Annotated in this window: 107 protein-coding genes and 1 tRNA gene (1 of these 108 running past the window's edge); 81 read left to right on the top strand and 27 right to left on the bottom strand. The window is 31.3% G+C overall.

Going from position 1 to position 115,343, the window contains the following annotated elements:
* The 7 genes from ACKTTV_RS18280 to folK all read left to right on the top strand — a co-directional run.
* Positions 1-1,245: the 3' portion of a polyribonucleotide nucleotidyltransferase gene (locus ACKTTV_RS18280; RefSeq protein WP_408032320.1), read on the top strand. It extends 936 nt beyond the left edge of the window; 1,245 of the gene's 2,181 nt are visible here — the last part of the coding sequence; its start codon lies beyond the left edge, outside the window; its stop codon occupies positions 1,243-1,245.
* 129 nt (positions 1,246-1,374) lie between these two features.
* Entirely contained in the window at positions 1,375-2,067 is a 693-nt protein-coding gene (locus tag ACKTTV_RS18275; protein ID WP_408032319.1) for a hypothetical protein, read from the top strand.
* A 150-nt stretch (positions 2,068-2,217) separates the two neighbouring features.
* Complete coding sequence (locus tag ACKTTV_RS18270) at positions 2,218-2,454, top strand: RNA polymerase sigma factor (RefSeq protein ID WP_408032318.1); 237 nt, start codon at positions 2,218-2,220, stop codon at positions 2,452-2,454.
* 163 nt (positions 2,455-2,617) lie between these two features.
* Positions 2,618-3,616, top strand: a complete 999-nt coding sequence (locus ACKTTV_RS18265; RefSeq protein ID WP_408032317.1) for a C1 family peptidase — start codon at positions 2,618-2,620, stop codon at positions 3,614-3,616.
* A gap of 110 nt (positions 3,617-3,726) precedes the next feature.
* A complete protein-coding gene (locus ACKTTV_RS18260; RefSeq protein ID WP_408032316.1) occupies positions 3,727-4,272 on the top strand; it encodes an RNA polymerase sigma factor in 546 nt (181 codons plus the stop codon).
* Positions 4,262-5,434, top strand: coding sequence for a hypothetical protein (locus ACKTTV_RS18255; protein ID WP_408032315.1), 1,173 nt, complete (start codon positions 4,262-4,264; stop codon positions 5,432-5,434). Before ACKTTV_RS18260 ends, ACKTTV_RS18255 begins: the two co-directional genes overlap by 11 nt.
* A 370-nt stretch (positions 5,435-5,804) precedes the next feature.
* On the top strand, positions 5,805-6,932 hold the full coding sequence (gene folK, locus ACKTTV_RS18250) for a 2-amino-4-hydroxy-6-hydroxymethyldihydropteridine diphosphokinase (RefSeq protein WP_408032314.1): 1,128 nt from the start codon (positions 5,805-5,807) through the stop codon (positions 6,930-6,932).
* Positions 6,933-6,958: 26 nt separating this feature from the next.
* On the opposite strand, the gene gldC is transcribed toward folK, so the two are convergent.
* Both gldC and gldB read right to left on the bottom strand, forming a co-directional pair.
* Positions 6,959-7,297, bottom strand: a complete 339-nt coding sequence (gldC, locus tag ACKTTV_RS18245; RefSeq protein ID WP_408032313.1) for a gliding motility protein GldC — start codon at positions 7,295-7,297, stop codon at positions 6,959-6,961.
* Entirely contained in the window at positions 7,297-8,250 is a 954-nt protein-coding gene (gene gldB, locus ACKTTV_RS18240) for a gliding motility lipoprotein GldB (RefSeq protein WP_408032312.1), read from the bottom strand. Before gldB ends, gldC begins: the two co-directional genes overlap by 1 nt.
* Positions 8,251-8,343: 93 nt before the next feature.
* Here gldB and nadE point away from each other — a divergent pair, with 93 nt between their 5' ends.
* Positions 8,344-9,132 (top strand): NAD(+) synthase, encoded by a 789-nt coding sequence (nadE, locus tag ACKTTV_RS18235; RefSeq protein WP_408032311.1) that lies wholly within the window; start codon positions 8,344-8,346, stop codon positions 9,130-9,132.
* Here nadE and ACKTTV_RS18230 read toward each other — a convergent pair.
* Together ACKTTV_RS18230 and dnaG are read right to left on the bottom strand one after the other, a co-directional pair.
* Positions 9,124-9,255 (bottom strand): hypothetical protein, encoded by a 132-nt coding sequence (locus ACKTTV_RS18230; RefSeq protein WP_408032310.1) that lies wholly within the window; start codon positions 9,253-9,255, stop codon positions 9,124-9,126. The genes nadE and ACKTTV_RS18230 overlap by 9 nt on opposite strands.
* A gap of 108 nt (positions 9,256-9,363) precedes the next feature.
* Entirely contained in the window at positions 9,364-11,379 is a 2,016-nt protein-coding gene (dnaG, locus tag ACKTTV_RS18225; RefSeq protein ID WP_408032309.1) for a DNA primase, read from the bottom strand.
* A gap of 119 nt (positions 11,380-11,498) precedes the next feature.
* Here dnaG and ACKTTV_RS18220 point away from each other — a divergent pair, with 119 nt between their 5' ends.
* Complete coding sequence (locus ACKTTV_RS18220) at positions 11,499-12,839, top strand: leucine-rich repeat domain-containing protein (RefSeq protein ID WP_408032308.1); 1,341 nt, start codon at positions 11,499-11,501, stop codon at positions 12,837-12,839.
* Between the two features lie 51 nt (positions 12,840-12,890).
* Here ACKTTV_RS18220 and clpX read toward each other — a convergent pair whose 3' ends face one another.
* From clpX to ACKTTV_RS18200, 4 genes are all read right to left on the bottom strand, one after another.
* A complete protein-coding gene (clpX, locus tag ACKTTV_RS18215; RefSeq protein WP_408032307.1) occupies positions 12,891-14,129 on the bottom strand; it encodes an ATP-dependent Clp protease ATP-binding subunit ClpX in 1,239 nt (412 codons plus the stop codon).
* Between the two features lie 42 nt (positions 14,130-14,171).
* Positions 14,172-14,831 (bottom strand): ATP-dependent Clp endopeptidase proteolytic subunit ClpP, encoded by a 660-nt coding sequence (gene clpP / locus ACKTTV_RS18210; protein ID WP_408032306.1) that lies wholly within the window; start codon positions 14,829-14,831, stop codon positions 14,172-14,174.
* Between the two features lie 123 nt (positions 14,832-14,954).
* Entirely contained in the window at positions 14,955-16,289 is a 1,335-nt protein-coding gene (tig, locus tag ACKTTV_RS18205) for a trigger factor (RefSeq protein ID WP_408032305.1), read from the bottom strand.
* A gap of 138 nt (positions 16,290-16,427) precedes the next feature.
* Positions 16,428-16,781 carry a phage holin family protein gene (locus ACKTTV_RS18200; RefSeq protein ID WP_408032304.1) on the bottom strand — a complete coding sequence of 118 codons (354 nt, stop codon included), beginning with the start codon at positions 16,779-16,781 and terminating at the stop codon, positions 16,428-16,430.
* 152 nt (positions 16,782-16,933) lie between these two features.
* Here ACKTTV_RS18200 and ACKTTV_RS18195 point away from each other — a divergent pair, with 152 nt between their 5' ends.
* The 4 genes from ACKTTV_RS18195 (at position 16,934) to ACKTTV_RS18180 (ending at position 20,200) form a co-directional block, all read left to right on the top strand.
* Positions 16,934-17,917, top strand: a complete 984-nt coding sequence (locus tag ACKTTV_RS18195; RefSeq protein WP_408032303.1) for an endo alpha-1,4 polygalactosaminidase — start codon at positions 16,934-16,936, stop codon at positions 17,915-17,917.
* Positions 17,918-17,999: 82 nt separating this feature from the next.
* Complete coding sequence (locus ACKTTV_RS18190; RefSeq protein WP_408032302.1) at positions 18,000-18,956, top strand: endo alpha-1,4 polygalactosaminidase; 957 nt, start codon at positions 18,000-18,002, stop codon at positions 18,954-18,956.
* Between the two features lie 20 nt (positions 18,957-18,976).
* Positions 18,977-19,543, top strand: coding sequence for a Crp/Fnr family transcriptional regulator (locus tag ACKTTV_RS18185; protein WP_408032301.1), 567 nt, complete (start codon positions 18,977-18,979; stop codon positions 19,541-19,543).
* A gap of 78 nt (positions 19,544-19,621) precedes the next feature.
* A complete protein-coding gene (locus ACKTTV_RS18180; protein WP_408032300.1) occupies positions 19,622-20,200 on the top strand; it encodes an NAD(P)H-dependent oxidoreductase in 579 nt (192 codons plus the stop codon).
* A gap of 42 nt (positions 20,201-20,242) precedes the next feature.
* Here ACKTTV_RS18180 and ACKTTV_RS18175 read toward each other — a convergent pair whose 3' ends face one another.
* Positions 20,243-21,292, bottom strand: coding sequence for an alpha/beta hydrolase family protein (locus ACKTTV_RS18175; RefSeq protein ID WP_408032299.1), 1,050 nt, complete (start codon positions 21,290-21,292; stop codon positions 20,243-20,245).
* A gap of 152 nt (positions 21,293-21,444) precedes the next feature.
* Between ACKTTV_RS18175 and ACKTTV_RS18170 the strand changes: the two genes are divergently transcribed.
* On the top strand, positions 21,445-23,565 hold the full coding sequence (locus tag ACKTTV_RS18170; protein ID WP_408032298.1) for a M48 family metallopeptidase: 2,121 nt from the start codon (positions 21,445-21,447) through the stop codon (positions 23,563-23,565).
* Between the two features lie 39 nt (positions 23,566-23,604).
* Here the strand turns inward: ACKTTV_RS18170 and ACKTTV_RS18165 are convergent, their stop codons facing one another.
* A complete protein-coding gene (locus ACKTTV_RS18165; RefSeq protein WP_408032297.1) occupies positions 23,605-24,000 on the bottom strand; it encodes a hypothetical protein in 396 nt (131 codons plus the stop codon).
* A gap of 143 nt (positions 24,001-24,143) precedes the next feature.
* Between ACKTTV_RS18165 and ACKTTV_RS18160 the strand changes: the two genes are divergently transcribed.
* Positions 24,144-24,401 (top strand): hypothetical protein, encoded by a 258-nt coding sequence (locus ACKTTV_RS18160; RefSeq protein ID WP_408032296.1) that lies wholly within the window; start codon positions 24,144-24,146, stop codon positions 24,399-24,401.
* 156 nt (positions 24,402-24,557) lie between these two features.
* Here ACKTTV_RS18160 and ACKTTV_RS18155 read toward each other — a convergent pair whose 3' ends face one another.
* The 3 genes from ACKTTV_RS18155 to ACKTTV_RS18145 form a co-directional block, all read right to left on the bottom strand.
* Positions 24,558-25,079, bottom strand: coding sequence for a hypothetical protein (locus ACKTTV_RS18155; protein WP_408032295.1), 522 nt, complete (start codon positions 25,077-25,079; stop codon positions 24,558-24,560).
* A 225-nt stretch (positions 25,080-25,304) separates the two neighbouring features.
* On the bottom strand, positions 25,305-26,069 hold the full coding sequence (locus ACKTTV_RS18150; RefSeq protein WP_408032294.1) for an alpha/beta fold hydrolase: 765 nt from the start codon (positions 26,067-26,069) through the stop codon (positions 25,305-25,307).
* Positions 26,070-26,081: 12 nt separating this feature from the next.
* Entirely contained in the window at positions 26,082-26,798 is a 717-nt protein-coding gene (locus tag ACKTTV_RS18145) for a pyridoxine 5'-phosphate synthase (RefSeq protein ID WP_408032293.1), read from the bottom strand.
* An 85-nt stretch (positions 26,799-26,883) separates the two neighbouring features.
* Between ACKTTV_RS18145 and ACKTTV_RS18140 the strand changes: the two genes are divergently transcribed.
* The 8 genes from ACKTTV_RS18140 to murI all read left to right on the top strand — a co-directional run bounded on the left by ACKTTV_RS18140 (position 26,884) and on the right by murI (position 34,860).
* On the top strand, positions 26,884-27,543 hold the full coding sequence (locus ACKTTV_RS18140) for a CBS domain-containing protein (protein ID WP_408032292.1): 660 nt from the start codon (positions 26,884-26,886) through the stop codon (positions 27,541-27,543).
* A 32-nt stretch (positions 27,544-27,575) separates the two neighbouring features.
* Positions 27,576-28,472: an NAD kinase gene (locus ACKTTV_RS18135; protein WP_408032291.1), complete on the top strand. Its 897-nt coding sequence runs from the start codon at positions 27,576-27,578 to the stop codon at positions 28,470-28,472.
* A 106-nt stretch (positions 28,473-28,578) separates the two neighbouring features.
* Entirely contained in the window at positions 28,579-29,259 is a 681-nt protein-coding gene (gene porG, locus ACKTTV_RS18130) for a type IX secretion system protein PorG (protein ID WP_408032290.1), read from the top strand.
* 5 nt (positions 29,260-29,264) lie between these two features.
* Complete coding sequence (locus tag ACKTTV_RS18125; RefSeq protein ID WP_408032289.1) at positions 29,265-30,017, top strand: isoprenyl transferase; 753 nt, start codon at positions 29,265-29,267, stop codon at positions 30,015-30,017.
* Entirely contained in the window at positions 30,010-32,577 is a 2,568-nt protein-coding gene (gene bamA, locus ACKTTV_RS18120; protein WP_408032288.1) for an outer membrane protein assembly factor BamA, read from the top strand. The genes ACKTTV_RS18125 and bamA overlap by 8 nt, the downstream gene beginning before the upstream one ends.
* A gap of 64 nt (positions 32,578-32,641) precedes the next feature.
* Entirely contained in the window at positions 32,642-33,448 is an 807-nt protein-coding gene (locus tag ACKTTV_RS18115) for an OmpH family outer membrane protein (protein WP_408032287.1), read from the top strand.
* A 39-nt stretch (positions 33,449-33,487) separates the two neighbouring features.
* Positions 33,488-33,997, top strand: coding sequence for an OmpH family outer membrane protein (locus ACKTTV_RS18110; RefSeq protein WP_408032286.1), 510 nt, complete (start codon positions 33,488-33,490; stop codon positions 33,995-33,997).
* Between the two features lie 68 nt (positions 33,998-34,065).
* Entirely contained in the window at positions 34,066-34,860 is a 795-nt protein-coding gene (gene murI, locus ACKTTV_RS18105) for a glutamate racemase (RefSeq protein ID WP_408032285.1), read from the top strand.
* On the opposite strand, the gene ACKTTV_RS18100 is transcribed toward murI, so the two are convergent.
* A complete protein-coding gene (locus tag ACKTTV_RS18100) occupies positions 34,857-35,837 on the bottom strand; it encodes a PorP/SprF family type IX secretion system membrane protein (RefSeq protein ID WP_408032284.1) in 981 nt (326 codons plus the stop codon). The genes murI and ACKTTV_RS18100 overlap by 4 nt on opposite strands.
* 89 nt (positions 35,838-35,926) lie before the next feature.
* Positions 35,927-36,766: an AraC family transcriptional regulator gene (locus ACKTTV_RS18095; protein ID WP_408032283.1), complete on the bottom strand. Its 840-nt coding sequence runs from the start codon at positions 36,764-36,766 to the stop codon at positions 35,927-35,929.
* Between the two features lie 138 nt (positions 36,767-36,904).
* Between ACKTTV_RS18095 and ACKTTV_RS18090 the strand changes: the two genes are divergently transcribed.
* The 4 genes from ACKTTV_RS18090 to ACKTTV_RS18075 all read left to right on the top strand — a co-directional run bounded on the left by ACKTTV_RS18090 (position 36,905) and on the right by ACKTTV_RS18075 (position 41,795).
* Entirely contained in the window at positions 36,905-37,822 is a 918-nt protein-coding gene (locus tag ACKTTV_RS18090; protein ID WP_408032282.1) for a dihydrodipicolinate synthase family protein, read from the top strand.
* A gap of 21 nt (positions 37,823-37,843) precedes the next feature.
* Positions 37,844-39,451, top strand: coding sequence for an aldehyde dehydrogenase (NADP(+)) (locus tag ACKTTV_RS18085; RefSeq protein ID WP_408032281.1), 1,608 nt, complete (start codon positions 37,844-37,846; stop codon positions 39,449-39,451).
* Positions 39,452-39,537: 86 nt separating this feature from the next.
* Positions 39,538-40,545, top strand: coding sequence for a 4-hydroxyproline epimerase (locus ACKTTV_RS18080; RefSeq protein ID WP_408032280.1), 1,008 nt, complete (start codon positions 39,538-39,540; stop codon positions 40,543-40,545).
* 2 nt (positions 40,546-40,547) lie between these two features.
* Positions 40,548-41,795 carry an NAD(P)/FAD-dependent oxidoreductase gene (locus tag ACKTTV_RS18075; RefSeq protein WP_408032279.1) on the top strand — a complete coding sequence of 416 codons (1,248 nt, stop codon included), beginning with the start codon at positions 40,548-40,550 and terminating at the stop codon, positions 41,793-41,795.
* 182 nt (positions 41,796-41,977) lie between these two features.
* Here ACKTTV_RS18075 and ACKTTV_RS18070 read toward each other — a convergent pair whose 3' ends face one another.
* The 3 genes from ACKTTV_RS18070 to ACKTTV_RS18060 all read right to left on the bottom strand — a co-directional run bounded on the left by ACKTTV_RS18070 (position 41,978) and on the right by ACKTTV_RS18060 (position 49,137).
* Positions 41,978-44,425, bottom strand: coding sequence for a TonB-dependent receptor domain-containing protein (locus tag ACKTTV_RS18070; protein WP_408032278.1), 2,448 nt, complete (start codon positions 44,423-44,425; stop codon positions 41,978-41,980).
* A 216-nt stretch (positions 44,426-44,641) separates the two neighbouring features.
* Positions 44,642-47,887: a T9SS type A sorting domain-containing protein gene (locus tag ACKTTV_RS18065; protein ID WP_408032277.1), complete on the bottom strand. Its 3,246-nt coding sequence runs from the start codon at positions 47,885-47,887 to the stop codon at positions 44,642-44,644.
* Positions 47,888-48,015: 128 nt separating this feature from the next.
* The gene (locus tag ACKTTV_RS18060; protein ID WP_408032276.1) at positions 48,016-49,137 is read right to left on the bottom strand and encodes a helix-turn-helix domain-containing protein; all 1,122 of its coding nucleotides are present in this window, start codon (positions 49,135-49,137) and stop codon (positions 48,016-48,018) included.
* An 841-nt stretch (positions 49,138-49,978) separates the two neighbouring features.
* Between ACKTTV_RS18060 and ACKTTV_RS18055 the strand changes: the two genes are divergently transcribed.
* The 17 genes from ACKTTV_RS18055 (at position 49,979) to ACKTTV_RS17975 (ending at position 71,569) form a co-directional block, all read left to right on the top strand.
* Positions 49,979-50,923, top strand: a complete 945-nt coding sequence (locus ACKTTV_RS18055) for an FHA domain-containing protein (RefSeq protein ID WP_408032275.1) — start codon at positions 49,979-49,981, stop codon at positions 50,921-50,923.
* Positions 50,924-50,986: 63 nt separating this feature from the next.
* Positions 50,987-54,985, top strand: a complete 3,999-nt coding sequence (locus ACKTTV_RS18050; RefSeq protein WP_408032274.1) for a protein kinase domain-containing protein — start codon at positions 50,987-50,989, stop codon at positions 54,983-54,985.
* A gap of 4 nt (positions 54,986-54,989) precedes the next feature.
* Positions 54,990-55,832 carry an arylamine N-acetyltransferase gene (locus ACKTTV_RS18045; RefSeq protein ID WP_408032273.1) on the top strand — a complete coding sequence of 281 codons (843 nt, stop codon included), beginning with the start codon at positions 54,990-54,992 and terminating at the stop codon, positions 55,830-55,832.
* A 19-nt stretch (positions 55,833-55,851) separates the two neighbouring features.
* The gene (locus tag ACKTTV_RS18040) at positions 55,852-56,490 is read left to right on the top strand and encodes a hypothetical protein (protein ID WP_408032272.1); all 639 of its coding nucleotides are present in this window, start codon (positions 55,852-55,854) and stop codon (positions 56,488-56,490) included.
* Between the two features lie 17 nt (positions 56,491-56,507).
* Positions 56,508-57,461, top strand: coding sequence for a hypothetical protein (locus ACKTTV_RS18035; RefSeq protein ID WP_408032271.1), 954 nt, complete (start codon positions 56,508-56,510; stop codon positions 57,459-57,461).
* 176 nt (positions 57,462-57,637) lie between these two features.
* Positions 57,638-58,216, top strand: a complete 579-nt coding sequence (locus ACKTTV_RS18030; RefSeq protein WP_408032270.1) for a sugar transferase — start codon at positions 57,638-57,640, stop codon at positions 58,214-58,216.
* Positions 58,217-58,308: 92 nt separating this feature from the next.
* The gene (gene gmhB, locus ACKTTV_RS18025; RefSeq protein ID WP_408032269.1) at positions 58,309-58,827 is read left to right on the top strand and encodes a D-glycero-beta-D-manno-heptose 1,7-bisphosphate 7-phosphatase; all 519 of its coding nucleotides are present in this window, start codon (positions 58,309-58,311) and stop codon (positions 58,825-58,827) included.
* Between the two features lie 29 nt (positions 58,828-58,856).
* Positions 58,857-59,852, top strand: a complete 996-nt coding sequence (gene rfaD, locus ACKTTV_RS18020) for an ADP-glyceromanno-heptose 6-epimerase (RefSeq protein ID WP_408032268.1) — start codon at positions 58,857-58,859, stop codon at positions 59,850-59,852.
* Positions 59,852-61,228: a D-glycero-beta-D-manno-heptose-7-phosphate kinase gene (gene rfaE1, locus ACKTTV_RS18015; protein ID WP_408032267.1), complete on the top strand. Its 1,377-nt coding sequence runs from the start codon at positions 59,852-59,854 to the stop codon at positions 61,226-61,228. Before rfaD ends, rfaE1 begins: the two co-directional genes overlap by 1 nt.
* On the top strand, positions 61,225-61,785 hold the full coding sequence (locus ACKTTV_RS18010; RefSeq protein ID WP_408032266.1) for a D-sedoheptulose-7-phosphate isomerase: 561 nt from the start codon (positions 61,225-61,227) through the stop codon (positions 61,783-61,785). The genes rfaE1 and ACKTTV_RS18010 overlap by 4 nt, the downstream gene beginning before the upstream one ends.
* A 14-nt stretch (positions 61,786-61,799) precedes the next feature.
* Entirely contained in the window at positions 61,800-62,891 is a 1,092-nt protein-coding gene (locus tag ACKTTV_RS18005; protein ID WP_408032265.1) for a glycosyltransferase family 9 protein, read from the top strand.
* A gap of 13 nt (positions 62,892-62,904) precedes the next feature.
* Positions 62,905-64,302: a B12-binding domain-containing radical SAM protein gene (locus ACKTTV_RS18000; RefSeq protein ID WP_408032264.1), complete on the top strand. Its 1,398-nt coding sequence runs from the start codon at positions 62,905-62,907 to the stop codon at positions 64,300-64,302.
* Positions 64,303-64,314: 12 nt separating this feature from the next.
* Positions 64,315-65,553: a glycosyltransferase family 87 protein gene (locus ACKTTV_RS17995; RefSeq protein ID WP_408032263.1), complete on the top strand. Its 1,239-nt coding sequence runs from the start codon at positions 64,315-64,317 to the stop codon at positions 65,551-65,553.
* Positions 65,546-66,976 carry a B12-binding domain-containing radical SAM protein gene (locus ACKTTV_RS17990; RefSeq protein WP_408032262.1) on the top strand — a complete coding sequence of 477 codons (1,431 nt, stop codon included), beginning with the start codon at positions 65,546-65,548 and terminating at the stop codon, positions 66,974-66,976. The genes ACKTTV_RS17995 and ACKTTV_RS17990 overlap by 8 nt, the downstream gene beginning before the upstream one ends.
* A gap of 1,210 nt (positions 66,977-68,186) precedes the next feature.
* A complete protein-coding gene (locus ACKTTV_RS17985; RefSeq protein ID WP_408032261.1) occupies positions 68,187-69,266 on the top strand; it encodes a radical SAM protein in 1,080 nt (359 codons plus the stop codon).
* 131 nt (positions 69,267-69,397) lie between these two features.
* On the top strand, positions 69,398-70,915 hold the full coding sequence (locus ACKTTV_RS17980) for a B12-binding domain-containing radical SAM protein (RefSeq protein ID WP_408032260.1): 1,518 nt from the start codon (positions 69,398-69,400) through the stop codon (positions 70,913-70,915).
* Positions 70,916-71,569, top strand: coding sequence for a methyltransferase (locus tag ACKTTV_RS17975; RefSeq protein ID WP_408032259.1), 654 nt, complete (start codon positions 70,916-70,918; stop codon positions 71,567-71,569).
* Here ACKTTV_RS17975 and ACKTTV_RS17970 read toward each other — a convergent pair.
* Genes ACKTTV_RS17970 through ACKTTV_RS17945 form a run of 6 tightly spaced genes read right to left on the bottom strand, consistent with a single transcriptional unit; the run spans position 71,566 to position 78,028 of the window.
* Complete coding sequence (locus ACKTTV_RS17970; protein WP_408032258.1) at positions 71,566-72,690, bottom strand: hypothetical protein; 1,125 nt, start codon at positions 72,688-72,690, stop codon at positions 71,566-71,568. The genes ACKTTV_RS17975 and ACKTTV_RS17970 overlap by 4 nt on opposite strands.
* Before the next feature lies 1 nt (position 72,691).
* Positions 72,692-74,059, bottom strand: a complete 1,368-nt coding sequence (locus tag ACKTTV_RS17965; RefSeq protein WP_408032257.1) for a B12-binding domain-containing radical SAM protein — start codon at positions 74,057-74,059, stop codon at positions 72,692-72,694.
* Entirely contained in the window at positions 74,056-74,841 is a 786-nt protein-coding gene (locus tag ACKTTV_RS17960) for a class I SAM-dependent methyltransferase (protein WP_408032256.1), read from the bottom strand. The genes ACKTTV_RS17965 and ACKTTV_RS17960 overlap by 4 nt, the downstream gene beginning before the upstream one ends.
* Entirely contained in the window at positions 74,834-76,300 is a 1,467-nt protein-coding gene (locus ACKTTV_RS17955) for a B12-binding domain-containing radical SAM protein (protein ID WP_408032255.1), read from the bottom strand. Before ACKTTV_RS17955 ends, ACKTTV_RS17960 begins: the two co-directional genes overlap by 8 nt.
* Positions 76,293-77,195: a nucleotidyltransferase domain-containing protein gene (locus ACKTTV_RS17950; protein ID WP_408032254.1), complete on the bottom strand. Its 903-nt coding sequence runs from the start codon at positions 77,193-77,195 to the stop codon at positions 76,293-76,295. The genes ACKTTV_RS17955 and ACKTTV_RS17950 overlap by 8 nt, the downstream gene beginning before the upstream one ends.
* Positions 77,192-78,028 carry a glycosyltransferase family 2 protein gene (locus tag ACKTTV_RS17945; protein WP_408032253.1) on the bottom strand — a complete coding sequence of 279 codons (837 nt, stop codon included), beginning with the start codon at positions 78,026-78,028 and terminating at the stop codon, positions 77,192-77,194. Before ACKTTV_RS17945 ends, ACKTTV_RS17950 begins: the two co-directional genes overlap by 4 nt.
* A gap of 614 nt (positions 78,029-78,642) precedes the next feature.
* On the opposite strand from ACKTTV_RS17945, the gene ACKTTV_RS17940 reads away from it, so the two are divergent.
* From ACKTTV_RS17940 to ACKTTV_RS17920, 5 genes are all read left to right on the top strand, one after another.
* Positions 78,643-78,975 carry a hypothetical protein gene (locus tag ACKTTV_RS17940; RefSeq protein WP_408032252.1) on the top strand — a complete coding sequence of 111 codons (333 nt, stop codon included), beginning with the start codon at positions 78,643-78,645 and terminating at the stop codon, positions 78,973-78,975.
* A gap of 19 nt (positions 78,976-78,994) precedes the next feature.
* Positions 78,995-81,310: an ATP-binding protein gene (locus ACKTTV_RS17935; RefSeq protein ID WP_408032251.1), complete on the top strand. Its 2,316-nt coding sequence runs from the start codon at positions 78,995-78,997 to the stop codon at positions 81,308-81,310.
* Positions 81,300-81,938, top strand: coding sequence for a response regulator (locus ACKTTV_RS17930; protein ID WP_408032250.1), 639 nt, complete (start codon positions 81,300-81,302; stop codon positions 81,936-81,938). Before ACKTTV_RS17935 ends, ACKTTV_RS17930 begins: the two co-directional genes overlap by 11 nt.
* 216 nt (positions 81,939-82,154) lie before the next feature.
* Positions 82,155-84,347 carry a hypothetical protein gene (locus tag ACKTTV_RS17925; protein ID WP_408032249.1) on the top strand — a complete coding sequence of 731 codons (2,193 nt, stop codon included), beginning with the start codon at positions 82,155-82,157 and terminating at the stop codon, positions 84,345-84,347.
* A 42-nt stretch (positions 84,348-84,389) separates the two neighbouring features.
* The gene (locus ACKTTV_RS17920; protein ID WP_408032248.1) at positions 84,390-85,805 is read left to right on the top strand and encodes a lipase family protein; all 1,416 of its coding nucleotides are present in this window, start codon (positions 84,390-84,392) and stop codon (positions 85,803-85,805) included.
* Between the two features lie 100 nt (positions 85,806-85,905).
* Here ACKTTV_RS17920 and ACKTTV_RS17915 read toward each other — a convergent pair whose 3' ends face one another.
* Both ACKTTV_RS17915 and ACKTTV_RS17910 read right to left on the bottom strand, forming a co-directional pair.
* Positions 85,906-86,550, bottom strand: a complete 645-nt coding sequence (locus tag ACKTTV_RS17915; RefSeq protein WP_408032247.1) for a hypothetical protein — start codon at positions 86,548-86,550, stop codon at positions 85,906-85,908.
* Between the two features lie 224 nt (positions 86,551-86,774).
* Positions 86,775-88,448: a tetratricopeptide repeat protein gene (locus ACKTTV_RS17910; RefSeq protein ID WP_408032246.1), complete on the bottom strand. Its 1,674-nt coding sequence runs from the start codon at positions 88,446-88,448 to the stop codon at positions 86,775-86,777.
* 386 nt (positions 88,449-88,834) lie between these two features.
* On the opposite strand from ACKTTV_RS17910, the gene ACKTTV_RS17905 reads away from it, so the two are divergent.
* The 7 genes from ACKTTV_RS17905 (at position 88,835) to ACKTTV_RS17875 (ending at position 97,135) form a co-directional block, all read left to right on the top strand.
* The gene (locus tag ACKTTV_RS17905; protein WP_408032245.1) at positions 88,835-89,923 is read left to right on the top strand and encodes a helix-turn-helix domain-containing protein; all 1,089 of its coding nucleotides are present in this window, start codon (positions 88,835-88,837) and stop codon (positions 89,921-89,923) included.
* 101 nt (positions 89,924-90,024) lie between these two features.
* Positions 90,025-90,576: a porin family protein gene (locus ACKTTV_RS17900; RefSeq protein ID WP_408032244.1), complete on the top strand. Its 552-nt coding sequence runs from the start codon at positions 90,025-90,027 to the stop codon at positions 90,574-90,576.
* Positions 90,577-90,831: 255 nt separating this feature from the next.
* Positions 90,832-91,728 (top strand): hypothetical protein, encoded by an 897-nt coding sequence (locus tag ACKTTV_RS17895; protein ID WP_408032243.1) that lies wholly within the window; start codon positions 90,832-90,834, stop codon positions 91,726-91,728.
* 149 nt (positions 91,729-91,877) lie between these two features.
* A complete protein-coding gene (locus ACKTTV_RS17890; RefSeq protein WP_408032242.1) occupies positions 91,878-92,585 on the top strand; it encodes a hypothetical protein in 708 nt (235 codons plus the stop codon).
* Between the two features lie 132 nt (positions 92,586-92,717).
* Complete coding sequence (locus ACKTTV_RS17885; protein ID WP_408032241.1) at positions 92,718-94,529, top strand: serine hydrolase; 1,812 nt, start codon at positions 92,718-92,720, stop codon at positions 94,527-94,529.
* A 14-nt stretch (positions 94,530-94,543) separates the two neighbouring features.
* A complete protein-coding gene (locus ACKTTV_RS17880) occupies positions 94,544-95,914 on the top strand; it encodes a serine hydrolase domain-containing protein (RefSeq protein ID WP_408032240.1) in 1,371 nt (456 codons plus the stop codon).
* 354 nt (positions 95,915-96,268) lie between these two features.
* Positions 96,269-97,135: an alpha/beta fold hydrolase gene (locus ACKTTV_RS17875; RefSeq protein ID WP_408032239.1), complete on the top strand. Its 867-nt coding sequence runs from the start codon at positions 96,269-96,271 to the stop codon at positions 97,133-97,135.
* A 205-nt stretch (positions 97,136-97,340) separates the two neighbouring features.
* Here the strand turns inward: ACKTTV_RS17875 and ACKTTV_RS17870 are convergent.
* Positions 97,341-97,413, bottom strand: a tRNA-Met gene (locus tag ACKTTV_RS17870).
* A gap of 158 nt (positions 97,414-97,571) precedes the next feature.
* Between ACKTTV_RS17870 and ACKTTV_RS17865 the strand changes: the two genes are divergently transcribed.
* The 25 genes from ACKTTV_RS17865 (at position 97,572) to ACKTTV_RS17745 (ending at position 115,141) form a co-directional block, all read left to right on the top strand.
* Positions 97,572-98,423 carry a helix-turn-helix domain-containing protein gene (locus ACKTTV_RS17865; RefSeq protein WP_408032238.1) on the top strand — a complete coding sequence of 284 codons (852 nt, stop codon included), beginning with the start codon at positions 97,572-97,574 and terminating at the stop codon, positions 98,421-98,423.
* An 88-nt stretch (positions 98,424-98,511) separates the two neighbouring features.
* Entirely contained in the window at positions 98,512-98,958 is a 447-nt protein-coding gene (gene msrB, locus ACKTTV_RS17860) for a peptide-methionine (R)-S-oxide reductase MsrB (RefSeq protein ID WP_408032500.1), read from the top strand.
* Between the two features lie 94 nt (positions 98,959-99,052).
* Positions 99,053-99,538 (top strand): peroxiredoxin family protein, encoded by a 486-nt coding sequence (locus ACKTTV_RS17855; RefSeq protein ID WP_408032237.1) that lies wholly within the window; start codon positions 99,053-99,055, stop codon positions 99,536-99,538.
* The gene (locus tag ACKTTV_RS17850) at positions 99,538-100,071 is read left to right on the top strand and encodes an N-acetyltransferase (RefSeq protein ID WP_408032236.1); all 534 of its coding nucleotides are present in this window, start codon (positions 99,538-99,540) and stop codon (positions 100,069-100,071) included. The genes ACKTTV_RS17855 and ACKTTV_RS17850 overlap by 1 nt, the downstream gene beginning before the upstream one ends.
* Positions 100,072-100,508: 437 nt before the next feature.
* Positions 100,509-101,816, top strand: a complete 1,308-nt coding sequence (locus ACKTTV_RS17845; protein ID WP_408032235.1) for a lactonase family protein — start codon at positions 100,509-100,511, stop codon at positions 101,814-101,816.
* 24 nt (positions 101,817-101,840) lie between these two features.
* Complete coding sequence (locus ACKTTV_RS17840) at positions 101,841-102,302, top strand: heme-binding domain-containing protein (RefSeq protein ID WP_408032234.1); 462 nt, start codon at positions 101,841-101,843, stop codon at positions 102,300-102,302.
* Positions 102,278-102,748: a heme-binding domain-containing protein gene (locus ACKTTV_RS17835; RefSeq protein WP_408032233.1), complete on the top strand. Its 471-nt coding sequence runs from the start codon at positions 102,278-102,280 to the stop codon at positions 102,746-102,748. The genes ACKTTV_RS17840 and ACKTTV_RS17835 overlap by 25 nt, the downstream gene beginning before the upstream one ends.
* Before the next feature lie 127 nt (positions 102,749-102,875).
* Positions 102,876-103,721, top strand: coding sequence for a helix-turn-helix domain-containing protein (locus tag ACKTTV_RS17830; RefSeq protein WP_408032232.1), 846 nt, complete (start codon positions 102,876-102,878; stop codon positions 103,719-103,721).
* Between the two features lie 196 nt (positions 103,722-103,917).
* Positions 103,918-104,736: a helix-turn-helix domain-containing protein gene (locus ACKTTV_RS17825; protein ID WP_408032231.1), complete on the top strand. Its 819-nt coding sequence runs from the start codon at positions 103,918-103,920 to the stop codon at positions 104,734-104,736.
* 79 nt (positions 104,737-104,815) lie between these two features.
* A complete protein-coding gene (locus ACKTTV_RS17820; protein ID WP_408032230.1) occupies positions 104,816-105,919 on the top strand; it encodes a cytochrome P460 family protein in 1,104 nt (367 codons plus the stop codon).
* 131 nt (positions 105,920-106,050) lie between these two features.
* The gene (locus ACKTTV_RS17815; RefSeq protein ID WP_408032229.1) at positions 106,051-106,350 is read left to right on the top strand and encodes a DUF6787 family protein; all 300 of its coding nucleotides are present in this window, start codon (positions 106,051-106,053) and stop codon (positions 106,348-106,350) included.
* Between the two features lie 3 nt (positions 106,351-106,353).
* Entirely contained in the window at positions 106,354-106,839 is a 486-nt protein-coding gene (locus ACKTTV_RS17810; RefSeq protein WP_408032228.1) for a hypothetical protein, read from the top strand.
* A 14-nt stretch (positions 106,840-106,853) separates the two neighbouring features.
* A complete protein-coding gene (locus ACKTTV_RS17805; RefSeq protein ID WP_408032227.1) occupies positions 106,854-107,297 on the top strand; it encodes a hypothetical protein in 444 nt (147 codons plus the stop codon).
* A 55-nt stretch (positions 107,298-107,352) separates the two neighbouring features.
* Positions 107,353-107,619: a peptide methionine sulfoxide reductase gene (locus ACKTTV_RS17800; RefSeq protein ID WP_408032226.1), complete on the top strand. Its 267-nt coding sequence runs from the start codon at positions 107,353-107,355 to the stop codon at positions 107,617-107,619.
* A 229-nt stretch (positions 107,620-107,848) separates the two neighbouring features.
* Positions 107,849-108,349, top strand: a complete 501-nt coding sequence (msrA, locus tag ACKTTV_RS17795; RefSeq protein WP_408032225.1) for a peptide-methionine (S)-S-oxide reductase MsrA — start codon at positions 107,849-107,851, stop codon at positions 108,347-108,349.
* Positions 108,350-108,351: 2 nt separating this feature from the next.
* Positions 108,352-108,813: a carboxymuconolactone decarboxylase family protein gene (locus tag ACKTTV_RS17790; protein WP_408032224.1), complete on the top strand. Its 462-nt coding sequence runs from the start codon at positions 108,352-108,354 to the stop codon at positions 108,811-108,813.
* 1 nt (position 108,814) lies between these two features.
* Positions 108,815-109,774, top strand: a complete 960-nt coding sequence (locus ACKTTV_RS17785; RefSeq protein WP_408032223.1) for an aldo/keto reductase — start codon at positions 108,815-108,817, stop codon at positions 109,772-109,774.
* On the top strand, positions 109,774-110,241 hold the full coding sequence (locus tag ACKTTV_RS17780; protein WP_408032222.1) for a TlpA family protein disulfide reductase: 468 nt from the start codon (positions 109,774-109,776) through the stop codon (positions 110,239-110,241). The genes ACKTTV_RS17785 and ACKTTV_RS17780 overlap by 1 nt, the downstream gene beginning before the upstream one ends.
* Positions 110,242-110,244: 3 nt before the next feature.
* Positions 110,245-110,637: a hypothetical protein gene (locus tag ACKTTV_RS17775; protein ID WP_408032221.1), complete on the top strand. Its 393-nt coding sequence runs from the start codon at positions 110,245-110,247 to the stop codon at positions 110,635-110,637.
* Entirely contained in the window at positions 110,638-111,165 is a 528-nt protein-coding gene (locus tag ACKTTV_RS17770) for a peptide-methionine (S)-S-oxide reductase (protein WP_408032220.1), read from the top strand. It begins immediately after the preceding gene.
* Positions 111,162-112,382 (top strand): bifunctional alpha/beta hydrolase/OsmC family protein, encoded by a 1,221-nt coding sequence (locus tag ACKTTV_RS17765; RefSeq protein ID WP_408032219.1) that lies wholly within the window; start codon positions 111,162-111,164, stop codon positions 112,380-112,382. The genes ACKTTV_RS17770 and ACKTTV_RS17765 overlap by 4 nt, the downstream gene beginning before the upstream one ends.
* Positions 112,383-112,431: 49 nt before the next feature.
* Entirely contained in the window at positions 112,432-112,713 is a 282-nt protein-coding gene (locus ACKTTV_RS17760) for a DUF427 domain-containing protein (protein WP_408032218.1), read from the top strand.
* 19 nt (positions 112,714-112,732) lie between these two features.
* Positions 112,733-113,890, top strand: a complete 1,158-nt coding sequence (egtB, locus tag ACKTTV_RS17755) for an ergothioneine biosynthesis protein EgtB (protein ID WP_408032217.1) — start codon at positions 112,733-112,735, stop codon at positions 113,888-113,890.
* A 37-nt stretch (positions 113,891-113,927) separates the two neighbouring features.
* On the top strand, positions 113,928-114,869 hold the full coding sequence (locus ACKTTV_RS17750) for an L-histidine N(alpha)-methyltransferase (protein WP_408032216.1): 942 nt from the start codon (positions 113,928-113,930) through the stop codon (positions 114,867-114,869).
* Between the two features lie 5 nt (positions 114,870-114,874).
* Positions 114,875-115,141: a hypothetical protein gene (locus ACKTTV_RS17745; RefSeq protein ID WP_408032215.1), complete on the top strand. Its 267-nt coding sequence runs from the start codon at positions 114,875-114,877 to the stop codon at positions 115,139-115,141.
* Positions 115,142-115,343 lie beyond the last annotated feature (202 nt).

Genomic DNA, 115,343 nt, shown 5'->3' with positions numbered 1-115,343 from the left:
ACATTAAATGAAGGGCTTCGTTTAGATGGTAGAACTACTACCGATATTAGACCTATTTGGTGTGAGGTAAATTATCTACCAAGAACTCATGGATCTTCGGTATTTACTCGTGGAGAAACTCAAGCATTAGCAACGGTTACTTTAGGTACGTCAAGAGATGCTAACATGATTGACTCTCCAACTATTCAAGATGAAGAGCGTTTTTATTTACACTATAACTTCCCTCCATTTTCAACTGGTGAAGCTCGTCCATTAAGAGGAACTTCTCGTCGTGAAATTGGACACGGAAACCTTGCACAACGTGCATTAAAAGGAATGGTTCCTGAAGACTGTCCTTATACAGTTCGTGTTGTATCAGAAGTATTAGAATCTAATGGTTCGTCTTCTATGGCTACTGTTTGTTCTGGTACTATGGCATTAATGGATGCTGGGGTTCAATTAAAGAAGCCTGTATCAGGTATCGCTATGGGATTAATTTCTGACGGTGATCGTTACGCTGTTTTATCTGATATCCTAGGAGATGAAGATCACTTAGGAGACATGGACTTCAAAGTAACTGGTACTGCTGACGGTATTACTGCCTGTCAAATGGATATTAAAATTAAAGGACTTTCTTACGAGATTTTAGTAAAAGCATTAAAGCAAGCTCGTGATGGTCGTTTACATATTTTAGAGAAATTAACAGATACTATTGCTGAGCCAAATGCTGATGTAAAAGCACACGCTCCAAAAATGGTTACAGTTAGAGTTGCTGGTGAATACATTGGTGCAATTATTGGACCTGGAGGTAAGCACATTCAAGAATTACAAAAGGAAACTGAAACTACTATTGTAATTAATGAAGATGAAGCAACTGAAGAAGGTATTGTTGAAATTTTAGGAACAAACCAAGAAGGTATTGATAAAGTATTGGCTAGAATTCAGGCAATCACTTTTAAACCAAATAGAGGAAGTGTATACGAAGTAAAAGTTGTAAAAACTCTTGATTTTGGTGCTGTTGTAGAATATATGGAAGCTCCTGGTAATGAAGTTTTATTACACATTTCTGAGCTAGCTTGGGAAAGAACAAATAACGTGACTGATGTTGTTAAAATTGGTGATGTTATTGATGTAAAATACTTTGGTGTTGACCCTAAGACTAGAAAGGAGAAAGTTTCAAGAAAAGCTTTGCTTCCTAGACCACCTAGGCAAGAAAAAAAGCCAAGACAAGATCAAAACAAAGAGAAAGAAGCTAACAAGAGCTAGAAGTCTTTTTGAATAAAATCATAAAAAAATCGTTTAACTCACTATTTGTTAAACGATTTTTTCATTTTATGACGCAACCATATTAAAACTTAACAGACTATTAAACAAACACCTTAATAATGTTTTAATATGAAAAAAATTAAATCCTTCCAACTTTGGGTTCTCCTAATTACACTTTTATCTTTTGGTTGCGAAAACAACACCTTAGATATAGCTCCACCAACTATAGTTGAAATTCTTAACACAGAAAATACAAGTTTTACATCTGTTGAAATAAACTCTAAGATCTTAAGTCATTATGATTTAAATGAAATATCGGAATTAGGTATCTGCTATAGTACAACACCAAATGTATCAAAAAACAATAATACTGTTCTATCTAATACATTTAACGATAATTTCAAAATCAAGAATCTACTCCCTGATACTAAATACTATTTTAAGGCCTACGTAATAGATCCAAAAGGAACATGGTATAGTGATGAATTGGATATAAAAACTCAATCTTTAGTCAATACAGAATGGAATTTAGACATATATTTTCCAAATCAAGGTGGTTATACCATAAATTCAATAGTTAATTTTTATGAAGATCGCAGTGCTAAATTTGAAGAAGTACTTCCTGATGGAAGTACCCAATACACCCATTATGGAAGTTGGTTACTAAATGGAAACAAATTAACATATATTTTTAATGGTACGAACGATAGTCTTTCAGAGGCCATTTACGTTTTTTCTGGAATACTTGATGAAGTGTTATTATCTGGAAGCTATAATCATTATTATCTTCCATCTGGAACTTGGTCGGCTATTCCAAGATAAAAATTAACATTCCTTCTAAGAACTTATTTACGAACAGCCATGAACAAAAATCCGTGGTTTAAAATACTATCTATTCAAAGAGGAACTAAGTATAGTTAACTGTATTTTTAATATATATCAAAAAATCAACTTAGAAAAAGCAATAAAAAATTGGAGTTAAAACAACTAATTCAGTTATGTAAAAGAAAGGATTTCAAGGCGCAAGAACTTCTTTATAGAAGATATAGTGACATCTTGTTCCATCTCTCTCTAAAATATTGCAAAAATAGAGAAGAAGCTCAGGATAATCTTCAAGATTCATTTATTGAAATTCTTAATAATATCAATAAATACAAGAATAAAGGTTCTTTCAAAGGGTGGATAAAACGAAATAGAATCAACCTATAATATAAATAAATCCGATATAGAAGAAACCAAGAACATATTTAGATGTTTTCTAAAAGAAAATAAAATAATTGCCAGATTTGAACACAAAGTACATCCTTCGGGAACTTGGTTAGCGACCATACTTTAAAACGAAAGATTGAAAAATAAACTAATATCAACCGAAATGCAAAATAAAATTATTTCTAAAAAGCATAAAACAAAAAGGTACAATACTTTGATACTCATTTGTACCCTTATTTTCCTAATGCAAAACTGTCAAGAGCACTCATTACTTTTCAATCCATTGAGTGAAAATAATAATAACACTATTCCTGTTCCAGATACTATTGAGGCCGAACCATCAGAAAATGACCCAAGAAAATGTGGTCTTTGTAGTCCGGAAGGTAAAGGAGAAGAAACCGTTCCTATTTTAGATCCTATCACTATACCCGAGGAATTACCAAATTTTTCAGATTTATCAGCGGATATGCCACCTGTTAGAAGTCAAGGAATCCAGGGTAGTTGCACAGCTTGGGCAACCACTTACTATTTAAAGAGCTACCATGAGAAAATTCAACATGGATATGACTATACTACTTATGAACATGTGATGAGTCCAGCTTTTATCTATAATCAATTAGTAGGCGGCAATTGCGACGCTGGTTCTGTTATACCAAGAGCTTTAGAGCTGTTAAAAACACAGGGGGTAAATACTTGGAGTGATTTTCCTTATTCCGATCAGGAATGTACTAATTTACCGGATGCAACTTTACTAGAAAAAGCAGCTAAAAATAAGATTGAAGATTACTTTTTGACTAGCGTTCCAGAGGACAATACAGACCCTAACTACACGGTTATCAATATTATGAAAGCACTTCTTGTGGATAAGAAGCCAGTAATAGCAGGTTTAGACTGGAAAAATTTAATTTTTCAAGAAGAAGATGGAGAAACCATTGCAAGATCATTTTCCACGGAACCCGTTATAGATTGCGGTCATGCTGTTTTAATTGTAGGTTATGATGATGACATAAAGGCATTTAAATTTATAAACTCTTGGGGTACAGAATGGGGAAATGAAGGTTATGGATGGATAGACTATGCATTTTATTTGCCTTCTGATGACACCAAATTCCAAGAAGGATCTGGAGGAACTTGTATTGTAGCATTTGACAAAGTTGATTGACACTTTATAAACTGCCACTAATCTGTATTTTTAGGATACATAGTAAATAAAAGCTTAACTTAAAGAGGATTGAGAATCAGTAGTAATTTGCACAAAAGAGATAGACCACATTGAAATTAGAAGAATTAATTCGATTATGTGCTAAAAAGGATTTTAAGGCGCAAGGTATACTTTATAAAAAATATAAAGATATATTGTTTGGTATATCCTTGAAATATTGCACTAATAAAGAGGAAGCAAAGGACAACCTTCAAGAAAGTTTTATTGCCATTTTTGATGCTATTCAAAAGTACAAATACCAAGGTTCTTTTGAAGGATGGATGAAAAGAATTACGATTAATAAGGCAATTGACAGATATAAAAAAAATATTTATACAGAACCATGGGTGGAAGATAGAGAATTGTATACTACGGTAGAAACAGAAACGATGGAAAATATTCCCCTTAGTATCATTCTAGGTTTTATTCAAAATTTACCTGATAAATATAGAATATGTTTTAACCTCTACGAGTTGGACAATCATACGCACAAAGAAATAGGTGATTTATTATCTATATCAGAAGGAACTTCAAAATCTAATGTATCCCGAGCGAAAAAAATATTAAAAGAGAGGGTAGAAAAATATAAACAAACAAAATACTCATATGAAAGATAATAAGGAAATAGGAAAAGCTTTTAAAGAAAGATTAGATAATTTTTCGGCTACACCAGATGATTCAGTATGGGAAGGTATATCAGCACAAATAACGCAAGGACCATCAAAAAGAAATAAGTTATTATTATCTCTCTTATTACTTCTTATTATTGGATTTGGAACTTATTTTTTATTTCCAACAAATCATACGAAAAAAATAGATACGAACACCAATCTAACAAATAGTAATAAAGACCCAAATTTTAAAAGTTCATCACCAACCTATAAAGCGATTGCAGAACCTGTCCAATCCACCACAACAAATAAACAAAAGAAATATCGAAACAAGGAAGCCAAGAGGATAATTCTACTCAAACCAAAACTAATTTCCTCGTTCATACTGAAGCAAAAAAACATCGCTAAATTGGATCTTAAAAATGAAATCCCACCGATTAGCAATAAAAAACCAGAACCTTTTATTCTTGAAAAAATAATTCCGGAGGAGTCTAAGTTGCGTTTAAGTGCAGGCACGGGAATAAATTATTTTAACGCTAATTCGATAAATACTATGTTGGATAACCAATTCAATACAAACACAAGAAACGGTTCCTATGCCATTCAATATGGTCTGACTGCAAGTTATCAATTCAGTAAGAGAAATGCTATTCGAATTGGTCTATATAGACATCTTATTAAGAAGAGAATAAATAATATAGAGGTTAATTCGCCAAGTGAAATTAATTCTAAAATATCCAATACTCCTTCCATATCAAAGGAAATCACTAACAATGCATTAACTAGATTTTTGACCAATAGTTCTAACATAAACTTTTCTCATAATGTAGAATATTTAGAGTTCCTATTCGAGGGAAAAACCACACTGATCAGCGGAAAATATAATTTACATGCGATTGGTGGCTCTAGCTTTATGTATTTGCATGCAAATGGTATACATATTACGAATGAAAATAATCATAAACTTAGAATTGGTTATAACAACAGACTTAACCAAACCAATATAACATTAAACTTAGGATTATCTACTCAGTATAAAATACATAAACACTTTGATTTTAACCTGGAAGTATTTTATAAACAACATCTAAACTTAGAAGGAAATTTTTCCCAAAGTACTAATCCCTACCATATTGGTTTTCAGACTAGCGTAATTTATAAGTTTTGAATTAAACTATATTATAGGGAAAGAAAAGGCTACCAATATATTGGTAGCCTTTTTTTTAAATTAAGAGATTTTTGTGAAAATTAAGATCATAATTCCCCAATTAAGACCCTACAAAAAACCTTACTCTATTAAGAAATTCATCAATAAAACAACCAGATAGCGAATTACCCTACCTTTTTAAAATAATTAAACTTTTATGTTCTATTTGACTTAGTTTTATTTTTCTTTGCATTCTACAAATAGGTTTCTCTTTTAAATATTAAATATTTCTGATTATATGCATAAAATTAAGGGTATAATTGGCTTTAATTATCAACCTATTTTGATCATACAATTAAGAAGAATAGAGATTTAAATAAAACTTTATCGGTTGAAAATACAACGAATTACATACCTTTCATTAGGAACAAACCAAGGAGATAAGCTTAAAAACCTTCAAAATGCAGTCAATTTAATTGCAGATAAAATTGGTTCTGTTCTTAAAGTAGCCTCTATTTACGAAACACCTTCTTGGGGTTTTGACAGTGATAACTTTTATAATACTTGTATTGAAGTATCTACTTACCTACCTCCTGATATATTGATTAATGACTTATTGGCTATTGAAAAAGAATTGGGAAGAGAAAGAGGGAGCACCAATGGCTATTCGGATAGAAATATTGATATCGACATTTTGCTTTTTGAAGACGAAATCATCTTTTCACAAGATCTTATTGTTCCTCATCCAAGAATGCTGGAGCGTAAGTTTGCACTTGCTCCTCTTGCAGAAATTGCTGGCAAAATGCTTCACCCTATTGAAAAGATAAAACTAAGTGATTGCCTAAAAAACTGTGATGACAAGTCAGACATAACAATTATTTCAGATAAATTAGTACGTCCTATTCCAATTACCGAGAAGTATAATTACATAGCTATCGAGGGAAATATTGGAGCTGGAAAAACGTCGTTAACCAACATGATGGCAGACGAATTTAATGCAAAAATAGTATTAGAACGATTTGCTGACAATCCATTTTTACCTAAGTTTTATGAGGATAATGAGCGTTATGCTTTTCCTTTAGAAATGAGTTTTCTTGCAGATAGATATCAGCAATTATCTGATGACTTAGCTCAATTTGATTTGTTTAAAAACTTTATTGTTTCAGATTACTATATTTTTAAGTCTCTAATTTTTGCGCAAATCACTTTACAAAACGATGAATATAAGTTGTATCGTAAAATGTTTGATTTAATGTACAAGGAAATTACAAAACCCGATTTGTATGTATATCTCTATCAAAATACAGATAGGCTACTCCAAAACATTAAAAAGAGAGGTAGAGATTATGAGCAGAATATAGAAGCTAGTTATTTACAAAAAATACATGATGGATATATCAACTTTATCAATACACAACAACAAAACTTAAATGTATTGATTGTGGACGTTTCTCAATTAGATTTCGTAAATAATATTGAAGATTACAAATATGTAATCAACCTGATAAAAAACCATTAAAAAAAGCTGTCAATTGACAGCTTTTTTTATTTTTCGATTAGTTCCAATTTCTCCGCAAAATAATCACAGAAATCTTTCATTGTGGCACTCATCTTCTCATCATTTGTAGCTCTTTCAAAGGTATTCGCCATAGACACTAAAGTCTGATGAAAAAACTGCTTCATTTCATCAACTGGCATATCTTTTGTCCACAAATCCATTCGTAAGGTGTCTTTTTTCTTATGATCCCAAACTGATAACATCACAGCTTTTGAGGGCGAATTTTTTATACCTCCATCTTCAGCATTCCATGAAATTTCCTCTGGCACTCTGTTTTCATCTAGTCCAACAGTAAATGTAATCTTTGACTTATGTGCAATACTCATTATCTTCTAGGTTTGTATTTTGATTTTATGAAGATTTCCTCTTCGCTTGTTCTTATTAACTCATGCAAAGATACGTCATTATTTTTCATATATGACTTGACTATTTCCCATCCAATCCACTCTCCTATTCGACCTGGTGATAAATTATCTTGCCCCATATAAAACTTCGAAAAAGGAGCGATATCCAAAAACCTTTTATCTAAACTTTTATCTGTACTAAACAGTAAATCTTTTTCCATAAAATAACGCCATATTTCTTCCTCATTCGCCAATGCCCAATCAAATTTCTCTTTACTATAGCCAATCTTTAAATAATCTGGTAACTCCGTTAAATAAGTATCTTTTAAATACATTTTTTTTCCTTTGTAAATCATTTTATCTATAAAGGTTCTATTAGTCTTCGGGAGTACTTGCTGGTCTATAATCTTAGAAGCTACATCAACTACAATATTCTCTTTCTTATTATTCTGTTTTACATAGGCAGGATAATCACCATAAAACTTATGTTTCTCTCCTAAATATGCATCTAATGAGACAAGTAATAAACTATCTCTATATACCACCCTATTCTCATAATCTATGTTTGTAAGCATAGTTATTACTCTCGGACTTTGAAACTTTGGATTATAATATTTAATATGTTTGAATAATGTTCTTAATTGATTTTCTACATCATTTATATCTGCATATATCTTCTCAGTTTCTTTAAATAACTCCAATTCATCCGAATCAACTCTCTTATTATTCCAAACTGAATCATTTACAAAGTGTGGAAAAAGAAAAGGATATAAATTCTTCAGTTCATTTAACCCCTTCTTACTTTCATAAAAATCCTTATCAAATCTATCTAATTCGAAAGTGACTTTAACCTTTGAAACATCAACATCTAGTTTATTCTCTTTTTCACAAGACATTAAAATAATAACCAAAAAAAGAGCTATAATTTTCCGCATTAACTATAATTATTTACATTTAACTTTTACAACGTCGAAATTACTAAATTAGTTTCATCGAAAGAAAACTCATCTAAAAGAAAAACGGATTATATGAACACACCTAAAGTTATTGATTATATTGTAAACTGGTTAAAAGAGTATGCTACCAATGCTAAAGTAAATGGATTTGTAGTTGGGATTTCGGGAGGAATCGATAGTGCTGTTACGTCTACTTTATGTGCTAAAACAGGCTTACCTACCTTATGTGTAGAACTCCCTATTCACCAAGCAGAAAGTCAAGTTAATCGCGCCAACGAACATATAAAACAATTAAGAGAACGCTTTAGTAATGTGAGCGAGGCCGAAGTAAACCTCACTAGTACTTTTGAAGACTTTAAGACAGTAGTACCAAAAACAGATTCGTCTCCTAAAGTAGATTTAGCTTTAGCTAATACTAGGGCCCGATTAAGAATGACAACATTGTACTACTTTGCGGGACTTCACGGGCTACTCGTTGCTGGAACTGGTAATAAAGTTGAAGATTTTGGAGTTGGTTTTTTCACTAAGTATGGTGATGGTGGTGTAGATTTAAGTCCTATTGCTGATTTAGTAAAGTCTGAAGTTTATGCTTTAGCTGCTCAGTTAGGAGTACCTGATTCTATTCAAAAAGCACAACCGACGGATGGGTTATTTGGAGATAGTCGTACAGATGAAGATCAAATTGGAGCTTCGTATGATGAACTTGAATGGGCTATGGACATGCAAAACCAAGGCAAAGCCTTAGAGGACTTTACAGGAAGACAATCGGAAGTATATAAAATTTACACCCGATTAAATCGTATAAACCAACACAAAATGATTCCTATTCCAGTATGTGAAATACCTGATGAACTAAAGTAAGTTCACAGAAATCATCTGTTGCTTTATTTTCTTGTATGCCTGCTTTTTTTTACCATTAGATATCTTAAACGGAAGTAAGATTAATAATCTAATTAGTTCAAAAAACTGCAGTAACTTTTTCATGATCTTTTGGTTTGATTTCTTGTTCTTTTCGGGGCTAATTTAGAAAAAAAGTATAAATAAATTCGAATTCCACCAGAGGAAAATCACCTTTTTTAACAATTAAAGCATTTAAACTACTCTATTTAACTTCTCTGATAGTAGAGTTCTAAGTGCGTTATAGTTGTTTATTTCTTCCAAATCAACTTCCATTACTTCGTTTCGAATATCTTCCATAACTCCCTTAATCTTCTTATCAATCAATACTCTTCTTAAATTTAATATCGCATCTGTCACTAACTTAGGTAAAAGCTTCTCAATACCTGTAATATGAACCTCTTTTTTCTCCCAATTACTTAAAATATATCGTTCTTCATCCATCAATATATTAGTCACCAATCCAGATACTTCTGTATTTTCATGCATTATCAACTCATCAATCACTATTTTTTCTCGCTGATTCAATTGATTGACCAATGCATGATACGTGAGCCTGAAAATTTCATTTGAAAATTCGATTTCATCCTCTTGTAAATTCAAATACAGTTCATTAAACACTGTATTCTGGTATTCCTCTTTCTCTAAAATAGGTTTACCATATTTATCATGAGAATCAACCCAATTTACAAACTCAACTATTTCATTACCATATAATAGAAGAATTCTAATAATCTCTTTTTCAAGAATGGATACTTGATCTATATTGTGAACCTGTTTTCCTTTGCCTCTGGCTCTCAAAACTTCCATTCCCTTCCCTTTTGGTGAAGCAGCCTCATCAGATGCTCCGCTCCTAGTAGGTCTTGAAAGACTACCTTTTGAACTTCCCCCTGCCCCACTTCGTTGCAATAATTGTGCCAACTCACTAAACAGAACTTGTTCGGAAATATCCATTATTCTAGCACATTCCTGAACGTACACCTCTCTTTGTATACCATCAGGAATTTTAGAAATACTAGTTACAATATCTCGTATAAGTCCAGCTTTTTTAACAGGATCGTTTTGAGCATCTTCCATTAACATGGATACCTTAAACTCAATAAAGTCTTGCGCTTTTTCTTCAAGATATTGCTTTAACTCTGCACTTGAATGACTTTTCGCAAAACTATCTGGATCTTCTCCTTCGGGAAAAGAAACCACTCGAACATTTAAACCTTGTTCTAATATTAAATCAATCCCTCTAATTGAAGCTCTGATACCCGCAGCATCACCATCAAATAGAACGGTTATATTTTTTGTTAATCTATTTATAAGCCGAATTTGATCTGGAGTTAGCGCCGTTCCTGAAGAAGCTACCACATTTTCTACTCCTGATTGATGAAATGATATTACATCTGTATATCCTTCAACTAAAAAACAATTGTCTAGTTTGGCTATTTCCTTTTTTGCATGATACAATCCATATAGAATTTTACTTTTATGGTAAATATCACTTTCAGGGGAATTTAAATATTTTGCTGCCTTTTTATCATTCGTAAGAATTCGACCTCCAAACCCAAGGATTCTTCCCGACATACTGTGTATTGGGAACATTACTCTTCCTTTAAAACGGTCAAATTTCTTATCCTGAGCTCCACCTTCCTTTACAATGGTTAAACCAGTTTCTTTCAGATATTTTAGATCATATCCTTTTGCTAAAGCCGCATTGGTAAAATTATCCCATTCATCTTTACAATACCCTAAATCGAACTTTTCAATGATGTCCTCTCTAAACCCTCTCTCTTTGAAATAAGAAAGCCCAATAGCTCTTCCGGTTTGTGAATTCATTAGGAGTTCATGAAAGTAATCCTTCGCAAATTTAGAAACAAGGAACATACTTTCACGTTCATTTAATTGTTGCTTCTGCTCATCAGACTGCTCCGTTTCTTCTATTTCAATATTGTATTTCTTCGCCAACCATTTGATGGCTTCAGGATAGGTATAGTGCTCATGTTCCATTAAAAATGAAACAGAATTCCCTCCTTTTCCCGTACTAAAATCTTTCCAAATTTGCTTAACAGGCGATACAACAAATGATGGTGTTTTTTCATCTGTAAAAGGACTCAATCCTTTAAAATTACTTCCCGCCTTTTTTAACTGTACAAACTCACCTATCACCTCTTCGACTCTGGCAACATCAAAAACTTTATCAATGGTTTGTTGGGTAATCATAAAATTTCAAAAAAATAATTCGCAAAGATAGTGGTTTTGTCTCCTTGTTTAAACCTAGTCTATTTTTAATTGTCTAAAACCATATAAATATATAAATTTGGCGCAAAATCTCTTTAATTATGAAGTTAATAAATACCTGCTGCATTTTTATTTTACTTTCAATTAGTGCTTTTGCTCAGGAAACTATAAAGATTCCTGATTTAGGACTTGAGGAAGCTTTAATTGATTTAAATTATGATTCAAACGGTTTAAACGGGACTATTTTAGTAAGTGATGCACAATACATTGTAAACTTAAATATAAATTCTCCATTAGAAAACAAGTATTTAACAAACGTTAATTCTAAAATTAAGGATCTTACCGGAATTGAACATTTTCCTAATTTAACAAGATTAGATTGCTCTGGTAATGATATAAAAAAAATAGATTTATCTAACAACCCAAAACTTTCATTTTTAAATTGTAGTAATAATAAAATTGAAGAGTTAAATGTTAGTAACAATCCTGTTCTTTTTGCGCTTAGTTGTGATTATAATAAATTAAGCAAACTTATTTTAGGGAGTAAACCAGAATTAAAGGATCTATTTTGTAATAATAACAGATTAACCTTACTAGATATTAGCCAGTGTAGTATTTTAGAAAATATGGACGCTACTGGTAATAAGGAAGGAAAGATTTTAATTTCAAAAGAGATTTATGATAAGTTTTCTGATAATTGGTATAAAGACAGTAAACTATCATATGAGGAAAAAAGCGGCACAATTGTAGAAGAAGCTACAAAGGTTGAGGTTGTTGAAAACAACGAGAGTAACACTGATATTTCCGAACTTTTAGGTAATAATGATCAACCATCAACAACTACTTCAAATTCAAACGAAACATCATCGGCTTCGAATTATTTTGAAAAGTTTAAACGATCAGTAGTTGGAGAATACGATAAATTAGTTTTAGATCCTATTCACTTAAAAAATAATATCGACGATATTAGTAAAAAATATAATATTGATCCACAAAAACTAACTAACTGGGTTGCACAAAATGGAAAGCTAAACATGACTCATGTAAATCAATCTAAAACATTATACAATGTTGATAGCTCAAATAGCTTTTACAAAAAATTTCAACAGTCTGCAGTGGAAGAATATGAGCAGCTAGTGTTAGAACAAAGTTATCTTGAAAAGAAAAAAGAAGAAATACGAAAGAAATACAAGGTTAAACCTGAGTTATTTGATAGTTGGGTAGCCAAATACGGAAAACTCTCAATACCAAATCATGTAGGAGAAAGTGCAGAGAGTTATCTTGAAAAATTCAAATTAGCCATTGTTTCGGAATACGAACGTGCTGTATTAAGTCAAGCTCACTTATTAAGTAAAAAAGAAGCTATACAACATAAATATAAGTTGAATGCTAAAGAACTGGGAGATTGGATCCATGAACTCAGCAGAATATATAGACAATAAAAAAAAGCCTCATTTTGAGGCTTTTTTTTATTGTCTATATTGTTTATCTTATTAAGATGCTGCCTTTAGTTTTGTTAAAGCGTTCTTAGTTATTTTAGCCTCAGCATAAGCTTTATCAACGATAAACTCCTTTTCATCCGTACTTGGAAGTTCAAACATAGCTTCAGTTAATATAGCTTCACAAAGCGAACGTAAACCACGTGCTCCTAATTTATACTCAATAGCTTTCTCAACAATAAATTGCAAAGCTTCTTCCGTTACAGAAAACTCTACTCCATCCATTGCGAAAAGCTTCGCATATTGTTTAATTATAGAGTTTTTAGGTTCCGTTAAAATAGCTCTTAATGTTTTAGCATCTAATGGATTCATATGACTTAACACTGGTAAACGTCCAATAATTTCAGGAATTAAACCAAAGTTCTTCAAGTCAGAAGGAATAATGTATTGTAATAAATTACTCTCATCGATTTTATCTTCATCAATAGATGCACTATAACCAACAGCTTGCATATTCAAACGCTTACTAATAACTCTATCGATTCCTGAAAACGCTCCTCCTGCAATAAATAAAATATCTTTTGTATTTACCTCAATGAACTTTTGCTCTGGATGTTTTCTTCCTCCTTTAGGAGCTACGTTAACAACGGCACCTTCTAAAAGTTTCAATAAAGCCTGTTGAACTCCCTCTCCAGAGACATCTCTAGTAATAGAAGGATTATCACCTTTACGGGCAATTTTATCGATTTCATCAATGAAAACGATTCCTTTCTCGGCCTTATCAACATCGTAATCTGCCGCTTGTAAAAGACGGCTTAAAATACTTTCAACGTCCTCTCCTACATAACCTGCTTGAGTTAAAACCGTTGCATCAACTATTGAAAAAGGAACATTTAACATTTTTGCAATTGTTCTTGCCACCAATGTTTTTCCGGTTCCCGTTTCACCAACTAAAACAATATTTGATTTCTCAATTTCAACATCGTTGTTATCATCTACCGCTTGTAATAAACGTTTGTAATGATTATATACGGCAACTGACATTGCTTTTTTAGTTTCGTCTTGTCCAATAATATACTCATCTAAGAAAGCCTTAATTTCTTTTGGCTTTTTCAATGTTAAATCAGAAGACAAGCCACTTGTTTTTGCTTCGGCAATTTCCTCTTGAACAATTCCGTAGGCTTGCTCAATACACTTATCGCAGATATGAGCATCTAAACCTGCTATTAATAAATCAGTTTCAGATTTTTTCCTCCCACAAAAGGAACATTGTAAGTTTTCTTCTTTCGACATTTTATCAACTTTTAGTCAGCTTTGTCCGACTGTTTTAATCTATTATTTTCTTGTTAAAATCTCATCTACCATTCCGTATTCTTTCGCCTCTTCAGCTTTCATCCAATAATCTCTATCAGAATCCTCATGAACTTTGTCATATGGTTGTCCAGAATGGTGTGAAATAATATTGTATAATTCTTTTTTCAATTTACCAATCTCTTTCACGGTAATTTCCATATCAGAAGCCTGTCCTTGTGCTCCTCCTAATGGTTGGTGAATCATAATACGTGAGTGAGGTAAAGCTGATCTTTTTCCTTTTTCTCCTGCACACATTAATACCGCTCCCATTGAAGCTGCCATACCTGTACAAATTGTAGCCACATCAGGTTTTATAAACTGCATAGTATCATAAATACCTAATCCTGCATACACTCCTCCTCCTGGTGAATTTATATAAATTGAAATATCTTTCGTTGCATCAACACTTTCTAGGAATAATAATTGCGCTTGAATTACATTCGCAACTTGGTCGTTAATTCCGGTTCCTAAGAAAATAATTCTATCCATCATTAAACGAGAAAAAACATCCATTTGAGTGATATTTAACTGACGCTCTTCCATAATATATGGTGTAAGGCTACTAGTTATTTCACCAAAATAAGTACTACTAATACCGTGATGTTTTGTTGCGTATTTTTCAAACTCTTTTCCGTAATCCATTGTTAAAAGTTTTTTTGGTTATAAAATGTAAATATAAGAAGTATTACCTTAATATTGTAGTAGAGTTTTTCGCTAAAAAAACCTGAACGTTCTGTTCAGGTTTTTTTATCCGTTTATTCTCTGTTACTTCTTTGCGTCAACGTTATAAACTTCTTTAATAAACTCTTCGTAAGATACCTCTTTAGTATCAAACTCTATGTTTTCTTTAAAGAAACCAACTAATTTTTGAGACACTAATTGCTCTTGTAAACGACGAGCTTCTTCCTGATTAGATAAAATTCTACCTGCAATATCATCTAATTCTTTTTCTTCAGGATTAGCATTTCCAAACTGAGCCATTTGAGATCTAATAAATCCTTTAGCATAGTCAACCAACTCAGCATAGTCTATCTTAATATCATTATCCTTCATAATCTTACCTTCGATTAATTGATAACGTAATCCTTTCTCAGACTTTTCGTATTCGCTTACTGCTTCCTCAGCTGTCAATTGCTTTTCTCCAGCAGTTTGTAACCACTTTTGTAAAAATTCTTTTGGTAAATCGAATTTTGTATTTTCAACTAATGATTCAGTAACAGCATTTAATAATTGCTGATCTGCTTGTTGTTGGAATTGCTTTTCAGCGTCTTCTTTTATCTTATCCTTTAATTCGGTAACTGTTTTTACACTTCCATCAGCAAATAACTTATCAAATAATTCTTGATCAAACTCTGCTTTTTCAGTAATACTGATTTCTTCAACTGTAAAAGTTACTTTAATATCTAAATCTTCAGCATCTTCCTTAGAAACACCTAAAACGTTTTGTAATTTATGATCTTCTTCAAAAAGTTTTTTAGTTTCTAATTCAATAACATCACCAACTTTTGCTCCGATTAATTTCTTTTCGTTTTTCTTTCCTTTTAAATCGTTTACTAAGAAAGTTGACTTTTTATTGATTTCTTTTTCTTCATTAACAAAAGTACCTGTAACATTTGAGTGCTCTTCAGCCTCTTCTTGAGTAATTAATTTCCCATAACGAGTTTGAATATTTTCTAACTCTTTTTCAATTAATTCTTCAGTAGCTACAATATTGTAAGACTTTACTTTATTTGATTTTAAATCAACATCAAATTCTGGTGCCAATCCTAATTCAAATTCGAAAGAAAATTGCTCAGCATCCCAAGAAAAACTTTCATTTACTTTTGGTAATGGATTACCTAAAATATCTAACTTTTCTTCAACTAAGAATTTATTTAATGATTCTTGTAAAAGCTTGTTTACCTCGTCGATCATTACTGCCTTACCATATTGCTTTCTTACCATTCCCATTGGTACATGACCTTTTCTAAATCCTGGGATATTAGCTGTTTTACGGTAATCATTTAATACTTTCGCTACTTTCTCTTTATAATCGTCTGCAACAATATCAACTTTTACAATTGCATTTAATGCATCTACATTTTCTTTTGTTATGTTCATCTTAAATTCTGTTTCTTTAAAATCGGGGGCAAAATTACTACTTTTCTTATTGAGAACCAAGACTTTTAGACATAAGAATTATTACTTTCTTTATTCCTACTTATTTCAACTCTTATATCCTGAATCTAAGCACCTTGTTTATTCTTTATTTTTTTCTTCTTTTAAGAGGGTAAATAAAAATGACCTAAATATTGATAACAACACACTAAATATAAGTGCTGTAAAAAAACCATTAACAGCAAAACCATCTACCAGTTTATCGGCCAACATAATAATGAGAGCATTTATTACAAAGAGAAATAACCCCAACGTAACTATTGTGGCTGGTAAAGTAAAAAATATCAAGAGTGGACGCACCACCATATTTAATAACGCAATTGTAAAAGCAACAATTAATGCGGTTATATAGCTAGTTACAAACACACCAGGCAATATTTTCGCTAATACAATTACCGCAAACGCGGTTAACAAAAGCTTTAAAAAAAATTTCATTAATTATTCACTATTTTAATTCTACTATTTTTTGATCCAGAACTATACCAAAATAATTTTCCTGCATTTTTGGCAGATTATCAGCTTTTAGTCATACCTTTTGCCTGAATTTTAGATAAAAAAACAGCTCCTAAACTCTTAAATCTATTTTTGTGAAAAAACTGATAGCAATCTATTTTTTAACTTTTTCTATTTTCCCCTACTACGAAACATACAAAGTTAATACACCTTCAAACAAAAAAGCTTACCTCCCATATCACAAAATAGACAGCTCTGCAGCGAAAATGAGGTCCTTTATTATTGAAATTTCTAAATATGCTAAAAAAATTAATCCAAAGTTTAATATTATTCCTCAAAATGGTGTTGAATTATGTTTTAACGAGCTTGAATTTTCAAAAGGAACCCACAAAAATTATGTTTGTTCAATTGACGGGATTGGTATTGAAAGTTTATTTTATCCAAGTAAAAAAAAGAATACCAAAGAAAGGTTAGAAGCTTTAAATTTACTAAAGGATTCAAAGAAAATTCTAGTAAGTGATTACGCGAAGAAAAAGAAATATACTAATCGTTCAGTTCAAAGAAACGATAAAGAAGGCTTTACGAGTTTTCCCAGAGGTAAGGACAATTACGATTATTCAAAAATCCCAACTAATTTAAATAATGAAAATAGTAGAAATATTAACTCTTTAAATGAAGTTAAAAACTTTCTTTATTTAATTAACTTCTCAAACTTCGAATCAAAAGAACAACTTCTTAAAAAACTAAAAAACACAAATTACGATTTACTTTTAATAGATCTCTTTTTCAATGAAACTCCATTCACATTAAAAGAAATCAACGAGCTAAAAATTAAGCAAAACGGAGGTAAACGTCTTGTTATTTCCTATATTAATATTGGAGCTGCGGAAAAATTTAGGTACTACTGGAACCCTGATTGGAAATTAGGTTCTCCTTCATGGTTAAAGAAAGAATATGAAGGGTATAAAGACGAATTTTGGACTCAGTTTTGGGAAGAACCGTGGCAAAAAATAATATATGGTAATAGCAACTCTTACATGAAGAAAATTTTAGATGCAGGTTTTGATGGTGCCTACTTAGATAATGTGGAATGTTATTATTTTTTAAATTTTAACTAAAACAAAAAATATGCAATTATCGCAATTGCATTCATAATAGGTTTGTTTAAATTTACATTTTAATCCCCTAAACAATCCCCCCATGTCTAATAAAAATTATACACTAATTTTTGTGCTATTTCTTGGTATCACATCTTGTTCAAAAATTGAAATGAAACTTCCTGAAAATCCTGAAGAAAGTATGCGCGAATTCGTTATTCAGATTTCACAATATGCTAAACAAAAGAAGCCTAACTTTATTATTATTCCTCAAAATGGCATCGAATTAGCTTACACGGAATACAACTCTGCAAGTGGTTTCAGTCAAGAGTTCAATAATGCAATTGATGGTTTTGGTATTGAAGCTTTATTTTATGATGGTTATGAACTTCCGATATATGATAGACTTACAATGCTTCAAAAGTTTTCTGAAAATAAACGGGTTATGGTTTCTGACTATTTATCTGATGATACTTTATTTGAAGATGCCATACAAAAAAACAATAGAGAAGGCTTTTTAAGTTTCCCTAGAATGAGCTTTAATTATGACTATACTCATATTCCAACTATAGTTCAAAATGAAAATAGTGAAGACATTCTAAATCTAAAAGATGCCCAAAACTATCTTTATCTGATCAACGCTAGTAATTTTTCTACAAAACAAGAATTAATTACTAATTTAGCTAACACTAATTTTGATGTTATCCTTATTGACTTGTTTTTCCACGGAAGACCACTTACTCAAGAAGATTTGCAAAAAATTAAAGTAAAAGAAAATGGCGGTAAACGCCTTGTTATTTCATATCTAAATATTGGTTCTGCGGAGAAGTATCGTTATTATTTTAACAACAACTGGAATATTAATGATCCTCACTGGCTAGTAAAACCTTATAAAGGCTATGAAAATGAAATATTTGTAAAATATTGGTCAATTGAATGGCATTCCATTATTTATGGTAATGACAATTCATACTTAAAGAAAATAATTGATGCTGGTTTTGATGGTGCGTATTTGGACAATGTAAAATCATATCATTATTTATTTTCTGACAATTTTTAACCCCTAAAACCTTAATTAACATGAGAAAATTTCTTGCATCTTTTAATATTTTAACTGAAAAAGACATTTCAGAGTTTAGTAGATTAACCACTCTTAAAAAATTAAAAAAGGGTGATTATTTTATTGAAGCTGGAAATATGTGTAACGAAGTAGCATTTATAAACAAAGGACTATTTCGTTCATTTTACCTATCATCAACTGGCGAAGATGTTACCTATTGTTTTTTCTGGGAAAGAAATTTTGTAACTGCCTACACCTCTCTTATCACTGATACAAAAACGACTGAAAGCATTCAAGCTTTAACAGATATTGAAATGCTAAGTATTTCTAAAGAAGATATTTTAAAACTGCAGGAATCGAATATTAATTGGTTAAAATTTATGAAAACCCTTGCTGAACAAGAATATATTGGACTAGAAAATAGAATGATGTTACTTCAGCGAGAAACAGCAGAAATGCGTTATAAACACATTTTAAAAAATCATCCAGAATACATACAGTCAATTCCATTAAACTATTTGGCATCCTATTTAGGTATTACTCAAAGACACTTGAGTAGAATACGTAAAGATTCTTTTATAGAGTAATGTTAATTGGACATATGTCCTTTCATTTTTTTTATAATGAGTTTTTCTTTGTGGTATAGTTAAACTTAGAAAAACATCATGAAAAAAGTATTAATAATTAACTGTCATCCTGATAAAAAAAGTTTTAATCATGCATTGGCTAATTCATATAGGCAAGGACTGGAAAAATCAAATGCTATTATTGATCAGATCGATTTAATCGATTTAGATTTTGACCCGGTATTAAAATTTGGTTATCGAAAGAGAATGGACCTAGAACCAGATTTGCTCAATGCTTTGGATAAAATTAAAAATGCAGATCATTTAGTTTGGTTTTTCCCAGTATGGTGGGGTGGATATCCTGCTATTTTAAAAGGATTTATTGACAGAGCATTTTTACCAGGAATTACCTTTCAACCAGTAGAAGGAAAACCTTTTCCAAAGAAATTATTAAAAGGTAGAACAGCTCGAATTATCATAACTTCTGATACTCCTTCGTGGTATGATTATTTATTCTTGAAAAGACCTGCTATTAACCAATTCAAAAAAACGATTTTAGAATTCTGCGGAATTTCTCCTGTAAAGGTTACTTTCTTTTCTGTTATTCAAAGTTCAACAGACGAGCAAAGAAAAAAATGGTTAAACAAAGTATACGAACTTGGTACTCGTATGAGCTAATATAATAAGCTTTCGAGGTGAAAAGAAACCACCTCGAAAGCTCTATTTAATCTCAATTATTTTTTCAGTTTCCTTAAATGCTTTTTGATCGCGTAAATACTTGTTAAACCAATCAATTACTCTTTTCTCCATATCTTTCCTATTCTTACTCAGTTTATGATCATCTGCCTTATAACTTACAAATTGATATGGAAACTTAATGGACTCAAACTTATTTACCAACTCAATTGGCTGATTATAGTCAACTGATTTATCGGCTGTTCCATGCAACATTAAAAGAGGAACTCTATTCAGTTGATCTTCCCAAAAAACTACAGAGCGTTCTTTTAATTGATTTTCTTTATCCTCTTTATAATTCGGTATTATTTGCGAATGCACTCTTTCTTCTAATTCAGGACGGTTTTTCACTGTATTAAAAGCATTCGTCGTTCCCGCTAAAACCACAGCGGCTTTAAATTTATTAGACTCTCTTAATGCCTTATACGTCATCATTCCACCTCTACTATGACCATATATTCCAATTCTAGAGGTATCTGCTTTATCAATTTGAGATAAAACAGGAATTAAGTTCAAGACATCTTGTACGTCTTCACCTCCTAATTCATCTTTCCCTTCTCCTCCATTATTCCCTCGATAATTTGATGCAATAACTACATACCCTTGTTCAGCTAAAAAGGTCATGTATTTATTAATCATTCGAAAATCTAATCTTCCATAATTCCTATTTCCTCCTCTATTAAAAATAACACAAGGATACTTACCTTCTTTTTTAGGAACAACAAGACTTCCCGACACAGTTAAATCATCACTTTTATACGCAATAGAATACACTGAAGAATGTTTAATACTTTTAAATCTAGGGAAAAAAGTTCCAAAAGATTTTAAAATTTGAAAAGCTCCTCCGTCAACTTCTTTCTTTTTCAAAATTTCATCTGAGCCAAAATCACCGAATCGACTATATAGTTCATCTGGGTTTTCTAACAAAATTTCCTTATTTACAGATGATGTACTCAGTAAAAAAATAACAAAGCCCCCACCAATTACTACTATTAAAATTAACAATAGCTTCTTCACAATTTTGAGTATATTCATAATTAAGTATTTTAAAATAAGACTTCTAAGATTGGTATTTGTTACAACACTTAAACACATCTATAATGTGTAATTTGATTAAAAAATCACAAAACAAGTTTCTTACTAACTCTGTTTTAGTATATTTACCCTATTAAAAAAGAAAACTAAAAATGATTGCTACCAATTACTATCCAGAAAGCCCGAAAGGGATTTCTAAGAATTTCACAAAACTACCTTCATCTTATATTACAAAATCAATACTAGCAATACTGGCTATCATATTGTTTTTTATTTTATATGCTTGCTTGGTTTTTGCTACTGGATACTTAGCATATCTTGCTTTGATTTATGATATTGGCTCTGTTAATAAAGTAACAATTTTAATGAAAATTGGAGCTGTTGCCGGAAGTGCTATGCTCTTTGTTTTTACTTTAAAGTTTATTTTCAAGCTTAAAAATCCTAAACCTCAAAACAGGATCAAACTAGATAAACAAAAGCATCAAAACCTTTGGGGATTTGTAGCCAGGATCTGTCAAGAAACAGGAGCTCCAAAGCCTAAAAACATTTATATTGATCCTGATGTAAATGCCTATGTATCATACTCCAATATTTGGCTAAGTTTATTTTTACCTATAAAAAAAGAGCTTACTATTGGATTAGGACTTATAGATTCGTTAAGCCTAACTGAGTTTAAAGCGGTTATTACTCATGAATTTGGGCATTTTGCTCAGAAAGCCATGAAAATTGGAAGCTATATCAATTCAGCAAATACTATTATTCATGATATGATATACAATAGAGATAGCTGGGATAATTTGTTAGACGAATGGAGGGCTTCAGACATTCGATTATCTTTTGCGGCTTGGATTATTACTCCTGTTATATGGATTATCAGGCAAACACTTTCGTTATTTTATCAGTTTTTAAACATTATGTACTCTTCATTATCAAGAGAAATGGAGTTTAATGCAGATAAAGTTGCTGTAAGTACTTCAGGAAGTGATGCTATTATTGCTGCTTTATGGAAACTAGATGCTGGTTTTGAAAACTGGAACAGCACCATTGAACATGCCTACCTTGCCTCTAAGAAGAAAGTATTTACAAAAAACTTATATACTCATAACCAAATAGCTCATGAGAAAATAAAAGACTCTCAATTTGAAAAATTGATCAACCTTCCTGAGCATGCAATGGGTGGAAAGAAATATTTTTCTTCATCAGAAAACTCGAAAGTAAGCATGTATGCGAGTCACCCGCCAAATAATTTAAGACAGGAGAATGCAAAAGCTCCATATGTTGAATGTGATTCGGATGATCGTTCTCCTTGGTTACTTTTTGACGAGGCCAACGAACTTCAGGAAGAAATGACATTACTCGTATATAAGCAATACATGGGTAAAGAGTCTCTTGAATTTTCAACTTCGACGGTGTTTGAAAATTTCATAATTCAAGAAATGCAAGGAAAAGAACTTCTTGCCGAATATCAAGACACCTTTTTAAACAGGTTTTTATTCATTAATTCTCATGATGAATTGCTTAAAAAAGCTAATGAAAGAGAAACGGTTTCCCAAAAAGACATTACCTACTTAAAAGAAAGTCTTACTGGATTAATGAATCCTGTAAAAGAAATTGAAAGCTTAATGAATAAAGCTGTTGAAATTTCTCAGGGAACTACAAAGGAGGTTTCTTTTAGTTTTCAAGGAAAAGAATACGGAAAGAAGGATCTTCAGAAAGGATATGAAACCATGATTGCTGAACGTGAGAAAATATTTAATGAAAATTTTAAAGATTGGGACACTCGTTTTTGTGCTATTCATTTGAACTTAGCTATTAAAAACAATAAGCAAGAGGAGTTGTTGAAAATATACAAGCAACACCAAGTTATTATTGATATATATAAAGGAATAGTTAATGTAAAAAACACAATTTTTGATGATTTACAACGATTACAATCTAAATCAGAAGTTGAACAAATTGAGATTAATAATTTTCAAAACAAGGTTAAGGAACTAACTGAAGTTAATAACACTTACTTGAATAAAATAGATGAAACTGAATTCATTCCTATGTCAAACATTGATGATGCAAAAGAGTTTAAAGAAGCTATTGTTGACGAAGGTGAGTTTAAAAAAGAAATTGGTAATCTTTTTGAAAATGGAGGTTTTGACAGAACGGTTATGAAAATAGATAATGCTATTAATAATTGTCAGCGCTTGGAACAAAAAAGCATTGGACTTATTTTGATGTTTCATCACCAATTACAAGAACAATCTAATCTTCTAGAAAGCTAAAGAAACTTTTTACTAAGAACAATAAAAAAAACCTCATTCTTATGAGGTTTTACTTTTTATAATATTTTCGATTTGGACATTTAATAGTTTTCCAACTTCTTCATCTTTTGAAAGTAATTCCAGAAGATTTTCTTTAATCTTAGTATTCAACATTGACACCTCATAAGAAGAAGGCGGCTCTTGAACTAGCCCATGCGAACTACCTTCCAAAAACATGGTTCCTCTACCCGTTAACAACCAAGTAGGATCAACTTCTGGAAAAGCGTGGAGAATTTTGTTTAACACATTGCTTTTAAATGAAGCCTTTCTCCTAATAGCAGTACCTATTGAATTGTTAGAAACATCAATCTTTTCTTCAAAAGACCTAATGTTTAACTTATTTACTTCAATAATTTTTGCTACTCTTTTATAAGTATCATCTATGAAATCAACCATTTAAAAACAACTTTTTTCTAAATCTTTTATAATTTTGTTTTACAATTAGAATTTTGTTTGTATATTTGTAAAGCATTCAGTACAAAACTCGTACAAATATAAATTAAAAGTGCTGTCATTTTCCAAAAAAGACTTATAGTTTTATGATATCACCTACGCAACGAAAAGAATTAGAAAGGGTTAAACCGCCAAAGTATAGGGAAAAAGTCAAACAATATTTAGCTCAAAATGGGCATAACTTTTCCTTAGAAACCATTCAGAAAGTTTATTCTGGTAAGAGAAATAATATAATAATAACAGAAGCTATTTATGAAGTATTCAGCAGTTATAAAAAAGAAACAGAGAAAATTACCTCTAAAATAAATACAATTACTGCCGACATTCCAAAAGATATCTCTTAAATATTAGCAATATACGGATGGGGCAACACGGGGTGGAAATGTAAGGTTTTCCGCCTCGTTTCTAATTAAACTAACTTTTTTCTAATTGTTTTTTTGTGTAAGGTCGCCTAGAAACTAGACGACCTCGACTTAAAACTGAATCTAAAATATTAGTGTTTAGTTCTCGTCAGCAAGTAATAACAATTGAGCTGCTGCTCCTTTTGCTCCATCACTTCCAACTTCACCTAATACACCAATTTCTTTCGCTCCTTCAGGGTTACCACTATAGTACACTGAAGCTTTTTGATATACGTGGTTATCTGCATAAAAACCTAGTTCTTTTCCTCCTTCAGGATTTCCGCTATAATAAACACTTGTTTTCTCGTAAATTCTATTATTCTGAATAAATCCTAATTCTTTTCCTCCTTCAGGATTACCGCTATAATAAACACTTGTTTTCTTATAAATTCTATCATTTTGGATGAATCCAACTTCTTTTGCCCCTTCAGGGTTCCCGCTATAATAAACACTTGTTTTCTTATAAACTCGACCATTTTTTACAAAGCCTAACTCTTTCCCTCCTTCAGGATTTCCGCTATAATAAACACTTGTTTTTTTGTAAACTCGACACTGAGCCATCATTCCTAAACTTAGAAACAATGTACAAACTAGTAGTATAAGTACTTTTTTGTTTTTCATGATTAATTAATTTTAGTTTGGTTATAATTAGCCTGCAAAGCAAATTAAAACTATCATGTAAAACAACTAGGAATTTTACTACAACTGAACTCAGCAAAAAGTAAATACAAGCTAGTAAAAACACTTAATCAAATTAACTAAATGTTAAATGTTTATTTTAGTCATAAAAAAATTCCGACCAAATAGTCGGAATTATATATGTGATCAAATATTTTTTCACTCAAACTAGATGAAGTTCACAACCGTTTTCAAAAAGTCAGTTGGGTTCTCTGCATGGAGCCAATGACCTGCATTTGCAACACTTTCTATTCGAGCTTGAGGGAAATGAGCTTTAATTAACGGAGTATCATCTGCAGTAATATATTGCGATTTCTCTCCTGATATAAACAAAACGTCTCCTTCAAACATCGTAAACGAAGGTAGTGCTACCCCAACCTCTCTATTATTCTCTGTTAATGATTTTAAATTAAATCTGAAATCAAGCACTCCCTTTTCTTTCCAGTAAACACTCTTCAATAAAAACTGACGTACTCCAACTTCAGGAATTAATTCAGAAAGCTTTTCATCAACTAACTTCCTTGAATTATGAATAGTAAAATCAATTGAATTTAGAGCTCCTAAAATGTCATGATGATGCGGAGGATAATCTCTTGGTGAAATATCTACTATTATCAACTTATCTAATAAATCAGGATACTCAACAGAAAAAAGCATTGCTGTTTTCCCGCCCATAGAATGCCCTAAAATATGAGGATTTTCAACTCCATGATGCTCTATATAATTACTTAAGTCTTCAACTAACAACTCATAATCAAATTCTTCCGTATGAAAACTTCTACCATGGTTTCTCTGATCAATTAAATGAACTTCATAACCTTCTTCCGCAAGCTTATTTGCATGAGACTTCCAATTATCTCCCATACCAAAGTAACCATGAAGTACGAGCAAGGGTTTGCCTTCACCAACGATTCTTGAATGTAAAATATTCATAGTCAGAAAAAATTATCCTTTTAGTCGGTGTAAGTACATGTTTACAACATTCTCTATACCTAAATAAATACTTTCTGAAATTAAAGCATGACCTATAGACACTTCTGCTAAGTTTGGAATATTTTGCTTAAAGAACTGAATGTTTTCTAAATTTAAATCATGTCCTGCATTGATACCTAATCCCAAATCATGAGCTAAAATTGCTGCCTCCGTATAAGGCTTAACAGCTTCCTTGTTACCATTTGCAAATTCAGTTGCAAAATTTTCTGTATACAACTCAATCCTATCAGTTCCTGTAGTAGCCGCAGCTTCTATCAACTTTAAATCTGTATCAATAAAGATAGATGTTCTTATTCCAGCTTCCTTAAACTCGGCAATCACATCTTTTAAATATGATTGGTGGTTTACTGTATCCCAACCTGCATTTGATGTTAAAACATCATCACCATCTGGCACCAAGGTAACTTGTGTTGGCTTAATATCTAATACCAAATCTTTAAACTTAGGTATAGGATTTCCTTCGATATTATACTCAGTTACAACCACTGGTTTTAAGTCATATGCATCTTGATAACGTATATGCCTTTCATCTGGTCTTGGATGAATAGTAACTCCCTCTGCACCAAACTCTTGAACATCTTTAGCAACCTTCAATAAATTTGGAACATTCCCTCCTCTTGAGTTACGTAACGTTGCTATTTTATTTATATTTACACTTAACTTTGTCATTATAAAATTTGCTTGGAATATTTAGTAAAGCTTTATTGTTATGCAAAAGTAAATCATTAAATCATTTTAACCTATATTCGTGCTAATGAATATTAACGATTTTATACTTAACGAAATCCGAGAACTTCACCTTGATGATACTGTGGGTTCTGCTCAGGAATTATGTAGAGAACTACCTATAACTCACATTCCAATTGTAAAAAACGGAAAGTTAGTTGGATGTTTACCAGGTAGCGATATTCAAACATTAGATAATAAAGACGGGCTTTTAAAAGATTACGATTATCTTCTGGATCATTTTTACACCAGTGAAAAAGCAACCTTACTTGATTTAGTTTCTTTATTCGCAGATAACGATAGTAACTTAATACCTGTTTTAGATAAAGAACTGAACTACATTGGATATTATGAATTAGGAGATATTTTGGATGTTTTAGCCGACAGCCCTTTTCTTCACTTGGATAGTGAAACCTTAATTGTTGAAAAAAACAATACAGACTATTCAATGAGTGAGGTTTCGCAAATAGTTGAAAGCAACAAAGGAAAACTCCTAGGAATGTATATTTCTTTTGAAAGTCAAGAAACTATTCAGATTACATTAAAGGTATCAACAGATATTATAAACGATATCATTCAAACTTTTAGAAGGTATGATTACACTGTGATTACACAACATGAAGATGACTCTTATCTAGAGGAACTCAAAGATAGAGCGAGATACTTGAGAAAGTACCTAGATATGTAATCAGAATCTCAACCTAAACTATAACTAATATTTTGAAAAAAGTAGCTATTTACGGCCAAGCTTATACAATTTCTGCTGAAAAAGAAATTAAAACGTTGCTTTCTGTTTTAAACAAGCATCATATTGTCGTTTTCTTTGAGCAAGATTTTTATAATTTATTGATTAAGCAACATTCTTTGGATAAAAAGTATCCAACCTATGCTCATTTTGATGACCTATCTGACTCCTTTGATATGCTATTTACTATTGGAGGAGATGGAACAATTTTAAGGGCTGTTACCTATATTAGAAACCTTGATATTCCAATTCTGGGAATAAATACTGGAAGATTAGGTTTTCTGGCTACTGTTCATAAGGATTTGATAGAAGAAGCTGTTGATTTATTATTGAAGAAAGAGTATACTATTCAAGAAAGAACTCTATTAGAAATTAAAACAACCCCAGAAACTCAGGAATTTTCGGAAATTAATTTCGCTCTTAACGAAATTACAGTTGCCAGAAGAAATACAACTTCGATGATTGGGGTAAAAACTTATTTAGATGGAGAGTATTTAACCAACTATTGGGCCGACGGATTAATAATTGCCACCCCAACGGGATCAACTGGTTACTCATTAAGCTGTCATGGTCCTGTAATACTTCCAAATTCAAAAAGTTTAATTATAACTCCAATCGCTCCACATAACCTCAATGCACGTCCTATGATCATTCCTGATGGAACTTCAATTGAACTAAAAGTTAGTGCAAGAGAGAAAGATTATTTGGTTACCCTAGACTCAAGAATTGCCACTGTAAACCAAGAAACGAGTATTTTTATTAAAAAAGCTCCTTTCACAATTAAAAGCATTGTACTAAAAAATCAATCATACTTAAAAACGCTCAGAAGCAAACTATTGTGGGGAGAAGACACCAGAAATGAAGCACTTTAAGGAAAGGCACCACAATAATTTGGCAAAAAAAAAGTTAATCAGAAAAGACGATTTATTAACTTTTTAAAGCAAATTCAAATTACTATATTTGCACGCTAATTTTACAATGAAAAGACGAGTTTTATTCATATTATTAACAATAATTTCAACTATTACCCTAGCTCAAAGCCACGAAATAGGTGCGTTTTTCGGTGGCTCTAATTTCATTGGAGATATTGGTAGAACAAATTATATTTATCCGAATAAATTTGCTGGAGGAGTTGTTTATAAATTTAATATAAACCCCAGAATAGCACTTAGAGGTAATTATACCTACATACCAACTTCTGGAAATGATGCTGATGCTGACAACCCTTTTAGACAAACTCAAGGAAGAAGCTTTTCTAATACAATTCATGAATTTGCAGCAGGTGCTGAATTTAATTTTTACGATTATAATATTAGCGACTATAGAACAACCTACACTCCTTATATTTTTACTCAAATAGCTCTTTTTAATTATAGAAGCCCTGCTGAAATGGTTTCTAGTAATATAATTCGTCTTGAAAGTAAATTTTCTTACGCAATTCCATTTGGGGTTGGAATTAAAGGATTACTTTTTGACGATTTGGCTATTGCTTTTGAAATAGGAGCTAGATATACCTTCACAGACGATATTGACTATAGCACTCCAAAAATTAACAACTTAAATTATGGAGGAAATGGAAATGATTTATATACCTTTACGGGTTTATCAATTGTTTATACCTTTGGAAGGCCACAATGTTATAGTGGATTAACAGAATAACACATATGGAAGAAAAATTACGAAGCATTAATTTACATAAAGTTCCTAATCATATTGCTGTCATCATGGATGGCAACGGTCGATGGGCAAAAGGTAAAGGAATGCAACGTGTTTTTGGGCATAGAAATGCTCTTACGGCAATTAGAGAAACCGCCGACACTGCTTCGGAATTAGGTGTAAAATACTTAACAATGTATGCTTTTTCTACCGAAAATTGGAACAGACCCAAATTTGAAGTAGATGCTTTAATGAGCTTACTTATTACCACTCTTAAAAAAGAACTACCAGAATTTATGAGAAAAGATGTGAGGGTAAATGCTATTGGAAACACCAAAAGCTTGCCTAAACCTGCTCAAAAAGTTCTTAATAACGTAATTGAGAAAACTAAAGATAATCAGAAAATTACATTGACTTTTGCCCTCAGTTATGGAGCAAGGGAGGAAATTGTTAACGCTATTAAAAACATATCTAAAAAAGTTGTTAATAATGAAATGGAAATCGAAAAAATTAACGAGAAAATTATAAATAATCATTTATATACGTTTAATTTGCCTGACGTTGATTTGATGATACGTACAAGTGGGGAACATAGAATTAGTAATTTTTTACTATGGCAAATGGCATATGCAGAGTTATATTTTACTGATGTACTATGGCCTGATTTTAGAAAAGAACATCTTTTTAATGCCATATTAGATTATCAAAACAGGGAAAGACGATTTGGAAAAACAAGTGAACAGATTGAAACCAATGAATAGAAATTCATTTTTATTTGCACTAATAGTTACTGTTTTTTTTGCAGTAAATGTAAAAGCACAAGAAATAGCTAAAGATAGCACAAGTACAACAGGTGTTATTCAATACGAAAAAGGAAAAGAATATATTTTAGGGGGAATTACAGTTACAGGATTACAAAAATTCAGTGAACAAACCGTTAGGGTTTATACTGGATTAGTTACTGGACAACCTCTTAGACTTCCAGGTGATAAACTTACCAGTGCAATTAAAAAACTTTACGAAAGTAAGCAGTTTAGTGAAGTAGATGTTTATCTATCAAAAAGAGATGGAGAAACAGTTTATCTTCAATTTGATGTTCAGGAACTTCCTCAACTTACCGAAATAAACATTAACGGTGTAAGTAAATCAAAAGCAAAAGATTTAAAGAAAGAAACAGAACTTAGAAAAGGTGTAATGGTTACGGACAACCTAATTGTAACCACTAGAAACTATATAAAGAAAAAATATACCGATAAAGGTTATTTAAAAGCAAAGGTTTCTGTTGACACTAAAAAAGATACAACAGATATTAATACGGTTACCATGAGCATCTTCATTGATAGAGGAGATCGTATTAAAATTAAAGAAATAAATTTTAATGGTAATGAAGCTGTTTCTGATGGTGCCCTGAGAGGTGCTATGAAAAACACAAAGCGCAAATTCCTAGGGCGTTTCTGGAAATCGTCAAAATATGTAATTGAAGATTATAAAGAAGATTTGGAAAGTATTCTTGAAATGTATAGTGAAAAAGGATACAGAGATGCAAGAATTTTATCAGATAAAGTTACATGGAATGACGATAATACTATTAATTTAGAAATTGATTTAGAAGAAGGTCGTCAATATAGATTTGCTGATATTGTTTTTGTTGGAAACAAGAGTTATACCGATGAACAACTTCAAGCTTTATTAAGAATTGAAAAAGGAGATATTTATAACGGAAAAGTTCTTAAAGAAAGAATTTCTGGTGATGGAACTCCTACTTCTCAAGATATTCAAACACTTTACCACAATAATGGATTCTTATTCTCTCAAGTAAATGCTGTTGAAACTAAGGTAAAGAATGACTCTATTACAGTAGAAGTTCGTATTAGAGAAGACGAGCAAGCAACAATTAAAAAGGTTACTGTATCTGGTAATGATAAAACGAATGATCATGTCATTTTTAGAGAACTTCGTGTAAAACCAGGAGATCTTTTTAGTAGACAAAATATTATTAGATCTATCCGTGAAATTGGTCAGTTAGGGTTCTTTGATACTAACGTTACACCAGATGTAAAACCAAATTATCAAGATAAAACTGCCGATATCGACTTTTCAGTTGTTGAAAAGGGAGGTAGTCAAATTGAACTTCAAGGAGGTTATGGTGGAGGATCTTTCATTGGAACCTTAGGTTTATCATTCAATAACTTCTCGGTACGAAACATATTTAACAAAGAAGCTTATAAACCATTACCAATGGGAGATGGTCAAAGTCTTTCTTTACGTTTGCAAGCAAGTAGAACATTTAATACATATAGTTTTTCATTTACTGAACCATGGTTAGGAGGAAAAACTCCACAATCATTATCATTCTCTGTATATACCTCAAATCAATATCGATTTGATTTTAGAACAAATACTGTAGACAGAAATCAGAGCTTAAGTATTATTGGTGCTCAAATTGGTTTAGGAAAGCGTTTAAGATGGCCTGATGATTATTTTCAATTATCTCAATCTATCAGTTACCAACGTATCGAGCTTCAAAACTATGGATATAGAGTCGGTTCTTCTAATGCAATATTAAGTGAAGGGGACTTAAATAACCTTGCTTATACTGTTGCATTGACAAGAAACTCTGCTGGTCCAAGTTTAATTTTCCCTACTTATGGTTCTGAATTTACAATTCGTGCTAAGGCGACTTTACCATATTCATTACTTAATGGTAAAGATTATACAAGACCTGAAGGATTATTAGCAGGTTCACCAGAAGAGCAATCATATTTTGCTGACAAATACAAGTGGTTAGAATACTATAAGATTTCTGCTAAAGGAAAGTGGTATACTCAATTAGCCAATAAATTAGTTTTAATGTCTAATTTCGAATTGGGTTATTTAGGTACTTACAATAATGAATTAGGATTAACACCAGTAGAACGTTATTTTGTAGGAGGTGATGGAATTGCACAAGGTCAGTTAGATGGTAGAGAAGTGATTGGTCTTAGAGGATATGAAAACAATAGAATTTCTTCAATTGATGGAGGGGCTATTTATAATAAATTCCAATTAGAATTACGTTATTCAATAACCGATAAACCATCAGCATCTATTTATACATTAGGATTTTTAGAAGCAGGTAATTCTTATGACAATTTTAGTGACTTTAATCCGTTTAGATTAAAACGTTCAGCTGGAGTTGGTGTACGTATCTTTATGCCTGCCTTTGGATTACTAGGTATAGACTTTGGTTATGGGTTTGATCCATTACCAGGATTTGAAGATACTATTGACCCAACTAGATCTGGTTGGCAAACACATTTTATTATTGGAAGACAGTTCTAAAACCATACATTTGTAATGTGTCCGGTTTTTTGGCACGGTTTTTTCTAAACACATTATATACAAGATGAAAAAAAACATTCTTACAATCGTTCTTTTACTTATAGTAACTGTATCTTTTGCACAAAAAAGTCAACGCTTAGCCTACATTGACATGGATTATATTCTACAGAATATTCCAGAGTACATTGAAGCTCAAAATGCATTAAATGCGAAGGTTGAAAAGTGGCGTGCTAAACTAGATAAGGAAGCTCGTAATATTGAAGTGTTAAAAACCGATTTAGCCAATGAAAAAGCTATATTAACAAAAGAGCTAATTGACGAACGTGAAGAAGATATAAAAGTTAAGCAGGAAGCATTAAGACGTTTGGAGTCTTTATACTTCGGTCCAAGAGGTGATATGTTTAATTTAAGAAAACAACTTATACAGCCTGTACAAGATCAAGTATACAATGCTATTCAAGATATAGCAAAAAGAAAGAAATATGACTTTGTTTTTGACAAATCTTCTGACTTAGTAATGTTATATTCTAATAAAAAACACGATATTAGCGACCTTATCGTGAAAATGATCAAAATTGATCAGAAGCAACAGGCTAAAAAGGAAAAAATCGAAGCTAAAAAGGAACTTATAAAAAATAGTACCGAGCTTACCGATAAGCAAAAGAGGAAAGAAGAGTTAAAACAGAAAAAAATAAATGAAAGAGAAGAAAGAATTAAAAAAATAGAAGAGCAAAGAAAAGCTCGTTTAAAGGCTCAAGCCGATAAACGAAAGCTTCTTAAAGAGAAGAGAGAAGCTTTAAAAAAGGCCAAAGAGGCTGAAAAGAAAAAGAAAGAATTAGAGAAACAACAACAAGAAGAGAAAAACAAATAAATCAAGAATAAAGACAATTATTAAATCAAAACAACAAAAATGAAACATTTAAAAAAGTTATTATTAGTTGCAATTTTTACAGTTGGATTAGGTGGTGTTGCTAACGCACAAAAAACTGCACATATTAACACTGATAAATTGTTAGCTAGCATGCCAGAAACTAAGGCTATGCAGGCAGAATTAGAGAAATTAAAGAAAACTTACAACGACGATATTGAAAGCTTAGTTAACAAGCTTAAAGCTAAGATAACTAAATACGAAGCTGAAGGTAAGAGTCAAACTCAAGAAGAGAACCAAAAGAGAGCTATCGAAGTTCAACAAGATAGACAAAAGATTGCTCAAGCTGAACAACAAGCTGCTCAAGAATTACAAAAGAAGTACCAAGAAAGAACACTTCCTATTTTGAAGAAAGCTGAGGAGGCTATTAAAGCAGTAGCAGCAGAAAAAAGTATTATTTATGTATTTGATGCCGCTCCTGGTAAAGGATTAATCGTTTACGATAAAGGTGAAGATATTTACAATGCTGTAAAAACAAAATTAGGTTTCTAATACGTTGTAACGGATATAATAAAAAACCTGCTTTTATTATAAAGCAGGTTTTTTATTTTTGTAATACTATGACAAGAACTACTCAACCTATTGGTATATTTGATTCCGGCATTGGAGGCACCTCTATTTGGAAAGAAATTCATGACCTTTTACCATTTGAAGACACTCTTTATCTTTCAGATAGTAAAAATGCCCCCTATGGAAATAAAACCAAGGATGAGATCATTGCTTTAGCTATTAAAAATACAGAATTCTTACTCGAAAGAAATTCTAAAATAATTGTTGTTGCGTGTAATACAGCCACAACAAACGCTATAAAGGTTTTAAGACAAAAATATAGTGTTCCTTTCATTGGTATAGAACCAGCCATAAAACCTGCTGCTTTAAGGACGAAAACAAACACTGTCGGTATTCTAGCTACCAAAGGAACATTAAATAGTGAATTATTCGAAAAAACATCTTCCAATTTAAGTTCTAGTCCCATCATAATTGAACAAATCGGAGAAGGTTTAGTCGATCTTATAGAAAATGGTAAGATTGATTCAGAAGAAATGAACACATTACTCAGCAAGTATCTAAAACCTATGATAAGTGCGAACGCCGATCATATTGTTTTAGGTTGCACACATTACCCTTATCTAAAAGACCAAATAAAGAGTATTGTAGGAGCATCTGTGAATATTATAGACTCAGGTAACGCGGTAGCCATTCAGACTAAAAATATCCTATCGGAACATAATCTCTTAGTTACAGGTACAAGAACACCTATTAATCAGTTCTTGATCAATAAAAATAAAACTGTTTTAACCAAAATACTAAGTGATTATTCTTCAAGAATAAATATTGAAGAGGTAGACTTTTAAAACAGTCTACCATTAATATTTGGACACGCAGAACCTCTTCTCTTAGCACACAGAACATTCATTCCGAATGATAATTGATGAAAGTTTCCATTTCCAAATACAATATCTCCCGATTGTTTTGTAAAAGTATATCCAAACATATATCTCTTATAGTTTACACCAACAAATGGCGAGACATAATTAGAATCTCCAAATACACTTCCATCAAAACCTTTTCTGTATGAAACTCCTCCCCAAAGTTGAGCTTTACTATTTTTAAGAGTTTTGTACACCTTCATGTTTAAATCGACAAGCTTCTCACCTGTTTGGTCTTTATATTGAAACATGAATGATGGTTCAAATTGAATTTTATCCTCATCTCCAAAAAAGTATCCTGCTCCAAGAATGTAGTTTCTTAAGTTAAGAGATTCAAACTCCTGATTTAATTGGCCTCTTGCTGAAAGCAAAATATTTTTTATCGTTAAATACGAAGAAAAACCACCATAGTGATAAGCCATTCCAAAATCAGCATTCACATATAAATTACTTTCTATAACTTGGCTTACTGTTGGATCATTAAAAAATGTAGTTTGATCAACCTGATTTTGAACAACCGACATTGACAAACCAAAAGATAATTGATTAAATTGATTTTCGTTTCCTAGAAACAAATGATAAGCATATGTTCCTTGTAAGGCCTTTTGAGAGTGAAAACCGTTTTTATCGTTGAATAACACAACTCCATAAGCCGCTTTCGAATCAGGCCTAATTTTAGAGTGAAAACTCAGTGTTTGTAACTCAGGAGCATTTCTAACTCCCGCCCACTGCTGTCTTGCCGTTAATCTAATTTTTGCACACTCCCCAACTCCTGCCGCAGCCGGATGAATTAAAAACACGTTATCAGATAGATAATCAAAATAAATAGGTAGTGTTTCTTGTGCCCGAACTTTCAGGCCAAACGAAACTAGCAAAAATAGAAGAGTTACGTTAATTTTCATATAGCATATAGTAATAGGTTGTCAAATATAAACAACCACATTCAAAAAATTGTTAATTTTTTAAAAAACAACTAGTTCTTCCTAACATTTTAGAAACTATCACGATACTCAGAAGGAGTCATTTTTTTTAATTCTTTAAATTTTCGATTAAAATTGGACAAGTTTTTAAATCCTGCCATCTCAGAAATTTCAGTAATTAAACATTCTTTATTTTTTAACAATTTACAAGCCTTATCAATTCTTATCTCATTCAAAAAAGTAAAGTACGTCTTGTTCGTTCTTTGCTTAAAATATCTACAAAATGCATTGACCGTTAAATTGGACACTTCAGCAACATCAACCAAATCAATCTTTTTATGATAATTTCCCAAGGTAAAATCAATAATATTGCGCATTCGTTTACCCTCATTATCGGAATATTCCTTATTGTAAATAAAACTCGATAATTTCTTAATTTTTACTTTAGAAAGCAATCCCAATACATTAAAGAAAATAAGGAAACGATCAAAATCACTTCCTTTAGCCAATAAATCAAAATGACTAAAAAGCTCTTCCTTACCTGATTCTACAACAAACCCAGATTGAGCATTCAAAAAGAAACTATTGACCTCGTTAAAATCATCTAACTCAAACAACTCTTTACCAAAAGAGTGTTTTGTAAAAAATAACGATTGCATAAATGATTCTCTTTCTGAAAAAGCTTCCGCTTTAAATATGTGTGGTTGATTTGATCCAATAACAAAAATATCTCCTTCCTTATATTCATGAATTGCGTTTCCAACCAATGCAGTTCCTCTTCCAGTAACAATTCTACTTATTTGTATTTCATCGTGCTCATGCAGTTTATCAAAAAAGAACTTACCCTTATCCTCTTGATAAATGACTCCTAAATTTTTCGCCTTTGGAATTTTAAATGGTAAAACAATCATAACACCCTAAATTTATAAAATATACACACATAAATATATTATTAAACCACAAAAAGGTTAATATAATATCAGTAGACGATAATTTCAGGCTAATTTACATTCTTATTTGCTCTTAAATTTGTTCAAAAAAACGGAAATATGGACATTCAATGGAAAGGGGTTATGCCCGCAGTAACCACTAAATTCACGAATAACGATACCTTAGACTTAGAAATGTTTGAGGTAAATATCAAAGCGCAATTAAACTCAGGTGTTCACGGAATTATCCTTGGAGGAACACTAGGAGAAGCTTCCACTTTATCTAATCAGGAAAAAAGCACTTTAATTAAAGAGACAGTTCGCATCGTTGAGGGCCGTATTCCTGTAATTATGAATATTGCCGAACAAACCACGAAAAACGCCATATTGGCAGCGCAAAAGGCTGAACTGGATGGTGCCTCTGGTTTAATGATGTTACCTCCAATGAGGTATAAAGCCGATGCTCGGGAAACAATTGAATATTTCAAACAAACCGCAAATGCCACCTCTTTACCAATCATGGTGTATAATAATCCAATTGATTACGGTGTAGAAGTTACTCTTGATATGTTTGAAGAGCTATTAAATTCGTGTCCGAACATACAAGCTGTAAAAGAATCAACTAGAGATATTTCAAATGTAACACGCATTAAAAACCGCTTCGGAGATAGACTTGCCATTTTAAGTGGAGTTGATACACTTGCCTTAGAAAGTTTAACCTTAGGTGCTGATGGTTGGGTAGCTGGATTGGTTTGTGCTTTTCCAGAGGAAACTGTTGCTATTTATCGCCACATGGTTCAAAAGGAATATGATAATGCTTTGGAAATATACAGATGGTTTCTGCCATTGCTTGAATTAGATATTAATACTAAATTAGTACAAAATATAAAGCTAGCAGAGGTGGCTACTGGAATTGGCACAGAAAATGTTCGCGCTCCGAGATTACCCCTCATAGGAGAAGAACGTAAAAATGTTCTTCAAATAATAGAAAATGGGATAAAAACAAGACCCAACTTAGTAAAGTTCTATTCCAACTAACAAAAAACTAAAAATTAACTTATGGCAACCACTACCATTGCAAACATTTCGGGGCAAAACTATATTGGAAATAAATTATCAGTAACAGGTAAAATTACCTATAAAACTTATAACCCTGAATTACAAGAAGAAAATTCAATACCGTTTTACGAAGCCTCAGATAATGAAATAAATGAGGCAGTTTCGCTAGCAAGTAAAGCCTTTGACAGTTACAAAACATTTTCTGGAAAGAAAAAAGCTGAGTTCTTAAATAAGATAGCTGACGAAATCTTAAACCTAGGAGATGCCCTTGTTACAACCTATTGCTCGGAAACAGGGCTTCCCGAAGGAAGAGCTGTCGGTGAAAGAACGAGAACCATTTTTCAATTAAGATCTTTCGCTGAACTCGTTTCAAGTGGCTCGTGGGTTGAAGCAAGTATCGATACAGGAAATCCTGATAGAACTCCTATGCCAAAACCAGATTTGAGAAGAATGAATATTCCCCTAGGACCAATCGTAGTATTTGGTGCAAGTAATTTTCCTCTCGCCTATTCTACTGCAGGAGGAGATACTGCTGCTGCACTTGCGGCTGGCTGCCCCGTTATTGTAAAGTCTCACCCAATGCATGCGGGTACAGGCGAATTGGTTGCCTCAGCAATCATAAAAGCCGCAAAAGAAACAGGAATGCCTGATGGTGTTTTTTCAAATTTAAATTCTAGCGGAATTGAAGTTGGTCAAAAACTTGCGGAACACGCGCAAATAAAAGCAATTGGCTTTACTGGAAGTATAAAAGGAGGAAGAGCCTTGTTCGATATTGCTTCGAGAAGAAAAACCCCAATTCCTGTGTTTGCTGAAATGGGAAGTATTAACCCCGTGATAGTTCTTCCTGATGCACTTAAAACTCGTGGAGAAGAATTAGCTAAAACATATGCTAATTCCATTACTTTAGGTACTGGGCAATTTTGCACAAACCCTGGTTTAATTCTTGGAATTGAAAGTGATGCTTTAGATAATTTCATTAATCATTTAAGTGACGAAATTGTAAAAATAAATCCAACATGTATGCTTCATCCGCAAATAAAAAAAGCATATCATTTAAACAAGGAGAAAATTCTTAGCGAAAAGCAAGTCTCTATCAAAACAACCTATAAGCAGGATATTGCTAATGAAAATTATGCTTCTCAAACGTTAGCTACTGTTTCAGGAGAAGACTTTATACAGAACGCTAATTTACATGAAGAAGTATTCGGCCCTTTTTCATTAATTGTTAAATGTAAAGACAAAGGAGAGCTAGAAAAGGCAATTTCTAGCTTAGATGGACAGCTAACAGGTACAATTTTAGGAAATAATTTGGAAATAAGTGAGTATAATTATTTACTTTCGCTCTTGAATAATAAGGTAGGGCGTATTATTTTCAATGGTGTACCAACAGGTGTGGAAGTTTGTCCATCCATGGTTCACGGTGGTCCCTACCCTTCTTCAACAGACTCGAGATTCTCAGCTGTTGGCACAAGTTCTATTAAAAGATGGGTAAGACCTTTTAGCTATCAAAATTGGCCGAATGAGTTACTACCTGACGAATTAAAAAATGAAAATTCATTAGGTATATTACGATTAGTTAATAACAAGTTAACTGATCAACCGATATAATATACTGACCTATACCTCTCCTGAAAGGAAAAGTTTAGAAGGGTGTTTTTCCTTAAGGGGGGTTAGGTTGGGGTAAAAGTTTACTCATGAAGACTACATTTTTTTGCATAGATGCTCATACCTGCGGTAATCCTGTTAGAGTTGTTACTGGAGGAACTCCAAACCTCATTGGAGCAACCATGAGCCAAAAACGCCAACACTTTCTTAAAGAGTACGATTGGATTCGAAAAGGTTTAATGTTTGAACCCAGAGGACATGACATGATGAGTGGTTCTATTCTTTTTCCTCCTCATGATCCTAATAATGATTTTGCTATTCTTTTCATTGAAACTTCTGGATGTTTACCAATGTGTGGGCACGGAACTATCGGTACCATTACTATTGCTGTTCAAGAAGGCCTGATAAAACCTAAAGTTCCAGGGAAAATTAAAATGGAGGCTCCTGCCGGCTTGGTTGATATAGAATATAAACAAGCCAATGGAAAAGTTGAATGGGTTAAATTAACGAATGTCAAAAGTTATTTAGCTGCTGAAAACTTATCTATAGATTGTCCAGAACTAGGTGAACTCAATTTTGATGTTGCATATGGAGGAAATTATTATGCAATTATTGATCCTCAAGAAAATTTCAGTGGTGTTCATAATTTTGAAGCTTCGAAAATAGTTCAGTATTCTCAAGTGATTAGATCGAGAATCAATAAAAAATATCCGAACATGTTTATTCATCCTGAAAATGAAACTATAAAGGATGTAACCCACATGTTATGGACTGGTGATCCAATAGATTCTAATTCTTCAAGTAGGAATGCCGTTTTTTATGGAGATAAAGCTATTGACAGAAGTCCCTGCGGAACTGGAACTTCAGCTCGTATGGCACAATTACACGCCAAAGGTAAACTTAAACTACATGAAGATTTTATTCATGAAAGTTATATTGGTAGTAAGTTTATTGGAAGAATAGAAAAAGAAACTACCCTACAAGATAAAAAAGCAATTATCCCGAGTATTCAAGGATGGGCAAAAGTCTATGGCTATAATACCATAATTATAGATGATAAAGACGATCCTTACGCTCACGGATTTCAAGTCATTTAACTATGAGCAAAAACGTATTAATTATTGGAGGAGGAATTATTGGTTTAAGTTCTGCTTATTATCTACAAAAGCAAGGACATAAGGTAACGGTTATTGATCAATCCGATTTAACTTCTGGTGCTTCTCATGTGAATGCTGGAATTATTACTCCCAGTCATATTATTGCTTTAGCGGCACCCGGTGTTATTAACAAAGGAATTAAATGGATGTTCAGTTCAACAAGTCCACTATCAATAAAACCAACATTAAACCCTGATTTTCTTAGATGGGCTTGGCTATTCAAAAAAGCTTCTACCAAGCAAAAAGTAGAAAAATCGATTCCCATTATTAAAAATATTAATGTGTTTAGTCAAGAACTCTATGAAGATATAAGAAACTCTTCTGATTTTAATTTTTATTATCAAAAGAAAGGACTCATGATGTTTTATCAATCTGATAAAATGGGTGAAGAAGAATGGATAGTTGGTAAAAAAGCAATACAGGAAGGTTTGCTCGTTGAACATTTAAGTGCATCTGAAGCTCAGCAATTACAACCAAAAGCTAAATTAAACATTAAAGGAGCTGTTTATTATCATTCCGATTCTCATACAACTCCTTCAGACTTCATGAAAGAGTTTACATCATACCTTTTAAAAAATGGAGTAAACATTATTACAAATGAAAAAGTTATCTCCGTTAATATATCTGGTAAAAAAGCTTCTTCCATCCAAACAAAAAAACAACAAATTCATTTTGATGAATTAGTAATGGCTTCAGGATCATGGACTCCAATTTTAGCAAAACAATTAGGACTAAGAGTTCCCGTTGTAGCCGGAAAAGGTTACCGAATTAATGTTAAAAAAGATACTGGAATTACGATTCCAGCCATACTAACGGAAGCAAAAGTAGCGGTAACTCCGATGGATGGTTTTACAAGGTTTGCGGGTAATATGGAACTAGCAGGTATTAACCATAAAATTAATACAAAAAGGGTAAGAGCTATTGCACAATCTTCCGAGAGATATTATTCTGATTTAAAAATTGATGAAGAGTTTATTAATGATGCAGATTATGGATTACGACCATGCTCTCCTGATGGATTGCCCTATATAGGAAAACTGTCTTCATTCAACAATGTTACTATTGCAACTGGGCACGCCATGATGGGCTGGAGCTTAGGCCCTGCAACAGGGAAGTTAGTTTCTGAGTTAATTTCCGAAAAGAAAACAAGTATTGATGTCTCCCCATTTGAAGTTGAACGTTATAAATAATACTATTTAGAGTTTAAATAGTAAAAAAGAGGCTATCTAAAAAGTAATTTTCAAACGTCATTTCGAAAAACCCTTCTATTTTCTTCGGAACAACAACTTTTTAAGTAGCCTCTACGTTTAACTAAATTATTTCTTTATAAATAGTATTATATCATTTGGTCTTAAAACTCAATTAAATTTGGTTAAAACTTATAACGAGTAACAATAGAAAACTGTCTTGGAGCTATTGGGTTTACACTACCATAGCGATATGCGAAGAAAGTAAATTCATCCAATAGGTTTGATACTCTTAAATTAACATCAAACGCTTTGTATTGATAAGTAACACCGGTATTTAATAGCATATAAGCTTCTTGAACATAAGGATTATTTCCTCTGTAAAAATCATTACCTAAACGTTCACCTGTATACTGCCCTCCTAAATTAACCGAAAAGTTTTTCAACACTCCTCTATTAAATTTATATTGAGACCAAAAACCTAATTGATGCATTGGTGTTTGCTGCGGTCTTGTCCCTTCTTTAAAGAAACCTCCTGCTCCATATTTTGCATCTGTATAAGTATAGTTGGCAGAAATTAATAATCCATCAACTGGAGTTGTTGAAAAATCAAACTCTAATCCTCTTATCTTTGTCCCAGGACCAATAACAAATCTTTCTGGTCTCGTAGGACTGGTAATGTAACCATTATCATTGATAATAAAATAAGTAGCATTCGTTGTTATTTTATCTTTTAGGAAACTGTTTTTTGTTCCTATTTCAAATTGATTTGTAAAAAAAGAGGGTAATATTTGATCATCCTCCCCTAACCTAAAACGACTATTTGGATTAAATGAGTTTGTGTAACTAGCAAAAATTGCATTGCTATCTGTAAACTTATAGGTAAGTCCAACAGCAGGAGTAAAAGCAATATCATCATATTCTCTGTTAACCACATCTCCCTGGCTATTGCCTCGATAATCTTGTAGATATGTGTTTTTAGTATTTCCATCAATAACATCCATTCTTACCGATGCTAATAGATTTAATTGCTCTGTAATACTTAACAAGTTTTGAACAGCAACTCCGAACCCCTGATATCTACTATCTCCTAAATACGTTTTATCCTGATCAATAAGTTCTCGTTGTGGAGTATTTTGATTAAACAAATAGATAACATCAAAATTAGGAACAGGAGCATAAAAGTCTGTTTGTTGATTTCTGTTATCATAATCGACACTAAAGCTCATCTTATTTTTCATTCCTAAAACGGCAAAATCACCAGTTAAATTCGCCTGCATTCCGAAAACATCTTCTTGCATAGCCTGTTTCTCTAACATTCTTGTGATTTTAATGTCGTCTCCTTCCAATTCGTATTTATTATAAAAACCACTTCCAGTTCGTACGAAATCATATTCTGATATTGAGGCTCCTCCAACAAAACGGAAATTCCAGTTTTCGTTTAACTTTGAATTCACAATTAAATTAGAATTAAACTGATTGGCCGTTCTGTTATTAAATGGACTTCCTAAGAAGCGACCTCTTAAGTCTTTAGTAATTTTACTGTATAAACGTTGTCTCCCACTTTGTTGAAGATACACCGGTGTTGTTTCTCCTCCATTTGTAGTATATCCAGTAATAATCCTATCCTCAAAAATAGGTAATCCAAAATCGAATGGACGCTCATCTTTCAAATGTTCCAGATTTAAATCGATTGTAGTATTTTCAGATGCCAAATATCTAAATGCAGCATAATTAAAGTAACGTCTTGATTTTACAGTTTCTCTAAAACTATTTGCGATCTCGGCAGTAGACACGTACCTAAAAGCTAACTTATCCGACAACTTGAAATTGACATCTAAAATAGGTTTTATAAAATCGTAACTCCCATATCTCAAGGCAACGCTTCCTTTTGTTTCAAAAAAAGGTTTTTTAGTAACATAGTTTATTGTTGCTCCTGGAGATATTTGTCCAAAATTGATTGCTGATCCTCCCTTTAATACTTCCACTTTTTCAAAAGCCTGTATTTCAGGGACACTTAAATACTGATTGGTTCCAAAACGGATACCATCACGAAACATAAATCCTAAATATCGCTGGCTTAATCCACGTGCGCCAAAAGTTTCAGATACTCCTCCATATCCTTGATTAAACTGATATATTCCAGAAACATTTTGCATTGCTTCTCCTAATGTTAATACTTGTTGCTCTTCAAGTAAAGCTTTACCAATTACATCAGATGAGTTAGGCATATCAATTGGTTTTGCTCCCAAACGATTTGATGTAACACTCATTTTATTTTTATGCATTTGTAAACTGGCATCTACAACAACTTCATTAAGATCTTCTGTTTTAACTTTTAATACAAAATTTCTAGTGGTTACTTCAGATAGTAATGAAACAGTTTGTTTCAATTTATAATAACCAACTTTTGAAATTACTATATCAATCTTAGAGTTTTTGATAGCACTTAAACTAAACTCTCCATTTGTATTCGTATAAACTCCTTTATTTGTTTTGGTTATGAATACACTGGCATTTTCTATGGGAGCCCCATGATTCCCTAGAACCTTCCCTTTTAATGTATAGCTTTTTTGACCATACATAACCGACGTTATGAATAACATCAGTGTAAAAAAATATATACCTTTCATATCTATATTTATTTAGACTAATTTTAAATTAACAGCAAAAATATTAGATATATATTATTTAGACAAGTTCCAAATAGTGTTTTATTTCATTATTTTCAATTATTGTATTATCAAAAAAAATCTACAATAATGTAGATTTTTAATTAGTCACTATAAGTAGTTAGTTTTCAAAAGGCTGGCAAAAATCAATGCATTACCAGCCTAGAAAACAAGATTCTATTTTACAGAAATCTTTTTATTTAATTGTTGATGCTCACTTGTCACACTAACAATATAGTACCCTCTCGAAAACTTAGATACGTCAAGAGAAGCTCTTTCATTAATAGTTTCTCTCTGATAAATTACTCTTCCTGATAAATCAGAAACTATAATATTAAAAACCTCATCCTGCTCAACTTTCGGTAGATTCACAAAAATTGATTCCGTTGCCGGATTCGGATAGACTCTTAAAACAGGTGCATCCTTAGGACCTTGAGGACCTATTCTTGGAATTCCACCTCCTCCAGGACCTCCTCCTCCTGGACCACCGCCACCACCCGATGACGCATGAGAAACACTTAAATATTTAGCTCCTCCTCTACCACAACGGTTATTACCCATTACCTGTACCAAACCATTGTTCTTTGCATATCCAGTCATGGCTGTTAAATTTCGATGATTTGTCGGCGCCATTTGCCAGTTCTGAGCAAAATAATCAATAGGGCTTGATACATCAAAAGGGTACGGCAACCACCAAACATAACTTGTAGCTCCTTGAGCGACTCCTGCATTGTATCGTACTAGTGCTCCAGTGTTTACTATTGTTGGTCCTGAAATACTTGCTGGACTTCCAGGTCTTCCTACCCAAATGTTCTTCTGAACAGTTACTCCATTGCTAAATCTTGCTTTAATCCACCCAGAAGTTCTATTATCCGCAGGCGGTCTAATTGTTACCGAATTCCCTGTACTACTAATAATTGGTAAATTAGATGAGCTTGTCCATTGTTGTACATTCCCTGGTGTTGAACAACTAGTAAATGTATATGTTTTTGTTTCGTTTCTACAAATTGTTGAAGTCCCCACTAAATTACTCACATTCACTGGAAAATATGGTGCTTGTGCATTTCCAGCCAACTCGGCTAATAGCCATGGTACACTTTCATTATTAAAACTTGTATGCTGGGTATTTTTATCATGACCAAAATACGAATCGAATGGAGTTAAGTTTTGACACACTAAATTCTTATCTAAACGTCCTGCCCAACTTCTATCTGGGCTTAAGTGCCCTATGGCTGAAAATGACGCAATAAACGAGTGTGAATGTTTTAATGTTCTTAAACTCCAATAGTTTCCACCAAGCAGATTTAATAACCCAGAAACTATATTATCAAATGCATCTTCAAAAGATGTCCAAAAACTTCCATTAACTCCTACCGGGCTTGTTCCTAAAACAGGAGCTGCTAATTCATATTGACCAGGAAACCACCCTCCTGGAACATTATCCATGTTCCCACGATTGTTATTGTTACTTGTATAAATACTTGTATCATTAAAAGCTTTTTTGAACCTTGATATTTTACCATACCCAGAAGTATTTGGCAAGAAATAAGTTTCAATGCTACCAATATGAACGGTTGCTGTAATTATACGTTGAAACGCTCTTAAATTTACGGTTTGTTGACTATGATTTGCAAAAGCATCATTGACATTTCCTGTGAAGGGATTCTCGTAAGCTCTTGACCCTTTCATAGATCCATTAACCAGCGATATTTTGCGTAAGTTTTGAGGATAACCTTTTGATCCTGGCAACCCATTGTTAAATAAATTATTATAGAAGTTCTTAAAAAATGGTGCACCTCTTGAATATGAATACCCTTGCGAGACAGTTCTTGCATTCAAGTAACTTCCACTTGTTCCATTATATTGCTCAATCAATTGTTGCTTTGCCGCTGCTGAACCTAATTGGTTATCTGCAAAATCTTGCGCTGCAGAACTATCGCCTTTTACTTGATTAATTAAAGCTTGTAAACCTAATGGAATATTCGCTCCTAAATGTGGACTATCAACACTTACCCACAGACGTGTATTATGATTCCATTGCGATTGATTGGTTTGCGCATATTTCTTTTCCATATAAGATAAAGCATATCTAGAAATTTGCCCTCCCATACTTGGTCCAACAATTACTAAGCCTTCATTCGATCCATTATTGGATAACCTTGTATTTAAGTTTCTAATTAATCTAGTTAAGTTTAGTCCATTTCTTTCAATATAATCCGCCCCACCATCAATGGTTCTTCCTCCTGAAGTATAGGTAGCATGATTTACAATGACAACATCGTACCCTAAACTTCTTAAAACACAAATTAAGTTTTGTTGTGCCCCATTAGAATCGCGATAATTCATCATATCTTTGATAGAACGATGCTCCTCCGCGCTAAACTGACCACCAGAAATGTATCTTGAAGCACATGTGGGATCCGCCGCACAATCGGCATCCTGAATTCTTCTACGATCTTGAGGGTCAAAACCGTCAATAATAATTACAGGCTTTCGCAAAGTACTAGACGTATTTCCTCCACTTGTTCTAAAAAATATTCTGTAATCGATTTTACCATATATTGGAGATGGCTCATCATAACCTCTAAATGAAATATCCGCGGTTACTGTTCCATTTTCAATAGCGCCACCCAAATTACATCCACTTCTTGAAGGGGATAATCTTCTAAGTGCATCATCCGTAATTACATATAAACTACCTTTTGTATTTTTTGTTTCACCATTGGTAAATGTAGTTTTGAAATTCAACGTTTTTACCCCAGTAGTTTTAAACGAATGATTTATTGAATTTCTAACAATCTTTCCATTGGTAATCAATTCAACGGAATTATGATCATCAAATAACAGAGTTAAACTTTGAATTTTTCTATTTGAATTCTCATACCAATGTTCTTTAGAAAACCTAAACTCAATTGAATTTCCTTTTACCGCTTCTTTCATTGGAGCTATAAGTAAACTATGATGGGAAATGAACGGTTTCTTCCCTTCAACCTGAGTAAACGAATCATCTTTAAGTTTTAAGCCACTTTCTTTCTTTGAATTTTCGGAAAAATTCAAGGTTTCAAAATCGGCATTAACCAACCCTAATGACACAACATTTTCAGCTTCTTTACTTTTCTTTAATTTTTCCTTTAAATCCGTATAAGAAATAAATTTTTGTCCTTTTGAAGCATTGTGAAGATCAAGCAAAGCCTGCCTCATATAGGCAAAATTAGCTGGCTTATCGTTTTCATCAGAATTAAATAAATGAATCTTTGAGAAGTTCATTGACCTATTTAACAATACTCCAGATTTTAAGTTTGTTTTGTCAACTTTCTTCAACATTTGATCCAAGCTTTTTTCTGTGCTCTTTTCAATTGTTATTTGAGCATATCCAATGCTACAAATAAGAAATGTAATAATGAATAATAGTTTTTTCTTCATAGTTAAATTAGTTAATAGTTTTAATTTCACAAACCTAAACTACTACAAATCAAAAACTTGAACGTCCGGAATTATCTAAATTATATAAAATCGGATGTTTTTAAATGATATCGGACAATATTAAATATTTAATTCATTTTTCTGAACTCCGTTGGTGTTATAGAGGTCATCTTTTTAAAGGCAGAATAAAATGTAGACTTTGAATTAAAGCCACATTCTAAACCAATTGATGCTATAGTGTAATTTCCAAAATGACTATCCGAAAGTAGTTTCTTCGCTTGCTCTACTCGAAAAGAGTTTATGTAATCCGAAAAATTCGAACTACTTTGTCCGTTAATTATTTTTGAAAAATGGCTAGGGCTCATTTTTAATTCATCTGCTAAAATATTCATAGTTAATTTAGGGTCCAGAAAACGTTGGTTTTCTGAAATATAACTATGAATTTTATCAAAATCTTTTTCGTGCTTTGTTACTGGTGATTTCTTTCTATCGGGAATTATGTTTTTATCATTTCCTTCATTAATTAAATGGTTTCTTAAAGATATTCTATCTTTTACAATTCTGTATCTAAAAAAACCTTGGTACCCTATCCAGTATAATAACATAGAAGTTCCTAATCTTAATGGTAAATAGGCCCAGTTTCTTCCAGTAATATTATTAATAAAAATGGCAAAAACCCAAAACGAAAGTACAAGACCTCCTAGTTTCAAAAATATCTTAATCCAATAAATATCATCGTAATCTGTAATGAATGTATAAAGTTCTTTTTGCTTGAATACTAAATATGCTGATTTACTGATTATCCCAATGCCAATAATAGCATTAAAAACTTCTTCAGCTCTCTCGTATACTTGAATAAAGGTTTCATCTAAATTATTAGTAAAAAAATAAGAATGAATTATAAATGCTGAACGTACTATTAGTTCAATAAAAAAGACAGCTAGAAAAAAAGATAAAACACGATTGCCTCTATCTTCTACCTTCAAATAATGAAGTAGAAACATATGAAACATAGGAAATAGCAACAAGTACCACGGCACCTCAAACTGCTGAATAAAATAGTTATTTACTCCATAGCCCTTGTCAATTAACCAAGCTTGAAGGTTATTGAGAGATAGAAAAAACACAGTTAGATTTAAATATAAAATTACCTTACTAACTTTTTTCTGCTTTGATATTGTAAATACATTAAATGCAAAACCTTGAATTGCGCCAGCAATTAACAAGGATGAAAAAAACCCATTCCCCATATTATTTATCTTTCGTACTAAAAGTTTTCCCTTCTTACTTTGATATAAGTTCCATATCCTGATATAAAAATAAAAAATACCTGAGAATTAACTACATATAGGTTCAATTAAAATAATAGTCTTTTATACCTAAGTTTCTTTACTTCTTATTTTTCACAAACATTAAGCTATTTTCTGATAATATACTTTTCAAACTACTAAGGTTTTATTTTCAACTTATCTCCCTATTATTATGCCTATTTATATATTTATTAATACCCCTTATTTCCTTTTATCAATTTATGTTAAAACCAAACCTTTACTTACTGATGAATTAAAAAACAGCTTTGAAAACTAACTACTACTCTCTCTAACATAAAGAGATAAAAATTCCCCAAATACTGATTAAATAAATGTATTTGGGGTTTTATTTTAATTTATTACCCTAAAAAACTTCAAAGTAACGTTAATTTCACTAGTTATTTTCTTCAATAAAATTATCCTTTTTCTTTATATAATTACAAAAACTTGAATACCAAAACCATAAACAAATAATGCAAAAAGACATCTAAGCTTTCTTTAATTTTAAAAAGAAAAAAATGAAAATTTCTAGTTAAATTTGTAAAAACATGAGTTTTTGAAAGTGTATTGTTATTTAGTATAAACACTTCGTTTTGAAGTAAGTAAACAAACGTTTAAAATCTAATCATTAACTTGATTAACAAAACGCAAAGTTTTCAAAATTAAACAATTACTTGTAATATTTACTTACTTTCATTAACTTTGGTTACGACCCTTGAAGTTTTTTAATTTTTAACCAAATTTAAGGAAACTAGTACTAACTATTATCCCCTCAAACCCTATGGCAATTATTAAATGCATACATTCTAATAAAGCTATTATACTTCATACCCAAAATAGAATTGGCAGAAACAAAAAAGTTTCTACAATACATATAGCTGAAAACGACATTTCTCAATCACATGCTGTAATAGAATGGAAAAACGGAGACTGGTATTTACAGGATTGCAGTCGAAATGGAACTCTCATTTCTAAGAAGTACTTTCATCACGCTTCAACGAAATTAAAAGAAAACGATATTATTCAATTTGGTAGAGATGAATCAACCAAATATCAAGTAGTAAATCTCAATCCACCTGTTAGCTATTTAGTTTCATTATCAAACCCAGAAACGATTATGGAACTGGGAAATTTTGAAAAAATAACAAATGATGAAAACGAAGAAATTCTTTTCTATTATTCGAGTGATATGTGCTGGAAGGCTGAAACTGAATCTTACTCTATAAAGTTTGAGCATGAAAAAACATATAGGCTAAATAATGACAACTGGTTGTTCGTTGAAAACGAACCACTTGATGCTACCATTGATACAAGAAATCTGGTAGATCAAGCCGAATTCCAGTTTAAAGTTAGCGAAGATGAAGAAAGTGTTCAAGTAAATATTACGATCGATGGGCTTAAACTTGATTTAGGAGAACGAAGTCATCATCATTTACTTTTAATTCTCGCTAGAAAAAGATTTTCTGACTCGAAAGAAGATAGTCTAACTAACAATTGCGGTTGGCTGGATGTTGAAAACCTAGTATCTCAACTTTCCAAAGAATTATATAAAACTGTTGACGAATATTATATTAATATTTTGATTCATAGATTTAGAAAGCAGCTTTTTGGTTTGAAGCCCTATGGTTACTTATTTTCAGAAGTTATAGAACGAAAAAAAGGAAGAATTCGTTTCGCACACCCTTTGTTTAATATTTCACAAGAATCTCATTTATCTATTGCTTAAGCGATAGATAATTATTTTTGAAAAAGTGTCAACTTTTTTAATTAATCCATTCTTTAAGTTTAAATGAAGGAATTCCCTGTCAGAAAAATCGCACCTCACTTAGCCAATATTTATGAGCTTAAAAAAATTATTGGAGAAGGTACTTATGGTATTATATACAAAGCAAAACAAATTAGTACTGGTCAAATAGTTGCTGTAAAGTTACTAAAGCCTCCAAAAGGTGTTAATCGCAAGGATTACGTATTCCCAATGGATCATTTTGAAAAAGAAGCACTCTTGTATTCAAAAATGAATCATCCTAATATCGTAAAACTTCTTGACAAAGGGATTACTAATAAAAACGAGCCTTTTTTTGTATTTGAATATATTAATGGTATTAGTTTAAAGGATATCATTATTGATGAAAAACTTCGCACTTTTTCTTTAGTAAAAGAAATTATGTGTCAACTGCTTGATGGAATAAATCATGCCTTTGAAAAAGGTATAATTCATTGTGATTTAAAGCCACAAAATATAATGGTTCTAGATGGCGGTTTACGAAAACATGTAAAAATATTAGATTTTGGAACTGGAACTTTTTCTGAAAACGACAAGTACAATCAAAAAAAGAAAATTTTTCAATCGAGTAATATTGAAGGAACTCCTAACTACTGCTCACCCGAACAGTTAAGAGGTGAAACCCCTTCTATAAAGTCTGATTTGTATTCATGGGGTTTAATTTTAGCTGAATGTTTAACAGGTGAAATGGCTATTCAAGGAGAAAGTATTTCCCATGTTTTACAACTTCAACTTAGCAATGATCATATACCATTACCTTCTCATATTATAAAACACCCTGTAGGCTCAATATTGAGAAAAGTTTTAACAAAAACTCCTTCTTTAAGAGCTGGAGACCCAAAACGAATTTATCAAGAGTTTTTGGATGTTAACTTAGAAACATTAGTAATTTCTCAGAATGAAGTCTCACTTAATTCTCAAGAAGAGGATTATTTAACTATAGCAAATCCACTCGGTTGGCAGCATATAAAAGCGGAAAAACGTTTTTTATCTGTTCTTTGTATTCAAATAGATCTTGATACCAAAGCTGATGAGGTTATAGATTTAGAAACATTCGATATTATTCAAAAAAATCAGATTAATAATTGCATTGACATTGTAACTAAATATGGTGGCTCCGTAGCTGAACAAGTAGCGAACATTATTGTTGTTTACTTTGGATATCCACATATTGGAGATGATGATATAAGAATGACGGGAGCCTGTGCTGTAGAAACTCTTAATTACTTTAACAACTCCAAAAACCTTTTATTTATTGAGGAAAAGTTGGTTTTAAATGTTAAAGCGGCTATTCATTCTGGCACACTTTTATCTAACAAAAATGAAATTCCAAAAGGTTTAATTCTGAACGAGTCGTTAAAGTTGCTTCATGATTCAGACGAACAACAAATTTTAATACATAACAATTCAAAGAAACTATTTGAAAAGCATTTTATACTGAAACCATGTAAAAGTGCTTATGAATTAGTTTCTAAAAAAATACAAGAAAAAGAATCTGAGTTTAATTCAACCCAAAAAACACTTCAAGGAAGAGAACAAGAGTTCGAAGAAATATTCCAACATTGGAAATCAAAAGAATTGACCAACACCGTTTTTGTTTCGGGGCAAGCAGGTATAGGTAAATCTAGGCTTATATTTGAAGTTAAATCAGCAGTAACAAGAACGAATAATCTTGTTTTCCATTGTCAATGCCTACCAGAACATCAAAACGATACACTTTACCCTATTTTCAATCTGTTAAAAAAATATTTAAAGATTGACGAAACCACCACACAAAAAAAGACTATCGAAAAGCTAGAGCAAGCTATCCAGTTAATAAACTCCGATATTGAGGTTTCACTTCCCATTTTATGCTCTTGGTTTTCTATTTCTTATGAAACTGAAAAAACCAGTTCTATACCACCAGAAAACCAAAGAGAGTTCGTTTTAAACCTGCTTCAAGAGTTATTTTTAAGTATTGATCGTGACGAAAACTTTCTAATCATAATAGAAGACATTCATTGGATTGATCCCACTAGTGAAATTTTTATTGAGCAATTCATTTCGAAAAATATTAAAACTAATTGTTTTCTATTACTTTCGTCTAGATCCAAACCATGCTTTTCTCCTGAAGAAAATTCAGTTAAAGAAATTGCATTATCTCCATTGAAAAAAGTTGCCATTAAGAGTTTAGCAGAAAGCTCACTTAATGCTAAAATTAATGATGAGATATTAGATCTTATTTATGGTAAAACTGATGGAATCGCTCTTTATGCGGAAGAGTTAACCACAATGTTGGCCGAGAAAAATCTTATACAAAAGAAAAACAACACATATGAGCTATCAGAGAGAGTTGAAAATTTAAACATCCCTTCCACCTTAACTGGATTGCTTCAATCGAGATTAAAAAATATTGGTTTAGCCATTGAAACAGCTCAAATTGCAGCAATTATTGGTAGAGAGTTTTCATATAATCTGCTCGTTAATTCATCATTAAAAAAAGAAAGTTTTGTTAAAGATGATCTTGAAATACTGAAAAGGGCAAATATTATTTATAACAATTCAGAAAATGATGAAGATTATATTTTCAAACATGACTTAATCAGAGATGCTGCATTTGAGAGTATAGCTAAATTTCCTAAAAGAGAAATACACAAGAGAGTTGGAGAAAATATTAGAAGCTATCCAAGAACGCTTCGTGAAAAGAACATTCAGCGATTGGCATATCATTTTCATCAGGCAGAAGAATATAAGGACGCCATAAACTTCTATAAAGAAGCAGCTAACTTAGAATTGTTAAAAAAGCTAGGGCAATCCGAATCTATTTATCTTACTGATAAAGCACTTCAGATAAATGAAAAATTAAAAAGTGAAAACTCTAGAGATTATATTCCTCTCGAAGAAGCCGAATTAAGAATTCACAAAGCAGCCGTTCTAACGTATAAATCAGGATGGAAACACCCAGAAATCATAGAGAACTATAGAATTGTAAAGTCTTTAGCTAAAGAAACCAATTTTACGAATAAAGTAAAGTTTGCACTAGCAAAAGGTATGTGGGTATACGAATGTACCGAGGGAAATATTTCCCAAATGTTCCTGCTTGCTGAAGAAATGAAAAAAACGTCACAAGCAATTGGAGATTCTAATTATTTAGCACAAGCTTATGATTGTTTAAGTCAAACACAATTTTTCAATGGTCAGTTTAAAGAATGTATCCAATCTTGTCATAATTGCTATCATTGTTATGATGAAAGTACTGGAAAACGAAAACCTATTTTAGACGGCTTAGATCCGTATGTGGTATGTATGAGTTTTGAAGCTTTATCTCGATTATTTCTAGGAGAAACCGAGCAGTCCATTGGTTTGATGAAGGATGCTTTGAGTCAAGCTAAATCTTATCGCTGGTCGAATTTAACCATGGGAGCCTATGCTCAAACATCAAGACTCTATCTTTATCTGTGCTCATTCTCTAATCTAGATGAGCAGACTAAATCGTTATTCAACGAGCTAAATAACGAAATCTTTTTATTTGGACAAAAAGGATCATTCCCTTATTGGGAAAGTGCTATTCATTTAAATAATACTGCTTCATTAGCTTTATCTGGTGATGAAAAATCGTTTTTACATTTCCAAGAAGCGAGAAAAAAATGGGCTCCAAAAACTTCTTCAATTCCTTATTATAACCTTATTGAAGTAAGTATTTTGTTAAGAAATAAAGTATATAAAAAAGCATTGAAAATAACAGATGAATCAATTCTTTTTGCTGAAAAAAACAAAATAACCTACGCTCTTGCTTATGCCTATTGCTTTAAAGCAAAAGCACTCTATAATTTAAACAGAAAGGAAGAGGCGTTTAATACATTCAACAAATCACTAAAAATAGCCGAAAGTCAAAGAGCAAACTGGATCAAGTCATTTGTATCCAATGAATTTTTTAGCTTTCTTACAAAAGAAAAGGACTCTCAAAAACTCTATAGAAAAAACTTCAAATTAATTGATGATAATATAAATACCCAACTTAAATAAAAGTATGAGCATAGAAACAATAACCTCCTCAGCAATTATAAGAAAAATTCTAAGTCGTTTTAACATAACAACTATAGAATGTAATGAAGAAGGACTAAAAAAAATATATCAAGCTTGGTGTAGAAACATTCCTTTTGACAACTTTTGGAAACGTCTTGAACTGGAGAAAACTCCATTTATTAGTAAAGACCAAATTGATCCTAGTGCTTTTTTCGAAGCTTGGCTAGAACACGGTGTTGGAGGAACATGTTGGACGACAACGAATGCCTTACAATATTTATTAGAAGAACTTGGGTTTCAGACAAAAATTGTAGGTGGATCCATGGGAGACATGGGAATGGTAAATCATGGAAGCTTAATCGTTACAACTAATAATGGCAAAGAATTCATCGTTGATACATCAATATCAAATGAAACACCTATTGAGCTTACTCCAAAAACTATTGACAATGCTCCACATTCAATTCAACTAATGGATGAAGGAGAAAAACGCTCAATATTTTTCGAGTTCCCTTCAAAAAAGGACCTTATGAAATGTGCTATTTACAACAACACATTTTCAACAGAAGATCTTTATAACGCTCATAAAGAAAGTTATACCAATAGTTTATTTAATGACTGTGTTTATATTAAAAAAAATAATGAGTTTGGTATTAACACAATTATTGGAGACACCTTATACACTAAAACTAAAAACAATGTAAAAAAAGTTACGCTTAACAGAGAGGAAATCAAAACAGTTTTATTAGATACCATGGGACTATCACAGGAACTCATAGATCATATTGAAAAAACCACCTTATTTAACCTTCCTGAAGAGTCTAACTTAATAAGCCTAACCAGTTAAATTTTAAATTTAATATATTATGCAAACACAAGCAGTACAAGAAACTGAAACACTAACACCATCTACAAATGACATTAATCGTGCGTTAATTAACTTTATGCAGATCTTAGCTAATGACACGAACGGAACCAAAACAACAATGAAAGGTTTTGAAAAACAATTAGCTAAGGCAGTTCAAAATGGTAATGAAGGAGATATTCTATATTACCAAGATAAAATTGTTGAACTAATAACTGCAAACATTCCATTAAAAGAAGCAGCGGAAAAAATGTATTCGGCTATATTTTCTGACATCAGAAACTTAGACTCAAATTGGTGGGCTGTTAACAAAGTAATTGGAACCTCTACAACAGGTTTAATTTGGGGATACACTTGGACATCATCTGATCAAGATGCTTTTATCGCCTTTATTAACGAAGTAGCAAAAGATAAAGAGAATACCTTTGCTAACCTTGCTATTAAATTAAGATCTTCAGAAGAAAATGCTAAGAAATACCGCGAAGCTTTTATAGAGTATATCGAAGGAGTTCAAAAGTTAATTGACCCAAAAATGAGTCAACATTTAATTGATACGCTTGTTCAAAAATCAAGCTATCCAGCCTCGGAAGCTGAATTAGAAACTTTATTTGATAATTTAGTAGAGCCTAAAACTTGGTAACAAAAGATAAAAATAAATTGATTCCATATATTTTTCCCGTTGGGGAAAAATGTATGGTTTCTTCTTTGGGTGCTAGCAGATTGGAAAAGCAACTTTCTTATTTTTATCCTAGGCAACATTTGTCATATGTTTTTGAATTTCGCCTATCAGAGAAAAATGACCAAGTAGATTTAGCTATTGCGTTTGATCAAGAGGAAGACATTGAGTTTTTAAAAAAACACTCTCTAAATATTTACAAAAATGAAGAAATTAAAAAATGGCTAAGTAGTTGTTTAGAACTAAAAGCAAGTGATAATTCAATTAAAAGCTTTTGGTTGGAGATTGATCTTGATGGGCAAGAGACTAATAATATTCCTAGTTTGTTTATCAGTTTAAAGCCTGAAATTTCGACAATTGATAAGCTAAAAAAAATAGTTAGTGTTTTGAGTTTTCAACATGTTAATGCAGATAATTTCAAAATACTGGAGACTTGCCAAAATGCTTTGGAAAAGAATCAATACATTGAACATATTGGTGTAATGCATTCAAGAAAAAGCAATAAAACAACACGATTATATATTAGAGGGTTTAACAAAACGTCACTTCTTTCCTATTTAGATAAAGTTGAATGGACAGGAAATAAAGAGCTTTTAAAAGATCATTTACACGAGCATTATTCTTTAGATTATATAAGTGTTGCTCTGGAATTCGCAGAGATATTGAAACCTACCATTGGTATCGAACTACATTTAAAAAAAGGAACTCAATATTCAGATCTTTTACTTTCTGATTTTGTAGAAAAAAAAGTCTGCTCTTCAAAAAAAATAGAGGCAATAAAGGACATCCTTACTTTTAGTAAAATATCAATAAAAAACTGTAATTATAGACGAAGCTTAAGTCACTTCAAATTCACTATTAAAAATAACGAAGAACCTGAATACAAAGTATACGTACAACTTATTCCAAGTTATACTGGTTTGTTTGGGTTTTAATGATAAAATAGTTTACTGCACTTGTTAGTTTTGTGAATATTTATTTTCAAAAAAACTATTAAAACCTATTCATGAATAAATAGTCCATTCTTAATGTATGAATTAACTTTACAACATTTTTTACATTAATTTCACTTAAAACATATATATTCGAGAACCTTTAACATCTTGAAAATATGGAAAGTTTACTATTAAGTTTTAAAACTGAAGAAAAAGGCAAACTATCGAGATGCGGCGAAATATTATTTGCCATGATACTAATCATTGTTACCTTTCCTTTATTCTTAGCAGGCTGTTTAATTAGCTTTTTAGATTTGAAAGAAAATCCTATATTCTCTCAAATAAGAGTTGGTAAGAACGGTAAGCTTTTTTCTATTCTAAAAATTAAAACAATTAGCAGTGTTCAAAAAAGAAAAGTTTCCTTCTTGGGAAAGCTTCTAAGGAAAACGAAAATAGATGAACTTCCTCAACTTTTTAATGTTTTTATCGGTGATATGAGGATTATTGGTCCTAGACCCGAGCAGCCTCAATATGTTGAACAATTTTTAAAACAAACCCCCTCTTTTTCACTGAGACATAAAATTAAACCTGGAATTACAGGGTTAGCGCAAGTTTGCTTACCTAGAGCGACTCCCAAAGATAATTTGAAAAAATTAGAACATGATTTATATTATGTAAATAATCATTCTTTAAAACTTGATTGTATTATTCTATTAAAAACCTTAAAAATAATTCTAACTTTAGATAGTAATTAACACCTAAGCTATCGCACATTTTTTTATCCAAAATCTATGTTTAAACTTTACGAATAGAAAAAACAGAATTTATATCTCAATATGAAAAAATTATGAAAGTAGTATTTATAGACAGAGATGGTGTAATAAATAAAGATGTCGGATATTTAGATAAAATTGAAGACTTTCAATTCATCGATGGTGTCTTTACGAGTTTTAGATACTTGCAAAGTTTAGGTTTTTCCTTGGTGATTATTACTAACCAATCTGGAATTGGAAGAGGGTATTTTAGTGATTATGACTTTCACGTAGTAAATAATTGGATGCTAGATAAATTCAGCCATGAGAACGTAAATATCCTTGACGTTTTATATTGTCCACACAAGCCACTAGATCTGTGCACTTGTCGTAAACCTAATACAGGCATGCTTGAAACAATAAATAAAAAGTATAATATAATAAAAAAAGAATCTTGGTTAATAGGCGATAAAGAAAGTGATATAGACACCGCTATTAATTTTGGTATCACAAATACCGTCTTAGTTGAGAGTGGTCAAGAAATTGATAAAAAAAACAGTAAAGCTAACTTTATTTTACCTTCTATTAAATTCATAGATAGTTGTATTACCTAAACCCCACAAATAAATAAAAATTAAAATACATGAAGCACAGTTTTAATAATAAAACTATTCTAATTACAGGGGGAGCTGGTTTTATAGGTTCAAACGTAGCGTTTTTTATACAAAACAACTATCCTCAAAGCAATATTATTATTTTCGATATATTTAGAAAAGAGGATATAAATTCTGAGCATAATCCAAAGAGTTTTGGTCATTACAAAAATTTGATCGGGTTTAAAGGGAATATTATTTGCGGAGATATTTCTAACGACGATGATTTAAGGAGTCTCAATTATTATGACATAGATTACATTTTTCATTTTGCAGCTATCTCTAATACGCGTATTTATGAACAGGAGACTATTATGAGAACTAATGTCAACAGTTTTTATAAACTTTTATACATTGCTAAGAATCATCAGGCTCAATTGGTATACGCTAGTTCAGCCTCAGTATATGGTCTGTCTCCATCTCCTCAAAAAATAGGAAATGAAACCCCAAATACTCCTTATGGTTTTTCGAAATATGCAATGGATCAAATAGCTTCTTATTTCGTTAAAAAAAATCCGTCTATAAAAATTATTGGTCTTCGTTTTTTTAATGTTTATGGAGAAAAGGAATATTTTAAAGGTAATACCGCATCTATGATAATACAACTAGGACATCAAATTTTAGCTTGTAAAAAGCCTCGTCTATTTAATGAATCAGATAAAATAATGCGCGATTTCGTTTACATAAAAGATGTTGTTAAAGCATGTATATTAGCAAGTAATTCTCAAAGAAGCGGCATATATAACATTGGTAGTGGTATGGATAGAAGTTTTCAAAATATCGTTGAAATCTTACAAAAAGAATTGAATACAGATTTGAGTATCTCTTATTTTGAAAATCCTTATCAGGAATATCAAATAGATACTAGGGCTGACATTAGTTTGAGCCAAGAGTTTTTGAATTATACACCCAGTTATAATTTAGAAGAGGGTATAAAGGATTATCTTCCATATATCAAAGAAACATTTAAATGGATTAGCAAGTAATGAAGAATATTTTGGTCATTGGAGACATTATTATAGACCATTATTTAATTGGTAGTACAAACCGTGTATCTCCCGAAGCTCCTGTCCCAATTGTAAAAATTAAAAAGGAAACAACAGTTTTAGGAGGAGCGGGAAATGTAGTTAATAATTTATTATCATTTGGAGGAAAAGCAGATATAATAAGCGTAATTGGTAAAGATCAAGATTTTCTAATACTCAATAAATTGTTTAAAGAAAAAAATATAAGTACTAATTATTTGGTTTTTGAAGAAAAACGAGCTTTAACGAAAAAAACCAGAATCTTATCTTCTAGCCAACAAATTGTAAGGTTTGATAAAGAAGACACCCACGAAATTAGTGAAGATAGTATTAATAAAATTATAAAAATTTTCAATGAAATTGTTAATAATTATGATATCATAATACTCTCTGATTATAATAAAGGAGTTTTAACAAAAGAAGTATCTCAGCAAATTATTACAGCTGCCAATAAAAAAAACATTAAAGTTTTAGTTGACCCTAAAGGTAACGATTACTTAAAATATACAGGAGCTTATTTATTAACTCCAAATAAAAAAGAAGCGTTCTCTATAACAGGTTTTAACCTTAATAGTGAAAGTAATACTTTACTAAAAGCAATTCGTAAATTAAAAACTGATTATCGACTATCTGCCTCAATTATAACTCTTAGTCAGGATGGTATTGCCCTTTATAATGAAAGCTTGAAAATTTTCCCAACCAAATCAAAAGAAGTATTTGATGTAACAGGAGCTGGAGATACGGTAATTGCCGCTATAGCCTATAAATTAGTTCATGGAGATTCCATTGAAGATGCCATTCGGTTTGCTAATTTAGCTGCGGGGGTAGTAGTAGGAAAAATGGGAGTTGCTACCACTACAATTGAAGAAATCTATTCACTACAATACTCCATTAAAACAACAAAAGAAATTAAAGTAATTACCGATCAACTAAAGCAACAGGATAAATCGATAGTTTTTACAAATGGATGCTTCGACATTCTTCATTTAGGGCATATAAAGTACCTCGAAAATGCAAAAAAACTTGGTGATATTTTAATTGTAGGAATAAACTCAGACAAATCAGTTAAACAATTAAAAGGAGATAAACGCCCAATAAATTCGGAATTCGACAGAGCTTACTTAGTAAATTCCTTAAAGCAAGTAGATTACACAGTTGTTTTTGATGAAAAAACTCCATATGAGCTAATTAATTTAATAAAACCCAATATTTTAGTAAAAGGAGGAGACTACAAAAATTCAGATATTGTTGGCAGTGAGATCGCCGAAGAAACTAAGGTATTAGACTTTATTGAAGGAAAAAGTACAACAGAGATTATTAATAAAATAAAACAATGATATTAGAAAACCTAGAGGAGCATATTCTAGTATTAAAAGAAACAATTAGCTCTTACCAAAATGACATTAATTTTGTTGCAAACGAATGTATACATCGTTTAAAATCTGGTGGAAAAATTCTCTTATTAGGTAATGGTGGTAGTGCCGCTGATGCACAACATATGGCTGCAGAATTAGTTGGATCTTTTAACAACAAAAAAAGACCTCCACTTTCCGCAATTGCTTTGACAACAGATAGCTCAATACTTACCTCAATAAGCAATGATTTTTCATATGAAACTGTCTTTTGTCGTCAATTAAAAGCTCTAGCATCTGAAAAAGATGTTGTTATAGGTATTAGTACAAGTGGAGAAAGTAAAAATGTAATTAATGCTCTTAAGTACGCAAAAGAAATAAATTGTTTTGTAGTCGGGTTAAGTGGTAATAAAGGTGGAGCATTAAATAAAGTTTCTGATAAAAACATTATTGTTAACTCAAATCGAACTTCTATAATTCAAGAAGTACATCTATTTATTGAACATCAAATATGTACTATTATTGATCAACATTTTTCATAATTTGTAAAGATAAAATGAACCTTAAATTTCTAATTTTTGCAGATCAATTGGTTAAACCCATTTATATTTTAGCTAGTTTATTACCAAAAAGAAAAATTCTTCAAGAAGAGAATCATAACTTTTTTATCTTAAAATTTTTTGGCTTTGGAAGTATAACACGGGTTTCTCATGTTATTGACAATATAGGAATTCCTAAGAATAAAATTACTTTTATTACATTATATAATAATAAAGCATTAATTGATCTACTTAACTTAAAAGCAATATACGTTTACACAAATACTCCATTGGCTTTATTTGTGAGTCTTTTAAAAGTAATATCATATGTTTGGAAGACGAAGAAATATTCACTATTGGATATGGAAAGAACATCTAACTTGTCAGGTATTTTAAGGTTAATATTAAGTTTCAGAAAACCGTGTAGTTCATTTTATTATGGTAAAAACAACAAAGCTAAAAACGGGCAGTATTTTGTTTCTCTTAAAAACAAATCTACTTTAAAAGCCATTGCTGAGATGTTTCATAAACAATATAATCAAGCGGAAAAACATTTTCTTAAAACAAACACTAATAAAATATTTATAAACATTAATGCAGGAGACTATTTACCTGAACGTAAGTTTCCTATCGATAAATATGTTTCTTTGATTGAAGAACTTCATTCCGAAAATCCTAATTGGGTTTTTTACCTAACTGGTACAAATTCTGAGCGTAACTATGTTACTTTGTTTGAAAAACGCTTAATCGAACATAAAATTCCAAAAGAAATTTTGTTTAACATAGCAGGAAAATACGATTTGAGTCAATTTATAACTCGTTTAAAAGAAGCTAAAGTACTTATTACAAATGACTCAGGTCCTTTACATTTAGCTCATTTTTTTAACATCAAAACCGTAGGAATATGGGGACCAACATCCTCTAAATTAATTGGCTACCAGAATAGCAAACAAATGCTTAATTTAGATCTAAATATAGATTGTTCACCTTGTTTTATACATCCAAAATCGAAAATAGCGAAACAATGTAATGGTAAGTTAACATGTTTTTCTCTATTCATCCCGAAAAAAATGGCGTTAGAAATCACAAAATTTGTTCATAATCCCTAAGATGTATTAAAGTATGAAACCACCCAAAAGAATATTATTTTTAAATCCTCCTGGGGAAAAAATATACATTAGAGATTACTATTGCTCAAAAGTTTCTAAAGCATATTATTTGCCCCAACCTGTTGATTTACTTATTCAGTCTTCTTTTTTCAATGAATCTGACTATAACATCTTGGTTATGGATTGTATTGCCGAAAACAAACCCGAATTATTGGCTTTACAGAAAATAAAAGAATTTAGCCCACACTATATAATTGGTTTAATTGGGTCAGTTTCTTTACTAGAAGACCAAATTTTCTATTCGAAAGTTAAAATTCAAAACCCTTCTACCATAATAGCATGCTCAGGAGATGCTCTTTTAGAAAAATTCCAAGAGAAATTTAAAAAATATGATTGGTTAACTGCTATTATAACCAATTTTTTTAAAGATGGTTTTAAACGTTTTATAGAAAAAGATGAACGAATTGATGGTTTAGTTTATTATTATCAAAACAAATTAATTGTACAAAGTGACAAAGGTTCAAAACCTATTAATATGGGTATTCCGAAACAACATTTATTCAAAGGTAACTATAGAATGCCCTTTGCTAATGCAACTCCTATCGCCACAATTTTAACAAATTACGCTTGCCCCTATCCATGTACATTTTGTATAATGTCATCATTACCATATACGACCAGAACTGCGAATTCTATAATTAAAGAATTAAAATATTTAAAAGAAAAAGGCTATCAATTTTTATATTTTTCTGATCAAACATTTTTTCAATCCAAAAGTATTACTACCGAAATTTTGAACTGGATGATTGACACAAACTACGGTCTAAAATGGATGTGTTTTTCAAGGGTAGATGTTCTTTCAGAAAAAGAACTAAAACTTATGAAAAAAGCTGGTTGTACTCTAATAATGTTTGGAGTAGAATGGGCTGAAGATAAATTACTATCTCATTATAAAAAGCAATACACTACGCAACAAATTGAAACCACATTTGCGTTATCAAAAAAATTAGGTATAAGAAGATTAGGTACTTTTCTATTGGGAGTTCCTGGTCAAACAAAAGAATCAATACTAAATACAATAAGGTTTGCTAAAAAAATAGAAGCCGATTATGCTTCTTTTAATATTGCCGTTCCCAGAAGTAATACCTCATTTCGAACAGAAGCTTTAAAACAAGGGCTGATTGATGAATCTTTAGAGGTTATGGATCAATCGGGTAATGAAGTTACCATAGGAACTGGAGTTTTAAGTAAAAATGAACTGGAAAAATTAAAAAGAAAAGCTTACAAATCTTTTTATTTTAGACCTAAATATATTTTTAAAAGACTAATTAATATAACTAATTGGACAGAGTTCAAAATTCACTTGAAAGAAGGGTTTTACATTCTTAAAGGAGCCTTAAAAACAAAATAAGCTAATATTCCTATGAAAATAAAAATTAGAAAAATACTGTATTTCTTATGGTTTTCATTTACAATAGCTTTATTAATTTGGAAAGGAGGGATTTTAGGTTGGCAACAAAAAACAGCTGACTTTTACAATTATTACACCGCCTCAAAACTTGTGCTACAAGGAAAACCTATTCACAAATTCTATAATAATAATTGGTTTAATGAAGAAGCTCAAAAAATAAACATTCAAGAAGGTGCTAAGTTTTCACCATTTCCTCCAGTTACAGCGTACTTATTTATTCCTTTAACGGTGTTAAGCCCTATTACAGCAAAACGGTTATGGCTGTTGATTAATTTTCTATTAATAATGGCTTTACCATTCCGAATAAGAAACATAACAAAATGGTCTTTTGAAAACACACTACTCTTCCTTACATTGTTTACTTTACCTTTAGCTAGCACATTAAATTCGGGACAAATATATCTGGTTATAGGCTTTGCTTTATTAGAAATAATTGGAAATACATACCATAAAAAAAGAGGGGTACTTATTGGTGTTATCATTGGTTTTTCAGCAAGCCTAAAATATCTACCTATTTTATTCTTAGCATATATAACTAAAAATCAAAAGAGAATAACTATTATTCTAGTTACTATGTTAACTATTCTATTTTCCAGTATCGCTATTTACGTAAATGACAACTTAGCTTTTCCTTTTTTCTTTGAACACTTTAACTCTCATATACAAGGAAAACTACCTGGTCAAGGACAATATTCCGTAGCATTTCAATCATTAGATTCATTATTAAACAATCTTTTTGTCTACAATACTGAAAAGAATCCATCACCTTTAATCCATTCTATTACCATAAAAACCATTCTTAAACTACTATTAAAGCTTGTAATACTTGCAATAGTATTCATTTTATACAAAAAGAATAAATACAAAATTACTCCTGTTTTAATCTCAATTGGAATGCTTGGTATTTTCTCATTGCTTCCCGCAACGGCCTCATATCATTTACTATTATTACTATTTCCGCTTACGATTATTTTTCTTTGGGTACTAAACCTAAATTCACCACGAAAAACAGCAGTTTTTTTTGTCATCACGTTAATTGCTCTTAATCTACAATCACATCATATTCCAAATTTCAATAAACTTCTTATATTTAACCTATTAATACACTACCCAAGGTTTTGGGGGGTATTGTTTTTATTTTTTTTAACATCTTTTTATTATAGGAATTATCCTTCACGATATTATGGCTAAACTATTATTTCTACAAAATATGGACTATGAATTTGTAGGACCAATGTACATATCCTCAATGATAAAAAATCATGGACATGAATGTGAATTAGAAATAGGACATGAAACAAAAGACTTTGAAGAAATAATTCAGCAATTCTCACCAGATATAATTGGTTTTTCCGTAATGAGTGGAAGTCATAATTGGGGAAGAAAAATAGCAAAAAAACTGAAGAAAAAATATGATATAGTTACTCTATTTGGTGGGGCTCATCCTACATTTTTTCCAGAATTTATAAAAGAAGAAGGTATTGACTACCTGATTCGTGGTGAAGGAGAGGAATCTGTTTTAGAAATTCTTAATGCTATAGATCAAAACAAAAGTTTTAAAAATACCCCTAACTTATCATACATCGATTCTGAAGGAAAATCAAAACACAATCCCATTCGAAATTTACGTAAAAACATGGATGACTATCCATACCCTGACAGGCAATTGTATCAAACTCTTGATAAAAAACAACACAGACAAGTGAGAAATGTTATTACCTCAAGAGGATGTCCATTTCATTGCTCTTTCTGTTTTGAAGATGCCATGCGCGATTTATACAAAGGAAAAGGTAAATATGTAAGAATTCGAGATATTGATAAGGTAATTGATGAATGTATAGAACTCAAAAAAAACACTCCTGTTGAAGTAATTTATTTTGCAGATGACGTCTTTGGTATGAATAGATCATGGCTATATGAATTCTTAGAGCGTTACAAAAGAGAAGTTGACCTTCCTTTTATTTGCTTAGTAAGAGCTGATTTGGTTGCTGCAGATAAAGAATATGCCTTTAATTTAGCCAAGGGAGGATGTCAATCAGTATTTTTTGGCATTGAATCGGGTAATGAAGATTTGAGAAATCAAGTTCTGAAGAAGAAGTTAAATGACGAACAAATTGTGCTAGCCGCTGAACTCCTTCATGAAGCTGGAATTACTTTTAGAACATATAACATTCTAGGACTACCCGATGAAACCTTAGAAGATGCTTTTTCAACAGTCGAATTGAATATAAAAATTAAAGCTGATTATCCTTGGTGTTCAATATTTTCACCATTTCCTGGGACAGAACTATCCGATTATGCGATGCAAAAAGGTTATTTAAGCCCAACCTTTTCTGTTGAAGAGTTGGATAAATCATTTTTTCTCTCCTCACAATTAAAATTACCTCACAAAAAGGAATTACAGAATCTTCAAAAATTTTTTCAAACCGCAGTGCTTTGGCCCTGGACATTTCCATTGATTAAGCAAGTAATCAAACTACCTCCTAATTTTTTCTTTCGAGCCTGGTTTGGAATTATCTATTTCTTCGTATATATAAAATCTGAAAAACGTAATTTTTGGGAAACATTTAAATTTGCCATTAAAAACTATAAGCATGTTTTAGTAAAAGAATAACTTCGAAAATTATTTTTTTAAATTTTATTCACCTGTTCTATTCAACGCGTAATGATTGTAAGGAAAAAAGTTATTCGATATCTACCTATTCTCACAAACCTTCTAAGAAGTATTTTAACTCCTTCCCTTTCTTTAATGTTATCTTTCGTTATTGTAAACTATTTTTCTAAATCACTTTGGGGTAACTTTATTGAAATACAACTTTACTTTTTCGTCGCACTAATACTATCCGACTGGGGAACCAAAACCTACCTACAAAAAGCCTTTAGTATAACTCCTAAAAACATGATTAAAATATGGCAAGAACAACTTTTAGCAAGAACTCCTCTTGTCATTTTAAGCCTCTTAACATTAGTTATATTGGTCAATTATGAAAATACTATCCTTTTAATATTTTGGTATATAGCCGCTTTTATTTACAATTCTTTTTTGTCAATTTTATTTTATAACAGAAACTATTTATTTCTAATATCCATAGAGTTGTTCAGTTTCTTATTGTTAAACCTGTTACTCTTAACAGGAAATAAAAATCTTACTCTTGACCACTTCATCTTATTTTATACAATTCATATATTGCTGAAGGCTTTATGTGTATCTATAAAGTATAAAACTTTTTTAAAATTCACTACGTTTGAATTCCATTTATCTAATCTAAAATTTGGGCTCCCATTTTTTCTAATTAGCATAACGGGCTTTTTACATTCTAAAATTGATATTTATGTTTTCGCTTTTTTTTACGATAAAATAGCACTTGGTGAATACCAAATTGTCTCTTCTTTTTTTATTTTTTCTCAGTCTGTTATTACCATACTATTGCTGCCCTATATTAAAAACATCTACAGGCTAAATACTGAAGCAATAAAAAAAATCCGTTTTAACATTAGTTTTTTAGGATTGTTAGTTAATACTTTTGTTATATATGCAATAGCACTTATATTAAAAACGTATTTTAATATATATCTGACCTCCTTTGAACTCTTCTTAGGTTTCTTTATTGGATATCCTTCTTATCTCTATAGTATTAAAGTTTTTGAACTATTCAAGCATAACAAAGAAAAAAAGGTCGTTATTGTAAGTATTATTGGATTATCTTTAAATTTAATTTTATCACTAACTTTCTCTTTTTACAATTTTAAAATTTTAGGCTGTTTATTAGCTAATGCAATTACGCAAATTGTTACAATGATAATTTATTTTTTACCTTTAACATATGAAGAGTATTCTAAAGAATATAAATAAACAATTACTACCAGAAAACTATCTCTTCTCTCCAGAATGGATTGTTTTAGGAGTCAATAATGTCTGTAATTTGCATTGTAAAATGTGTGATGTTGGAAATAAAAATCTGGAAAGTAATTTTGCTCAAAACTTAGTTGGAACACATCCTTTAAATATGCCTTTAGAGTTAATTAAAAAAATAATTGACCAAACGGCGACATATTTTCCGAAATCGAAATTAGCTTATGCTTTTACAGAACCCCTAGTATATCCATACTTGTTGGAGTCTTTGAAATATGCCAATGATAAAAATTTACACACCACAATTACTACAAACGCATTAACACTAAAACATAAAGCAAAAAAGTTAGTTGATTCAGGAATTAACGAAGTATATGTTTCGCTGGACGGTCCACAAGACGTTCATAATGAAATTAGGGGGCATAAAAAATCATTTCAAAAAGCCGTAGAAGGTATCGAAGAATTACTCAGTGGAGGGCAAAAACCAGATGTAAAAATTATTTGCGCTATAACAGAATGGAATGTTGGTTATTTACAAGAATTTTTAGAATCGCTAAAACATCTAAATCTTGATAATGTTGGTTTTATGCATACTCAATTTATTACAAAAAAAGCAGCACACTTACATGAAGCCTCTCCCTGGAATTTGCTGTATCCCGCCTCTGATTCCAATATTGACTTACTTGATTTTGACAATATGAATTTAGACAAATTATTACAAGAAATTAAAAGCATAAAAAGTAAAAACTTCCCCTTTAAAGTTTACTTTTCACCAGAGATTGATTCGAAAAAAAAATTAGAGCTTTATTATAAACAAACAGAAAAAATTATAGGAAAACTATGTCATGCGGTTTACTCAAGTATTATGATTAAATCGGATGGAACTGTTATTCCTGCGCACGGAAGATGTTACAATTTGAACTTAGGAAATATATATGAGCAATCGTTAAAATCTATATGGGTATCAAAAAGACTAAAAAAATTAAGAACAGATTTACATAAAGCAGGTGGTTTATTTCCAGCTTGTAGTAGATGTTGTAGTGCTTTTTAGAATGAAAAACACAATTTACTACTTTTTTTATGTCAAAAACTCTCCTTTTGGAGAATCAAAAGTAACTTTTACTTATTTACATTTGAACGATACTTGAAACAACTTTTTATGACTCAGAAATTATCTTAAACATGAACCACAAAATCATCATATTCAATCCTAGAAGTGCTAATGCTAAACATAGAATACCAAATTCTATTCTACAAGTTGGGGCCTCTATTCACGGTAAATATGATTATGTATTTATCGATGGTAACATGGAAAAAAATCCCTGGAAAACCATTTTAGAATATTTTAAAACTGGGGACTTTAAATTTTTTTGTTCTACGGTAATGCCTGGTCCTCAACTAAAACAAGCCATTCCATTTACAAAAAAAATAAAAAAGCTATATCCTGAGTGTATTACCATTTGGGGTGGTTATTTTGCTGCGAATCAATACAAAGTTTCTATCAATTCAGGATATGTAGATTATATTATTAGTGGTCCTGGTGATGTAGCTTTTCCTTCTCTATTAGAAGCTTTAACTAAAAATAATCTTGAACAAATCCCCAAAATTAAAAATCTGATTTACAAGAAAGAGGGTCAAATTTTAGTAACGGCAAAAGAAGCACTTCTGGATCAAGATAATCTTCCTGATTTACCATATCAGTATATGAATACATTTTATTCTCTAAAAAACTATTTGGCAAAAACATTCATGGGTACCAAAACTTTATCATATCATTCCAGCATGGGATGCCCATTTACTTGTTCTTTTTGTGCAGTAGTTCCGATATATAATGCTCGATGGAAAGGTAAATCCGCTATATCAATTTATAAAGATCTATCATACTTTAAAGAAAAATATAATGTAGATGCCATTGAGTTTCATGACAACAATTTTTTCACCTCTAGGAAAAGAGTTATTAATTTTGCTAATCTAGTAATGAATGATAACATACAATGGTGGGGAGAAGGTAGAATTGACACCATAAATAAATATTCCGATGAAGATTTAATTATCATGCGAAAAGCAGGATGTAAAATGATTTTTTTAGGAGCGGAAACAGGAAATGACCAAGTACTTAAACAAATGAACAAAGGGGGAACGCAATCTGGTCAAATGATAAAAGACTTTGTGCTTCGAATGAAAAAAGTAGGTATTATCCCCGAGCTATCTTTTGTTTTAGGAATGCCTGCTAAAACTGAAAAACAAGTTTACCAACAAATTTTATGGGATATTAATTTTATAAAAGAAATTAAAAAAATTAATCCTGAAGCGGAAATTATAATATACCTTTACAGCCCAGTCCCAACAGAAGGATCTGAACTTTATCAACAAATAATTGATGCCGGATTTTCTTTTCCGTCTTCCTTGGAAGAATGGATAGCTCCTAGTTGGGAGAAATTTGACTTGAGAAAAAACCCTTTAACCCCTTGGTTAAAACCCTATATGGTAGATACGATTAAAAACTTTGAAACTGTGTTAAACGGCTATTATCCTACGGCTTCAGATTTTAGAATAAAAGGATATAAAAAAGAATTATTAAAATTAGTTTCAGGTTATAGATATAAATTCGATATTTATAAATACCCCTATGAAATCAAATTTTTACATAAAATTTGGAAATATAGACAACCCGAAATACAAGGTTTTTACTCTGAATAAATGAGATCTGTAATAAAATACATATTAGATCCTGTTATCAAAAAAGCATTCTTATGGTATCATTCTAAGCCAAGAAAATATTCCTATCATGGAATTACCGTTACCGTTTTACCTGAAGTTTTTCCCCCTCATTTTACTTTGAGTACAAAGATACTGTTAAACTTCATAAATAAATTAGATTTAATTGGAAAAACAGTGTTAGAGTTGGGCTGTGGTTCAGGTATAATATCTATGTTTTCCGCTTCTAAAAATGCACATGTAACGGCATCAGATATTAACAAAATAGCGTTAAGAAACTTGAAATTAGAAAGTAAAAAAAACAATTTACCTATTCAAGTTATTTACTCCGATTTATTTGATAATATTAATCAATCTTTCTTTGATTACATCATCATTAATCCTCCATATTATCCTAGATCACCCAAAAACACCCAAGAGAAAGCTTGGTTTTGTGGAAAAGATTTCGAGTATTTTGAAAAATTGTTTTCCCAGTTGGTTAGCAGAGCAGACCATAAAAATGCATATTTAATTTTATCGGAAGATTGTGATTTCAAAGCAATTAACGAAATAGCAGAAAAAAATAATCTACAATTAAAATGTGTTCTAGAAAAGAAAGTGTTTTTTGAAAAAAACTATATTTATTCTATTCTCTAATTATCAATTTCTCTTACACTATTTGGTGTAACTATACTCTCGTAGGGTGCAAACTCCTGAACTTCTTCTCGAGTGTATAAATTTCCTAAAAAATCAAATTCATCATGTTCATGAGTCTCTAAATTTCTCAATTTCTCCTGAACTTCCTGAACTGACATATTCCATTCATTTGATAATCTCTCCAAAGAAGGCTCTAAATAAGAAATATATGCGATTTCCATAAAGATATGGTTTTGTTTGTTTTTTAAGCTTTCATTTTCCCAAATTTCATTTTGAAATTCTTGCAACTTCCTATTCGATTCTCTTAAAAGTTCCTTGAAAGATTCATAATTCAAATATCCCTCTAAGTTTTGCTGAGGGGTAATCAACGGTTGAATATTTACCTCATGGCACCACATACATTTACCTGGCTTCCCAGCCATTGTAAACTGCGGGTTTGCAGCTTCTTTAAGCTGTCCATTTTTATCAAATATTCCAAAAACCAACTGCCCATTTCCTAGTATTTCTAAAGACTCAAATTCAAGCGGCTCACCAGTAATCGAATCTATTTCTGCCGCAAGAAAAAATTGACCATTATTTTCATAATTGGAATACGAAATTAATCGATGTGTTATAGAGACACTTGAGTTGTTTACATATCCTAAGGAGTCCTGTAAAGTATACCTATCTTTTAGTATATCCAAAGATCTAGGCACTCCGGTAATATCAAAATATGTTCGCGAATCTCCTAAAATTAAGGTTATATATCTCGCCAAATCAATTGCTCCTTTGGTTAAATACTCTTCTGTTTTTTTTATTTCATTATGAATTCTTTTAAATACAATTAAAGCTTCTGAATTAAACCCTAATTTATCAACTTTTAAGACTATAAATGGGGTATTATATAAAACTCCTTCATTGTGAACTTCAGTAAAATTATTTCTCGCTCCCAAATAAGATAAAAACCAATCTAAGGCAATCCTATTTCTTTCAAAAGTATCATCTGTATATGCTTTATTCCATTTTAAATTAATGGAAAATTCGTTATCCGAAATTTTTTGTTCTTCTATAACCGATTTACTACATGATAATAGAATCAAAAAGACGAAACAACTGATATATTTCTTACAGCTAATTTTCATATTATTTGTAATATAACATTCCGATTTTCGCTAAAAACGCTTTTAACTTAAGCTTACCAAATAAGAAAAAGTTATTACTACGTGTACTATTTACTTCATTAATAACATAACGAACAGCATAATCATAGAACTTCCTGTGGTATGTTCTTTTAAAATCAATTTCTCTATCTGTAGTAACTTCCCAATTTGGTTGCACCGTAATCTTGTCTTCAATCTCCTCATATAATGAAGTTCCTTTGATTGGATATGCAATTGTTATTGTAAAACTTGTAGGATTTGCCTCTTTTAAGTATTCAACAGTATTTTCAATATCAGAGATATCTTCTCCAGGATAGCCAACCATAATAAATGTCCCTGTTTCTATATTCAATGCATTTGCTTTTTGAATAGCTTTCTTAACAACATTTACTTCAACCCGTCTATCCATAGCATCAATAATCTTTTGTGACCCCGACTCAGCCCCTATCCATATCCTATAACACCCTGATTCTTTTAAAAGTCTTAAAACTTCATCATTTAAACGTTCTGCGCGTGTTATGCACTCAAAAGGAATGATAGCTTTTTGTTTTAGAACTTCTTCTCGAAAGCTTTTAAGCCATTTATGACTAACCGTAAAAACATCGTCTACAAACCAAATATAATCAGGGTTATATTTTGATTTCAGCATTTTTAACTCCTCCGCGACAAGATTGGCAGGTCTTCTTCTATAACTTTGTCCGTAAACAGCTGTACTACACCATTTACAGGTATATGGACAACCTCTTTGGGTACTTACTGTCAGGGAACTTTTCCCATGATAGTTTTTCCAAGTTTCCATATATCTTTCAATCGAAATTGCATCTCTATTTGGCAATGGTAAATCCTTTAACTCCTTTATTCTCGTTCTTGCATTCGTTTTAATCACTTTTCCATTAACAAGAAATGCTATCCCAGGAATATTTTCAAAAGGAGTTTTTTTCAATAGAGCAGAACATAATTCCAAGGAAGTTTGTTCTCCCTCACCTATTACTAAAAAATCAGCTCCTGCCTTTAAGTAATTTTCACTATTGAAAGTAACATCTGGTCCTCCTAAAATTATGCTTAGATCTTCAACCACATTATATGATCTCAATTCTTTTATCAACTTAATAACATTTACTTTTGTCATTAAATTTGTATAAATTGCTAATATCTTAGGCTGTTTTTTTTTTATAAAATTAAGTTGTTCTCTAAAACTATTGAAAGTACTATCGTAAACCTCATTTTTTACATTATGAAAATTCAAATAACTTGATACATACAACAGCCCTAGAGGAGGATAAGGACGCATAATTTTTTGCTCTTTCTCATCTTCGAATAAATAATATGCATGACTAAGAATTATACTCATTTTTTTGTTAATTCGATTAGATAATGATCCGCGTATTTCGCCCAAAAACTATTTGAGAACCCCCTTTCTAGTTTCTTTAGCTTTTTCCAAATGAAAGGTGTCGTTAAAAAAGAATCTTCTAAATAAGATGGAGGAATAATAATACCTATTGGCGTGCAATTAGTAATTCTGAATTTCTCTTCAGAAATATTTTCAATTTCTCTAGGATTAAAATACCAGGTAGGTACTTTAGCTCCATTAACATCAACAAGTAAACTATTATTTGTATTTCTCCTTTTTGCCTCTCTAAACTTACCTTTTGAGAAAAAATAGATTCGCTCCCAAAGACATTTCTTTGACATTAGAACCATTATTAATTTACCCTTAGGAGCTAGTAAATTTGAAATGGAATCAATCAAATTTTTTAATTCATTTAAAGGTAAACAATTTAGTCCTCCAAAGTTCGAAAATACTACATCAAATGGCTCTGTAAATACTTTATCTTTAATATCCTTAAAGTCTAATACTTCAAAGTCAACGTTTTCGAAGTCGTTGTTTCTTTCTCTCGCTATTTTTAGCATTTCCTGAGAAATATCTGTTGCTAATATTGAATGATTATTTTTGGCAAAAGTCATTGCATCCACCCCTGTTCCACAATTTAATTCTAAAATATTTAACCTTTTTTCAGAAGAAAAAATGCACCCCAAGTTTTTATATACTTTTTTACGTTGTTCAATGCCAACTTTGGAGTTAGTGAAGGTATCATCATATGTTTTAGCCGCAAAATCAAAAAAATCATTCATTTCTATTTTGTAATTTTTTCAGTAGAAGCTTATCTAATCTGGAAGTCAATATATAATATGGTAGTAAAAAAATTAATCGCAGTTCATTAGAACTTATATTAAATGGGCTCTTGATCATTTTCTTCAGAAAAGCCTCTCCCTGGCTTTCTCTAAATGTTTTATGAACATACCTTTGAAGTTTTTTATAGAATTGAGAGTTATATGTCCCTTTGAACATCATAGCCAGGTCATCAGAATCTGTCCAATTAGCCTTTAATTTCAAATCCTCTTTTACCTTCTCGTAAAATTTTGTTCCTGGTAAAGGATAGGATACAGAAACGCCTATATTATCTGGCAATAATTTTTTTATCATTTTTATTGTTAAATCAATATCATTTTTAGTCTCTGTTAAATACCCAAATTGAATAAAAAAAGCTATCTTAATATTATTCTCTTTTAATAATTTAGTTGCTTTTTCTATTTGCTCGATTGTAGTCCCTTTATCCATAGCATCAAGTATTTTTTGCGATCCACTTTCTGCTCCAATCCAAACTTCAGTTAAACCACTTTCTGCTAAAGCACTTATAGTATCTTCTCTTAACAACAAGTCAGCACGACTTTGTATATAATATTGAATTTTTAATTTCTTTCTTTTAAGTATTAAGTTAAAATTCTGAACCCATTGTGGTTTTAACCCAAAAATATCGTCACACATCCAAAATTTATTTACCCCGAAGTTCTTTTGCAAATATTCTATATGCCCCACTATATATTCAGGTGAATGTGAATTATACCTATTTCCGTATATGGGTTTTGCACACCAGTTACATTTATATGGACACCCTCTTGTTGTAGCTATATTTAGGGTAAAATCATTTCCCCCTTGTTTCCAAATATTTTTGTACGCATCAATATCAATTAAATCCCATGCTGGTAAAGGAAAATTGTCTAATTCTTTATGAACAGCTCTTTTAGGATTTTTGATAATCTGCTCATTGTTATCTTTATAGACGATTCCTGAAACAAATGAGATATCACTCTGTTTTCTTAAAGTTTCTAGTAACTCTTTTAAAGTTACTTCTCCTTCTCCCTGTATAACAAAATCAGCTCCAGCATATAAATATTTTTCATAATGATCAGTAGCATCTGAACTGCATACTATGACTACACACTGTTTTTGCTTGGCAACTCGAATCATTTCAAAAGCAGCCTCCCGCATGGTGGTTAAGCACATTTTCGTAAGATAGTTGAACCCATCATCGTAAATTACAAAGGCCTCTGGCAACCTATTTTCCAGAAAAAAATTTAAGTTACTAATGTTATCTATTAAACTAGTATCAAATAAATTTACATCATAACCATGGCTTCTCAAAAAAGAAGCTGCATATATTGTTCCAAGAGGAGGAAATGGAGTTTTGTTTTTCCATTGCTTATCATCAAATGGATAAAAATAAGAATGTGAAAAAGTTACTTTAAACATTTTCTTGTATGAATTTTATTTTATGCTTTTTCTCTATTTCTTTATATTTTTCATTCAATAAAAGAAGTACTTTTTTTTGAAAATTACCAGGATGATGTTTTGATACATTTTCTGAAGATTTAAATGCCAGTTTAAAATCTTCTTCCGATAAATGGTTAAATTTACTATTCCATTTTTTTATAGTAATTTTCATAAACAAGTATTCAAGGTAATCTCCTAATTTAGTTCTAAAGAGTTTTTCTATTCCTTTAGAAAAAAAACCCTTCGAAATTTCCTTTACATTTTTATCTTTTCTTTTCAAATTTGGAAAATACTCATTAATCCAATTATTTTCGCGCACAAACTCTCCATATTTAATCTTTCCATACATTGGTATTAAAGTAGCAATTTCGGTAGCTGTAAACCTATTCCTCTCATCTACCTGCAAATACCCACTACTCATGAAATAATTTATACAGAAAAACTTTTTAGAATTTAATAGAAAAACCTTCTTATATAAAATTAAAAGAGTTCTTGCAATCCAAAGTCTATTCTTTTTTGTAATTATAAAAAAATCAATATCGCTGTCTCCTTCAAAATACCCTTTAGACAAAGACCCTGATACACAAACACTTTCTATATATGGGAACTTGGAAATAAACCGAGCCATTTTCCATGCACGTGGCATTATTTTTTTGGCTTCAATATTACCCTTTATCCGTCTTACGACGTTATTATCTTCTTTATTATCGGAATAATACTTCTCTATTTTAAAAATAACTCCTTTAGCACATAGTTCCTTTAACTCTTCAACTAAAAGAGTTTTATCCTCTATGTTCGAAAAATTATAAATTTCTTCAAAAGTTATTGGGTATTTGAAAATAGAAAAATAAGAAATTGTCTTTAATACATTCATTTTTTATAATTCAACTGTAAAACGGTTTCTTTATTAAGCTTCATTCTTTCACTATCAAAAAACCACCCCCATTTATTAAAATACTTTAATGCTGATACAATATGATAAAACAATACCTTATTATTTCTATAAGATTCCTTGTTGTAACCATGATATACAACTGCCTTAGGATAAAAAACTACTTTAGCCAACCTCCTAATCCTTCTTGTCAAATCTAAGTCTTCAAAGTAGAGGAAGAATCGTTCATCAAATCCTCCAATAGAATTAATAAGATCAGTACGAATGAACATAAAACATCCAGAAGCATAAGGTATTTCTATCTCATGATTATAATCAAAATATCTCAATTCGTACCTGTTATCATTATTTTCTACTATTTTTTTTATTGGTAAAAAACGTCTAATAAACAAGTTTTTAGGGCTAGGTATTAACTTACATAAATGTTGTAATTCTCCAGATGGGTACAAAACTTTTGGAGCACACAAACCAACATCGTGGTTATTATCCATAAAAGATATTAGTCTTCGAATAGTTTCTTCATCAATTCTTATATCTGGGTTAATGACCATATGAAACTTGGATCCTTTCTTATACGCCTTATCTATTCCTATATTATGAGCCTTTCCATAGCCCAAATTGGTATTATTAAAAATATATTCCAAATTATCAATACCTCTAAAGGCTTCAGATAGATTAGTCTCAGAGTTATCTAAAACATAAACAAAAACTTCAGGATACGAGTTTGTCAGGTCATGTAAAAGATCTTTTAAACCTTTTAAATCACTATTAAATAATACTATTGATGCAGTTAACTTAATCAAACTCTTTGTCATGTGTTTAGCTAAGATATTTATTTTTTTTTTGATCTAGTAAAAAAACTGCATCATGGTAAAAAAGAATAAAAACTGATTGGATTTATTCACTTAAATCATTAAAATTGACATTACTTATCAACAAAATAAGAGTTAACAACAAAGAAGAAAAAATCTATTTATTTTTACACATCTTCACAATCCAATTTTTAAATCACAATATGTTCCATTTAGTTAAGGTAAAAAATATTATTCCTTTGTAATACTACAATATATTCTAACACACTTATTTTTCATTACTAGTAGAAATGGCTAAACAAACAAAGATTCAAAAACTTTTTTTTGAATAGGATATATTTTTTCAATTCTCACAATAAAACCATATATTAGTGATAACCAACATTATAACCTTAAAAACTAAATCAAATGAATATTTATCCCCACTACTTCTATTCAATGAAAAGAATCCAATTGATAACTTAATTCCGTAAAGTAAGACATCTATTTCTGCTTCCTTCAGAAATAAACCATCCATTACTTTAAACTCATACTTTAAAACTTTAAAGCCCGAAACGATATAAAAACAATATCATTTGAGGTATACATTTATTAATTAACTCTAAAACCAAACGATCATGCCAAACAAAAATTCAGACGAAGATAGTTTCTTAAGAGCTACAGTTATAAAAGAACATCCATATAGACTATTTGTAGAGTCTCTTAGAGAAGGCTACTACATAGACCATATTCAAAATGATGGAATTAACAATAATGGTGAGCAACAATTTAGCGTTTTTCTCAAATCAAGCTTAGGGCATTCAACTGTTAATGAACATAAAATCGGTGGAAAAATACCTCAGGATTTTCTAATCAATTATTACATAAATACTGATCTTGATGGTTTTGGAACCGAAGCGGATGGACATCTAAAAATTCATTTTGAAGAAGCCGATGAAGTTCCAGCTTAAGTTTTTTTTACTAACAATAATGACTCATTATTGTTTATATGCTAATCTAAATATTACTGATTCATTTAAGTTTTTTAAACCACAGTCTTCTTCAATCAAAGCTTTAAAATATTTAAATAAGAAAACTTGGATATTTTATGAACAAAAGAATGACTCCGCGCTATTTTTTGCCAAAAGAGCCTTAGAACTTGCTTCTGAGTTAAATAATACGTCAGATTTATTCATTTCCTATATTCAATTGGCTGAAATCTATAGATCGAAAAGAAAGCTAAAGCAAGCGCAAGAATATTTAGATTTTGCAACCAAATTATTAGATAAAGTGCCTTCTCTAACTGATAAGAGAAGGTACTTCCTTTACTTTGGTAAATTAGCCTACAATAAAAGAAAATATAAGATTGCGAAAGAACACCTTCAAAGAGGAACAGAATTAGAGCATCATACTTCTTCTGCACTAATGATAGATTTATACATGTATTTATCAAAAATAGCTGTTAAAGAAAGAAATTATTCCGAAGCAATAGGATACCTTGAAGATGCACTAGAACTAGCTGAACAAATTAAAAAAAGTAAAAAACCAAGCTTATTAAATAACCTAGGCAATATATATGCAAGACAACAACTGTATACGAAAGCCAAAACCTTTTATGAACAAAGTTTAAAAGCCGCGAAATTACAGTCAGATACTAAAGCTCAGGGTAGGGCTTATCTTAATATTGGTAATATTCTTTATTACAAAGGCAACTGGAATTCCGCCATTTCATGGTATTTAAAAAGTATTGAAATAAAAGAATCACTAAATGATTTGAAGGGGATTGCTAAAATTCATAGTAATATTGCCGCAATATATAAACAACATAAACGATACGAAGAAAGTTTACGTTATTTTAAAATGAGTGAATCTTATTTTTTATCTGCCAAAGATTCTATAAAACTCGCCGAAACATGGATGAATAAAGCTACACTCACTATTCTTTTAAAGGAACCCAACAAAGCATTACCAGATTTACATAAAGCACTTTTTATTTTTAAAAAAAATGGGCTTAAGAAAAACCAACAACTAACAGAATATAACATTGCTTTAGCCTTAACTAAACTTAAAGAATATAAAAAAGCTATTCACTATTTAGAAAAAGCGAAAAAAAAAGCACTTCTCTTAAATGAAAAACATTCATTAATCTACATAACCAACTTATACGGGGTTTGTTACTTTGAGTTAGGAAATCATCATAAAGCCATTCCTTACTATAAAAGAAGTTATAACTTAAGCAAAGAAATTGGAACATTACATGAGCAAAAAACAGCATTATTTGGTCTTTATGAGGTAACTGAAGTTTTAGGAAACTTCAATCAATCATTGCAATGGCATAAACAGTATTCTATTCTAAAAGACTCATTGTTTAACACGGCCAATAATACTCAACTCTTAGCCCTACAAGAAAAGTATGAAGCAAAGCTAAAAGAACAAGAAATACTCAATTTAAAGTCCGATAATGAAAAAATATCTTTGGAAAACTCAATAAAAAAAGGTCAATTGAGAATATCACTTCTTGGTGTAATTATAGGTGTTTTAGCCACTATTTCCGTTAGTTTATTGTTCTATCAAAGAAATAAAAATCAAAAAGCTTTATTACTTCGTACGCGAGAAAAAAATGAAGAACAAATCAATAAGTTAATTCAAGAACAACAAATTCAAACCTTAGAAACAGTATTAAAAGCACAAGAAGAGGAACGTAAAAAAATTGCTAAAGACATTCACGATAACTTAGGAAGTTATTTGGCTACTATTAAATATCAACACGAAGCTAATCGGCCTGTTATGACATATCCAGAAGAAAACACCAATTACTCCCATATGTCCCAATTAATTGAAGATACTTATTCCGAGATTCGTTCAATATCACACAGAATGGCAACAGGCCAAGGTTTTGATTTTTGTTTAAGTACTGCAATTGAAAGTAGTTTAGATAGAATAAAAGCTACCAAACGAATTAACGTTCATTTCGAAAATTTAACAAATAACTATCAGTTTTCACAAGAAACGGAACTTGGAATTTATAACATTATACAAGAATTATTATCCAATACTTTAAAACATTCACAAGCAACTGAATTAATAATACAAATAAATAATGACTCTGATTATTTAAGCATTATTGTTGAAGATAATGGTGTTGGGTTTAATACTGAAGAAGAATCGAAAGGAATTGGTATCTCCAATATATTCGGTCGCATAGAAAACTTAAATGGGCAGATAGAAATAAGCTCAAATACTGGCAAAGGAACAACAACATTAATTAGAGTCCCTATAACTAAAACTATTGAATATGAATGTTAACATTGCAATAGCGGATGACCATCAAATTATTATAGATGGCATAAAAGCCTTATTACAGAATGAAAAACAATACAAAATTATAGCGGAGGCTAGCAATGGGCAAGAATTAATTAATGAGGCTATACCTCTAATGCCAGATTTAATTTTAATGGATATAGGAATGCCTATTATGGATGGTATTAGTGCCACCAGAAAAATAAAAAAAGAGCATCCAGGAATTAAAATTTTGATACTAACCACCTATGCTGACCCCAAACGTATTAAAGAAATGCTTAAAATAGGTGTTGATGGTTATATACTCAAAGATTCGGGAAAGGATAATTTTATTACCGCAATACAAACAATAATGCAAGGTAAAACTTATTATGACTCGCGAATTACGGAAATTATGATGGATAGTTTCAACAAGAAAAAATCTATTGCCAAAACTCCTACACCTTTAACTCAAAGAGAAAAAGAAATTATTCGCCTAATTTCTGAAGGCATGAACACCAAACAAATAGCAAATACTTTGTTTCTTAGTTTACTTACAGTTGAAACCCATAGGAAAAACATTTACACAAAACTAGGTTTGAATAAAGTAGCTACTCTTGTGCGCTATGCTGTTGAAGAAGGTATTGTAGTGTAATTATTCATTATTACAAGCTTCCTTTCCTTTTAGGTTTTCCTATCATTTTACTTCCATACTATCCCTATACCCTTTTCTGGGTATTTTAATAATTACAATTTTCTGGGTATCTGTACTCAACTTCTTTTTAAGAATTTTAAGTAATGATAGATCGTTATTCATTTAACAATTCTTACCACTACAAAAATCAAGTTTAACCTTTTAAATTAATCAATAATGATTTATTCCAAATCAGACCCCCAGAACATTCCTTGGATAAAAAAATTCGAGGTTACTGTAGTTGAAAAATCAAATCATTTCAAGCTACAAGTGAACATTTCCAGTAAACAATCTTCACGAAGTAATGCCGATTTAATTTTTAGTAGTAATGCCAACTCTACTAGTTCTAAAAATAAACATTGGCGCATAAAAAATAGAATTTCGCTTATAAACGATAGTGGTAAAAGTACTTTTGATTTTAAACTGAACGAGAAAGATTTGAACAAAGTATTGAGACTTCAGGTGCGTTATAAAGAAAATAATGAACAGCATGAATCTGAAAGAATCCTTTTATTCAGTCAAGTTATGGTTAATCTCACTGACGACACAGATAATACAGCTTTATTCCCCGAACGTAAATTGGATCAATATAAGAACAGAATTGATACGGGAGTATGCTTTAGCGGTGGAGGAACTAGAGCCATGATTTTAGCTATGGGGCAAATGCGCTATTTGCATAAAAAAGGTTATGCAAAAGAAATAGGGTATTATTCTTCTGTATCAGGAGGCTCTTGGGCTGCCAGTATTTATGGTTTCGCTCCGCAAAACAATAGTAGCAAGCTTTTAGGAAGTTATATCGATGCAAGTGAATCTTCGAAGTTAATCAATACTTCAGAAGTTCCTGAAATGGCCTACGGAACTAAAAGTTTAACCTTTATATCTAATTTACTATGTAGTCTTGCTCCTCTTATAAAAAACAAGAATAAAAATTATACCAATGAAATGTTAAGCAGATGGTGGATTGAAGCTGTAGGTATAACTTTTTTAGCAAAAAATGAGCTATCTACCCCCTTTAGTGAATCACTTGAATCATTTACTTTAAACAATTCTTCCTTACAAACTATTTTAGAAAATCAAGGAAGCCTTCAAAAAATAGAGGAAAAAAAATTTAGGTTCATGAATACCAAAAGGGAAAATGGTTTTTATCCTCCTTATTATATTGCCAATGGTCTTATATTACGACCTACAGAAGGTAGAAATGGAATGTACATTCCTTACGAATACACTCCATTATACCAAGGTGCCGGATTTGATGGAAAATTAGATCGTAGTAAGTTGCGTATTGGAGGAGGAAACTTACCCATGTTTGCCTTTGACACTGAAGTTATTTCAAAACTAAAAGACGGAAAAGTTTGGGTTATGAGGCAAAACTCTAATTCGTTAGCCAGTTTAACAACAGCTACAGGAATTAGTAGCTCAGCTTTTGCAGGAGCCACAAGCTCGGATGGTATCATTAATATGTTATCACTTCTTAAATTTTTACTGTCATTTGTCAATTCCCACTCTAACAAGGAATTACAAGATCAGCTAAATACTTTTATAAAAACACTTTCTGAACAACTCCCAAATGATAGTTCATTTTTAAAAAATTGGGATTATAATGAATTCTATAAGAATTTCACAAAAAAAAATATTTCAGATACAATTACCTTTATAATAGATCATTTAGATAACTTAACTCCAAAGGCTAATTATTTTTCACCTGCTCAAGCAAAAACAACTACTGAAAATCAACTTTTTAATTTTGGAGATGCTGGGTTATCTGATAATTTTGGGTTGATGGCATTACTGAGACGAAAAGTAAAAAGAATTGTAGTATTTGTTAATACAGAGACTGAATTCAATTACCAAAAAAGTACTCCTGAAATTGATACGGTTATTGGTGCTTTCTTTGGGATGGCTCAAAAAGATGATCCCATCCAAGGAATTCATTTAGAAAATATGCAAGTTTTTGACAAAGCACTTTTTAAAAATCTAATTAACGATTTCAAAAAGTGCCAAGAAAAAGGAGAAACCCTAGTATCTAAAAACACCCTAAAAGTATTGCCAAATAAAAATTGGGATGTTAGTGGAAATTATGAAGTAGAGATATTATGGCACTACAATTGCAGACCCAAAAATTGGGAAAATGAAATGGATACCAATGCTCTTGAAAAACTTGACACTAAGGGAATACAAGTTTTAGAGAAATATAGCGCAGGCATTATACCTCCAGGTAAATTCCCATTTTATAAAACCTTTCCGGCCACCTTATTAGGACTTAATCCATTTGAAATTAATATGCTAGCAAATATCGCTGAATGGAATTTAATTCAAACTGATGATTTACTTTCAGAGTTCTTACAAATTAAAGAAGCCCTTACCGTTTAATAATCTTATTCAAAAATTTAATAAAAACCAAAACTTAGCATTATGAATACTATTTACAATAATCAGCAAAGAATTTTTACACATTCAGTTTTTTCAAATATAGCCAGTGGAGTATGTGCTGATAACCCTAAAGACTTACAACCGATCTTGGCTAAAAGACTAGTAAGTTTATTAAATAATGATAGAGTACAACAACTTATTGGTACTTGGGATGTAGTTTGGGGACCAGAAGTGTATCATTCCCCAGAGGAAAAACTAAATGTTGTGACAAATGCCATGTATATTGCCGCAAATAGTGATCGTTCACAATACATTATTGCTGTATCGGGAACCAACGGTCCTTCTTCTTTTGGTTGGCTAACCGAAGATTTTAAAGTAGAAAACACGATTTCTTGGCCTTATTCAAATGAAGAAGGTAAAGATTTAAGAATTTCTGAAGGAACAAGTATTGGATTAGATATCCTTATGAACCAGATGAAATCTCAGGGGCAAACCGTTTCTGAATTTCTAAAATCAGATTTAAATCATTCATCTCAAGTAGTTGTTACAGGTCATAGTCTTGGAGGTGCTTTATCAGCGACCTTAGCACTCGCCCTGCATGACACCCAAAATAACTGGAATTTTAACCGTAAAGCAATCATAAGCTGTCTTCCCTCAGCTGGCGCAACTCCAGGAAATAAAGACTTCTCTAATTATTATAACGATGCCTTGGGAACACAAACAATTAGAGTTTGGAATCGTTTAGATATTGTTCCTCATGCTTGGGAAATTGGCATGCTACAAATGGTTCCTTCCATTTATGCTCCTTATTTCAATTCAGGAACCATATTAGCTGGTATTGCAAATTTAGCAATATTGAGAAGTGCAAAAGGCGCCTCCCCAATAAGCAACAATCCTTATACACAGTTATTACCTCAAACTCCAGGTCTGAATGGACAAATAAATCTTGGTTTGAAGCCTCCAACTAATCTAATTTGTAAAATTGTAATTGATACACTTTTATCGTATTTACCTACAACCAAATTACCTGAATCCATTGTAAAAAAAATAAAACCTGTATTACGTGAGGTATTACTCGATATGAAGCCTACTAGTGTTTTTGCAAACATTAGAAAAAGACTAACCAATGCATTGATAAAGGCTTTAAAAGGTAAAAATGATATTTTAGATTATGTAATGAATTTATTTAATTGGTTATGGAAGGATATTTCTAAACTTGCAAACTTCATGCTCCAAGCACTTTATCAACACGTTGGTGCTTATTTTGAATTGTATAAAATAGATGAAATATACCCAATAATGAAAAACATTACCAATGACAATCCTTGTACTGTTATTGATATGATGGTTTTATTAGAAAAACTATTGTTTGACATGATTGGCAGTATAAAAAATTTCATTCCTTCTTACCTATCAAAAAACGTAGATCAACAACTTGAGACCGTTGAACAAAGTTAAAGAAATTTTCAACCCAAAAAGCTTCACAAAATGTGAAGCTTTTATCGTAGTAAAAAACCTAGCCCCCAATCTTCAAAGTATTAACCACAACAGTTAACACTTAAATAACCTTATAAAATGCCAGTATAAACACAAATTGTTTAAGTGTAAAAAATACGACACCCAGTAAATAAGGTTTAACGTTCTTCTTTTTCTTTTTATCTAGTATTATAAGAACTATAAGTAAGGATATCAATATAACATATCCTGCAATCATATTTTCAATTAATGAAAAACCTAACCAATTCATAAAAATTCTTCCAATGGCTGGCAATGCAAATACTATAGATAATACAATCATATATCTAATATGAATAGGTATATTCCTTTTGTAATAAATTGCTAAACCATAAAACAACACTACAGAAACCATGTCTGAAGTAGTCAAAATAGTAAGCGGTAAGTAATTATATTCTATTTGTTCAATAAACAATGGAATAAATGAAATCATCAGTAACACAAATAACAAATACGATAGTTTGCCCAATGTTTTGTGAAGAGTAAACTTCTTAAATCTCACAGATATAGGTTGCACAATAAATAAAACAATCCAAATTGCAGAAATGGTAAAATGAAAATGAATGGCAGTACCAGGATCTTTTTCGAAATCTGGAAAGCCAGAGAGGTAACTCTTCAAAAATCCAAATATGGTGATAGGAATCAATATCAATAAAACAAATCCTAGATTTTTATATTCCTTTTCCATATTAACTATTTAATGAAGTTAAACATTCAAAAAGCGTTAATGAAAATAAAAAAGTAATAGCTAGTTTAAAATTAAAAAGTTTATACATGAAAAAAATCTTTAAATATAGAGATGCATAATTAGACAAAATCAAAACCAAAAACACTGATAATCAAAACCAAGCTATTTCAATTTATAAATTGAGAGAAAATATTTCCTCTGAATTATATTCCGACGAATTATGATTAAACTTTAGAATTCTGATTTTTTAATCGTTGCTTAATATAATAGGACGGTGTTAACCCCGTATGTCGCTTAAAGGCTTTATAAAATGCCGAAGTAGAATTGAAGCCAGAACTATCTGAAATATGTTCAATGGTATAGTTTCTAAACACCTCATCTATTTCCAACCTTGATAACACATAGGTAATACGATGCTTATTTATAAAATCCGTAAAATTCTTTTGATAATGATTATTTATTAAATTAGAAAGATAGCTAGTATTTGTATTTAACGTTTTTGCTAATTTAGATAAGGTTAGCTTTTTATCTAAGAAGAGATTTGAATTCATTACATTTTCAAGCTGTAAGAGTAATTCTTTGTTTGCTTCTTGTTCAAAAAGTATCTTTTTAGAACTAGTTTCTTTAGTCTTTTTATTTAGAAGAACCAATTCTTGATTTTTAGCATAAAGTATATTATTTTGCTCTTTTTCCCGCTTAAAAAACTTCCACATTACATAAGACACAAACAGTAAAAGTGTAACTAAAAATAAAGTTGCAATTAACTGAGTTTTCTTTCGCTTGTTTTCTTGAGATACATTAAAATTTTCATGTTGTAACAGTTGAATTTCCATATCCTTTTTATCCGAATTATACTTTTCAACAATATCGGCTACCGTCTTTTCATTCTGTAACCTATGTATAGAGTCAGAATGCTTTAAAAACTCGTTAAAATAATGCTCTCCATTTTTAATATCATTCAATCTGTAATAACTCTTTGACAATTGTTTATATATAGTATCTCGGACTTCTGCTCTGGAAGAAGGCAATGCTTTAAAATAATATTCTATTGCCTTTTTGTATTCTTCTTTAAGAAAGTAAACAGCACCAATATTTTTGTAAACCAAACACTCTTCTCCGCCTAGTTTCATTCTTGCAGACTCAGAAAAGGACTTTTTAGCGTAACTTATGGCGTTTGCATAATTTCCTTGGTTGATATAATAATCGCTCAACTGCCTATAAATGGTAGGTATAAAAAAATCAGCTCCACTTTCAGCTGCCAATACCACAGATTCGAGATACGTTTTTTCCGCGACATTCCTATTTTTACTCAAATCTGCCATACTCATTTGTGTACTCAAGTAAGTACATACGTCTTTATAGCCCTTATTGGATTTGTTATAATCTAAAGCTTTTTCATAATTTTTCTCAGCTTCAACTTCTCTTTTCAATTTATATTGAATCATTCCGAGTCCATTATATAATCGTGCAATACCAACACTGTCTCCTATTTTTTCGTAGATCGAAATTCCTTTTAAAAAGACCTTGCTAGATTCAGAATACTTCTTTTTTTGATAAAGAGTATACCCTAAGAATTTATAGGTATCCCCCAATATTTCATCATGTAAACTGGTACTATCTAAAACATTAAGAAGTAATGTGTTTTCCGAAAAAGTGTACCCCCCTTGTGTTAATTTTGATGACGCTAGTGCCAATCTGGTTCTTGCCAGAAGGTTCTTATCCTGAAGAGATTTAGCTATAAAAATAGCTTTGTTTGCATAAAAATAAGATGAATCCGCATTATTGGTCCAATACTTTTCGGATAGCTTTAATAAAGAATCTACCTGTTTACTTTTCTGAGCTGATATATTCACAGTGAAGAAATAAAGCACCATAAATACAGTGGTTATTCTCATCATTCTATTTTAGTTGGTTAAACTTACCAACAATGATAAGAAAAACAAATTTATACTTTGAATATCTATTTCCATTTGAGGTTACTACATTAATATTACAATGTCTCCGCAGAAATTTTGAAGTATTTAGCAAATCATAGAGCATAAAAAAAGCTTCACTAAATGTGAAGCTTCCTAGTAGTAGGAACAGGACTCGAACTTGTGGCCTTCGGGTTATGAGTTTGAAAGGGGTAACTTTTCCTTACCTGTTCTACTAAAAAAATGTATTATGCATTAAATATTTATTTAATAATTTATAATTTATTTAACGAACTAGTATATCTTACATCATATATTAGTGAGTTCGTAATAGCTAAACAATTACTTAAGCTTTCAATATAGCATCAAGAATGAATCAAACAGCGCTAGATATTATAATGATTACAAGTGTAATTATTGGGTGTTTTTTAAGCATCTCATTAGTCACATCTTCTTTTTATAAAAGTCGTGCGAATAATTATCTTTCGCTATCATTATTCTTGCTAGCCACATTAACTTTATTAGAGTGGGGAGATGTTAACATGACTTCCCTTAGTATTCAAATTTTAGGTAACTTTAGATTAGACCTCCTTTTTGCAGCTACTTTGTTTACTTATTTTTTAGTTCAAATTAACCATGGGTTACTCAAAGAAAGTAGATACATTTGGATATACTTCCCTTTTATTGCATCTCTAATTTTGGAAATCCCCATATATGCGTTCAATCTATATAATTCGATTCTTGAATTTCTAGCTTTTTTAATTAGAGACTTTTTTTCTATTGGATTTAACCTATATTTAATTCTTAAAAGTCGAAAACTGATACAAAATTCGACCACAATTTCAGATGATAAAAAACATTGGTTACTAAGATTAAATCTCTTTATTATATACCTTATTATCATTTGGATTTTAACAAGAGTGGAGGCCTATGTGTTCCAATCATTTCATATTATATACGTTCAATGGATACTTATGTCTCTATGTTTATGGTGGGTATTATACCACGGAATATTTAGATTACAAGTAATCGAACAAAAAGAGGAAATACACAACTATTTAGTTTCTAAAAAAACAAATAATCTTCACCCTAAAAAGAAAATAAAAACCGATACTACTTCTAAAATTATAAGTCAGCTATATAAACTAATGGAGGACCATGAATTGTATAAAAACCCTTTTTTAAGTAGGTTAGATTTAGCGACTAAATTAGGAACAAGTGAAGGGTATCTATCTCAAATTATAAATCAAGAAATTAATAAAAGTGTTATTCAATTTGTAAATGAATATAGAATTGAAGCGGCAAAAAACTTACTTCACAACCCTATTTTTAACAAATACTCTGTAGAAGCAATAGGCTTAGAGTCTGGATTCAAATCTAAAAGTGCATTTTATAATGTTTTTAAAAATAATATAGGAATGTCTCCTGGGGCTTATAGAAAATTACAAAAAACGTCCTAATTCGTTAATTCTTATTATTTCAGTACTTCTTACTACTAAAAATCAACTTTTATCTTCCTTTCAAATATACTTTTGAATCTGTTAATTATAAATTTAAAAAGATGAAAAAAAAATTATCGTTTACTATTCTAATAATAGTTTTAGGATTTACAGGCTTAAACGCACAAGAAAGTAAATTTGGTATTAAAGGAGGACTAAACTTTGCACAAATTACAGGTGCTAATTCACTAAAATCTGACCGAAAAACTGATTTCAATTTAGGTATTATGGCAGAAATACCTATCGTTGAAAAGTTTTTTTTTCAACCAGAACTATTATATTCAAGACAAGGATCATCAGTTAATTTAGATTATTTGAATATTCCCCTATTAGGGAAATATTATTTAACTGAAGGATTAAATATTCAAGCAGGACCTCAAATAGGTTTTTTACTTTCTGCAGATACCAATGGAGTAAATGTAAAGAGCAATTTCAAAACTCTTGATTTTGGAGTTGATTTCGGATTAGGTTATCAATTTAAAAACGGATTAAATTTAGGTGCAAAGTACAATTATGGATTATCTAATTTAAGTACTGGAGTCGCTAATGAATACGCCGGCACAAAAATTAAAAATGAAGTATTCCAGTTATCTATTGGTTACTTCCTTTTTTAAAACAAAGAAAGTTCAACTCTCAAAAAACCAAGTAACTATACTTGGTTTTTTTATAAGAAAAAAATACCTTTTAGAAATACTAATGGTTAAACAATCTCTTTAACTTTTCTAAGTACTACTTAAAGGAGACTACGAATAACTTTAAAAAAGTCCTAATTCGTATAATCCTAACATTTTAGCACTTCTCTAGCTCCAAAACAAGTTTCTTTTTTACAAGCGTGCTATACTTTTGCTTTATAAATTTAAAATATAAAAATGAAAAGAGTATACTTAAAAACTGCAAACATCAATTATCATTCTTTAATTAGAAAGTTTATTTCAATGATATTTTTAGTACTTATCATTATATCTTGTTCTAAAAAAAATGATACCGAACCTTTAAAAATATCTCAAGAAATTAAAGAATTAATCTACTTTAAAGGAAATGAAAGTGCTTCTACAGTTTTGATCAACTCTCAAGGTGGTCCAGGCTATCAACTAGATGAACACATTGTAAATTTATTTTTCCAAAATTATAACACTGATGATGTTTTAATGGCCAATGTACATCAAGCTCAAACAAAAAACTTGGTTCCTTTTACGAATAATAATATAACCTTAGAACAAGCTATTAATTTTGATGGAGAAAGTGTTGAGAGTTTATTTAAAGTTATAAACTTTTTCAAAGAACAAGGAAGAACTGTATATGTATTAGGCGTTTCTTTTGGAGCTTTTTTAACTCAAGAACTCATTGCAAAACATGGAATTAATGTTGCAGATAAATATTTGATTATTACTGGGAGATTAGATATTAATGATATTATTTGGCAAGCAGCTTTAGAAGGGAAAAATTCTAGATTCCAAAATGGCACTACTCCCATAATAATTCCAGGTATTGAAGACAATATAATGGAAAGAAATACTATGAAGTTATTTGCAGGAATAGCGAAAAACAGATATACAGAACGCTTAAATTCTATTAATGACCTATCTAATATAATGTATGTTTTTGGAACACAAGATCAAGCTGTTGGTCGTCTTACCGCTGAAGAAATTCATTTTTTACAATCTAAAAACGCTACTGTAATTTCCGGAAATGGAAATCATGATGAAACATCTAATAATCTTACTGTAGATGCAATTAAAGATTTTTTTGGAATTGCACCAAAGTAGATTTTACCATATTATTTATTCCCTCCTATTATTCATTTCCTAATTGCTTTTGTAAAAGGTTAGTTGTTCAAGCCTTCAACTAATCTTTTGCAAAGACAGCAGTTAGTAATAAGTTAAAACCTTGAAGAAAATAACTTGATCCGAAAGCGATGAAAAAATTTATTCTATTAATAACAATTGTATTAACAGTATCAGTTGTAAGCGCTCAAAAAACAATTGATTCACTAACTTATGAAAATACACAAGACATAAAGTTCTTTAAAAAAATTAGGAATAGAACTTTAGTAAAAAAATATAGAACAGTTAACAATAACGTAATTAAAGTTGGCGATACCGTTATTTTAGGAACCCCAACCTCTCAAGAGTTAAGTTCTAGAACCCTTTCTGGACTTTATGGTAAAAATGTAAAATTCGGATATTCTAGAACCAGAAGTACCACTAAAAAAACTTATGAATTTATAAAAAGAGGAAGACCCGCGGGATTTGGTAATATTATAAATGCTTTAGCTGGAGAAGATGAAGTTATGGTTAGTAATAGCTTAAAAAATACCAAAGCAATAGTTAAAGAAATAAAAACCTATCACAGAGGGAGTAAAAAGAAACCTTTGTTTTTAGTCATGGTATTAGGAGAAATAAATGGTAGAGCTTTTGGAATAAATAAATATATAAGTGTTATGGACACTGAATTGGCAGTTGAATCTGGCGAGATTTTATTAAAAAATAGAAAAATGACTAGAGAGGAAGCCATTTCAAAATTAAAAGAAGCCAAAACTTTACTAGATATAGAGATGATACCTCGCGAAGAATTTGAAGATTTAAAAAAGAAATTACGTCCATTTGTAATGGAGAAAAAATAATATCCTTTAAAAATCTAAATATTATGAAAGCAAAAAACAATTTAGTAATAGGTGCCTTTATATTAATACTAACAAGTTTTAGTTACATCACTACAAGTAAAAATGACTCAATTTTAACAAGACATGATAAGGATGAAAAAAGTAATACTTAGCCTAATATTTACACTGTCAACAGTAGTCATAACAGCACAAAGAGACAAAAGATTAAAAGGGATTGATAAAGAACTAAACAACCTCCTTAAAATAACTAATACCCCAGGATTTGCAATAGCTGTAGTAGAAGGAGACAAAGTAGTCTATGCTAAAGGTTTTGGTTATAGAGACTACGAAAATAAAATTCCAGTAGATGCTAATACATTATTTGCTATTGGCTCTACTACCAAAGCATTTACCTCTGCCATTTTAGGAAAATTAAGAGCAGATAAAAAAGTATCTTTTAACGATAGTCCTCGTAAATATATTCCTGAACTAGAATTTTACAATGATGACATGAATAAGAACATCATCATTAAGGATTTAATGCGCCATAGTACTGGGCTTCCAAGCAGTGATTTTTCATGGTATTTTTTCCCTACATACAACAAAGACAGTTTACTCTTTCGTGTTAAATACCAAGCTCCTATTACTGGAGTTCGTCAACAATGGCATTACAACAATCATATGTTTTTAGCACAAGGAGTTCTAGCTGAAAAAATAACTGGTAAAAGCTGGGAAGAAAATGTTTCCAATGATTTCTTTAAACCTTTAAATATGACCAGATCAAATGCGACCATTACAGAAATGAAATCTTTTACCAATGCAGCATTTGGTTATCAGCAAGAAAACGATGGAAGCATTAGAAAAATGGACTACCAAGATATTGCGGGAATGGCGCCTGCAGGGAGCATTAACAGTAGTGTTAATGATATGGCTAAATGGTTAATCACATGGATAAATAACGGTAAGTATAATAATAAGGAAATTATCCCTTCATCCTATCTCAATGAAGCTATAAGTCCTCAAATGGTTATGTCATCTACATTACCTAGTAAAAACTCTCCTGATATACACTTCCAAAATTATGGATATGGATGGAACTTGAGTTCATACAAAGGACATTATCGTGTAGAACATGGTGGAAATCTCATTGGTTTTACAGCAAGTGTAGCATTTTTCCCAACAGATAAGGTTGGTATCGTTGTATTAAGTAATCAAGGCTTCTCTGAAGTTCCATCACTAGTCAGAAATATAATCTCTGACAGAATGTTAAATGAAAAAAAAACCGATTGGGTAAAACGCTATACAAACGTGCAAAAAAGAGCAAGAGAATTGCAAGAAGGTAATGACGTTGTGAACACTTCTTCAAATGTTAAAAACACAAAGCCATCTCATAGCAAAGTAGATTACGTAGGCAACTACTACAATCCTGGATATGGTAAGTTTAAAGTATTTATAAAAAATGATTCTTTATTCATGCAAACCACAGATAAAACGAGGTTGTTTTATTTAAACCATTATCATTATGACACTTTTGAAGTAGTTAATGTTCGTAACAGAAAAGCAGATACTTTAGAAACAGAATTTGAAATTAATTTTAGAACCAATAGAGATGGTGCTATTTCTGAAGCGATGATAGAAGTAGCCCCAGCACTTGATGCTATTGCTTTTAAGCATACACCAAAAACTTTAGATTTAAATACTACTACTCTTAAACAATATGTTGGTGAGTATGAAATTTCAGGAATGACATTAAAGGTTTACACAAAAAACAATAGCACTACTCTTTATCTTTTTATTTCCGATGACCAACCAGAATTTGAATTAAGCCTAACTGCACAGCATAAATTTTCTTTCAAAATATCAGGACAAGAGCTCAAAGTTGAATTTAAGAATGTAGAAAACAACCTTTTTAAAGAATTAGTTTTAACGCAACCTGATGGTGTATACAAAGCTGTTCGTAAATAAAAGTCAAATTAAAAATGAAAAGAACAAACGCAATCTTATTGCTTCTAATTACTTCATTATCATTAATGAGTTTTAGTTGCACAAATAGTAAAACAAAAACTAAAAAAGCTAATACTATTAATAGTTTACAACAATATGTTGGTGAATACATCTATGAAGCAGTAGGAATTCCAATAAGTATTTATACAAAGGAAAGAGAGAATCATACAAAACTCTACTTGTTTGTAACTGGAGATAGAGAAACGGAATTAATTGCCACAGGAGCTCACAAATTTTCTTTGAAAAATGAAGAGGGATTTAATGTAGAATTCGAAAAACTAGAAAACGGTGTTTTTAAAGAATTAATTCTAAGACAACCTCATGGAACTGTAAAAGGAATTCGTAATGGAAAAGCAATAATTGATGATTTAACTACCATTGATAAAAAACTTATTAAAAAAGGCTTTTCAGGAGTAATTTTAGTCGCTAAAAATGACAACATCATATTTAACAAAGCATATGGCAAGAAAAACAGTAAAGAAAATGGACTGAATGATATCAATACTGTTTTTGATATTTGTTCTATTACAAAACAGTTTACCGCTGCTGGAATATTAAAATTATCTATGGAAAATAAGATATCGCTTGATGACAAGCTATTAAAGTACTTTAACACAGTTCCAAATGATAAAAAAAATATAACTATTCATCAATTACTCACCCATTCTTCTGGTTTAGTTGATGGAATAGGAGGAGATTATGATACTATTACAGAAGAAGATTTTTTAAATCAAGTCTTTAGCAGTAAACTAATGAGCCCAATAGGTGAAAATTTTAATTATTCAAATATTGGTTATAGTTTACTTGGGCTAATCATTGAAAAAGTTAGTGGAAAAAATTATGAAACCTTTTTAAATGAAACCATTTTTAAACCTTCAAAAATGTATCATACAGGTTATGTAATTCCTAAATGGGAAAAAGACGAGGTCGCCAACGGTTTTTTAGACGGTAAAGAAGCTAAAAAACCAAATGAAGAAAATTGGAGTGCTAAAGGTCCATATCTAAATCTTAAGGCAAATGGAGGTATTTTATCAAATGCTAATGATATGTTACTTTGGAGTAAAGCAATTAGAAATAATGTAGTACTTGATGTAAAAACAACCTCTAAATACCTTTATCCGCATTTACAAACCGAAAGTTTATATAGTAATTATGGATACGGCTGGGGTATTGAAAATAATGGTTCTGAGCATAAGTTGGTACTTCATGGTGGAGCAAGTGACTTGTTTGCTACAGATATGTGGATGTATCCAAATAAAGGAATTACAATAATTGTATTGAGTAATACACAAGAAGAATACGTGTACTCAATAGCTAGAAAAATATCAAACTTTCTATTACAATAATACAATGCTCTTTTCAATATCATCAATAGAATTTACTTTTTTTATTTCTATAGAGTGTCTGTTGCTCTCAACATACAATTTTAAAAGGCACTGTTAAAGAAATTCAAAATACTAAGTTAACTTATGAAATATTAGAATTAAAAATATAGTCATCGAAAAACAAATCAAAAACGAATGGGATATTTACCAAAAGAATACGAACGAACAAAAACCATTTCGTTATAACGAACAATTATTTGAAAATTTTGAAACGCTCAAAATAGTGTTTTTTTAATTCGCTTTTTGGTTCATTATAGATTGTGTTGTTAAATAAGGCAACGTAATCTTTTCCAGAATAAACATTTGCATTAAATAATGAGTAAAACTGACCAATATTTTATATTAAAAGATAAAAGAAAATTAGGGTTTGCCGAATATGGAGAATCAAATGGTTTCCCGATTGTTTATTGTCATGGTTCTCAAAGTTCGAGATTAGAAATGCACTACGATCTTTCGTTTGCTTTTAAAAATAACCTAAGAATAATCACCATTGACAGACCTGGTCATGGAATATCAGATTTTAATTCCAACGGAACTATTTTAAGTTTTGCAAGAGACACAAAACAATTACTGGACTATTTGAGGATTGATAAATTTTCTGTTGCAGGAATGTCGGCGGGCTCACCTTTTTCTTTAGGTATAGCTTATTTATTTTCTAAAAATATCCATAAGACAACAATAATCAACGGTTTTGCCCCGTATACTAAGGAGAGTAAAAAATATTTATCAAAAGAAGTCAAATTGATGTTGAACTTCGCAAAATTATTTCCACTTTTATTAAAATGGTCGCTAAAATTACAAGCAAAACAAGTAGCAAACAACCCTAAAAAATCACTTCAGCATTTTTTTAAAATCATGAGTGAACCCGATCAGAAAATTCTTAAAAACACTGCTGTAATAAAAGTCATTGAAGATATGTATAAAGAAGCTTTTAGAAATGGAAGCAAAGGTGTTGCCTATGAAATTACGAATATTTTAGTAAAAGACTGGGGGTTTAGACTAAACGAAATTCAAGTTCCTACAATATTTTGGTGCGGAGAAAAAGATAATAACACCCCCTATAACTGGGCAAAATTAATGGCTGATAGAATTAACGAGGCTACCTTAAAAAAATACCCTGACGAAGGGCATTTATTATTATTTAATCATGCTGAAGAAATATTTATAGATTTATCAACATAAAACAAATATCTTAAAATTATTTCAGTTGAGTCCAAAGCTTATAATACGCTCTATCCTCAAAGCCTAGCATTTAAAAAGCTTATCTTATGAATCTCATTAAAATCGCTACTACACTATATATTCTTGTTGGTTTTAAAATAAAAAAAGTAATAAAGATTAAGACATAAAAAAAACGAACTGTTAATTAACAATCCGTTTTTATTTGTAGCGGGAACAGGACTCGAACCTGTGACCTTCGGGTTATGAGCCCGACGAGCTGCCTACTGCTCTATCCCGCGATTTGCGGTTGCAAATATACCGCTTTTTATTCGATATTTCCAAATATTTAAACCACTTTTTTATTTTTTTATACATTTTGTACATTTTTTTAATCCTTTTGCGTTAATTTCCAACTTTATAACGACTTATTAAAATTTTAAACAGGTTCCTCTTTTTTATGAAATTTAGTTATACTGGAGAAAATGAAGCTACATTCGATTTAATAGATACAACTGAGCTTAGTTATAGCGCTCCCAAAATGAGAGGAGATTGTTATAAAATAATTTGGGCAAAAAATGATGAAATACGTATTGGTGTTGATGGCTACAGTGTCTTATTACAAAAACATCAAATGTTGTTTTGCACCCCTTTAAATCTTTTAGACTTCGAAGTTGAAAACAGGGAAGTTGTAATATATTCTTTTAATAGAGAATTCTACTGTATTAGAGATCATGATAATGAGGTTTCCTGTAATGGATTATTATTTCTTGGATCTTCAACACCTGTAGTAGTCAAACTAAATCAAAAGGAGCAACAAAGTTTCGAGCTATTATATAACTTCTTTATCGAAGAGTTTGAAACCATAGATCATATTCAAGGAGAAATGCTTTTGGTGCTTTTAAAAAGGTTACTCATTAAATCACTAAGAATAGCTAAGAAAACACTTCCTTACCCCGACATGCCGCAACCAAAATTAGATACCATTCGAAAGTTTAATTTATTAGTAGAAATGCATTTTAGAGAAAAGCATAAAGTTTCAGAATATGCTAACCTCATGAATTTGACATCGAAATCCTTATCTAATATATTCACTCGTTATTATAACAAATCACCACTTAAAGTAATTAATGAACGTATAATTCTTGAAAGCAAGCGATTACTATCCTTCTCAGAAAAAAACATCAACGAAATTTCATTCGAATTAGGTTTTGAGGAAGCCTCTCATTTCTCAAAGTTTTTTAAAACTCACGTTGGAAAATCTCCTAATTTTTATAAAAAGGCGAATTTTAACAGTGAGCAAAATATATAAAAAGCGATGGAAAATAGTTACGTTATTTACTCTTCTTCCATAGTATATTTGTATAACAAAAGAAAGGAATAATACAATGAAAGACAAAATACTAACCTGGAAAGACGTAATTAGTTTTGCTGTAAATGGAAATCCTGTTCCTGACAGAAGAGTTGAAAAAACAGAAGCTGAATGGAAGGAACTCCTAACACCAGAACAATACAGAATCACAAGACAAAAAGGAACAGAAAGGCCTCACTCTGGAGCTTTATGTAGTGCCTACGATGCTGGTAAGTATAATTGTGTATGTTGTAACACTCCATTGTTCGACTCTACAATTAAATTTAACTCAGGTACTGGATGGCCAAGTTTTACACAACCAATTCAAGAGAATGCTATTAAATATGAAAAGGATTCTTCCTTTGGTATGGTAAGAGTTGAGGTTATGTGTAATACTTGTGATGCGCACTTAGGACATGTATTTCCTGATGGACCAGAACCAAGTGGACTTCGATACTGTATTAACTCAGAGTCTATGACTTTACAAAAAGAATAATACCTAAGTATTCTTTCAAATTAATCACATCCTAGGCTATCTACCTATTAGGTAGCTAGGAAAAATTATTGTCTAAATTTAAATCAATTGAAAAATGAACAACACCGAAAATAAAGTATTTAAAGCACCCGAATTTAATGTAAAGCATTGGGTGGATGCAAATGGAAATAAAACTGACGAAATAAAACTATCCGATTTTAAAGGTAAATTTAAAGTTTTATATTGTTTTCAAAGCTGGTGTCCGGGTTGTCATAGTGTAGGATTACCTAACCTTCAAAAAATGGTAAATGCACTTGAAGGTAACGATAAAGTAGCTTTCTTAGCCGTCCAAACTGTTTTTGAAGGTCATGATGCAAACACCTATGAAAAGATGCTGGAAACTCAGAAAAAATACGACTTAAAAATACCATTTGGTCATGACGCTGGTGATGATGACAAATCAAGATCAAATATTATGATTAATTATAAAACAGGAGGAACTCCTTGGTTTGTATTAATTGATCAAAATGACAATGTTGTTTTTGCTGATTTCCACTTAAACGTTGATGCAGCTATTGAAGTTTTAAAAACTGTAAAATAATGATTAGAAATGTTCCTGAAATTAAACTTTATGGCGCCTCTGGGTGCCATAAAACAAATTATTACAAACTTGTTTTGGATGAAATTGGATTACCATATCAGTTTTTAGATGTTGAAGCTAATGAATATCATGCAGAGGAACTCAGGAATCTCTATATAAATAGAAAATTAAACTTTCCAACAATTACCATAGGAAGTAAAAAGTTAAGAAACCCTTATAAGGAAGAACTAATTAAATGGATGCATAAATTAATACCAAGTATGTTACAAATTAAACACGATACAGATAACAGGAAGTTTAGTCTAGATATAAACGGTGAGGAAGCCAAAGTAGAATATGTTTGGAAAAATGACAAAATGTATTTGGTTCACTCTGAAGTTCCTTACAACCTTAGAGGTAAAGGAATTGGGAAAGAACTTGTTTTAAAAACCTTTGAAAAACTTCACGATGAAGGTCATCAAGCCGTTGCCATTTGTACTTACATTAAACATGTAAAAAATAGAGATGAGTACTGGAAGACTATCATTGAGTAGAATTAGAGTTAAATTTCTATATAACATACTAACTTCAAATTAGGGCTTTAACGGCAACCAACTTTCTCCGAAAAAAGTACCATATTTCTTGCGTTCTATCAATTAATTTTGATTGTAGAAGAGGGCAAAAAAACACTCTTTAATTATTAACATCATGAATTTAATGTAACCGTTAGATAAATCTATCTAGCGGTTTCTTAAAATTCATTTATGAACCAAAGAATCAGCTTTTACTAACACTACTAACAACAAAAACAAAGCATTGGGTTCTTTTTGCGTTTTAAACGACAAAAGCAAAATCTATATCCATAAATAAAACTATTTAAGGAAGTCTTTTAAACACATCTCAGAAAGAAAAGCTGAGTACTGAAATGGGCACGGTTACCCCTTTGTTACAAACAACATTTTAAGAAAATTAACTTAATCCAATCATAATAATGAAAAATAAGTATACTATTTTATTACTTTTACTAATAACCAACTCTTACAATTTCGGTCAGAATAAAACTGGAACTACAGAAAATGCCAACTACATATATGTTGCCACAAACGATAAGCATGAAAATTCTGTAATTGCATTCAAACATTTCAAAAATAAAATTGAAGAAATTGGGGAATTCGGAACCAAAGGAAAAGGTACCGGAAATATAGAAATATTCGATTGGGGTTATGATATTACCCATCCCCTTAAAGATGGAATTGACCCATTAATTTCGGCATATAGTGTTTATAAAACTAATGATAATAAATTCCTCTTAGTCGTAAATCCTGGAGATGGTTCACTAACCTCCTTTAAAATAAAGGAAAATGGGAAACTCTCTTTTGTAAATATCGTCAAAACTGGAGATATTCATCCACTAAGTATTGCTGTACATAAAAACATAGTTTACGTGGCTAGTGCTGGAAGTGTAGCTCCACCAACACCTCCGTTTACTGGAAATCTGAAAGGTTTTTTTATTGATAATAATGGTAAGTTAACCCCTATTGAAAACTCCATGCGAAACTTAAACGCACGTCCTTCATGTACCATGTTCACACCTGACGGCAAGTTTTTAGCAGTAAATGAATTGGTTACAGGCTTAACAAAAGTTTACGCAGTCAACAAAAAGACCGGAAAGTTATCAAAGGATCCAATTTCGCAAGCTCAATCACCAAATAATGGAACAAATGGGAGATGGCTAGCGATTCCTGTTGGCTTTGATATCGCATCTTTCAAAGATCATCATGTATTATATGCCGCCGAAGCTCGTTTTTTAAATGAGAAAGGTATGTTTAGAGAAGAAGCCAATGTTGTGCCTCAATCATCAAAATACTCTTGGCAAACGGGCTCAACTACTGCGTATAAAATTGATAAAAACGGTATGATTTCGGTTTTATCACCAGATGTTTTAACAGGAAATAATTCCGAAGGGGGAGAAATTGCAAATTGTTGGATTGAAATAAGTCCAGACAAGAAACATTTATGGGCAGCAAATGCTTTATCGAGCTCATATAGCTTATATGATATTAGCGATTCTGGTGCTATAAAATTAGATAAAAGAGCAGCTTTTAAAGTAAAGGATGAAAGCTTATTCTTTGGAGATCTAATTCACAGTACAGATGGAAAATATTTATATCAGTTAATAGGGAACAAAGGTGCCATTTATGTATTCAAAATACTCTCTAATGGAAACTTAAAACCAATGATGATGCACAACGAACCCTTATTACCTAAAACTGGATCTTTCGGAATCATAGCTAACTAATAAACCAATTTAATTAAACCCAAAATGACAAAGCAGAATAATATCGTTAGGAAAAAGTTTATCATATCGTTTGTAATTCTTTTAACAGCAATACAATTTTACAGACCTAACAAACCCATTTACAAGAAACTTACGCCTAACGATATTATTTATTCTAATAAACCATCCGAAGAAATAGCTACTCTTATAAAAACCACTTGTTACGATTGCCATTCCAATCAAACAAAAAAATATTGGTACTCTAACATTGCTCCAGTTGCTTGGTTAATAGATTACGATGTTTCAAAAGGGAAGCAAAAACTCAACTTCTCAGATTGGGAGACCTATCCTCGTAAGAAAAAGATTGAACTCGCTGGAGAAATTATGTTTCAAATGTATGAAGGCAAAATGCCTTTGCCCATCTACACTAAAATTCACGGTAGCGCCAACTTATCAAAGACTCAACAAAACAAATTAACCGAATGGATAAATTCATTAGTAGAATAAAAAGCTTTCTTTTAATTCTCGTTGTAAGCTTTCTACTAATTCAACTCTATCGCCCTTTCTCTTTAAATAAGAGTAAGGTCAACTCCTACAAGTTTTTCGACGAATTAAAAGCTCCTGAAAAGGTGAAAAATCTTATTCAAAATAGTTGCTTCGACTGCCATTCAAATCGTACAGATTATGCTTGGTTCGATTATATAGCTCCTATCTCATGGAAAGTGAACAGTAATATTAAAAAAGGAAAAACAACGGTAAACTTTTCAGAATGGAAAAATTATGAAGAATGGCGTAAACTATCAACTTTATCTGCTAGTACTTTCAATATAAAAAATCAGAGTATGCCTCCTAAAAATTATCTTTTAGCACGTCCTTCCAAAAAAATCACGCTTGAAGAAAGAAAGTATCTGATCAACTGGTTTGAAAATATTAGTAGAATCACATTGAAATAAGATTTTACTTATACTTTTTTTAAGTATCCATAATCCCAAAAAACAAAATACCTCAACGCAACCACCTCATTTAAAATCAACTAATTTTAGTACCTTTAAATGTACGTTTCCCTCAACATGAAATCATATGAACTTTAAATACCAAAAAATCTCCAATCAGAGTGAGTTTATTATTACTGATTTTAGCGACCTTTCATATAAAAGCTTTATAAAAAGCACTGCTTACTTTAAAATTTTATGGGTAAAAAACGATAGTTCCTCTATTACCATTGATGGATATAAAATGAATCTTAACAAGGACTGTCTTCTTTTTTGCACTCCTGAAAATCAAATAGAATTACATAAAAACGAAAACGAAGAAGTACTCGCCTTCATTTTTAATAGAGAGTTTTATTGTATTCGCGATCACGACAAAGAAGTTTCTTGTAACGGGCTTCTTTTCTATGGCTCATCTTTACCCACGGAAATAAAGCTTTCACAATTAAAAATAGACTTATTTAACATGTATTATGTCATGCTAGAAGAAGAATTTATGTTTAAAGATTCTCTTCAAGGGGAAATGCTAAGAACAATACTGAAACAAATTCTAATTCTATCAACTCGTTTAATCAAACAAAATCTGAATATTACTAATGAAACCCAAGAAAACGTTGATTTAATTAGAAGTTTTAACTTACTTGTTGAACAACATTTTAAAACAAAGCACAAAGTAAAGGAATATGCCGAAATTTTAAATAAATCTCCCAAAACACTTACCAATGTTTTCAATTCAAACAACTATAAAACACCTAGTTCTATTATTATTGATAGAATCATTCTTGAAACACAGAGATTATTAATTCATTCGGATAAAAATATATCAGAAATTGCTTTTGAATTAGGTTTTAGCAGCAGCTCACACTTTTCTAAATTTATTAAGATACATAAAGGTATGAGCCCCATTCACTTTAAAAATAGTTTACTCACCAATTAAGATTAAAATTCTTTAATAATTATATTGAAATTTTTAAGTCAGTTTTCTAAGAACACCTCTTAGACTTCTCACAAGAGTGTCAACTTAAAAATGGCAACCCACACCTAACAGAAATATATACAACTATTTAGGAAAATTATCCATTTCCTCGCAGACCTTGTTCCCATAAATTTGCTATGAAACGCAAACTGAATATATGATATTGATTCAAGATATTGAATATCAAGAAATAGTTACAAAATCAACAACCCAAATAGAAAACGGAACCGATTATCAAATACTATGGAATAAACACACTATTGAAAACTGTTGGTTTAACTATAAACAAATTAAAATCCCTTCTAATACATTAATAGCATTAAATCCTAATGATGTATTTCATTTACCAGATGGGGCTCAAAAACTATATCAAATTTCATTTGGTCAACCCAAAGAAGAGTCGATTAAAAGTTTTTTCAACACGGCTTTTTGTAATCAACTTAATGAGTTTAATAGTCTCTTCAAAATTAAAAACAAAGAGATTGTTAACGAAATAGATCATATAACACGACAAATTAAACTATCATCATTTAATACGAAAAACACCCCGTATTTTAAAACTCATTACCTATTTAACTTGGTAATATGTCTTTTACATGCAAAATTTTTAGATACGATTGATTTTAAAGTTACTCAATTTAAAAAGTTGTTTTCTCTTGAAGAAAAAGAAACTCATTTCGTGAAATTTTATGGTGAAGGCTTAAACACTCCTCCAAAAGAATTATTGAGACAGTTTACAAAAAAAGGATACAATAAACCAAGTACAATTATTAACAACTTTATAATTCTGGAAGCTCAAAAAAAATTAATGAAGTCGTCCTTGAGTGTAAAAGAAATTGGGTTTGAACTAGGGTTTGACGACCCAGCTTATTTTTCTCGTTTTTTCAAAAAACACACTGGAATTTCGGCATTGGAATTTAAAAAAAATTACGAGCAACTTTTAGTAAAAACAAACAACGAATCCATTGGAAAATAGTCCAACAAAAATCTTAACCTACTCACTACCTTTAAAATAACATTAACAAAATTCAATAAATAACTAAAACACATTTCAAATGAAAATTAAACTTACTTTATGTAACATAGCACTCATTTTGCTAATTTTTACATCATGCTCCAATGGTAGTTCAAAAGGAATGAGTGACAACAGCTATCAAAACAAAAGCTTTTTCACTATGGAAAATGGAGAGCTAATAAGACCTACAGGTTATCGTTCTTGGGTTTTCGTTGGAACCCCTGTTACACCAAATGACCTAAATGGTGGTAAGGCTCCTTTCCCTGAAATGCATAACGTATATATTGATCCAGCAAGTTATGATCATTATAAAAAAACTGGAATATTCAAAGAAGGGACCATATTAGTAAAAGAACTTGTTAGCGTTGGAGCGACTTCAGCTGTTAGTGGAAATGGATATTTTGAAGGTGAATTTATTGGTTTGGAAGCTTCAGTAAAAAGCAAGGAACACTTTCCAAACGAACCAGGGAACTGGGCTATATTTAGCTTTACACAACCAAAAACAGGAATTCTAAAAGAGAGAACCAAACAATTTCCTTATGCAGCCTGTGCAGCCTGCCATGACACAAATGCCGACGACGATTTTGTATTCACGCAATACTACCCTGTTTTACGTGCAGCAAAAGGAGCCGGAGACATAAACCCAGAAGACGGTGCTAAACGTGTAGCTGAGAAAAAAGAAGAATCGAAGGAGGTTGGAATTTGGGATGCTACTGCTCCTACTCCAACTGATAAAAAATTCGACATTCCTCTAAAAGAGGATAAATTATTCGCTTTCTTAAATACAGAAGCTTATAAAAAACTAAAATACCAAGAAAAAGAAACTCATAAATCAGCAGGGCCTCATGAAACCGTTAGAAGCTACATTAGTACTGAATTAGCTGAATCAGTGAAAGCTGGTAATAAAGAGCATCCCGTAGGATCTTATGCTATTAAAGAGCAATTTAAAGATGGTAAGCAACTAGGATGGTCAGTAATGTTGAAAACTCAAGAAAAAACTGACAATGGAAGTGGATGGTTTTGGTATGAAGTATTAGATAGAAAGGATATTTCGAAGAAAGCTGCCTATGGAAATGGAGTAAAAGGATGCGTATCGTGTCACTCTATTGGAAACGACATGGTTCGTGCAACATTTTTAAACTAGAAACTAGAGTCTTATTAGTTTATATAGATTGATTGAGTACTTCATTAGAAGTACATCTTTAGACTCATTTAACTTACTGCTTTGGTTAAGTGAGTCTCTTTTATTTCATCTCACAAACTCAAATTATAAAAATGAAACAACTCAAGAAAAAGTGGAACATTACTTCGAACATTCAACTTATTACTATTTTGCTAGTTTTTACAATTAATGGTTCACTTTCTATATTCTTAGCCAAACCACTATTACATTCTTTGAATATTACCCAAACTGCCCTGTCACCGCTATTTTTTTGGCCACTACGAATTTTAATCATGTTTATTATTTACCAAATACTCCTAGTAACTATGGGCTGGTTGGTAGGTCAACATAAGTTTTTCTGGAATATGGAAAAGAAAATGTTAGCCAGGTTCGGCCTAATTAAAAACAAATAATATATGAAAACAACAATACTTACATTAGCCTTTCTATTTGCAACAGCCTTATGTAGTGCTCAAGAGCATCCTGAACATAGCGAAACTTCACATAAAAAAGAAAAGGATCCTGGGTTTGAGATTGTACTATCAGGAATCGGAATATACAGTCCTGAGCACAAACATTGGAATAGTGCTATAGAAACCCACCTAACCTATTGGACCACTCATAAATGGGCTTTTGGTGTTGGGTATTCTATCATTTTCGAAGATGAACTTGAGCATGAAATTGCCGCGCTTGTGAGTCATAAACCATATAAATTTCTAACTCTGAACTTTGGACCAAGTTTTTCATTACCTAATGAACATAAGGACACAAAAGTCTCGGCATATCTAGAAAGTGAATTTGCCTTTCATGTAGGTGAAATACATTTTGGCCCTACGATAGGAGTGCTTGCAGGAGAAGACTTCCGAATATTTGGAGGGCTACATATTAGTTACGAATTCTAATCTAAAACTCAATAATGGACAAAGTAAAATTGAAGGAAGCATTAATTGCTTTAGAAAAACATCATATCGATGAAGCTGAAATGAAATATGACGATTTCTTACTTGGAAATCTACTCGATAAAACAGAGGTTATTGATGATGACGATCAATCACATCATCGACAAAGTATAGAAATATCGGATCAGTTAGAAGAACAAGCACATGTGCATTTAGAACATCTTGAAACCATCCATAAAATTTCTTTTACTCCAAAAAAAGTTGTGGAACCTGGTGCGGTTATAAGCGTAAATGGAAGATGCATGATTGTTGCGGTTTCAAAACCAATGTTTACTATTGATGGTAGAAATTTTATAGGAATTTCAACCAATGCTCCTATTTACAAAGAATTGGCTGGAAAAAAAACTGGAGAGTCTTTTGTGTTTAATGGGAATACATTTAAAATAGAATCAGTATATTAAACTTTGTATTTTGCTTACTACTTTCCTAAAACGATTTATCTTAAAAAAGAATTCTTTGAACTCTGTAGTTTTAAAAATAATTAAAGATTTACCTGAAGGATATTCAGAAGGTATCTACATGAAGAAAAAGTATGGAATTACAAAAGCCTCTTTTAACAAAGGGAAATCCTTTAAAGTATATGCCAAAGAATTGGGAGGCGCAGATTTTATTAGCTTGAATTACTATATAACTTCAACAGAAGAAAAACTAAAACCTTGTGAAATGCCTGATGAAAAGGTACTTCATTTCTTATACAATGTAGAACCACTTATACGAAAGTAAACTTAACCAAAGCATAAAAATCTTATTATCAGACTTTTCTTTGAATTACACTTTACAAATAGTAAATTTAGTGAGTAAAATAAACAAGTATATATGATTAATGTATATGGAAAAAACAGCTTCTTGATCGTAACTTTGACATAGTCAATTACCCCATTTAATACAGAGGGAATTGTGAGTTAAATTTCACTTAGTGAACAAACATTAATCTTATACATCAAATATTACAATGAGCAATTACAAAAAAGCATACATAGCAGGAGGTTGTTTCTGGGGAATGGAAGACCTTTTTAGAAAAAGACCAGGAATTGTAGATACGGAAGTTGGGTATTTAGGTGGAGAAAATGACTTCCCTACTTATAGAAATCACCCAGGACATGCAGAAGGTATTGAACTTACCTACAATCCTGATGAAACTAATTTTAAAGAGATTTTGGATTATTTCTATAGAATGCACGATCCAACAACTGTTGACAGGCAAGGAAATGACCGTGGATCAAGCTATCGATCGGCTATTTTTTATCAGAATGATGAAGAAAAGCAAATCGCTGAAGACTTTATCAAAATTGTTGACGATTCAAAAAGATGGCCAAGCAAAGTGGTTACGACTATAGAACCTTTTACAAAGTTTTGGGTTGCTGAAGATTATCACCAAGACTATTTAGTAAAGAACCCAAATGGATATACCTGTCATTTTGAAAGATTTGACAACTCATTTATACCAGCATAATTATGAACGAAACCAAATTCAAAAACATTCGCTTTAACCCTGATGAAACACCTTTTCATGACCTAGCCAAACAAATGGCTCGAGCTTTCGGCTACACTGCCGATTTGGAAGTGGACAAACAACTAGCTCAATTATTACGATTGCGTGTTGCTCAGAAAAACGAATGTGCCTACTGTGTTATTTTACATGCAAAAACCTCAAGAGAGGTTGGAATTAACGAAGCAAAAACCGACAACATTTCTTCTTGGTGGAATAGCGAATTATTTACCGACAAAGAAAAAGCAGCCTTGGCATATTGTGATGTTTTAACGGAAGGAACTCATAAAAACTTTCAACAATATCACGATAACATGACTGAGTTTTTCTCGGAAAAAGAAATCGCTGAAATCGCCGCTATTGTAATTAACATGAATGTTTGGACTCGTTTAAAACTTGCCCAAGGTCAAATACCTTATATTGAATAATATGACAAAAATTTCCAATATAGGTCTTGGAACCGCTGCTATTGGGAGACCATTATACATTAATATTAAAAACACCACAAAAGAAAGTGGTGTTTTTAATCTTGATGATTTTAAGCTGAAAGGAAAACAAGTTTTAGAATCTGCCTACGAAAAAGGCATTCGCTATTTTGATACAGCTCCTGGTTATGGAATGTCTGAGCAATTATTAATTGAGTGGCTGGAAGAAAAAAATGATCCTTCTATTAAAGTAGGAACAAAGTGGGGTTATACCTACGTTGCCAATTTTGATCCAAATGCAGAAATTCATGAGGTAAAAGAACATAGCTTAAGTAAGTTAAATGAGCAGTGGGAAGTATCAAAACAATTACTACCACATTTAAGCTTTTACCAAATTCATTCGGCTACCTTAGATACTGGTGTTCTGGAAAATGGCGATGTTTTAAAACGACTTCATGACATAAAAAAAGAACACAATATTAAAGTTGGAATTACAGCTTCAGGAGCTAATCAATTGGAAATACTTAAAAAAGCCAGTGCTATATCAATAGAGAATGAAACTTTGTTTTCAGTGTATCAATGTACATTTAATATGTTTGAACAAAGCATACGTGAAATTGATCATGTATTTAAAAACGGAAATCAGCTCATTATAAAAGAAGCTTTAGCTAATGGCAGAGTTTTTAGTAATAACAACTACCCTGAATACAATTCGTTTTATTCCTATTTGGAAAAACTCGAAAACCAATTTCAAGTAGGGCGAGACGCTATTATTTTAAGCTATTGCACTTCTATTTACCCTGAAGCAATTGTGCTAAGTGGAGCCAATAATGAAACACATTTAGCAAGTAATTTAAATGCAACAACAGTAAAACTTACGGATACTCAAATCAATGAACTTTCCAAGTTTAAAGTAGCCGCTGAATTTTACTGGAATGAACGCAAAAAACTCACTTGGAATTAATGAATACGAACGATTTACAAATTGGTAAACTACTTCCTGATTGGGAATTAACATCCATTTTTCAAGGGAACATTCCTTCTTTGGAAGAACTCAAGGGAAAACCTGTTTTAATTCTCTTTTTTAATCTAGGGTGTCCTGGCTGTAAAGGAAGAGCCTTACCTTATGCCAACAGAGTTGTTGTTGAAAATGGAGAGCATATTCAGGTTATCGGAATTCACTCGCGTTTTGAAGGTCCGCAATATGAATTAAAAGATTTTGAAAATGCCAAGGAAGAATTTTATATCCGGTTCCCATTCTATAAAGATCTAAACGATACAAATACCTTCAGAAAATATCAAGCGGGAGGTACTCCACACTGGTTATTGACCGATAAAGAAGGTAATCTGGTATATTCAATTTTTGGATCAGATCCTAATAATGCTCTTTACAGATTAGACTTGAAAATTAATGAACTTTTAAACTCATAGATAATGCACGATTGGTATTTACCCATAACGATTTTACCCGCTTTAGGAATGTTGATTTTATCAACTACCAGTCAGATTACAAGTTTAAGTACTGAATTGAATCAATTATTAAGTAATAAATGCACCGATTTTCAACATATAATTTCGAGTAAAAAAATAAAGCAACTGGGCTTATTAACTAGGGCAAGTGCCCTACTCTATTTAGCTTCGGGAGTATATGTTTTATCTGGAATTTTAGGAGCCATATTCGAAAACAAGTCGTTTTATGATATTCCTAGTTTGTTATTATACACTGGAACTATTTTTATGTTCATTGCTTTTGTCATTCTAATTATTTACGCCTTCCGCGCTGTAGGAATTAGAAAGTTCCAATTTGAAAACAATCATAATTTATAAGTGAATAATGATATTAAAATAGGATTTGGTGGCGGTTGCCATTGGTGTACGGAAGCTGTTTTTCAACATTTAAAAGGAGTTATTCGTGTTGAACAAGGTTGGATTGCTTCTTCGGATGAAGATGAGAGTTTTTCAGAAGCGGTTATTGTTTATTTCAATGAACAAATAATCGATTTAAAAACACTGGTCGAAATCCATTTACATACCCACAAAAGTACCAGCAATCATTCTTTTAGAAAAAAATATAGATCCGCCATTTATACATTTTCTAAAGAGCAAGAACAAATTTGCAAAGAATATATTGATTCGTTCCAACCCGATTTTGATCACCAAATTATTACGAAAGTTCTTCCTTTTGTAGAATTTAAAGTTTCTCGGGAAGAAATTAGAAATTATTATAAAAAAAATCCGACCAAACCATTTTGTGAAACCTTTATTAATCCAAAACTAAAAGTCTTACTGACTCGATTTTCGAAAGAGGTAAAAGTTGAGGAATTAAGTCATTTAAAAAACGAAAGCACATTATGAAAACCATCCGACTTGACATTGAAAATAACAAGCAATACAAACTAAGAGCCTATATAGAACTTCCTGCCAATCAAAAGCCGCATTATTATGCCATTTTCGCGCATTGTTTTTCTTGCTCAAGTAGCTTAAATGCCGTTAAAAATATTAGTAGAGCTTTAACCAATCATGGATTTGGTGTGGTTCGTTTTGATTTTACAGGACTAGGAAGAAGTGAAGGAGAATTTGCTGAAAGTCATTTCTCTGCAAATGTTGACGATTTAATTGCTGTGAATAATTATATCTCTGAAAACTTTCAAGCGCCAAGTTTAATCATTGGACATTCACTTGGAGGCGCCGCTGCAGTAGTAGCCGCTTCGAAACTTTCAAATATAAAAGCAGTAGCTACCGTTGGTGCACCTGCTACAGTCAGCCATGTTACTCATTTATTTTCACATGCAATTGATGAGGTACAAAGTAAGGGGGAAGTTGAGGTAAATATTGGTGGACGACCATTTAAAATCAATCAGGAATTTGTTGAGGATTTCCATAAAACCGACTTGCCTGAAATCACAAAAAAATTAAGAAAACCTATTTTAATCATGCATTCTCCAGTGGATTCTGTGGTTGAAATTAGCAATGCTCATGACTTGTATCACAATGCAAAACACCCAAAAAGCTTCATTAGTTTAGACAATGCGGATCATTTACTCTCTCAAAATAAAGATAGTTTGTATGTTGGAAATATGATTGGTTCTTGGGCACAACGTTTTTTTGAACCGAAAGAAAACACTATGCTCGATACTAATGGAGAGCAATTAATAGGGCATTTAAACTTGTTGGAAGATAATTTTACAACATCATTACAAACTAAGAATCATTCATTTTTAGCAGACGAGCCTACAAGTTTTGGTGGTGATGACTTCGGACCATCTCCATACGATTATTTAAGCGCCAGTATAGCTGCCTGCACTACAATGACGCTCAAACTTTATGCGCAACGAAAAAAATGGGACTTACAAGAAGTATATGTGTACATCACCTACTCTAAAAAACACAGCGATGAACTAAGCTTGGATGTTGAAAAGCCAGGAAGAATAGATCATATTTCTAAAAAATTAAAATTTGTTGGAAATCTGGATGAAAGTCAACAACAAAGATTAAAGGAAATTGCGTCAAAATGCCCTGTGCATAAAACCGTTGCTAGCGAAGTTTATTTTGACACTGAACTACTAAACTAGACCTAACTACTATCGCTAGGATTATTTTATTCATTTTAAAATTATAATTATGAAAGCTATTTGGAACAACAAAATCATTGCTGAAAGCGATAACACTATTGTGGTAGAAGGAAATCATTACTTCCCACCTGAAAGCATCAATAAAGAATATTTTCAAAGTACAGAAACCCACAGTACTTGCCCTTGGAAAGGACAAGCCTCATATTACACTATTACGGTTGACGGGAAAGAGAATAAAGATGCTGCTTGGTATTATGTGCATCCTTCAGAAAGAGCTTCTCAAATAAAAGACCACGTTGCTTTTTGGAGAGGAGTAAAAATTGAAGAATAAGACATAACCAAAATTTAAAATGATAGATACTGAATATTTAAGAGAAAAATTTCTCCAATGTAGAAAGCAGTCGGAATTTATCTGTAAAGATTTAGAAATAGAGGATTACTCCGTCCAACCTGTTGTGGATGTATCCCCTCCAAAATGGCATTTAGCACATACCACATGGTTTTTCGAGCAGTTTATTTTAGTTGCCTTTGACAAAAACTATAAGGTTTATAATGATGATTTTGCCTTTCTATTCAACAGCTATTACAACAATGCTGGAGATCGGGTTTTACGTCCAAATCGTGGATTAATGACACGCCCAACAGTTAAGGAAGTATATGCTTATAGAAATTACGTTACTGAGAAAACTTTAGCTTTTCTATCAACTGATGTAACTGAGGAGATTAAAGAAATAATAGAAATAGGGATTAATCATGAGGAACAACATCAAGAGTTATTAGCCTATGATATTAAATATATTTTAGGTCATCAACCAACGTTTCCAAACATTCCTTTAGACTATTCTTTACAAGAAGAAACACAAGACTTTAAGTTCCTTAGCGTAGAAGAAGGTGTGTATGAAATTGGACATGTATCGAATGATTTCTGTTTTGATAACGAATTAGGTGTACATAAAACCTACATTCAACCATTTTCTATTGCCAACAAACTGGTTACAAACAGAGAGTTCATTGAATTTATTGAAGATAGTGGTTACCGTAATTTTAATTTATGGCATGCCGCAGGTTGGGATTGGGTTCAACAAAACAACATTAACGCACCACTGTATTGGCATTTTTTTCAGAACAAATGGCATTATTATCACACCAACGGTTTTACTGAAATCGACCTGGAGCTTCCAGTGATGAATATTTCTTATTACGAAGCTTTTGCCTTTGCCGAATGGAAAAAAATGCGTCTTCCTACAGAATTTGAATGGGAAGTAGCTTCAGAAAAATTCAATTGGGGACAATTGTGGGAATGGACAGCTAGTGCCTATTTACCTTATCCAAATTTTAAAAAAGCTGATGGAGCACTTGGAGAGTACAATGGTAAGTTTATGGTAAATCTACATGTTTTGCGTGGGGCTTCTATGGCTACTCCGAAAAATCATAGCCGAAAAACATATAGAAACTTTTTTCATCCAGAATTACGTTGGATGTTCTCTGGAATCCGATTGGTAAAATAATTCGTCTCTTAAACAGATATCAAATAAAGATCAATTTATGAATCAAACATTTGCAAAAGATCTCATCGAAGGGTTATCTTCGAAAAACAAACATCTATCTTCTAAATACTTTTATGATGATACTGGAAGTAAAATCTTTCAGGAAATCATGGAAATGCCAGAGTATTATTTAACCTCGAGTGAATTTGAAATTCTTTCTCTTCAAGCTAAGCAAATCATTGATGCGGTAAATTTCAATCAACCCTTTAATATTGTAGAACTGGGTGCCGGAGATGGTATGAAAACTTTCAAGCTTTTGGAATATTTAGTGAACCATAATATTGACTTTTATTATGTCCCTATTGATATTTCACAAGGAGCTATGAATAGTTTAGTAGACAAATTAAAAGCTAAACTTCCAACATTAAATATTCACCCAAGAGTTGGAGATTATTTTGAAGTACTTTCAAAAGAAAATGTACAAACAACCATTCCTAGTTTATTATTATTTCTAGGTAGTAATATTGGAAATTATGGTAACGACGAAGCCGTAAAACTTCTTTCGCTATTCAATAAAAACATGAAAGATGGTGATAAACTGTTATTGGGTGTCGATTTACAAAAAAATCCGATTACAATAAAAAATGCCTACGACGATCCTTATGGAATCACAAAGCGCTTCAATTTAAATTTGCTAACAAGAATCAACGATGAATTTGAGGGCGATTTCAGGTTAGACGATTTTGATTTTTATTGTCATTACAATCCTGAAAATGGAGAAGTAAACAGCTACCTCATCAGTTTAAGAAAACAAAGTGTGTTCTTAAAAAAATTAAACCAAGAATTTCATTTTAATTATGACGAATTGATTTGGACAGAGCTATCGAAAAAATACAATTTAAACGAAATTAACCAACTAGCGCAAACAACTAACTTTACTGTAGAGCAACACTTTTTAGATTGCAAACATTATTTCACCAACATAATTTTAAAAAAGTAAATCATATGAGTTTAATTGAAAATGTAAGAGATTTCTTTAATAGAAAAAGAAAAAATGAAACTACGGAAAAAGCTCCAGAAGGTGTTTGTCCGAACTGTTGGGGACGACATGAATACGATGGTGAGTTTTATTCATTTATGAAAGGTCAAAATGACAATCCGAGTAAAGAGATTTACAATAGTTTTATTGCTGATGTTGTCAGAAAACTAGATAAAATCACCATTAATAAGAATACCTATACTTGTGACACGTGCCAAGTAAAGTACGAGTAACGAATCATCATCTAATTGCGGTCATTTCGAAGGAATGGTAATAACTGAGAAATCTATACGTTGTTCAAAAACCTATTAAACAAAAGATTTCTCCTTTCAGTCGAAATTGTAAAGGTTAACTAATTCGTTGACAGTTTTGGTTAAAAATATTAGGAGCTACACCATTCAGACTTTGGTGTGGTCTTTCTTGATTGTAATAATA

The sequence above is a fragment of the Tenacibaculum xiamenense genome (genome assembly GCF_964513065.1).
Taxonomy (GTDB): domain Bacteria; phylum Bacteroidota; class Bacteroidia; order Flavobacteriales; family Flavobacteriaceae; genus Polaribacter; species Polaribacter xiamenense.
The sequence above is the reverse complement of the archived record's forward strand: the minus strand, read 5'-3'. Positions and strand labels throughout refer to the sequence as shown.

Coding starts and splice junctions, on each gene's coding strand:
- ACKTTV_RS18275 (WP_408032319.1), top strand. CDS start 1,375: ATGAAAAAAATTAAATCCTTCCAACTTTGGGTTCTCCTAATTACACTT.
- ACKTTV_RS18265 (WP_408032317.1), top strand. CDS start 2,618: ATGCAAAATAAAATTATTTCTAAAAAGCATAAAACAAAAAGGTACAAT.
- ACKTTV_RS18255 (WP_408032315.1), top strand. CDS start 4,262: ATGAAAGATAATAAGGAAATAGGAAAAGCTTTTAAAGAAAGATTAGAT.
- gldC (WP_408032313.1), bottom strand. CDS start 7,297: ATGAGTATTGCACATAAGTCAAAGATTACATTTACTGTTGGACTAGAT.
- gldB (WP_408032312.1), bottom strand. CDS start 8,250: ATGCGGAAAATTATAGCTCTTTTTTTGGTTATTATTTTAATGTCTTGT.
- nadE (WP_408032311.1), top strand. CDS start 8,344: ATGAACACACCTAAAGTTATTGATTATATTGTAAACTGGTTAAAAGAG.
- ACKTTV_RS18230 (WP_408032310.1), bottom strand. CDS start 9,255: ATGAAAAAGTTACTGCAGTTTTTTGAACTAATTAGATTATTAATCTTA.
- dnaG (WP_408032309.1), bottom strand. CDS start 11,379: ATGATTACCCAACAAACCATTGATAAAGTTTTTGATGTTGCCAGAGTC.
- ACKTTV_RS18220 (WP_408032308.1), top strand. CDS start 11,499: ATGAAGTTAATAAATACCTGCTGCATTTTTATTTTACTTTCAATTAGT.
- clpX (WP_408032307.1), bottom strand. CDS start 14,129: ATGTCGAAAGAAGAAAACTTACAATGTTCCTTTTGTGGGAGGAAAAAA.
- clpP (WP_408032306.1), bottom strand. CDS start 14,831: ATGGATTACGGAAAAGAGTTTGAAAAATACGCAACAAAACATCACGGT.
- tig (WP_408032305.1), bottom strand. CDS start 16,289: ATGAACATAACAAAAGAAAATGTAGATGCATTAAATGCAATTGTAAAA.
- ACKTTV_RS18200 (WP_408032304.1), bottom strand. CDS start 16,781: ATGAAATTTTTTTTAAAGCTTTTGTTAACCGCGTTTGCGGTAATTGTA.
- ACKTTV_RS18190 (WP_408032302.1), top strand. CDS start 18,000: ATGTCTAATAAAAATTATACACTAATTTTTGTGCTATTTCTTGGTATC.
- ACKTTV_RS18185 (WP_408032301.1), top strand. CDS start 18,977: ATGAGAAAATTTCTTGCATCTTTTAATATTTTAACTGAAAAAGACATT.
- ACKTTV_RS18180 (WP_408032300.1), top strand. CDS start 19,622: ATGAAAAAAGTATTAATAATTAACTGTCATCCTGATAAAAAAAGTTTT.
- ACKTTV_RS18175 (WP_408032299.1), bottom strand. CDS start 21,292: ATGAATATACTCAAAATTGTGAAGAAGCTATTGTTAATTTTAATAGTA.
- ACKTTV_RS18170 (WP_408032298.1), top strand. CDS start 21,445: ATGATTGCTACCAATTACTATCCAGAAAGCCCGAAAGGGATTTCTAAG.
- ACKTTV_RS18165 (WP_408032297.1), bottom strand. CDS start 24,000: ATGGTTGATTTCATAGATGATACTTATAAAAGAGTAGCAAAAATTATT.
- ACKTTV_RS18160 (WP_408032296.1), top strand. CDS start 24,144: ATGATATCACCTACGCAACGAAAAGAATTAGAAAGGGTTAAACCGCCA.
- ACKTTV_RS18155 (WP_408032295.1), bottom strand. CDS start 25,079: ATGAAAAACAAAAAAGTACTTATACTACTAGTTTGTACATTGTTTCTA.
- ACKTTV_RS18150 (WP_408032294.1), bottom strand. CDS start 26,069: ATGAATATTTTACATTCAAGAATCGTTGGTGAAGGCAAACCCTTGCTC.
- ACKTTV_RS18145 (WP_408032293.1), bottom strand. CDS start 26,798: ATGACAAAGTTAAGTGTAAATATAAATAAAATAGCAACGTTACGTAAC.
- ACKTTV_RS18140 (WP_408032292.1), top strand. CDS start 26,884: ATGAATATTAACGATTTTATACTTAACGAAATCCGAGAACTTCACCTT.
- porG (WP_408032290.1), top strand. CDS start 28,579: ATGAAAAGACGAGTTTTATTCATATTATTAACAATAATTTCAACTATT.
- ACKTTV_RS18125 (WP_408032289.1), top strand. CDS start 29,265: ATGGAAGAAAAATTACGAAGCATTAATTTACATAAAGTTCCTAATCAT.
- bamA (WP_408032288.1), top strand. CDS start 30,010: ATGAATAGAAATTCATTTTTATTTGCACTAATAGTTACTGTTTTTTTT.
- ACKTTV_RS18115 (WP_408032287.1), top strand. CDS start 32,642: ATGAAAAAAAACATTCTTACAATCGTTCTTTTACTTATAGTAACTGTA.
- ACKTTV_RS18110 (WP_408032286.1), top strand. CDS start 33,488: ATGAAACATTTAAAAAAGTTATTATTAGTTGCAATTTTTACAGTTGGA.
- murI (WP_408032285.1), top strand. CDS start 34,066: ATGACAAGAACTACTCAACCTATTGGTATATTTGATTCCGGCATTGGA.
- ACKTTV_RS18100 (WP_408032284.1), bottom strand. CDS start 35,837: ATGAAAATTAACGTAACTCTTCTATTTTTGCTAGTTTCGTTTGGCCTG.
- ACKTTV_RS18095 (WP_408032283.1), bottom strand. CDS start 36,766: ATGATTGTTTTACCATTTAAAATTCCAAAGGCGAAAAATTTAGGAGTC.
- ACKTTV_RS18090 (WP_408032282.1), top strand. CDS start 36,905: ATGGACATTCAATGGAAAGGGGTTATGCCCGCAGTAACCACTAAATTC.
- ACKTTV_RS18085 (WP_408032281.1), top strand. CDS start 37,844: ATGGCAACCACTACCATTGCAAACATTTCGGGGCAAAACTATATTGGA.
- ACKTTV_RS18080 (WP_408032280.1), top strand. CDS start 39,538: ATGAAGACTACATTTTTTTGCATAGATGCTCATACCTGCGGTAATCCT.
- ACKTTV_RS18075 (WP_408032279.1), top strand. CDS start 40,548: ATGAGCAAAAACGTATTAATTATTGGAGGAGGAATTATTGGTTTAAGT.
- ACKTTV_RS18070 (WP_408032278.1), bottom strand. CDS start 44,425: ATGAAAGGTATATATTTTTTTACACTGATGTTATTCATAACGTCGGTT.
- ACKTTV_RS18065 (WP_408032277.1), bottom strand. CDS start 47,887: ATGAAGAAAAAACTATTATTCATTATTACATTTCTTATTTGTAGCATT.
- ACKTTV_RS18060 (WP_408032276.1), bottom strand. CDS start 49,137: ATGGGGAATGGGTTTTTTTCATCCTTGTTAATTGCTGGCGCAATTCAA.
- ACKTTV_RS18055 (WP_408032275.1), top strand. CDS start 49,979: ATGGCAATTATTAAATGCATACATTCTAATAAAGCTATTATACTTCAT.
- ACKTTV_RS18050 (WP_408032274.1), top strand. CDS start 50,987: ATGAAGGAATTCCCTGTCAGAAAAATCGCACCTCACTTAGCCAATATT.
- ACKTTV_RS18045 (WP_408032273.1), top strand. CDS start 54,990: ATGAGCATAGAAACAATAACCTCCTCAGCAATTATAAGAAAAATTCTA.
- ACKTTV_RS18040 (WP_408032272.1), top strand. CDS start 55,852: ATGCAAACACAAGCAGTACAAGAAACTGAAACACTAACACCATCTACA.
- ACKTTV_RS18030 (WP_408032270.1), top strand. CDS start 57,638: ATGGAAAGTTTACTATTAAGTTTTAAAACTGAAGAAAAAGGCAAACTA.
- gmhB (WP_408032269.1), top strand. CDS start 58,309: ATGAAAGTAGTATTTATAGACAGAGATGGTGTAATAAATAAAGATGTC.
- rfaD (WP_408032268.1), top strand. CDS start 58,857: ATGAAGCACAGTTTTAATAATAAAACTATTCTAATTACAGGGGGAGCT.
- rfaE1 (WP_408032267.1), top strand. CDS start 59,852: ATGAAGAATATTTTGGTCATTGGAGACATTATTATAGACCATTATTTA.
- ACKTTV_RS18010 (WP_408032266.1), top strand. CDS start 61,225: ATGATATTAGAAAACCTAGAGGAGCATATTCTAGTATTAAAAGAAACA.
- ACKTTV_RS18005 (WP_408032265.1), top strand. CDS start 61,800: ATGAACCTTAAATTTCTAATTTTTGCAGATCAATTGGTTAAACCCATT.
- ACKTTV_RS18000 (WP_408032264.1), top strand. CDS start 62,905: ATGAAACCACCCAAAAGAATATTATTTTTAAATCCTCCTGGGGAAAAA.
- ACKTTV_RS17995 (WP_408032263.1), top strand. CDS start 64,315: ATGAAAATAAAAATTAGAAAAATACTGTATTTCTTATGGTTTTCATTT.
- ACKTTV_RS17990 (WP_408032262.1), top strand. CDS start 65,546: ATGGCTAAACTATTATTTCTACAAAATATGGACTATGAATTTGTAGGA.
- ACKTTV_RS17985 (WP_408032261.1), top strand. CDS start 68,187: ATGAAGAGTATTCTAAAGAATATAAATAAACAATTACTACCAGAAAAC.
- ACKTTV_RS17980 (WP_408032260.1), top strand. CDS start 69,398: ATGAACCACAAAATCATCATATTCAATCCTAGAAGTGCTAATGCTAAA.
- ACKTTV_RS17975 (WP_408032259.1), top strand. CDS start 70,916: ATGAGATCTGTAATAAAATACATATTAGATCCTGTTATCAAAAAAGCA.
- ACKTTV_RS17970 (WP_408032258.1), bottom strand. CDS start 72,690: ATGAAAATTAGCTGTAAGAAATATATCAGTTGTTTCGTCTTTTTGATT.
- ACKTTV_RS17965 (WP_408032257.1), bottom strand. CDS start 74,059: ATGAGTATAATTCTTAGTCATGCATATTATTTATTCGAAGATGAGAAA.
- ACKTTV_RS17960 (WP_408032256.1), bottom strand. CDS start 74,841: ATGAATGATTTTTTTGATTTTGCGGCTAAAACATATGATGATACCTTC.
- ACKTTV_RS17955 (WP_408032255.1), bottom strand. CDS start 76,300: ATGTTTAAAGTAACTTTTTCACATTCTTATTTTTATCCATTTGATGAT.
- ACKTTV_RS17950 (WP_408032254.1), bottom strand. CDS start 77,195: ATGAATGTATTAAAGACAATTTCTTATTTTTCTATTTTCAAATACCCA.
- ACKTTV_RS17945 (WP_408032253.1), bottom strand. CDS start 78,028: ATGACAAAGAGTTTGATTAAGTTAACTGCATCAATAGTATTATTTAAT.
- ACKTTV_RS17940 (WP_408032252.1), top strand. CDS start 78,643: ATGCCAAACAAAAATTCAGACGAAGATAGTTTCTTAAGAGCTACAGTT.
- ACKTTV_RS17935 (WP_408032251.1), top strand. CDS start 78,995: ATGACTCATTATTGTTTATATGCTAATCTAAATATTACTGATTCATTT.
- ACKTTV_RS17930 (WP_408032250.1), top strand. CDS start 81,300: ATGAATGTTAACATTGCAATAGCGGATGACCATCAAATTATTATAGAT.
- ACKTTV_RS17925 (WP_408032249.1), top strand. CDS start 82,155: ATGATTTATTCCAAATCAGACCCCCAGAACATTCCTTGGATAAAAAAA.
- ACKTTV_RS17920 (WP_408032248.1), top strand. CDS start 84,390: ATGAATACTATTTACAATAATCAGCAAAGAATTTTTACACATTCAGTT.
- ACKTTV_RS17915 (WP_408032247.1), bottom strand. CDS start 86,550: ATGGAAAAGGAATATAAAAATCTAGGATTTGTTTTATTGATATTGATT.
- ACKTTV_RS17910 (WP_408032246.1), bottom strand. CDS start 88,448: ATGATGAGAATAACCACTGTATTTATGGTGCTTTATTTCTTCACTGTG.
- ACKTTV_RS17905 (WP_408032245.1), top strand. CDS start 88,835: ATGAATCAAACAGCGCTAGATATTATAATGATTACAAGTGTAATTATT.
- ACKTTV_RS17900 (WP_408032244.1), top strand. CDS start 90,025: ATGAAAAAAAAATTATCGTTTACTATTCTAATAATAGTTTTAGGATTT.
- ACKTTV_RS17895 (WP_408032243.1), top strand. CDS start 90,832: ATGAAAAGAGTATACTTAAAAACTGCAAACATCAATTATCATTCTTTA.
- ACKTTV_RS17890 (WP_408032242.1), top strand. CDS start 91,878: ATGAAAAAATTTATTCTATTAATAACAATTGTATTAACAGTATCAGTT.
- ACKTTV_RS17885 (WP_408032241.1), top strand. CDS start 92,718: ATGAAAAAAGTAATACTTAGCCTAATATTTACACTGTCAACAGTAGTC.
- ACKTTV_RS17880 (WP_408032240.1), top strand. CDS start 94,544: ATGAAAAGAACAAACGCAATCTTATTGCTTCTAATTACTTCATTATCA.
- ACKTTV_RS17875 (WP_408032239.1), top strand. CDS start 96,269: ATGAGTAAAACTGACCAATATTTTATATTAAAAGATAAAAGAAAATTA.
- ACKTTV_RS17865 (WP_408032238.1), top strand. CDS start 97,572: ATGAAATTTAGTTATACTGGAGAAAATGAAGCTACATTCGATTTAATA.
- ACKTTV_RS17855 (WP_408032237.1), top strand. CDS start 99,053: ATGAACAACACCGAAAATAAAGTATTTAAAGCACCCGAATTTAATGTA.
- ACKTTV_RS17850 (WP_408032236.1), top strand. CDS start 99,538: ATGATTAGAAATGTTCCTGAAATTAAACTTTATGGCGCCTCTGGGTGC.
- ACKTTV_RS17845 (WP_408032235.1), top strand. CDS start 100,509: ATGAAAAATAAGTATACTATTTTATTACTTTTACTAATAACCAACTCT.
- ACKTTV_RS17840 (WP_408032234.1), top strand. CDS start 101,841: ATGACAAAGCAGAATAATATCGTTAGGAAAAAGTTTATCATATCGTTT.
- ACKTTV_RS17835 (WP_408032233.1), top strand. CDS start 102,278: ATGGATAAATTCATTAGTAGAATAAAAAGCTTTCTTTTAATTCTCGTT.
- ACKTTV_RS17830 (WP_408032232.1), top strand. CDS start 102,876: ATGAACTTTAAATACCAAAAAATCTCCAATCAGAGTGAGTTTATTATT.
- ACKTTV_RS17825 (WP_408032231.1), top strand. CDS start 103,918: ATGATATTGATTCAAGATATTGAATATCAAGAAATAGTTACAAAATCA.
- ACKTTV_RS17820 (WP_408032230.1), top strand. CDS start 104,816: ATGAAAATTAAACTTACTTTATGTAACATAGCACTCATTTTGCTAATT.
- ACKTTV_RS17815 (WP_408032229.1), top strand. CDS start 106,051: ATGAAACAACTCAAGAAAAAGTGGAACATTACTTCGAACATTCAACTT.
- ACKTTV_RS17810 (WP_408032228.1), top strand. CDS start 106,354: ATGAAAACAACAATACTTACATTAGCCTTTCTATTTGCAACAGCCTTA.
- ACKTTV_RS17805 (WP_408032227.1), top strand. CDS start 106,854: ATGGACAAAGTAAAATTGAAGGAAGCATTAATTGCTTTAGAAAAACAT.
- msrA (WP_408032225.1), top strand. CDS start 107,849: ATGAGCAATTACAAAAAAGCATACATAGCAGGAGGTTGTTTCTGGGGA.
- ACKTTV_RS17790 (WP_408032224.1), top strand. CDS start 108,352: ATGAACGAAACCAAATTCAAAAACATTCGCTTTAACCCTGATGAAACA.
- ACKTTV_RS17785 (WP_408032223.1), top strand. CDS start 108,815: ATGACAAAAATTTCCAATATAGGTCTTGGAACCGCTGCTATTGGGAGA.
- ACKTTV_RS17780 (WP_408032222.1), top strand. CDS start 109,774: ATGAATACGAACGATTTACAAATTGGTAAACTACTTCCTGATTGGGAA.
- ACKTTV_RS17775 (WP_408032221.1), top strand. CDS start 110,245: ATGCACGATTGGTATTTACCCATAACGATTTTACCCGCTTTAGGAATG.
- ACKTTV_RS17765 (WP_408032219.1), top strand. CDS start 111,162: ATGAAAACCATCCGACTTGACATTGAAAATAACAAGCAATACAAACTA.
- ACKTTV_RS17760 (WP_408032218.1), top strand. CDS start 112,432: ATGAAAGCTATTTGGAACAACAAAATCATTGCTGAAAGCGATAACACT.
- egtB (WP_408032217.1), top strand. CDS start 112,733: ATGATAGATACTGAATATTTAAGAGAAAAATTTCTCCAATGTAGAAAG.
- ACKTTV_RS17750 (WP_408032216.1), top strand. CDS start 113,928: ATGAATCAAACATTTGCAAAAGATCTCATCGAAGGGTTATCTTCGAAA.
- ACKTTV_RS17745 (WP_408032215.1), top strand. CDS start 114,875: ATGAGTTTAATTGAAAATGTAAGAGATTTCTTTAATAGAAAAAGAAAA.